This is a genomic window from Streptomyces changanensis (assembly GCF_024600715.1).
In the GTDB taxonomy this organism is placed as follows: Bacteria; Actinomycetota; Actinomycetes; order Streptomycetales; family Streptomycetaceae; genus Streptomyces; species Streptomyces changanensis.
Genome location: NZ_CP102332.1, coordinates 2,518,791 through 2,634,133, shown reverse-complemented (window position 1 = coordinate 2,634,133; position 115,343 = coordinate 2,518,791). Strand labels below are relative to the sequence as shown.

The 115,343-nt window shown below is 72.2% G+C and carries 86 protein-coding genes, 3 rRNA genes and 3 pseudogenes (2 of these 92 cut by a window edge); 49 read left to right on the top strand and 43 right to left on the bottom strand.

The features are described from left to right. Positions 1 to 1,360, top strand: partial view of a hypothetical protein gene (locus tag NRO40_RS11640; protein WP_232791273.1) — the 3' portion only. Its footprint begins 170 nt before the window's first position; only the last 1,360 of its 1,530 coding nucleotides appear in the window; its start codon lies beyond the left edge, outside the window; it ends in the stop codon at positions 1,358 to 1,360. 206 nt (positions 1,361 to 1,566) lie between these two features. On the opposite strand, the pseudogene NRO40_RS11635 reads toward NRO40_RS11640, so the two are convergent. From NRO40_RS11635 to NRO40_RS11625, 3 genes and pseudogenes are all read right to left on the bottom strand, one after another. Beyond that, positions 1,567 to 2,811 (bottom strand): annotated as a pseudogene (locus NRO40_RS11635) (hypothetical protein); the annotation flags it as partial. 17 nt (positions 2,812 to 2,828) lie between these two features. Further along, a complete protein-coding gene (locus NRO40_RS11630) occupies positions 2,829 to 4,616 on the bottom strand; it encodes a lipopolysaccharide biosynthesis protein (protein WP_257375399.1) in 1,788 nt (595 codons plus the stop codon). Next, the gene (locus NRO40_RS11625) at positions 4,613 to 5,899 is read right to left on the bottom strand and encodes a glycosyltransferase (RefSeq protein WP_058944824.1); all 1,287 of its coding nucleotides are present in this window, start codon (positions 5,897 to 5,899) and stop codon (positions 4,613 to 4,615) included. The genes NRO40_RS11630 and NRO40_RS11625 overlap by 4 nt, the downstream gene beginning before the upstream one ends. Positions 5,900 to 6,029: 130 nt before the next feature. On the opposite strand from NRO40_RS11625, the gene NRO40_RS11620 reads away from it, so the two are divergent. Further along, a complete protein-coding gene (locus NRO40_RS11620; protein ID WP_079047461.1) occupies positions 6,030 to 6,554 on the top strand; it encodes an adenylyltransferase/cytidyltransferase family protein in 525 nt (174 codons plus the stop codon). Here NRO40_RS11620 and NRO40_RS11615 read toward each other — a convergent pair. The 3 genes from NRO40_RS11615 to NRO40_RS11605 form a co-directional block, all read right to left on the bottom strand. After that, a complete protein-coding gene (locus tag NRO40_RS11615; RefSeq protein WP_408056992.1) occupies positions 6,499 to 7,299 on the bottom strand; it encodes a CDP-alcohol phosphatidyltransferase family protein in 801 nt (266 codons plus the stop codon). The two genes, NRO40_RS11620 and NRO40_RS11615, sit on opposite strands and share 56 nt — an antisense overlap. 219 nt (positions 7,300 to 7,518) lie before the next feature. Beyond that, positions 7,519 to 8,625, bottom strand: a complete 1,107-nt coding sequence (locus NRO40_RS11610; RefSeq protein WP_058944838.1) for an LCP family protein — start codon at positions 8,623 to 8,625, stop codon at positions 7,519 to 7,521. A 267-nt stretch (positions 8,626 to 8,892) separates the two neighbouring features. Beyond that, positions 8,893 to 10,392: a peptide MFS transporter gene (locus NRO40_RS11605; protein ID WP_058944825.1), complete on the bottom strand. Its 1,500-nt coding sequence runs from the start codon at positions 10,390 to 10,392 to the stop codon at positions 8,893 to 8,895. Positions 10,393 to 10,806: 414 nt separating this feature from the next. Here NRO40_RS11605 and NRO40_RS11600 point away from each other — a divergent pair, with 414 nt between their 5' ends. Together NRO40_RS11600 and NRO40_RS11595 are read left to right on the top strand one after the other, a co-directional pair. Beyond that, complete coding sequence (locus tag NRO40_RS11600; protein WP_058944826.1) at positions 10,807 to 11,487, top strand: response regulator transcription factor; 681 nt, start codon at positions 10,807 to 10,809, stop codon at positions 11,485 to 11,487. Between the two features lie 12 nt (positions 11,488 to 11,499). After that, positions 11,500 to 12,768, top strand: a complete 1,269-nt coding sequence (locus NRO40_RS11595) for an ATP-binding protein (protein ID WP_058944827.1) — start codon at positions 11,500 to 11,502, stop codon at positions 12,766 to 12,768. 70 nt (positions 12,769 to 12,838) lie between these two features. Here NRO40_RS11595 and NRO40_RS11590 read toward each other — a convergent pair whose 3' ends face one another. Next, the gene (locus NRO40_RS11590; protein WP_058944828.1) at positions 12,839 to 13,393 is read right to left on the bottom strand and encodes a GtrA family protein; all 555 of its coding nucleotides are present in this window, start codon (positions 13,391 to 13,393) and stop codon (positions 12,839 to 12,841) included. A gap of 187 nt (positions 13,394 to 13,580) precedes the next feature. Here NRO40_RS11590 and NRO40_RS11585 point away from each other — a divergent pair, with 187 nt between their 5' ends. Genes NRO40_RS11585 through NRO40_RS11575 form a run of 3 tightly spaced genes read left to right on the top strand, consistent with a single transcriptional unit; the run spans position 13,581 to position 16,436 of the window. After that, positions 13,581 to 14,720, top strand: coding sequence for a 5-(carboxyamino)imidazole ribonucleotide synthase (locus NRO40_RS11585; RefSeq protein WP_058944829.1), 1,140 nt, complete (start codon positions 13,581 to 13,583; stop codon positions 14,718 to 14,720). A gap of 28 nt (positions 14,721 to 14,748) precedes the next feature. Next, entirely contained in the window at positions 14,749 to 15,246 is a 498-nt protein-coding gene (gene purE, locus NRO40_RS11580) for a 5-(carboxyamino)imidazole ribonucleotide mutase (RefSeq protein WP_232791249.1), read from the top strand. After that, positions 15,243 to 16,436: a dipeptidase gene (locus NRO40_RS11575; protein ID WP_058944831.1), complete on the top strand. Its 1,194-nt coding sequence runs from the start codon at positions 15,243 to 15,245 to the stop codon at positions 16,434 to 16,436. Before purE ends, NRO40_RS11575 begins: the two co-directional genes overlap by 4 nt. Before the next feature lie 317 nt (positions 16,437 to 16,753). On the opposite strand, the gene NRO40_RS11570 is transcribed toward NRO40_RS11575, so the two are convergent. Next, the gene (locus tag NRO40_RS11570; protein WP_058944832.1) at positions 16,754 to 18,097 is read right to left on the bottom strand and encodes a UDP-glucose dehydrogenase family protein; all 1,344 of its coding nucleotides are present in this window, start codon (positions 18,095 to 18,097) and stop codon (positions 16,754 to 16,756) included. Between the two features lie 197 nt (positions 18,098 to 18,294). Here NRO40_RS11570 and NRO40_RS11565 point away from each other — a divergent pair, with 197 nt between their 5' ends. Further along, positions 18,295 to 19,452, top strand: a complete 1,158-nt coding sequence (locus NRO40_RS11565; protein ID WP_058944833.1) for an acyl-CoA dehydrogenase — start codon at positions 18,295 to 18,297, stop codon at positions 19,450 to 19,452. A gap of 200 nt (positions 19,453 to 19,652) precedes the next feature. On the opposite strand, the gene NRO40_RS11560 is transcribed toward NRO40_RS11565, so the two are convergent. Then, positions 19,653 to 20,828, bottom strand: coding sequence for a tyrosine-type recombinase/integrase (locus NRO40_RS11560; RefSeq protein WP_058944834.1), 1,176 nt, complete (start codon positions 20,826 to 20,828; stop codon positions 19,653 to 19,655). 123 nt (positions 20,829 to 20,951) lie between these two features. Between NRO40_RS11560 and NRO40_RS11555 the strand changes: the two genes are divergently transcribed. The 4 genes from NRO40_RS11555 to NRO40_RS11545 all read left to right on the top strand — a co-directional run bounded on the left by NRO40_RS11555 (position 20,952) and on the right by NRO40_RS11545 (position 25,085). Further along, entirely contained in the window at positions 20,952 to 21,494 is a 543-nt protein-coding gene (locus NRO40_RS11555) for a hypothetical protein (RefSeq protein WP_198549457.1), read from the top strand. A gap of 74 nt (positions 21,495 to 21,568) precedes the next feature. Further along, positions 21,569 to 21,742, top strand: a complete 174-nt coding sequence (locus NRO40_RS11550) for a helix-turn-helix domain-containing protein (protein WP_079047464.1) — start codon at positions 21,569 to 21,571, stop codon at positions 21,740 to 21,742. Between the two features lie 738 nt (positions 21,743 to 22,480). Next, on the top strand, positions 22,481 to 22,801 hold the full coding sequence (locus tag NRO40_RS30765; protein ID WP_408056991.1) for an HNH endonuclease: 321 nt from the start codon (positions 22,481 to 22,483) through the stop codon (positions 22,799 to 22,801). A gap of 1,129 nt (positions 22,802 to 23,930) precedes the next feature. After that, the gene (locus tag NRO40_RS11545; protein WP_058943291.1) at positions 23,931 to 25,085 is read left to right on the top strand and encodes a phage major capsid protein; all 1,155 of its coding nucleotides are present in this window, start codon (positions 23,931 to 23,933) and stop codon (positions 25,083 to 25,085) included. A gap of 331 nt (positions 25,086 to 25,416) precedes the next feature. Here NRO40_RS11545 and NRO40_RS11540 read toward each other — a convergent pair whose 3' ends face one another. The 6 genes from NRO40_RS11540 to NRO40_RS11515 form a co-directional block, all read right to left on the bottom strand. Continuing rightward, entirely contained in the window at positions 25,417 to 25,626 is a 210-nt protein-coding gene (locus NRO40_RS11540; RefSeq protein ID WP_058943292.1) for a DUF397 domain-containing protein, read from the bottom strand. Between the two features lie 531 nt (positions 25,627 to 26,157). Beyond that, positions 26,158 to 26,352, bottom strand: coding sequence for a hypothetical protein (locus NRO40_RS11535; protein WP_079047229.1), 195 nt, complete (start codon positions 26,350 to 26,352; stop codon positions 26,158 to 26,160). A gap of 94 nt (positions 26,353 to 26,446) precedes the next feature. Then, a complete protein-coding gene (locus tag NRO40_RS11530; protein WP_058943293.1) occupies positions 26,447 to 27,283 on the bottom strand; it encodes a helix-turn-helix domain-containing protein in 837 nt (278 codons plus the stop codon). Next, complete coding sequence (locus NRO40_RS11525) at positions 27,280 to 27,795, bottom strand: DUF6879 family protein (protein WP_058943294.1); 516 nt, start codon at positions 27,793 to 27,795, stop codon at positions 27,280 to 27,282. The genes NRO40_RS11530 and NRO40_RS11525 overlap by 4 nt, the downstream gene beginning before the upstream one ends. Then, positions 27,779 to 27,988, bottom strand: coding sequence for a hypothetical protein (locus NRO40_RS11520; protein WP_058943295.1), 210 nt, complete (start codon positions 27,986 to 27,988; stop codon positions 27,779 to 27,781). Before NRO40_RS11520 ends, NRO40_RS11525 begins: the two co-directional genes overlap by 17 nt. A gap of 597 nt (positions 27,989 to 28,585) precedes the next feature. Next, positions 28,586 to 29,737, bottom strand: coding sequence for an SMI1/KNR4 family protein (locus tag NRO40_RS11515; RefSeq protein WP_257375398.1), 1,152 nt, complete (start codon positions 29,735 to 29,737; stop codon positions 28,586 to 28,588). Positions 29,738 to 30,191: 454 nt separating this feature from the next. Between NRO40_RS11515 and NRO40_RS11510 the strand changes: the two genes are divergently transcribed. After that, positions 30,192 to 30,839, top strand: a complete 648-nt coding sequence (locus NRO40_RS11510) for a hypothetical protein (RefSeq protein ID WP_058943297.1) — start codon at positions 30,192 to 30,194, stop codon at positions 30,837 to 30,839. 34 nt (positions 30,840 to 30,873) lie between these two features. On the opposite strand, the gene NRO40_RS11505 is transcribed toward NRO40_RS11510, so the two are convergent. The 3 genes from NRO40_RS11505 to NRO40_RS11495 form a co-directional block, all read right to left on the bottom strand. Next, positions 30,874 to 31,470, bottom strand: coding sequence for a Uma2 family endonuclease (locus NRO40_RS11505; protein WP_257375397.1), 597 nt, complete (start codon positions 31,468 to 31,470; stop codon positions 30,874 to 30,876). Positions 31,471 to 31,522: 52 nt separating this feature from the next. After that, entirely contained in the window at positions 31,523 to 32,395 is an 873-nt protein-coding gene (locus tag NRO40_RS11500; RefSeq protein WP_058943298.1) for a hypothetical protein, read from the bottom strand. Between the two features lie 284 nt (positions 32,396 to 32,679). Next, positions 32,680 to 33,120: an ATP-binding protein gene (locus tag NRO40_RS11495; protein WP_058943299.1), complete on the bottom strand. Its 441-nt coding sequence runs from the start codon at positions 33,118 to 33,120 to the stop codon at positions 32,680 to 32,682. 134 nt (positions 33,121 to 33,254) lie between these two features. Here NRO40_RS11495 and NRO40_RS11490 point away from each other — a divergent pair. From NRO40_RS11490 to NRO40_RS11480, 3 genes and pseudogenes are all read left to right on the top strand, one after another. Continuing rightward, positions 33,255 to 34,092: pseudogene (locus tag NRO40_RS11490) on the top strand (helix-turn-helix domain-containing protein). Beyond that, the gene (locus tag NRO40_RS11485; RefSeq protein WP_058943300.1) at positions 34,089 to 34,271 is read left to right on the top strand and encodes a DUF397 domain-containing protein; all 183 of its coding nucleotides are present in this window, start codon (positions 34,089 to 34,091) and stop codon (positions 34,269 to 34,271) included. Before NRO40_RS11490 ends, NRO40_RS11485 begins: the two are co-directional and overlap by 4 nt. 1 nt (position 34,272) lies before the next feature. Then, positions 34,273 to 34,449 carry a DUF397 domain-containing protein gene (locus tag NRO40_RS11480; RefSeq protein ID WP_058943301.1) on the top strand — a complete coding sequence of 59 codons (177 nt, stop codon included), beginning with the start codon at positions 34,273 to 34,275 and terminating at the stop codon, positions 34,447 to 34,449. Positions 34,450 to 34,512: 63 nt separating this feature from the next. Here NRO40_RS11480 and NRO40_RS11475 read toward each other — a convergent pair whose 3' ends face one another. Continuing rightward, on the bottom strand, positions 34,513 to 36,027 hold the full coding sequence (locus NRO40_RS11475) for a glycosyltransferase family 39 protein (RefSeq protein WP_079047230.1): 1,515 nt from the start codon (positions 36,025 to 36,027) through the stop codon (positions 34,513 to 34,515). A 211-nt stretch (positions 36,028 to 36,238) separates the two neighbouring features. After that, complete coding sequence (locus NRO40_RS11470) at positions 36,239 to 37,249, bottom strand: glycosyltransferase family 2 protein (protein ID WP_058943302.1); 1,011 nt, start codon at positions 37,247 to 37,249, stop codon at positions 36,239 to 36,241. A 149-nt stretch (positions 37,250 to 37,398) separates the two neighbouring features. Here NRO40_RS11470 and NRO40_RS11465 point away from each other — a divergent pair, with 149 nt between their 5' ends. Beyond that, a complete protein-coding gene (locus tag NRO40_RS11465; RefSeq protein WP_079047231.1) occupies positions 37,399 to 39,003 on the top strand; it encodes an LCP family protein in 1,605 nt (534 codons plus the stop codon). A gap of 54 nt (positions 39,004 to 39,057) precedes the next feature. On the opposite strand, the gene NRO40_RS11460 is transcribed toward NRO40_RS11465, so the two are convergent. After that, a complete protein-coding gene (locus tag NRO40_RS11460; protein ID WP_058943326.1) occupies positions 39,058 to 39,591 on the bottom strand; it encodes an acyl-CoA thioesterase in 534 nt (177 codons plus the stop codon). Positions 39,592 to 39,710: 119 nt separating this feature from the next. On the opposite strand from NRO40_RS11460, the gene NRO40_RS11455 reads away from it, so the two are divergent. Further along, the gene (locus NRO40_RS11455) at positions 39,711 to 40,997 is read left to right on the top strand and encodes an LCP family protein (protein ID WP_198549389.1); all 1,287 of its coding nucleotides are present in this window, start codon (positions 39,711 to 39,713) and stop codon (positions 40,995 to 40,997) included. A gap of 487 nt (positions 40,998 to 41,484) precedes the next feature. Here the strand turns inward: NRO40_RS11455 and NRO40_RS11450 are convergent, their stop codons facing one another. The 4 genes from NRO40_RS11450 to NRO40_RS11435 form a co-directional block, all read right to left on the bottom strand. Beyond that, on the bottom strand, positions 41,485 to 43,320 hold the full coding sequence (locus NRO40_RS11450) for an LCP family protein (protein WP_079047233.1): 1,836 nt from the start codon (positions 43,318 to 43,320) through the stop codon (positions 41,485 to 41,487). Positions 43,321 to 43,350: 30 nt separating this feature from the next. Further along, a complete protein-coding gene (locus NRO40_RS11445; protein WP_058943305.1) occupies positions 43,351 to 45,285 on the bottom strand; it encodes an LCP family protein in 1,935 nt (644 codons plus the stop codon). 260 nt (positions 45,286 to 45,545) lie between these two features. Then, positions 45,546 to 46,751 carry an LCP family protein gene (locus NRO40_RS11440; RefSeq protein ID WP_058943306.1) on the bottom strand — a complete coding sequence of 402 codons (1,206 nt, stop codon included), beginning with the start codon at positions 46,749 to 46,751 and terminating at the stop codon, positions 45,546 to 45,548. A 206-nt stretch (positions 46,752 to 46,957) separates the two neighbouring features. Beyond that, positions 46,958 to 47,722 carry a TIGR03089 family protein gene (locus tag NRO40_RS11435; protein WP_058943307.1) on the bottom strand — a complete coding sequence of 255 codons (765 nt, stop codon included), beginning with the start codon at positions 47,720 to 47,722 and terminating at the stop codon, positions 46,958 to 46,960. A gap of 128 nt (positions 47,723 to 47,850) precedes the next feature. Here NRO40_RS11435 and NRO40_RS11430 point away from each other — a divergent pair, with 128 nt between their 5' ends. The 3 genes from NRO40_RS11430 (at position 47,851) to NRO40_RS11420 (ending at position 52,285) form a co-directional block, all read left to right on the top strand. Then, a complete protein-coding gene (locus tag NRO40_RS11430) occupies positions 47,851 to 49,572 on the top strand; it encodes an N-acetylmuramoyl-L-alanine amidase (protein WP_058943308.1) in 1,722 nt (573 codons plus the stop codon). A gap of 159 nt (positions 49,573 to 49,731) precedes the next feature. Beyond that, entirely contained in the window at positions 49,732 to 50,814 is a 1,083-nt protein-coding gene (gene manB, locus NRO40_RS11425; RefSeq protein WP_058943309.1) for a mannose-1-phosphate guanylyltransferase, read from the top strand. A 313-nt stretch (positions 50,815 to 51,127) separates the two neighbouring features. Next, a complete protein-coding gene (locus NRO40_RS11420) occupies positions 51,128 to 52,285 on the top strand; it encodes a DNA-3-methyladenine glycosylase family protein (RefSeq protein WP_198549390.1) in 1,158 nt (385 codons plus the stop codon). A 225-nt stretch (positions 52,286 to 52,510) separates the two neighbouring features. Here NRO40_RS11420 and NRO40_RS11415 read toward each other — a convergent pair whose 3' ends face one another. The 3 genes from NRO40_RS11415 to NRO40_RS11405 are packed head-to-tail and all read right to left on the bottom strand — an operon-like array spanning position 52,511 to position 55,299. After that, positions 52,511 to 53,815, bottom strand: coding sequence for a coenzyme F420-0:L-glutamate ligase (locus NRO40_RS11415; RefSeq protein ID WP_058943310.1), 1,305 nt, complete (start codon positions 53,813 to 53,815; stop codon positions 52,511 to 52,513). Beyond that, positions 53,812 to 54,768, bottom strand: a complete 957-nt coding sequence (gene cofD / locus NRO40_RS11410; RefSeq protein ID WP_058943311.1) for a 2-phospho-L-lactate transferase — start codon at positions 54,766 to 54,768, stop codon at positions 53,812 to 53,814. Before cofD ends, NRO40_RS11415 begins: the two co-directional genes overlap by 4 nt. A gap of 12 nt (positions 54,769 to 54,780) precedes the next feature. Continuing rightward, entirely contained in the window at positions 54,781 to 55,299 is a 519-nt protein-coding gene (locus NRO40_RS11405) for a cysteine dioxygenase (RefSeq protein ID WP_058943312.1), read from the bottom strand. 687 nt (positions 55,300 to 55,986) lie between these two features. On the opposite strand from NRO40_RS11405, the gene NRO40_RS11400 reads away from it, so the two are divergent. From NRO40_RS11400 to NRO40_RS11390, 3 genes are all read left to right on the top strand, one after another. Beyond that, positions 55,987 to 56,250 (top strand): WhiB family transcriptional regulator, encoded by a 264-nt coding sequence (locus NRO40_RS11400; protein WP_023588371.1) that lies wholly within the window; start codon positions 55,987 to 55,989, stop codon positions 56,248 to 56,250. Positions 56,251 to 56,860: 610 nt separating this feature from the next. Beyond that, positions 56,861 to 60,649 (top strand): glycosyltransferase, encoded by a 3,789-nt coding sequence (locus tag NRO40_RS11395; protein ID WP_058943313.1) that lies wholly within the window; start codon positions 56,861 to 56,863, stop codon positions 60,647 to 60,649. Beyond that, positions 60,646 to 62,250 carry a DUF5719 family protein gene (locus NRO40_RS11390; protein ID WP_058943314.1) on the top strand — a complete coding sequence of 535 codons (1,605 nt, stop codon included), beginning with the start codon at positions 60,646 to 60,648 and terminating at the stop codon, positions 62,248 to 62,250. The genes NRO40_RS11395 and NRO40_RS11390 overlap by 4 nt, the downstream gene beginning before the upstream one ends. A 279-nt stretch (positions 62,251 to 62,529) precedes the next feature. Here the strand turns inward: NRO40_RS11390 and NRO40_RS11385 are convergent, their stop codons facing one another. Then, positions 62,530 to 62,958 (bottom strand): metallopeptidase family protein, encoded by a 429-nt coding sequence (locus tag NRO40_RS11385; RefSeq protein ID WP_079047235.1) that lies wholly within the window; start codon positions 62,956 to 62,958, stop codon positions 62,530 to 62,532. A gap of 382 nt (positions 62,959 to 63,340) precedes the next feature. On the opposite strand from NRO40_RS11385, the gene NRO40_RS11380 reads away from it, so the two are divergent. From NRO40_RS11380 to NRO40_RS11340, 8 genes are all read left to right on the top strand, one after another. Continuing rightward, entirely contained in the window at positions 63,341 to 63,769 is a 429-nt protein-coding gene (locus tag NRO40_RS11380; RefSeq protein WP_079047236.1) for a DUF3499 domain-containing protein, read from the top strand. 144 nt (positions 63,770 to 63,913) lie between these two features. Beyond that, positions 63,914 to 65,278 (top strand): phosphomannomutase/phosphoglucomutase, encoded by a 1,365-nt coding sequence (locus NRO40_RS11375; RefSeq protein ID WP_058943317.1) that lies wholly within the window; start codon positions 63,914 to 63,916, stop codon positions 65,276 to 65,278. A gap of 296 nt (positions 65,279 to 65,574) precedes the next feature. After that, a complete protein-coding gene (locus NRO40_RS11365; protein ID WP_058943318.1) occupies positions 65,575 to 65,757 on the top strand; it encodes a Trm112 family protein in 183 nt (60 codons plus the stop codon). A 57-nt stretch (positions 65,758 to 65,814) separates the two neighbouring features. Then, the gene (locus tag NRO40_RS11360; protein WP_058943319.1) at positions 65,815 to 66,960 is read left to right on the top strand and encodes an SIS domain-containing protein; all 1,146 of its coding nucleotides are present in this window, start codon (positions 65,815 to 65,817) and stop codon (positions 66,958 to 66,960) included. A gap of 267 nt (positions 66,961 to 67,227) precedes the next feature. After that, positions 67,228 to 68,403, top strand: coding sequence for a mannose-6-phosphate isomerase, class I (manA, locus tag NRO40_RS11355; RefSeq protein ID WP_058943320.1), 1,176 nt, complete (start codon positions 67,228 to 67,230; stop codon positions 68,401 to 68,403). 96 nt (positions 68,404 to 68,499) lie between these two features. Continuing rightward, positions 68,500 to 69,417: a cation diffusion facilitator family transporter gene (locus tag NRO40_RS11350; protein ID WP_058943321.1), complete on the top strand. Its 918-nt coding sequence runs from the start codon at positions 68,500 to 68,502 to the stop codon at positions 69,415 to 69,417. Between the two features lie 556 nt (positions 69,418 to 69,973). Beyond that, positions 69,974 to 71,431 (top strand): adenosylhomocysteinase, encoded by a 1,458-nt coding sequence (ahcY, locus tag NRO40_RS11345; RefSeq protein ID WP_058943322.1) that lies wholly within the window; start codon positions 69,974 to 69,976, stop codon positions 71,429 to 71,431. A 170-nt stretch (positions 71,432 to 71,601) separates the two neighbouring features. Beyond that, positions 71,602 to 72,216, top strand: a complete 615-nt coding sequence (locus NRO40_RS11340) for a hypothetical protein (protein WP_058943323.1) — start codon at positions 71,602 to 71,604, stop codon at positions 72,214 to 72,216. Between the two features lie 228 nt (positions 72,217 to 72,444). Here the strand turns inward: NRO40_RS11340 and NRO40_RS11335 are convergent, their stop codons facing one another. Next, positions 72,445 to 73,431 (bottom strand): RDD family protein, encoded by a 987-nt coding sequence (locus tag NRO40_RS11335; RefSeq protein ID WP_058943329.1) that lies wholly within the window; start codon positions 73,429 to 73,431, stop codon positions 72,445 to 72,447. Positions 73,432 to 73,552: 121 nt separating this feature from the next. Between NRO40_RS11335 and NRO40_RS11330 the strand changes: the two genes are divergently transcribed. The 4 genes from NRO40_RS11330 to rrf all read left to right on the top strand — a co-directional run bounded on the left by NRO40_RS11330 (position 73,553) and on the right by rrf (position 80,371). Beyond that, positions 73,553 to 74,560, top strand: a complete 1,008-nt coding sequence (locus NRO40_RS11330; RefSeq protein ID WP_058943324.1) for a stage II sporulation protein M — start codon at positions 73,553 to 73,555, stop codon at positions 74,558 to 74,560. A gap of 662 nt (positions 74,561 to 75,222) precedes the next feature. Next, positions 75,223 to 76,750: ribosomal RNA gene (locus NRO40_RS11325) — 16S ribosomal RNA — on the top strand. A gap of 299 nt (positions 76,751 to 77,049) precedes the next feature. After that, positions 77,050 to 80,171: ribosomal RNA gene (locus NRO40_RS11320) — 23S ribosomal RNA — on the top strand. 83 nt (positions 80,172 to 80,254) lie between these two features. Further along, positions 80,255 to 80,371 (top strand): 5S ribosomal RNA (gene rrf, locus NRO40_RS11315). Together the 16S, 23S and 5S rRNA genes form the textbook arrangement of a ribosomal RNA operon. A 134-nt stretch (positions 80,372 to 80,505) precedes the next feature. Here the strand turns inward: rrf and NRO40_RS11310 are convergent. From NRO40_RS11310 to NRO40_RS11290, 5 genes are read right to left on the bottom strand one after another with little or no spacing between them, the layout of a single operon-like run. Then, positions 80,506 to 81,816 (bottom strand): DUF58 domain-containing protein, encoded by a 1,311-nt coding sequence (locus NRO40_RS11310; protein WP_058944805.1) that lies wholly within the window; start codon positions 81,814 to 81,816, stop codon positions 80,506 to 80,508. A 3-nt stretch (positions 81,817 to 81,819) separates the two neighbouring features. Next, entirely contained in the window at positions 81,820 to 82,812 is a 993-nt protein-coding gene (locus tag NRO40_RS11305) for an AAA family ATPase (RefSeq protein WP_058944804.1), read from the bottom strand. Further along, a complete protein-coding gene (locus tag NRO40_RS11300; RefSeq protein ID WP_058944808.1) occupies positions 82,809 to 84,017 on the bottom strand; it encodes a DUF4350 domain-containing protein in 1,209 nt (402 codons plus the stop codon). Before NRO40_RS11300 ends, NRO40_RS11305 begins: the two co-directional genes overlap by 4 nt. Further along, a complete protein-coding gene (locus NRO40_RS11295) occupies positions 84,014 to 84,700 on the bottom strand; it encodes a DUF4129 domain-containing protein (RefSeq protein ID WP_058944803.1) in 687 nt (228 codons plus the stop codon). Before NRO40_RS11295 ends, NRO40_RS11300 begins: the two co-directional genes overlap by 4 nt. A 4-nt stretch (positions 84,701 to 84,704) precedes the next feature. Then, positions 84,705 to 85,955: a DUF7544 domain-containing protein gene (locus NRO40_RS11290; RefSeq protein WP_079047457.1), complete on the bottom strand. Its 1,251-nt coding sequence runs from the start codon at positions 85,953 to 85,955 to the stop codon at positions 84,705 to 84,707. A 194-nt stretch (positions 85,956 to 86,149) separates the two neighbouring features. Here NRO40_RS11290 and mtnA point away from each other — a divergent pair, with 194 nt between their 5' ends. From mtnA to NRO40_RS11255, 7 genes and pseudogenes are all read left to right on the top strand, one after another. Next, positions 86,150 to 87,310, top strand: a complete 1,161-nt coding sequence (mtnA, locus tag NRO40_RS11285; protein ID WP_058944801.1) for an S-methyl-5-thioribose-1-phosphate isomerase — start codon at positions 86,150 to 86,152, stop codon at positions 87,308 to 87,310. A gap of 4 nt (positions 87,311 to 87,314) precedes the next feature. Beyond that, positions 87,315 to 88,004, top strand: coding sequence for a two-component system response regulator MtrA (mtrA, locus tag NRO40_RS11280; RefSeq protein ID WP_198549456.1), 690 nt, complete (start codon positions 87,315 to 87,317; stop codon positions 88,002 to 88,004). A gap of 1 nt (position 88,005) precedes the next feature. Continuing rightward, on the top strand, positions 88,006 to 90,078 hold the full coding sequence (gene mtrB, locus NRO40_RS11275) for an MtrAB system histidine kinase MtrB (RefSeq protein ID WP_107115236.1): 2,073 nt from the start codon (positions 88,006 to 88,008) through the stop codon (positions 90,076 to 90,078). A 121-nt stretch (positions 90,079 to 90,199) separates the two neighbouring features. After that, a complete protein-coding gene (locus tag NRO40_RS11270; protein ID WP_058944807.1) occupies positions 90,200 to 91,972 on the top strand; it encodes an LpqB family beta-propeller domain-containing protein in 1,773 nt (590 codons plus the stop codon). A gap of 109 nt (positions 91,973 to 92,081) precedes the next feature. Then, positions 92,082 to 92,792: pseudogene (locus NRO40_RS11265) on the top strand (ComF family protein); the annotation flags it as partial. A 1,063-nt stretch (positions 92,793 to 93,855) separates the two neighbouring features. Continuing rightward, entirely contained in the window at positions 93,856 to 94,545 is a 690-nt protein-coding gene (hpf, locus tag NRO40_RS11260; RefSeq protein WP_058944798.1) for a ribosome hibernation-promoting factor, HPF/YfiA family, read from the top strand. A 194-nt stretch (positions 94,546 to 94,739) separates the two neighbouring features. Further along, positions 94,740 to 95,507, top strand: a complete 768-nt coding sequence (locus tag NRO40_RS11255; RefSeq protein WP_058944797.1) for a response regulator — start codon at positions 94,740 to 94,742, stop codon at positions 95,505 to 95,507. 196 nt (positions 95,508 to 95,703) lie between these two features. Here the strand turns inward: NRO40_RS11255 and NRO40_RS11250 are convergent, their stop codons facing one another. Continuing rightward, a complete protein-coding gene (locus NRO40_RS11250) occupies positions 95,704 to 96,873 on the bottom strand; it encodes a winged helix-turn-helix domain-containing protein (RefSeq protein WP_058944796.1) in 1,170 nt (389 codons plus the stop codon). 395 nt (positions 96,874 to 97,268) lie between these two features. Beyond that, on the bottom strand, positions 97,269 to 97,850 hold the full coding sequence (locus tag NRO40_RS11245) for a GNAT family N-acetyltransferase (protein WP_058944795.1): 582 nt from the start codon (positions 97,848 to 97,850) through the stop codon (positions 97,269 to 97,271). A 252-nt stretch (positions 97,851 to 98,102) separates the two neighbouring features. On the opposite strand from NRO40_RS11245, the gene secA reads away from it, so the two are divergent. Continuing rightward, positions 98,103 to 100,913 carry a preprotein translocase subunit SecA gene (secA, locus tag NRO40_RS11240; protein WP_058944794.1) on the top strand — a complete coding sequence of 937 codons (2,811 nt, stop codon included), beginning with the start codon at positions 98,103 to 98,105 and terminating at the stop codon, positions 100,911 to 100,913. Positions 100,914 to 101,343: 430 nt separating this feature from the next. On the opposite strand, the gene NRO40_RS11235 is transcribed toward secA, so the two are convergent. Beyond that, on the bottom strand, positions 101,344 to 101,736 hold the full coding sequence (locus NRO40_RS11235; protein WP_079047456.1) for an Rv3235 family protein: 393 nt from the start codon (positions 101,734 to 101,736) through the stop codon (positions 101,344 to 101,346). A 628-nt stretch (positions 101,737 to 102,364) separates the two neighbouring features. Here NRO40_RS11235 and NRO40_RS11230 point away from each other — a divergent pair. The 3 genes from NRO40_RS11230 (at position 102,365) to NRO40_RS11220 (ending at position 109,481) form a co-directional block, all read left to right on the top strand. Beyond that, positions 102,365 to 102,871: a DUF6912 family protein gene (locus NRO40_RS11230; RefSeq protein ID WP_058945530.1), complete on the top strand. Its 507-nt coding sequence runs from the start codon at positions 102,365 to 102,367 to the stop codon at positions 102,869 to 102,871. Positions 102,872 to 103,116: 245 nt separating this feature from the next. Beyond that, positions 103,117 to 103,779, top strand: coding sequence for an HAD family hydrolase (locus tag NRO40_RS11225; RefSeq protein WP_058945531.1), 663 nt, complete (start codon positions 103,117 to 103,119; stop codon positions 103,777 to 103,779). Between the two features lie 770 nt (positions 103,780 to 104,549). After that, positions 104,550 to 109,481: an NAD-glutamate dehydrogenase gene (locus tag NRO40_RS11220; RefSeq protein ID WP_058944362.1), complete on the top strand. Its 4,932-nt coding sequence runs from the start codon at positions 104,550 to 104,552 to the stop codon at positions 109,479 to 109,481. Between the two features lie 170 nt (positions 109,482 to 109,651). Here NRO40_RS11220 and NRO40_RS11215 read toward each other — a convergent pair whose 3' ends face one another. The 3 genes from NRO40_RS11215 to NRO40_RS11205 all read right to left on the bottom strand — a co-directional run bounded on the left by NRO40_RS11215 (position 109,652) and on the right by NRO40_RS11205 (position 112,643). Then, a complete protein-coding gene (locus NRO40_RS11215; RefSeq protein WP_232791221.1) occupies positions 109,652 to 110,884 on the bottom strand; it encodes a glycosyltransferase 87 family protein in 1,233 nt (410 codons plus the stop codon). A gap of 123 nt (positions 110,885 to 111,007) precedes the next feature. After that, positions 111,008 to 111,775, bottom strand: coding sequence for an ABC transporter ATP-binding protein (locus NRO40_RS11210; protein WP_058944361.1), 768 nt, complete (start codon positions 111,773 to 111,775; stop codon positions 111,008 to 111,010). Continuing rightward, positions 111,768 to 112,643 carry an ABC transporter permease gene (locus NRO40_RS11205; RefSeq protein ID WP_058944364.1) on the bottom strand — a complete coding sequence of 292 codons (876 nt, stop codon included), beginning with the start codon at positions 112,641 to 112,643 and terminating at the stop codon, positions 111,768 to 111,770. The genes NRO40_RS11210 and NRO40_RS11205 overlap by 8 nt, the downstream gene beginning before the upstream one ends. Positions 112,644 to 112,929: 286 nt before the next feature. Here NRO40_RS11205 and NRO40_RS11200 point away from each other — a divergent pair, with 286 nt between their 5' ends. Then, on the top strand, positions 112,930 to 113,547 hold the full coding sequence (locus NRO40_RS11200) for a TetR/AcrR family transcriptional regulator (protein ID WP_232791220.1): 618 nt from the start codon (positions 112,930 to 112,932) through the stop codon (positions 113,545 to 113,547). A gap of 147 nt (positions 113,548 to 113,694) precedes the next feature. After that, the gene (locus NRO40_RS11195) at positions 113,695 to 114,306 is read left to right on the top strand and encodes a dTDP-4-dehydrorhamnose 3,5-epimerase family protein (RefSeq protein WP_058944359.1); all 612 of its coding nucleotides are present in this window, start codon (positions 113,695 to 113,697) and stop codon (positions 114,304 to 114,306) included. Here the strand turns inward: NRO40_RS11195 and rfbD are convergent. Both rfbD and rfbB read right to left on the bottom strand, forming a co-directional pair. Further along, positions 114,287 to 115,171, bottom strand: coding sequence for a dTDP-4-dehydrorhamnose reductase (gene rfbD / locus NRO40_RS11190; RefSeq protein ID WP_058944363.1), 885 nt, complete (start codon positions 115,169 to 115,171; stop codon positions 114,287 to 114,289). The two genes, NRO40_RS11195 and rfbD, sit on opposite strands and share 20 nt — an antisense overlap. Then, positions 115,168 to 115,343, bottom strand: the final stretch of a protein-coding gene (gene rfbB / locus NRO40_RS11185) for a dTDP-glucose 4,6-dehydratase (RefSeq protein WP_058944358.1). Its footprint extends 811 nt past the window's final position; the window shows 176 of its 987 coding nt (coding positions 812-987); its start codon lies beyond the right edge, outside the window — the gene reads right to left on this strand; its stop codon occupies positions 115,168 to 115,170. Before rfbB ends, rfbD begins: the two co-directional genes overlap by 4 nt.

The window sequence follows — 115,343 nt, the reverse complement described above, 5'->3', positions numbered from 1 at the left end:
CCCGCGGGACGCCGCCTTCTGGCTCCAGGTGGTCCTCACGGTCTACTGCGGCGTGCGGCTCTCCGCGATGGTCCTCACCACCCGCCGCAAGCTGCTCCAGGCGACGTTCTGGATGTTCTGCTACATGGCGATGGGCGTGGCCCCGCTCGCCCAGGCGGTCCTCGGCCGCGTGCCGACGCCGGTCGTCGGCCCCCGCGAGGACCTCGTCCAGGCGGTCGCCCTGGTCCTGCTCGGCTGCTTCGCCTTCGACGTGGGCGCCCTCCTCGCCCGGTACCGCACGCCCTGGCACCGCCGCGGCCGGGGCGCGGGCGAGCCGGCCAGGGGTGGCTCGCCCGACGACCGACCGGTGCTGATCCACCGCCGGCGGCTGCACCTGCTGGTGCTGGCGGCCTTCGCCTGCGGCGGCCTGCTCATCGTCAAGCTCGGTGGCCCCGCCGTCTTCTTCAGCAGCCGCCAGGAGATCATCGCCGGCATCGAGGAGGCGGGCGTCTCCGGCGACGGCGGCCAGGCCGGCCAGGCGTTCCTGCGCGGCTTCGGCACCGTGCCGCCGCTGATCGCCCTGCTCGTCCACACCCGCTGGCTCATCACCTCCCGCCGGGCTCGCCGCACCTGGTCGGTGGTGGCGGTCTTCGGCGCCCTGGTGGTGCTGAACGCGGTGGTGAACAACCCGATCTCCAACCCGCGCTACTGGTTCCTCACGGTCCTGTTCGCGCTGCTGTTCACCGCCTTCCCGACGAGCGCCGCCATGTACCGGGCGTCGCTCTCCCTCGGCGTCGTCGTCGCGCTGCTCGTCTTTCCCTTCGCCGACCGGTTCCGGTACGACGAGAACAACACCCCGCAGATCGAGACGACCTCGTTCCTGGAGCCGCTGGCGCTCAAGGACTACGACCAGGTCGGCATGTTCGCCAACACCATCACCTACGTCGAGTCCGGGCAGGGCCACACCTACGGCTACCAGGCGGCCGGCTCCCTGCTGTTCGCCGTGCCGCGCTCGATGTGGGCGCAGAAGCCGTCCGACACCGGGGTGACCGTCGGCGAGTGGATGGGCGCCGTCAACACCAACCTGTCGTCACCGGTCTGGGCCGAACTGTGGATCGACTTCGGACCCGTCGGCATGACGGCCGGCATGGCGGCCCTCGGCTACGCCGCCGCCCGCGTCGACCGGCGGGTGGCGCGCCGCGCCGTGCGGGGATCGCCCCCCGGCAGCCTGCTGCTGATCACGGCGCCGCTGGTGGCGGGGTACTCCTTCATCCTCGTCCGGGGCCCGCTGCTGCAGGCGACCGGCAAGGTGGCGATCGCCGCGCTCTGCCTCGCCCTGATCGCCACCTACCGGCGTGACCGGGGCGCCCGCCTCGGCTGACCCCCGGACGGCCCGGCCGGCACGTCCGGGCCCTCCGACTGCTCCGGCCGACCCGGCGCCTCCGGCCGACCCCCTGCGTCCGGCTGCTCCGGCGCCCCCGGCCTGCCCGGTTCCCCCGGCCGACCCGGTCCGTCCCCTTGCGCCGGTCCGTCCCCTCGCTGTCCGTCCCCTTGCGCCGGTCCGTCCGGCTGCCCCGGTGCGTGCGCCTCCTCCGGCGCGTGCGCCTCCTCCGGCGCGTGCGCCTCCGCCGGTCCGGCGGCCGCGAGGCGGCGCAGCCGCGCCACCCGGACCCACGCGGCCAGCGCCTTCGCCGCCGAACCGCCCGCCAGGCCCCACGCCGCGCCGACCGCCCCGCCCAGGACGAACCCGGCGCACAGCAGCGCCACCGACAGCAGCGAGAAGACCACCTGCACCGGCAGGGTGTCGCGGGGGCTGAGCACCCGCAGGGTGAGCAGGGCGCTCACCCCGAGCCCCATCAGCGTGTACTGCGCCGCCGAGGCCGGCAGCAGCGCGGCGACCGCCGGCCACGTGTCGCCCAGCACCGCCCGGCCCGCACCGTCGGGAAGCAGCCACCACACGCCGCCCCACGCCGCGCCCGTGGCGGCCAGCGCCCCGCCCAGCAGCAGCGTCGCCCGGACCACGGCGCGGTGGCCGCCGAGCCGGTTCAGCAGGGGCGGCCCGAAGCCGTTGGCCGCGCCGAAGAAGACGTTCAGCGGCCCGAAGAGCGCCGAGGCGCCGCGCAGCGCGCCCACCGCCAGCGGGCTGCCGAACAGGCCCAGGCAGAGGACCGCCAGCTGGCTGGAGCCGTTGCCGACGGCGAACTCGACGGCGAACCGCCGCCCCAGGTGGCCCCGGCGGACGTAGCGCCGCCAGTCCGCGCGGGCCCCCGCCAGCGGCCGTCGCAGCAGCAGCGCCGCCACCACCAGCCCCGGCAGGGCGGCGAGCCCCCACGCCAGTACCAGCCGGGACGCCGACGCCCCAGTGGGCTGGAGCGCCAGCACCGCCACCGTCGACGCGAGCCGCAGCCCGTCCGCCGCCAGCGCGTGGTGCGGCCGCCTCAGCAACGAGAAGCAGTAGCGGGCCGCGTCCTGGAGCAGGACGACCGGCAGGACCACGCCGAGCGCCACCAGCGCCCGCGCGCCGGGTGGCAGCGCCGCCCCCGTGGCGGCGAGGACCGCGCCGGTGGCGAGCGCCGCCGCGGCCGTGAAGCCCAGCGCCGAGCGGCAGGCCGCCGCCACCGCGCCGGCCCCGCCACGCACCAACACCAGCTCCTGCCCGACGTACGCCATGAACAGCCCCAGCGCCACCGTGAACACCAGGTACACCATGGAGAACTCGGCGAACCCGGAGGCCGTCGACAGCCGCGCGGCCAGCACCAGCACGAGGATGTTGGTCAGCCCCGCCGCGCCCTGGTCGAGGACGGAGGCGAGGGCCGCCGTACGTCCCCGCAGCTCCCCGCCCGCCGCGCTCACCGGCGGTCGGGGGGTGAGACCGCCCGCAGCGCCATCGTGGTGGCCGGGTCGTCGTGCGCCGCCCCGTCGGCCGCGCCCGTACGCGCGCCGCCGCCCGCGCGCCGGCCGCCCGCGCCCCGGTCGTCGGTCCGGCCGGCCGCGTCCCGGTCCGAGCGGCCGGCGTCCGCGCCGGCCGCGCCGGCCGCGGCCCCGGCCGTGCCGCGCGACTGTCCGCGGGCCCCCTTGCCCCGCCGGGTGCCCCCGCTCTGCTGGCCGCGGTGCATGACGGTGCCGAGCACCGTGCCGCCCGCGCCGGTGATGAGGTCGCGCAGCCGGGCCAGCTGCGAGCGGTGCACGCCCCGCGGGTCGCACACCACCAGCACGCCGTCGACCCGGTCCACCAGGGCGAGCGCGTCGGCGTACGCGAAGACCGGCGGCGTCAGCACGATCACGGTCACCCCCGGGTCGTCGGCCTCCTCCACCAGCCGCGACATCTCCGGCGACGTCAGCGCCCGCGCCACGTTGCGCACCCGCGCCCCGGGCACCAGCTCGAAGCTGCCGGACTCCCCGGCGTCCACGGTCAGGCGCCGCCCGCCGGGCCAGGCGTCCGTCTCGCCGTCCTGCGTCCACGCCGGGCGGCTCACCTCCCGCGCCCGCAGCTGGTTCTCCAGCGACGGCCGGCGCAGCTCGGCCTCGACGATCAGCACGCGCTTGCCGGTCTCGGCGAACGACGCGGCGAGGTTGACGGCCACCGCCGCCGCCGTGCGGCTGGAACCGCGCGGCGCGGCCACCAGCAGCCGCCGCCGGTCGGCGAACCGCCGGTCGTAGGCGAGCCGGTAGGCGATGGACCGGTACTCCTCGGCGAGCGGCGACTCCTCGCGGTCCTCCGTCAGCAGCGGGTCGGTGTCGCGGGTGCGGGGCAGCGAGCCGAGCACCGGGGCGCGCAGCGCCCGCGCCACGTCGCCCTCCGAGCGGGCCGCCGGGTCGAACACCAGCCGCACCCAGGCGATGAGCAGGCCGAGCGCGATGCCCACGGCGCCGCCGAGCCCGAGGGACAGCGCCCACCCGGGGCCGTCGGACGAGGTGGGCGGCGTCGCCGTCCTGATCACCTTGCCGGGCGTCACGTCGAGCGCCTTCAGCTTGCTGATGCGGTTGCTGAGCTCGGTGATGCGGTTGAGGAGGTTCGCCTTGACGGTGTAGTCCGCCTCGGCGTCCGACTCCGAACGCCCCTCCAGCTGCTCCGCGAGCTCGTCGTGCTGCTTGGCGACCGGGTCGAGCTGCGCCTGCAGCCCCTTGATCATGGTGTCGCGGGTCTGCTCGGTCTGCTCCCGCCGGTCGGCGAGGTACGCCGCGACGAGCGCGTTGGCGCGGCGCGCCGACTCGGCCGGGTCGTCGTCCGTGTAGGAGAAGCGCAGCACCTGCGACTTGGGCGGGTTGGTCACCTGCAGGCCCGAGACGAACCCGGCCGGGTCGCCCTCGTAGCCCAGCTCGTCGGCGGCCCGCCCGGCGGTGCGCCGGCTCGTGGCCGCCTGCCGCTCGGTGTTCATGTCGAGGGTCTTCTCGACGGCGATCGTCGGGTTGAAGGGGTCCTCCGTGGGCACCCGCAGCACCACGTCGCTCGTCGCCACGTACGTGTCCGAGGTGCTGTACCCGAGCCAGGCGCCGCCGAGCAGGCCCAGCAGCACGCCGCCGGCCATCAGCCGCGGGTAGCGCAGGAGCTGGCGGAACTGGTCGCGCAACAGGTCCGGTTCGTCGTCCACCGGCCCCGCGCCCGCGGCCGCGGGGCCGCCGTGGGGGTGTGTCACCTGCTCGCTCCTTCCGCCGCCGCGCCCGTCGCCGCCAGCGCCTCGTCGAGCAGCGCGTCGTAGCGCGCCAGCCCCGCCGCCCGGCCCAGGTGGGCCGCCACGTGCCGCGGTCCGGCCGCGCCCCGCTCCGCCGCCGCCACCGGGTCGGCGGCCAGCTCCCGTACGGCGGCCAGCAGGGCCGCCGGGTCCTCGGGCGGCACGAGGACGCCCGCCCCGGAGCGCCGCACCTCCTCGGCGGTGCCACCGCCGTCGGCGACCGAGGCGACCACCGGCCGGCCGGTGGCGAAGTACGAGGTCAGCTTGGACGGCACGCTCATGTCGAGCACCGAGGCCCGCTGCGTCACGGCCAGCACGTCCGCGGCGGCCAGCACCTCGGGGAAGTCGGCGTCGTCGACGGCGGGCAGGAACCGCAGGTTGGGCACGCCCTCGGCGAGCCGCTCCAGCGCCGCGCGCTGGTTGCCGTCGCCCATCAGCACCACGCGCACCGCGGGGTCGAGGCGGGCCGTGGCGACGAGCACCTCCAGGCCCTGCTTGAGGCCCATGTTGCCGGAGTGCAGGACGACGGTCTCGGCCGGGCCCCAGCCGAGCCGCCGGCGGGTCTCCTCGCGCGGTCGCGTGGGGGCCGCCACGTGTGACCAGTTCGGGACGGCGCGCACGCGCTCCGCCGGCACCCCCAGCGCGGTGACCCGCGCCGTGAACGTCTCGTGGATGACGCCGACGAGCGTGGCCCGGCGCAGCACGTACGCCTCGACGCGCGCCGCGGCCGCCGCCGCCCGGTCTCCCCCCTCGATGCCGCTCTGCGCGGCCGCCGCCCCCATCAGGTCCTGCACGACGGGTATGTACGGCACCCGCCAGCGGGCCGCGAGCCGGGCCCCCACCACGCCCCCCGCGAGACTGGGCAGTTGGGCGACGACCGCGTCGGGGCGCGGCATCCGGGGCGGCGCGGCGAGCTGGTGGGCGAGGAGCGACGCCTCGAACAGCGCCCGTCTCGCCGCCGTCTGACGGGCCGGCACGGTGTGCCGGCGGCGGTGCACGGTCACGCCCGCCCGTCGCTCGGTGCGCCGCCACGCCCCCCGGTAGGCCGGGTCGACCGACCAGGACGGGTAGTGCGGCATGCCGGCCAGGACGTGCGTCTCGTGGCCCCGGGCCGCCCAGTGCTCGGCTATCTGCGTCGCGTAGGGGCCAATGCCGGTGTGCTCCGGCGCGTAGTTGGTGGACACCAGCAGCAGACGCCGACGTCGCCGGCCGGTGTCTTCCTGGTCGCTCTGGTCCGCGTCCCGCATCCGGATGGCCCCCTCGTGACGAACGATCGCTCGTGCACCCTAATCGTTCACCTGTCCTGCGCGAAGTGTGCACGGTACTGTCAGCCGGGACGCACGGGGGCGGACCGTTCCAGAGGGGGGCAAGCACGTCATGTCGGAGCGCAGACCGTATCGGGTGGGGTACGCGCCGGGGGCCTACGACCTGTTCCACATAGGCCACTTGAACATCCTCCGCCACGCCAGGCAGCAGTGCGACTACCTGGTCGCGGGAGTGGTGTCGGACGAGATGGCGGAGCGGGCCAAGGGCCACCGGCCGGTCATCCCGCTCATCGAGCGGCTGGAGATCGTCCGCAACATCAAGTACGTCGACGCGGCGTTCGTCGAGACGGTGCCGGACAAGCTGGAGACCTGGGAGCAGGTCCGGTTCGACGTCCTGTTCAAGGGCGACGACTGGCGCGGCACCGCCCGCGGCGAGCGTCTGGAGCGGGACTTCGCCACCGTCGGCGTCGACGTCGTGTACTTCCCGTACACCGTCCACACCTCCAGCACCCAACTGCGCCGGGCCCTGGACGCGCTGACGCGGCAGGGGCCGCCGCAGGCCCAGGCGGCGGCCGAGGCCGTCAGCGTGCCGGAGCCGGCCGCGGGCCCGGGGCTGGCGGCGCGGCCGGGCGGTTGAGCTCGCGGAACCACTTCGCGAGGAAGAGCGGCAGGTAGAGCACGGCGGCGGCGCCGAGCAGCCCGTACCCCCACAGGAACAGCGGCCCGCCGCCCAGCAGCAGGAACACCAGGCAGAAGACCCCGTGGTCGACCGGGAGGAGCGCCACCGCCCGCAGGGTGGACGGCGCCGGCGCCGGGCCGCCCGGGGCCGGCACCCGCCGCTTGAGCTGCTCGGTGAGGAGCCCGCCGAAGAACGTCACGGTCGACGCGGTGAGGAAGACGAGCGGCACCAGCAGCAGGACGTCCGCGCCCGTGCCGAAGTGGCCGGGGTGGCGGTGGAAGGCGACGAGGACCGCCGTGTGCAGCACGGTCGTCTTCGCGCAGTCCACGACGTGGTCGAGCCACTCGCCCGCCGGGCTGCCACCGCCGCGCAGCCGCGCGAGCTGGCCGTCGGCGGAGTCGAAGGCGAAGCCCACGGCGAGCGCCAGCCACACCAGCGCGCCCGTCCACCACGTGGGCGGGGCCACCGCCACGGCGGCGATCCCGGCGAAGCTGAACACCGCGCTGACCAGCGTGACCTGGTTGGGCGTGAGCCCGGTGACGTACGAGCCGGCCGCGAGGAACCGGCCCGCGGGCCGGTTGACGAAGCGGGAGTACAGGGACACCCCCTTCGCCGTCTTCTGCGCGCCGCCGAGCCGCCCCAGCGCCTCGCCCCACGACATCCGCGCCGCCACCGCGGCCGTACCGCCCGTCCCCGCCACCATTGCGCCCCCTGTGCCGCTGTCGCCCGCCGGAGCGCTCATGATGACAGCCCCGCCCGGGGCGTGGGGGCGGGCCCGGAGCGCGGGGCGGGAGGGGGGCGGCGGGGAAGGGCCGGGGTGCGACGCGAGGGCGGCGGGGAAAGGCCGGGCGCGAGGGTGGGCGGAAGCAGGGGCCGGCCGGGGCGTGGGTGGGCGGTCCGGGCCCGAGGCCGGGCGGGCGGGTCAGCCCGCGGACGCCGGGGAGCGCCGGGCCGACGCCGGCACGGGGGCGCCCTCCCGCAGGGCCCGCCACACCTCGTCCGCCTGCGGCTGCGCCGGGACCACGCGGTTGGGGTCGGCCCGGTCGTAGGCGACGGGCAGCATCACCGTGTCCATGGACGCCGGGTCGATGCCGCGCATGCTCCGCCCGAACTCGACGAGCGCGGGGAGCGAGGCCAGCTCGGAGTCGGTCGTCAGCGATCCGGTCAGCGACCGGGCGATCCGGAACGACTTGGTCGGGCTGCCGAGCAGGTCCTGCCGCTGCACCTCGCGCAGCAGGGAGGTGAGGAATTGCTGCTGGAGTCCTATGCGGCCCAGGTCGCTGCCGTCGCGGTAGCCGTGGCGGGTGCGGACGAACCTCAGCGACTCGGTGCCGTCCAGCCGGTGCGTGCCGGGCTCCAGGGTGAAGCCGCCCTTGGTGTCGCGGATCGGTTCGCGGACCTCCACGGTCACCCCGCCCAGCTCGTCGACGACCTCCTTGAAGCCCGCGAAGTCGATCTCCATGAGGTGGTCGATGCGGACGCCGGACATCTTCTCGACGGTCTTCACCACGCAGGCGGGGCCGCCCGTCGTGTAGACGGAGTTGAACATGACGCGGGACGCCGGCCCGCTCTCGCCGCCGCCCGGGCGGGTGCAGGCGGGGCGGTCCACCAGGGTGTCGCGGGGGATGCTCACCGCGACCGCGTCCCCACGGTCCGCCGACACGTGCACCACCAGCGCCGTGTCGGAGCGGGCGCCGCCCAAGTCGCCGCCGTCGAGTGCGGCGTTGTCACCGGCCCGCGAGTCCGAGCCGAGCACCAGCAGGTTCGTCGCGCCGAGCGCGCCGGGCGCCTTCCGCGGCCGGTCGTCGCCCAGGGCGCGGCCGATGTCCACGCCCGTGAGGGCGCCGTCGAGGCTCCGGTACGCCCACCAGCCGGCCGCGGCCGCGCCGAGCAGGACGACCGCGCACCCGGCGCCCGCGACGCGCCACACGCGCCGGCGCCGGCCGGGCCGCCCGGCCCGCCGCTCCGACGCCGAGGGGCCGGTGTGCGTCAGGGGGCCGGAGCGTTCCGCCGGGCCGGTGTGCGTCACGGGGCCGGAGCCTTCCGCCGGGCCGGAGCCCCCGTCGATCGCCCCGTTGGTGTCCGGTGTGGTGTCCGGCATCGCTGGCCCCCCTGGTGCTGTGCTGACGCGCCGGCCCGCCCTCGCGTACGGCCCCCCCGGGCCCGACCGGTCGGTGAACTATAAACGTCCCCCCGCGGCACGGGGAGGGCCGTGCGCGGGGGGACACACGCGGAAGGGGCGCCGCACCGGACCGGTGCGGCGCCCCTCGTGGTCGCGAGGACCGGCGGCCGTCCCCTAGTGCACGCCGCCCATCAGCGGCTGGACCCGCTTGCGGTACATGAAGATCGCGAAGCCGCCGGCCATCGCGATGGCGCCCTGGCTGGCGAACCACCACTCGGTGTCGGTCGGCGCGCCCACCAGCTGGAGGAGCGAGATGACGGACGAGCCGGCGGTCACGGCGAGGAACCAGACGCCCATCATCTGCGACGCGTACTTGGCCGGGGCCAGCTTCGTCGTCAGGGACAGGCCGACGGGGGAGAGGGTCAGCTCACCGATGGTCTGGATGAGGTAGACCGAGCACAGCCACAGCGGGGTGACCTTGACGCCGCCCGCGGACGCGGTCTGCGCCAGCATCATCACGAAGAAGGAGCCACCGATCATGAGCAGACCGGTCGCGAACTTGCTGAGCGTGCTCGGCTCCTTGCCGCGGCGCGAGAGCGCCACCCACAGCCAGGCGAAGACCGGCGCGAGCGCCATCACGTACAGCGGGTTCAGCGACTGGAACCAGCTCGACGGGAAGTCGAAGCCGAACAGCGAGCCCTCGGTGTTGTCCTTGGCGAACAGCGTCAGCGTCGAACCGGTCTGGTCGTAGATCGCCCAGAACGCGGCGGCGGCCACGAAGAACCAGACGTACGCCGACATCCGGGTGCGCTCGACCGGCTCCAGGTCGCTGTCCCGCCGCACTCGCACCAGGTAGTACGTCGGCAGGGCGAGGCCCAGGATCGTCAGCGGCCACAGCACCCAGTCGATCGTGAACGAGCCGCTCAGGCCGACGAGCCCGTACGCGACGGCGGCGACGGCCAGCCAGATCACGGCCCGCTTGATGAGGCCCGCGCGCTCGGTCTCCGACAGCGGGGCCGGCACCTGGTTCGACTCCGGCGCGAGGTTGCGGAAGCCGAGGAAGTAGAAGGCGAGGCCGACGGCCATGCCCACACCGGCCAGCGCGAAGCCGTAGTGCCAGTTGACCTCCTGGCCGACCCAGCCGATGGTCAGCGGGGCGGCGAAGGCACCGACGTTGATGCCCATGTAGAAGATCGTGAAGCCACCGTCGCGGCGCGGGTCGTTCTTGTCCCGGTAGAGGTGGCCGACCATCGTGGAGATGTTGGCCTTGAGCAGTCCGGAGCCGGCGGCGATGAACGCCAGGCCGACGAAGAACGACACCGTCGTGGGCAGGGCCAGCAGGAAGTGGCCGACCATGATGATCGTGCCGGACACCGCGACCGTCTTGCGGGCGCCCCAGACGCGGTCACCGAACCAGCCGCCCGGCAGGGCGAGCAGGTACACCATCGCGTTGTAGACCGAGTAGATCGCGATGGCGGTCGCGTCCTCGAACCCGAGACCGCCTTCGGCCACCTCGGCCGACAGGTACAGCACGAGCAGGGCGCGCATGCCGTAGTAGCTGTACCGCTCCCACATCTCGGTCATGAAGAGGTTGGCCAAGCCGCGGGGGTGGCCGAGGAAGGTCTTCTCGGTGACGGGGCTGCTCGCCGAGTCCTTCGTCAGGCTGGACGCCATGGTCGATCCTTGTTCGTTCGGGACGCTCGTCGCTTCGTGGGCGACCGGCGCCCGCTCCGGGACGGCCGGCACCGGCACGGTCGCAGCCGTGCCGGGATCCACACCCCGTCGCGCGTGGTCACGCGGCGGAGCCCGGCCGACAGGTCATTCCTACGCCGAGCAGAAAAGAGACCTTTGGGGCATCAACGAGTGATGCCGCCAAAGGTCCCCGATTGCCTACTACAAGCGTCTCGCCACCATACGCCACGACACCGCGGCATATGGAAGGACTTGAGACATGGATCACAGGCGACGGTGGAACCGAACACCCGGTTTCCAAGGTCATTGCCAGGATGCCATCGAAGACATCCTGGCACGGACGATCTTGACGTGATCTCTCCACGACCCGCACGCCACGCGGACTACCATCACTCCATGACGCGTGTACTGCTCGCCGAGGACGACGCATCGATCTCGGAACCGCTGGCCCGCGCGCTGCGGCGCGAGGGGTACGAGGTCGAGGTGCGCGAGGACGGACCCAGCGCGCTCGACACCGGTCTGAAGGGCGCCGTCGACCTCGTCGTGCTCGACCTGGGCCTGCCCGGCATGGACGGGCTGGAGGTCGCCCGCCGGCTCCGCTCCGAGGGGCACACCGTGCCGATCCTCGTCCTGACGGCGCGCGCCGACGAGGTCGACACGGTCGTCGGCCTCGACGCCGGCGCCGACGACTACGTCACCAAGCCGTTCCGCCTCGCCGAGCTGCTCGCCCGCGTCCGCGCCCTGCTGCGGCGCGGCGCCGCCGAGCCCTCACAGCAGCCGCCGTCCACGCACGGCGTGCGCATCGACGTCGAGTCGCACCGCGCCTGGATGGGCGACGAGGAGCTCCAGCTCACCGCCAAGGAGTTCGACCTGCTGCGCGTCCTGGTCCGGGACGCCGGCCGGGTCGTCACCCGCGACCAGCTGATGCGCGAGGTCTGGGACACCACCTGGTGGTCGTCCACGAAGACCCTCGACATGCACATCTCGTGGCTGCGCAAGAAGCTCGGCGACGACGCGGCGAACCCCCGGTACATCGCGACCGTCCGCGGCGTCGGCTTCCGCTTCGAGAAGAGCTGAGGCGGACCCTCCGTGCGCCGCCGCCTGATCAGCTCCACGCTCGCCGTGGTCCTGGTCGTCATCTCCGTCTTCGGGGTCTCCCTCGTCATCGTCGAGACCCGCACCATCACCAGCAGCGCCCAGGAGAGCGTCGAGCTGGAGGCGATGCGGCTCGCCGGGATCGTCGACGGCCGCCTCATCGGCGGCGAGCCCGTCGACCCCGACATCCTCTCCGACCACGGCGGCGCCGACCGGTACGCCCGCATCGAGATCCCCGGCCGCCCGCCCGTCGAGGTCGGCACCCGCCCCGGGGGCGGCGTCATCCGCGGCACCGCGGTGGGGGAGCGCGGCGAACGGGTCATCGTGGAGGAGTCCCGCTCGTCCGTGACGCGCGAGGTCGGCCGTACGCTCCTGATCATCGGCGCGGTCGCGCTGCTCGCGGTCGTCGCCGCCGTCCTGCTCGCGGTACGGCAGGCCAACCGGCTGGCGTCGCCCCTCACCGACCTCGCCGAGACCGCCGAGCGGCTCGGCTCGGGAGACCCCCGCCCGCGGCACCGGCGGTACGGGGTGCCCGAGCTGGACCGGGTCGCCGACGTCCTCGACGCCTCCGCCGAGCGCATCGCCCGGATGCTCACCGCCGAGCGCAGGCTCGCCGCCGACGCCTCCCACCAGCTGCGCACCCCGCTGACCGCGCTGTCGATGCGGCTGGAGGAGATCTCCGACACCGACGACCTGGAGACGGTCCGCGAGGAGGCGACGATCGCCCTCGCCCAGGTGGAGCGGCTCACCGACGTCGTCCAGCGCCTCCTCACCAACGCGCGCGACCCGCGCACGGGCTCCGCGGTCGGCTTCGACCTCGACGAGGTGGTCAAGCAGCAGATCGAGGAGTGGCGGCCCGCCTACCGCAGCGCCGGCCGGGCGATCGTCCGCTCCGGCCGCACCGGCATGCGCGCCGTCGGCACCCCCGGCGCCGTCGCCCAGGTACTGGCCGCGCTGATCGAGAACTCGCTCATGCACGGCGGCGGCACGGTCGCCCTGCGCACCCGCGTCACCGGCAACCAGGCCGTCGTCGAGGTCACCGACGAGGGCCCCGGGGTCCCCGCGGACCTCGGCGCGCGGATCTTCGAGCGGACCATCAGCGGCCGCAACTCCACCGGCATCGGCCTGGCCGTCGCCCGCGATCTCGCCGAGGCGGACGGCGGGCGGCTGGAGCTCGTACAGCTCAAGCCCGCCGTGTTCGCCCTGTTCCTGAGCCGCGAGTCGCGGCGCCGCGACGACGAGAGCCCACGCCCGATCCGCTAGGGGGCCGCCCCACCGGTCGGTCCGGGCTCGCGGCGCGCCCGGTCAGGGACGCGCGGGCGCACCGCCCAGGTCAGGGGACGCGCGGGCCCACCGGAGCCGGGGACTCCTCGGGCCGCCGCTGCTCCAGGATCGCCGGGCCCGCCGTGGCGGCCCCGGCCTCTCCGTCGTCCGCCCCGGCCGCGGCCCCGGCGCCCGGGATCGTCCGGAACACCCACGTGCGGTACGACCAGAACCGGAAGAGCGTCCCGATACCGATCCCGAGGAACTTGAAGAAGTTGTTCTGCAGCGGACTGTCCCAGCCGAAACCGTAGGTCGCGGCGTAGAGGATTCCGTTCTCGATCACCATTCCGGCGGCGCTGAACGCGAAGAACAACGACGCCTCACGCGTGCGCCGCGTCTTGTCCCGGTCCCGATAGGTGAAGTGGCGGAAACCGACGTAGTTGCACGCGATGGCGATCACCGTGGCCAGCAGGCTGGCCCGGACGACGGGCAGGTCGGTGGTCTGGCGCAGCACGTTGAAGGCGGCCATGTTCACCAGCAGCCCGATACCGCCGACGAGACCGAATTTCGCTATCTCACGGACGAGCTGTTCCAGCCGCACCCGCAGGGCGCTCTGTTCACTCATAATGATCTTTCAATCCCGTCCGCCGGCCGCATGCGTCAACCCGGTCATGCTAACCATCACCCACCCGGCGACGCGCGGACGCCGGATGCCGCGCCGCCCACCCAGCTTCCGCCCGCGCCGCCCGCCGCCCTGCCGCGCGCGCCGCCCGCCGTGCCGGGTCCGCGTGGCCGGCGGATACCCTAGGAGGGTGACGTTCCCGGTAGTCGGTATGGTCGGCGGCGGTCAGCTCGCCCGTATGACCCACGAGGCGGGCATTCCCCTCGGCATCAGATTCAGGCTTCTCAGTGACACCCCCCAGGACTCTGCGGCGCAGGTCGTGAGCGACGTCGTCATCGGCGACTACCGCGACCTCGACACGCTGCGCGAGTTCGCGCGCGGGTGCGACGTGATCACCTTCGATCACGAGCACGTACCCACCGAGCACCTCAGGGCCCTGGAGGCGGACGGCATCCCCGTCCGTCCGGGGCCCGACGCTTTGGTGCACGCCCAGGACAAGGGCGTGATGCGCGCGAAGCTCGACGCGATCGGCGCGCCCTGCCCGCGCCACCGCATCGTCGCCGACCCGGCCGACGCCGCGGCGTTCGCGGCGGAGGGCGGCGGCTTCCCGATCATCCTCAAGACGGTGCGCGGCGGGTACGACGGCAAGGGCGTGTGGTTCGTCCGCTCCGAGGACGAGGCGCGCGACCCCTTCCTCGCCGGCGTGCCGGTCCTCGCCGAGGAGAAGGTCGACTTCGTCCGCGAGCTCGCGGCGAACGTCGTCCGCTCCCCGCACGGCCAGGCCGTGGCGTACCCCGTCGTGGAGTCCCGGCAGGTCGACGGCGTGTGCGACACGGTGATCGCGCCCGCCCCGGAGCTGCCGGCCGAGCTGGCCGGCCAGGCCCAGGAGCTGGCGCTGCGCATCGCGCGGGAGCTGGACGTCGTCGGCCACCTCGCCGTCGAGCTGTTCGAGACCCGCGACGGCCGCATCCTGGTCAACGAGCTCGCGATGCGCCCGCACAACTCCGGCCACTGGACCCAGGACGGCGCGGTGACGTCCCAGTTCGCCAACCACCTGCGGGCCGTCCTCGACCTGCCCCTCGGCGACCCGCGCCCCCGCGCGCGGTGGACGGTCATGGCGAACGTCCTCGGCGGCGACTACCCGGACATGTACCAGGCGTACCTGCACTGCATGGCCAGGGACCCGCAGCTGAAGATCCACATGTACGGCAAGGACGTGAAGCCCGGCCGCAAGGTGGGCCACGTCAACACCTACGGCGACGACCTGGACGACGTGCTGGAGCGCGCCGCCCACGCCGCCGGCTACCTGCGAGGAACGATCGTTGAGTAACGCACCCGGGCCGCTGGTGGGCATCGTCATGGGCTCGGACTCCGACTGGCCCGTCATGGAGGCCGCCGCCCAGGCGCTCGACGAGTTCGAGATCCCGTACGAGGTCGATGTCGTCTCCGCCCACCGCATGCCGCGCGAGATGGTCGCCTACGGCGAGCGGGCCGCCGATCGCGGTCTGAAGGCGGTCATCGCGGGGGCCGGTGGCGCCGCGCACCTGCCGGGCATGCTCGCCTCCGTCACGCCGCTGCCGGTGATCGGCGTGCCCGTGCCGCTGAAGTACCTCGACGGCATGGACTCGCTCCTGTCGATCGTGCAGATGCCGGCCGGCGTCCCCGTCGCCACGGTCTCCGTGGCCGGCGCGCGCAACGCAGGTCTGCTCGCGGTGCGGATGCTCGCCGCGCACGACGCGGACCTGCTGGCCCGGATGAAGGAGTTCCAGCAGGAGCTGAACGACCAGGCGACGGAGAAGGGCAAGCGGCTGCGGGCGAAGGTCGAGGGCTCCACGTCCTTCGGCTTCGCCCGGTGACCGCCGCCCGCCTCCTCGGCGAGGCCCTCGACCTCCTCGCCGAGCACCCCGTCGTCGACGGCCACAACGACCTGCCGTGGGCGCTGCGCGAGAAGGCCGGCTACGACCTGGACCTCCTCGACGTCGCCGCCGACCAGCGCGGCCGGCTCCACACCGACCTGCCGCGGCTGCGCGCGGGCCGGGTGGGTGCCCAGTTCTGGTCGGTGTACGTGCGCAGCGACATGGCCGGCGACGACGCGGTCAGCGCCACGCTGGAGCAGATCGACTGTGTCGACCGGCTGCTGGCCCGCCACCCGGCGGAGCTGGCCCCCGCGCTGACCGCGGACGACGTGGAGGCGGCCCGCGCCCAGGGCCGCATCGCGTCGCTGAAGGGTGCCGAGGGCGGGCACTCCATCAACAACTCCCTCGCCACCCTGCGCGCCCTGTACGCGCTCGGCGTGCGGTACATGACGCTCACGCACAACGACAACATCGCGTGGGCCGACTCGGCGACCGACGTGCCGGCCGTCGGCGGGCTGTCCCCGTTCGGCCGCGAGGTCGTGCGGGAGATGAACCGGCTGGGCATGCTCGTCGACCTCTCGCACGTCGCGGCGACGACGATGCGCGACGCGCTGGACACCACCGAGGCGCCGGTCGTCTTCTCGCACTCGTCGGCGCGCGCGGTCTGCGACCACCCGCGCAACGTCCCCGACGACGTGCTGGAGCGGCTGCCCGGCAATGGCGGCGTCGCCATGGCGACGTTCGTGCCGAAGTTCATCCTGCCCGCGGCGGTGGAGTGGACGGCCCGCGCCGACGAGAACCTGCGCGCGCACGGCTTCCACCACCTGGACACCACCCCGGAGGCGATGCGGCTGCACGCGGCGTTCGAGGAGGCGCACCCGCGACCGGTCGCGACGGTCGCGACGGTCGCCGACCACCTCGACCACATGCGGGACGTCGCCGGCGTCGACCACGTCGGCATCGGTGGCGACTACGACGGCACGGCCTTCACCCCGGCCGGTCTCGACGACGTGTCGGGGTACCCGAACCTCGTCGCCGAGCTCCTCGCCCGCCGCTGGTCCCGCGCCGACGTGGCCAAGGTGACCTGGGGCAACGCCGTGCGGGTCCTGCGCGACGCGGAGGCGGTCGCCCGTGACGCCGCGTCCCGCCGGGGGCCCTCCACGGCGACCCTGGCCGATCTGGACGGCTGACCGGCCCGTACGGAACGCACGGGCGTACGGAACGTACGGAACGCGACGCGGCCCCCGGCGGTGTGCCGGGGGCCGCGTCGCGTGTGGCTGCGCCGTCGTGTCGGGGGCGGGACGGTGGGGGTGGGGGGCTGTGTCGTCCGGCTGCGCCGCCGTGTCGGGGACGGCAGTGGGTGGGGAGGGGCCGCGGCGGGTCACCTCCTCGGGGTCGGCGGCCTCGGGTACCGGGGAAGTGGCCCGGGTACCGCCGCCAACCCCTGCGGGGGCAACCCACCACGGCCCCTCCTCGGGCCGTCGGCCGGGTGACGGGGGGGGGGGCTTCAGGCCCGCGGGCGGCCCATCGCGCGGAACGTCCAGCCCGAGGCGCGCCAGCGGGCGGCGTCCAGGGCGTTGCGGCCGTCCAGGATGATCCGGGCGTTCACGACCGCGCCCAGCTCCTCCGGGTCGACCTCGCGGAACTCGCTCCACTCGGTGAGGTGCAGCACCACGTCCGCGCCGCGCACGGCCTCCAGGACGCTCTCGGCGTAGGCGAGGGTCGGGAAGACGCGGCGGGCGTTGTCCATGCCCTTCGGGTCGTACACGGTGACCTGGCCGCCCTGGAGGTGGATCTGCCCGGCGACGTTGAGGGCGGGGGAGTCGCGCACGTCGTCCGAGTCGGGCTTGAACGCGGCACCGAGGACCGCGACCCGCTTGCCCAGGAACGTTCCGTCCCCGAGGGCCTCGCGCGCCATGCCGACCATCTGCCCGCGCCGCCGCATGTTGATGGAGTCGATCTCCCGCAGGAAGGTGAGCGCCTGGTCGGCGCCGAGCTCGCCCGCGCGTGCCATGAAGGCGCGGATGTCCTTGGGCAGGCAGCCGCCGCCGAAGCCGATGCCGGCGCGCAGGAACTTGGCGCCGATCCGCTCGTCGTGGCCGATGGCCTCCGCCAGCTTGGCGACGTCACCGCCGGCGGCCTCGCAGACCTCCGCCATCGCGTTGATGAAGGAGATCTTCGTCGCGAGGAAGGAGTTCGCGGCGGTCTTCACCAGCTCGGCCGTGGGGAAGTCGGTCACGACGAACGGCGAGCCCTCGCCTACCGGCACCGCGTACACCTCGCGCAGCAGCTTCTCGGCGCGGCCGCTCTCGACGCCGACGACGATCCGGTCCGGGTGCAGGGTGTCCCGCACGGCGAAGCCCTCGCGCAGGAACTCCGGGTTCCAGGCCAGCTCCACGTCCGCGCCGGCGGGTGCCCGCTCGGCGAGGAGCCGGGAGAGCCGCTCGGCGCTGCCGACCGGCACGGTCGACTTGCCGACGACGAGGGCGGGCTTCCTCAGGTGCGGGGCGAGCGCGCCGAACGCCGCGTCGACGTAGCTCATGTCGCAGCCGTACTCGCCCTGCTTCTGCGGGGTGTTCACGCAGACGAAGTGGACGTCGCCGAAGTCGCCGACCTCCTCCCAGGAGGTGGTGAAGCGCAGCCGCCCGGTGGAGCCCTCCATGCCCACGACGTGCCGCCGCAGCAGCTCCTCCAGCCCCGGCTCGTACATGGGGACCCGGCCCGAGGCCAGCATCTCGATCTTCTCGGGGACGATGTCGAGCCCGAGGACGTCGAAGCCGAGTTCCGCCATGGCCGCTGCGTGGGTGGCGCCGAGGTAGCCGGTGCCGATCACCGTGATCTTCAGGGCCATGTGTGCTGCTCCAGTGCTGTACGGGCCGGGAATGCGTGCCCGAGCATAGTCGGGCGGCGCCGGGGGCATGGTTCCGGCGGTGTTGCCGCTGTCGGCAAGCTCACGTGATCCTCACATATGCCGAGCCCGTGGCGGACCACTAAAATTCGGGTTACTTAACGGTAGTTAGCACCGCAGCCCAGGGGAGTGACGCAGACATGGCGGGAACGCCTGACTTCGACCTGTACCGCCCGTCCGAAGAGCACGACATGCTCCGGGACACCGTCCGCTCGCTCGCCGAGGCGAAGATCGCGCCGCACGCCGCCGCCGTCGACGAGGAGGCCCGCTTCCCGCAGGAGGCGCTGGACGCGCTCGTCGCCTCCGACCTGCAGGCCGTGCACGTCCCCGAGACGTACGGCGGCGCGGGCGCCGACGCCCTCGCGACCGTGATCGTCATCGAGGAGGTCGCCCGCGTCTGCGCGTCGTCCTCGCTGATCCCGGCGGTGAACAAGCTCGGCTCCCTCCCGGTGATCCTCTCCGGCTCCGAGGAGCTGAAGAAGAAGTACCTGGGCCCGCTCGCCAAGGGCGACGCGATGTTCTCGTACTGCCTCTCCGAGCCGGACGCCGGCTCCGACGCCGCCGGAATGAAGACCCGCGCGGTGCGCGACGGTGACTTCTGGGTCCTCAACGGCGTCAAGCGCTGGATCACCAACGCGGGCGTCTCCGAGTACTACACGGTCATGGCCGTCACCGACCCGACCAAGCGCTCCAAGGGCATCAGCGCCTTCGTCGTCGAGAAGGGCGACGAGGGCGTCTCCTTCGGCGCCCCGGAGAAGAAGCTCGGCATCAAGGGCTCCCCGACGCGCGAGGTCTACCTCGACAACGTCCGCATCCCCGCCGACCGCATGATCGGCGAGGAGGGCACCGGCTTCGCCACCGCGATGAAGACCCTGGACCACACCCGCATCACCATCGCGGCCCAGGCCCTCGGCATCGCCCAGGGCGCCCTGGACTATGCCAAGGGCTACGTCCAGGAGCGCAAGCAGTTCGGCAAGCCGATCGCCGACTTCCAGGGCGTGCAGTTCATGCTCGCCGACATGGCGATGAAGATCTCCGCGGCCCGCGCCCTCACGTACCAGGCGGCCGCGGCCTCCGAGCGCGTCGACGCCGACCTGACCTACCTGGGTGCGGCGGCGAAGTGCTTCGCCTCGGACATCGCCATGGAGGTCACCACGGACGCCGTCCAGCTGCTCGGCGGCTACGGCTACACCCGTGACTACCCGGTCGAGCGCATGATGCGCGACGCCAAGATCACCCAGATCTATGAAGGCACGAATCAGGTCCAGCGGATCGTCATGGCGAGGAACCTGCCGTAGCAGGTTTTTCGCAGGTCAGCGGCCCTATCAGGTGGTCCGGGAGCTGTGATCGGCTTCTGGTCCGTTCGGGTCCGTTCGGGCGTGTTCCTGGGCGTCATGCTGGGGAAATCCTGGGCTGACGCTGAGCTGGCTACGGCTTCTGACCTGCACAAACACAGCGGCCCCCGGCGCGATGCCGGGGGCCGTTCGTATGGGCTGGGTCAGGCGACTTCGGCCCGCTCCGTGGGGTCGTCCGCGCCGGGCATGAGCATCGTTGCGATGGCTGCCCGACCACGCTGGTCGGCCCCCTCGAAGATGTAGTGGTAGTGCTCCCTGAGCACGTCAGTGCTGCTGTGACCCATCCAGTCGGCTACGTCGTTCTCCGGGACGCCCGCGTACAGCAGACGCGACCCGTAGTAATGCCGCATGGAGTGCGGTTTGCAGTACGCCACCTCTGACTTGGTCAGGGCCACAAGCCAGATTTGCCGGTAGAAGTACGAGGCGTACAGGTAGCCGGTCCGGGTCACGTTGGGGAAGAGGAGCCGTTCCGGCCCCCAGACCCCATGGCTCTTGATGTGTCGCCGAAGCTCGAACGCGACGTTCGGAGGCAGGGGCACGACGCGTCCCGGCTCCTTCTCGTCGCGGGCCTTGATGTGCCGACGCTGGAGCGCACTGTTCTTCCCCGACTCCGTTTCGCCGTCCTCGGCGATCTGGAAGTCCACCCGAAGTACCTCGGCCGTGAAGTCGATCTGATCGCGAGAGACCGCCATAGCCTCACCGAGGCGGAGCCCGCATCCGGCCATCAGCCACAGCATCGCCCGGTACCGGGGCGGGGCCGCGCCGAGCATCGCCAGGACTTCCCGCGTCGTGAGCCGCCGCGCCTTGCTCTTGTGCTCGCGAATCTCCTTGGCGCGGCTACCCGCGTGCTTGATCCTCTTGCAGGGGTTCCGGCCAATGATCTCGTTGACGACGGCCCAGTCCATCATCCCGGAGAAGAACGAGAACCGCTGTCGACGGGTCCGGGCGGATAGCTTGCGGTCGTTCTCCATCCACAACAGCCACTGCTCAATGTCGGCAACCTTCAGGGACACGATGGAGCGGGCCTTGAAGAACGGCTCCAGGGTCGTGTTCTGGATTGAGCGGTACTGCTTCTTGGTGCTGTTCTCCAGCTTCCGCTGATCCGTCCACTGCTCCCAGACCGCCGTCACCGGCTGCTTTCCCAGCCGGTCATCCAGGTAGGTCCCGGCGTCTAGCTCCTGCTCCTTTCGCTTCCGGTGATCGTCGGCGCGCTTCTTAGTCCCGAACGACTTCTGGCGCTGCTTCCCATCCGGGTCGTACCAGAACGTCGTCCACTTCGTCGCGTCGTCCTTGGAGCGCGCTACCCATGCCCTTGCCACCCGTCGGCCTTCCCCTTCTGTGTGGGCCCCCACCTGCCGTGGCTCCCCTCGGCCACAGTCTGCACATGGTCCACCCTAGGTTGTCAACCCAGGGTGGACCACCCGGTGGTGTATGGTGTGGGTATGCGAGAAGACGAGAGCGGCTTCGAGATCACCCAGCAGCAAGGGGGTTGGGTGATCCGGATGTGGTGGCCAGTAGGGCCGATTACGGGAGGCCCGCAGCGCATGACCGTGGAGCCGGCCGAGGGTGCTGAGCCCCGTGATGTCGTGCGCGGCATCTCCACGACCGTGCTCCGCAGACTGGACCTCGCGGCTGCGGTGAACTTGGCCAAGAAGGCACCGAAGGCCCAGGAAACCTTGGAGGACGTCACCCGGTCACTCGACGCCTCGGGGGAGGCTGCTGGTCGCCTCCTGGCGGCTGAAGGCGTCTCGGAGCGATACCTGGCCATGCTGGCTGCGACGTACGCCGCCATGGCTGAGAGCGGCGCCCCGGCGCCGGTTCCCTGGCTTGCCCGATTGATCGAGCGCCGCCCGGAGACGATCAAGGACCACTTGAAGAAGGCTCGGCGGGACGGCTACCTGGGAACCGTGGCGGGCAAAGCCGGGGGAGAGGTGACCGACAAGACCAGGGCAGCTTTGAAGTCTATGGCGAGCGCTGAGAGCTAGTCCAGCCCCTATTTGCCCAAATTCATATCTCGTTGGCCCCGAGGCGACTCGGGGCTTTCCTGTATAGGGAGGTTATGTTGGTGAAGTTGTTGACGGTTGCCGAGGTAGCCGAGTTCCTAAGCAAGCCGCGCAGCTGGGTATACGAAAACTGGCGTGACGAGCAGATCCCCTTTCGTCGTATTGGTCAATCCCTCCGATGTCGACCGAGCGACCTGGATCGCTGGCTGGACGCTCAACTGGCTGAGTGATCTAACAGCCCTCGGCCCCCGTTTCATATAAGCGCTTCGGGGGCCTTTTCATGCCGTACTAGTGGCAACGGTAGAGAACGGCCGTCCTTGAAATCGCCAGGGGGCAGGCCGTAGAAATATCCCCAGCGGACACAACCGAAGGACACCGATTGATTGGCTTTGGCCCTGGCGCCCCATGGGGGGCGATCTCACAGCTCGACTGCCGAGCTAAAGCCCGCGACCACCGCATACGTCCTCTCGCCTTCCGCGTGTACTTCGCCGCCCTCGGCTGGGGCAATAAGGTCGGGCATGCCGAGTTCGCCGAAGGCGCCCTAGCTTCCATCCTCGGGCCGCAAGACGGCCCGCCGCTGACGAAGCAGGCTGTACAGAAAGGCATCACTGCGGCCAAGTCCATGGCGCTGATCGCGCCTGAGTCCGGCGCTCGCTGCCTCGTACTGCCTGGACAACACTTCCAGAAGAACGGCCTCGGGTCGGCATCCTGTCGAGTGCACGCCTACCGCACTGCTGCGTAACCCTGCACGGGCCAACGAGTAGCCCGCACAGGATTACCCATTCCTCTCTGACCTGGGGAAACCTTCGCGTCCTCTCTATCTCCATTAGTCATCCCCTGGCCGAACGAACGGGAGGCCAGGAACCAACTGCATCAGGGGCACCCCTCCAAGGAGTGCCCTATCTGTATCCCCATAGGGGCGCCCCCTCGAAAGGGCGCCCTCTGTCTTTCTGGAGTAGCTATTGCCTATGTGTATGTGTAGCCGCTGTAAGCGGCTCTATCCTCTCGGCTCACGGTGTGAGCCGTGCGCCTCGGCGGCAGCGAGGCGGAGGGAACAGAAGAGAAAGCACACGCGCCCTTCAGCCTGGGCGCGTGGATATGACAGCTCTTACATCAAGGCTCGCGCCGCAATCCTTGCGGCTCAGCCTCTCTGTGCTCTCTGCAATTCGCGGCCGGCAACGACGGCCGATCACATAGTTCCGCTGAGTCGAGGCGGAACGAACGACATTGAGAATCTTCGCCCGGCCTGTGGGCCGTGCAACTTCAGCCGAGGCAACAGAACGGCCTAGGCGGCGCGTAGAGCGACCGCCACGGGTCCAGCCCGCTCCGTTATGCCCAATCAGTTCTCAGGCTCGCTCAGGCCGTTTCAGCGGCCAAGGCAGCCAAGACCCCGGGAGGGGGAGTCCGAAACTTTCAACCCACCCTTTCCCAGACCCCGGTCTTTCCCTGTTTCGGTATGCCTGAGGACGGCGGACAGCGTGGGCAACGGATACGGACGTGTCCGCACGTCAGAGCGCGTATCAGCGCGCAATGCCTAGGGACATGCTCGGGGACACTCGTCGAGCATGTGTCCTCAACCATCGATAGGAGATCAGCATTGAAGAGATGCCCGTACTGCCGTATCCGACTTCTAGCCAGGGCCAGGAACGGCAACGTGAAGGCGTCCTGTGGGGCGCCTGAGTGCGTGAAGGCTCGGGAGCGTGAGCGGAAGCGCGCGGTGCGCGCCAAGGCCCGTGGAGAGGCGCCTACGGCCTCTGTGGAGCCTGGGCCGTCCTCGGAGGCCGGGCGCGCGTTCGTGGCCCCGTGGGGACAGACGTACGCCTCGGAGGTGGAGGCGTGGGCCGACTGTCTGCTGACGGGGGGTAAAGACGGCCTGGGCGAGGTTTCGCCCGGTGAGCAGTACGAGCGACAGCGGATGCTGTCGTCTGTGAGGGAATGCGCCCCTTAACGGGTCTACCAACCATGCAAGGAACCCGATAGGGAACCTGTCACAGACTCCCGCACGCCGTGAGGCGTTCGGGGCGAGGGATGGTCACTCCTCATTACTAGGTGCGGGTCAGAGTTTGGCGCGGTACCCCGGAATACTCCACTGGGGGCCGCGCCTTTCTCGTTCTCTGGCCTGGTAGCGGCCATACCTCATGAAGGGAATCATGACTGTTGAGTTGACTTGCTGGCAGTGCTCCGAAGTCTTTGCCCGTGTTCTCGGTCCGGGTGCGCCGCCGAAGTATTGCGGCGATGGATGCCGTCGAGCCGCTAAGCGGGCCAGGCAGCGAATTGAATATGAGTCTCGCGCCGAGGCGCGAAGGCTAGCTAGTACCGAGGACAACTGAATCAACCACACCGCCAAAGCCGCTCGGCATTCGCCGAAGCGGCTCTTTTTGTGCCCGGTGACCATCCGGCCCTGTACAGGAGAGCGATTTGATTAACGTCTACGCCGATCAGGCCAAGGCTGCCCTTGAAGACCGCGCCAAGATGATTCGTGAGATCCGGTCGATTGAGAGCGACAGCAAGATTTCCGCCGCAGATAAGCGGGAACGCATTGAGCGCCTCGACCGTGACGTGATGCAGCTTGAGGCCGAGGCCAGAGACGTCCAGCGTGGCGAGCGTGAGGCTGAGGTGCGCTCCCTGGCTGCGAATGCCGGCGGCCTCCTGACGCCCCGTTCTCCGAAGAATGACGACGGCTCTTGGCGCTCTCTCCTGCCGTCCCTGAATGAGTATCGCGCCCTGATATCCGAGGGTGTCCCTGGTGACGGTGGTTACACCGTGCCGGACCAGATTTCAAGCAAGTACATTGACGCGCTGAAGGCGAACTCGACGTTCCTTCGGGGACTGCCGACGGGCAGCATCATTCCCTTCACTTCCGACACCCTGTCTGTTCCGCAGCTCGTCTCCTCTACCGGAGCCGACTATGTGGCCGAGGGCCAGCCTATTCCGGCGGGCCAGATGGTCTGGGGTGAAGTCAAGTTCACCGCTAAGAAGATCGGTGAGATTCAGTGGGCCTCTACCGAGGTGCTGGAGGATTCCGCGCTGGATCTCCGCCGGATCATTGCTGACAACCTTCTGCGTGACGCTTCCCTGAAGTTTGATTCCGACGCTTTCACCGGCACGGGCACCAACCCGATCAAGGGTGTCGTTTCTCAGGGAATCACTACGACCCTGGGGGCTGGAAAGGTCACGGTGACGTATGACGACCTGGCGGACGCGGTGGCCCGTATTGAGGCCACCAATGGGCGTCCCTCGGTCGTGTGGGCTTCTACGGATATGGCTGCGGCTCTCCGAAAGGAGAAGGCGAACGGCTCCGGCATTTACCAGGGCGGTCAGCCGACTGATTCCCCCGCGTCGACCGCATGGGGTCTGCCGATCCTGCCTACCGCATTCCTCGCCCCTAAGACGGTTGTAGTCGCCGACGCTTCCCGAATCGTGGTCGGTGTTCGCCGAAATGCTCAGGTCAAGATCAGCGAGGATGCCCGCTTCGACGTTGATCAGGTTGGCTTCAAGCTGACTATGCGCATGGCTGGCGTTTCCCTCGCCGAGTCCGCTTCGGTGCAGATCGTTGAGGCAGCCGCCAGCTAATCGCAAGGCCGTGCCAATTCTCAGAGCCCCCAGCCGCCGGCTGGGGGCTCTTTTGGTTTTGCGGGCTCGATGGCGTGAGGCAAGTGGAAACCCCGCCCATACGCCGGGGGAGACGTACGGACGGGGTCGATTGACAGTGGTCCCGCGCTCAGTGCTGACGCGGCCTGTGCGGCGTCCTGGTGGCCGCGTCGCGCCACCACCACAAGCCCCGGCAGCCAGGCTCAGACAGTCCGGAGTGCGTCCCGCAACGCGGGCACCACGGCAAGCCGCTTTCTGGGTCCGTCAGGCACTCGGCAGCGCATCGGGGGCACTTGCGCACGGGGACCTTCTCTCAGGCGCTCAGGTCGAACTCTCCGCCCTTGATGGCGGCGGTGAGGGTCGCCCACTGGTCGGGCGTCATGGTGACGACCGTGTCAGGGCGTTCACTGTCGCGCAACGCCACCACCCCCGGCACGTTCAAAGCGATCTCCGGGCAGTTGTTCACGCGGGCGTCACGGCATGCAGCAGCCGTGACGAACTGGAACTCGGTGCGTTCGGTCATGGTGCCAATTCCCTTCGCCGAACAGCGGGGATGCGGTCCCCGCACCGCCTTGCTGCCCGCCCCGATCGCATGCCCTTCCTGTAGCGACGCGACCGGGGCGGGGGATTGGGTGCTTCGGTTTCCCTGGGTCCGAAGCGGGTGCCCTCACTGCCAGGGCAGCACCCCAGTTAAGGGGCGGACCGGGGCGAGAGCCTGAGCACGTCAGCTCAGACGGGACACGGCTGTCCCTGCTTCTGGCTTGTCCGGTCGGGGGACTATCCGGCTGTGCGGCCACGGGTGCGGCGGCACGCCGGAATTCTTATGCCCACCTAAAGGCGGACGCTTTGGTTGCTACTTCGACGCGTTTCACGGATTCGGGCGGCGCCAGCCATTCCTTTCCGCCGTTCTCGGGCCAAATGAAGGCGGTCGGCTGCTTGCGGCGCCTTTGGGGCATCTCGGCGGGGTCCTCCCAATCCGGGATCACATCCCGGAGGATACCGACTCTCCCCAACGCATCCTCAACCCGCTTACCCACATCCTTAGTCGTGACCATCAGTGGCCCTCGGGATGCCGCCGAAGGTAGACGTTGCAGTCGGACACGGTGGTCCAGTCGCTTCCCGCCCGCGCCCGATCCCGCACGTTCGCCAACTCCGCGCAACCCGCGCAACCTTCTACGGGGGCCGGTTCCGGTTCCATCCTTAGCGGCAGCTCTACCGGCTCACTCGGGTAAGTCTTCGGCTGGCTCATCGCTGAATGCCTCCCGGCTCGGATTCTCCGTGGCAAGCAATGATCCACCGAGTTGGGGGCTTGCAGGCGGTTCAGTCGCGTCATGGACTAAAGATCATGAACGGCAAGCAGTGGACCATTCCGCGAGTTTCCCCCTGGCCTCTTCATCGAACAGGGCCACTTCCTCGTAGCATGCGAAATAGTCCAGATAGCTTTGGATATCCCGACTGTCGCGGAGAACGAGACTTCCCGTCATCGTCTCAATGGTAGCCAGTGACGAGTCATAAATGGTGAAGGTGTTCAGCGGTGTTGTGGTGCGGGTGGGGGTGCCAACAGGAATAATGCCAAGGCGTACGTTCGGCAAGTAGGTGAGCGACGATAGCCGGTCCATCTGTTCAGCCAAGGCAAGGGCGGGAACGACAGGCCACCTAACAGCCTGCTCGGTCAGGAGGAACGTGAATTTTTTCGAGCGGTCGTAAAGGACCGCCTGCCGTTCCAATTTCCCTGCCACTGCCTTGGTGGTGTCGACCGGGGAGTTTGCCAAGCTGGCACGTACGTATTCAGGCGTTGCCAACAGTCCTGTGACCATGGATAGCAGGAAGTAGCGCATATGAGTGGACGACGCTTCGAGCGACTTAAGTTCTGCCTGCCGTGTGGCCAGCCCCTTGCGCCTTAGATCCCGGAGATTGCGCCATTCCGTGTTGGCTACCCTGGCCAAGGCGGCTACTTCGGTCACCTCATCCGGGGAAGCATCCAAGGCTCTCAGGATCTGTTCGATATCGACTAGGGAGGGGCGCACTCTCCCGTTCTCGATTCGACTCACCTTTGATTGCGAGATGTTGCAGCGCGCAGCAAGCCGGTCCCCTGAGAGACCGGCTTGCTTGCGTAGCTGCTTCAGCCTGGCCGCGAGGTCCTGAGCGGACTGACCTAGCTGTTCCGGCTCGAACGTCATCCCCTCAGAAACTCCAGGAAGGGTACGGACTCGGCCAGGGCGATTCGCTGGTACTCAATGAAGGGTGCTGGGTCTCCCTCGTACACTTCGCGGCTGATTTGTTTTCCGTCCGCCTCGTAGTGCATGAGCACCACGGTAGTCCGATCGAACATCCAGAAGTCTTGGACGCCGGGAAGCGGGTTCTCGCGGCCCGTTACGTCGAGGATGCGGATTTCCTCGCCGGCCAGAGCGTGAGGCCGGTAATAGCGGGAGAACTCGAATTCCAGGTACTCGCTGAGAGGCCGGGTGACTACGTGAACGCGCCCCTGGCGCCTGCCTTCCCTTCTCTGCCTCTTCAGGCGCGCGGTGTACTCACAGGAGAACGTCTCCGGGTTGATGCGCTTACCGGCGCGGAAGGCTTCGATCTCCTCTGCTTCTTGGGGGACGAGGTATTGAGGCAGGGTCTCCAGCCGCCACGCTTCAGTCTGGAAGTCCCGGAACTTCGCCCGCCAGTCCTCACCATCCAAGAACATCAAACGCCTCCCGCAGCACGCTTTCCGGGATCTCCACCAGCCCCTCGCCCTCGGGCGGCGTGAAGCCCCTGAACACGTCGCCCTGGACCACGAACGACCCGCCCTCGGTCTTGTAGACATTCGGGCAATCGTCGGCGCCACACTCCCCGTTGCCGTTGCCCGTGAGTCGGGTAAGCCCGGCACGCTCAGACATGCGAAACCCCCTGCTCTGTGGCCCCACTTGGGCCGTTGCCCATGACCGTACGAGGACCGTACGCGCCCGTCTATGCGTGCACGCGACTATGCGCGTTGTCGCATAAACCGAGCCGCCAGAGGCATGGAACGGGGAGAGCCCCCGGCGGGTCGCCAGGGGCTCTCAGGGTCGGTCTCTGCGGCGCCCGTGGGGCAAGAGGGTGTCCAGGGCACTGGGTGATCATGGGGGAATCCTGGGGAGGCCCCTCCGTGGGGGGTGTCTGTGCAGGTCAGCTTCAGGTATGCCGTAAAGCACCCAGATCTACGAGGGCACGAACCAGGTCCAGCGCATCGTCATGGCCCGCAACCTGCCGTAGCGGGGTTTTCGCAGGCCGCGGCGCCGTCGGGTAGCTGGTCCCGGAGCTGTGACCGGTTCCCGGTCCGTTCCGCCACGTCCCCGGGCGCCATGCCGGGGAAGTCGTTTCCCCGGCCGTGTGGAACCCCCCGCGTCCCAAAGGCGCGGGGGGTTCTCTGTCTCCCAGCCCGCTCGGTCAGGCGGTGTAGAGCGTGGGACGCGGCGCGACCTGGTCGGGACTGAGCCCTTCCACGGCCCCTGGGGTCAGTCCTGATCTTGGGTGTACTGAGCCGCGTACCAACTGGAGTCGATGGCGGGGTTGCGCAGCGCCCCCCAAAATCGGTCGTCAGGTATCGGTGGCAGTGGCGGATTGCCCAAGTCCGCATGCAGATCCGCACGCCAGTCGAGAGTGAAGTGGCTCCGGGTCTCCGCGCTCTCGCACACGGATCTGTAGGGGGATCCCCAGAGCCCGAGGGCTATCTTCTCCGCGGCCCACCTGCGAGTGACGTCTCGGCCGGTGTCGGCCTGTGCGAGCACTGCGCGGAGTCGCAAGGCGAGCGGGCCGGTTTGGTCCGGCCGCGGTAGGGCCACACCACGCTCCCACGCGTCCAGGGCTGCCTTGACCTCCGGGTAGTTGTTCAGCCCCGTTTCGACCGCCAGTCTGCGCAGTTGCTTCCGCGCGGCCTCGACCACCTGCTCATACGGCAGGACTGCGATCAGTGCACCGAGTTCCTCATGTCCGTCCAGGTGGCTCACGTGGAGGAGGTCGGTGGGACTGTGGGACAGGTCCAGCTCTGGCAGCTGCTCATCCGGTGCAGGAAGGGGCTCGTCGCCACTGCACTGCGGCCTGGCAGGCAGAGGCGCCTCCCAGAACAGTCGGCCGTTGAAGGTGACGACACCAGCCTCCTGGCCGCGCTCAAGCGTGTCGGCCAGTTCGGCCAGATACCCACCCAGCGAGTCGGCCTGCCCAAATCTGGTGCCGGTCTCGTCGAAGAACCGTCCGATCGCACCGAAGGAGTCGCGCTCAGTACGGCAATCCATCAGAAGACCGTCCGACGTCACGTCGTAAGAACCGAACTTCACGTAGTCGTGAAGCCAGTAGCCCTCGCCCTCGGTCTCCCCGTCGAGGCCCTGGTCGATACCGCGCATGAACCCGGTGTCCCCGAGGATTCCGCTCACTCCGAGCAGCCGGTCGCCCGTACTGAACCGGAAAGCCTCAGGTCCCTCCAGCGCCCCGTTGTGCCGTTGGAGTGAAGCGACCAGGTCCGGAGGAAAGGTGACCCCCAGTTCCTGTTGCGCTGCTGCGATCTCCTCGTCTCCTGCGGGCGGCCGAAGCGTGGCAAAAGTGCGTGGCGCGTGCTCGCGCAGCCACGCGTCGATGCGAGTCCATGAGTCCTGGACCAGGCCTGATGTCATGAGGCCGACCTTAGAGCCAGCGGCTGACAACAGCTTGATCGTCGCTCACCGGCCTTGCCGTCGGGTTGGCGTTCATGCCGGCAAGCTCGAGTGGACCCTTGTCCCGGCTCACCAAGCTGCTGGCACCGGACGCTGCAACCGCCCACTCGACACTGAAGCGCTCAGTCGCATTCACCCGATCGGTGGCCAACTCGAAGAAGCTCACTGGCTCGGACAGGGCGATGCAAGCTGTGAGGCGCCCGGATGCCCGAGGGCAGCCAGGGCGGGCGCGTCGCGATGGCGTGAGACCTCCCGTCCCACCGTGGCAGCCCCGCGACCGCACAGCACGGCCCCCGGCGATCCGCCGGGGGCCGTTGCGGTTACGCTGCGCTGCCGCACAAGCGGCACGGCTCAGCTCAGCACAGCCCTCAGCTCAGCACGGCACAGCACAGCACAGCACCAGGTGGGAGTCTCCATGAGTGTGGATCGCCAGATCTCCGCACTGCTCAAGCAGATAGCGACCCAGGACGTCGTCGTCGTCACCGACGAGTTCTCCCGCGCCGGACGGGCCGCCACGCTCGCGCACGTCGTCGAGCACTACGGCTTCGAGTACGGCGAGACCCGGCGCGAGGGCCACAACAGCCAGACCCTCGCCGTCCACCTCTACCGCGACCCCGCGCCCGAGGCCCGCGCCCGTGAGGCGGCGACCATCGCCGCGCACCCGCAGGCCGGCATGGGCGGCACGGTGCCCGGCCTCCTGCCCGGGACGCTCAAGCCGACCGCCGAGGCGGCGGAGGCAGTCGCCCTGATGAAGGACCGCATCGGCTTCGACGTCATGACGCAGATGGCCGGGGCGCGCAAGATGGGCTTCGCCTGGTTCTGCGTGGCGGGCCTGGTGGTGACGCTGCTGATCTGCCAGATGTACGTCGGCGCCGTCGCGGGCGGCGCCGCCCTGGCCGCGCTCCTGGTGGGCGGTGTGAAGATCGGCGAGATCCGTCGGCAGCGCATCGCCCAGCGCCTCCAGGCGGCCGGGTTCACTCCGGTACGGGACGAGACGGGACGGCAGCGGTTCCTGCGCCCGGGACAGCAGCTTCCGGGCCCCGCGAACCCCTTCGCGGCCTGACGGGCGGGGCGGACGGACGCGCCGGAGGGGGCGGTCACGCGTCGGCGTACCGGGGGAGGTCCGTCGTCGGGATCGTCCACTCGCCGATGGTGACGTCCTCGCCGTACACGAACTCCTTGCGGGTGGCGTAGCGGGGGCCCGACGGGGTCGCGTGGATGTCGGACAGGACGGCCCCGGAGCCGGTGCGCGGATCGAAGATCACGTAGATCGGGATGCCGAGCAGCGGGTAGTCCCGCATCTTGCCGACCCAGTCGTTGTCGGGGTTGGAGCGGGACACGACCTCGATGGCGGCGATGAGAGTACGAGGGTCGAACCTCCCGTCCCCCTCCATGTCCGCCTCGGCGATCACCATCACGTCGGGGTGGCGCATGATGCCCTCGGGCTCGTCCTCCACGTCGGGCTCTCCCGTATGGGCCGCCAGTTCGTCGGGCATGACCCGCTCAAGGCGCTTGCGGACGCGTAGCACCGTGAGCTCGTGCGGTTTCCCGGGCGCCATCATGTCGTGGACGATTCCTTCCTTGGTGATCTCGAACTTGCCGGGAAGGGTGTCGTCCATCGAGGACACGAAATCCCGCATCGTCCGGTACAGGTAGTGCGTCTCCCGCTGCGCGTCGTCCGGGGCGATGCTCATGGCGTGCGCTCCTCGTCGTCGGTGCCCGGGGGCAAGGATCGTCACGTTCATGCTAGGCGGCCTCCGGGAGATCGGATCGGCAGTCGCGGCAGTGGCCCGGCTCCGGTGCCCGGAAGGCGCGGTCGCAGGTGTCGCAGGTCTGGAACGGGTCTCTCGCGGCCGTCGGCGCGGCTGCCGGTAGCGGTGGTGGCAGGAGCACGGTGAGCCGGTGGGCGAGGAGGCCGGCGGGCTGTTGCAGCCGGCCGGGCAGGGCGGCTGTCAGCACGTGGCGTACGGCGTCGGGGTGCGCGTCGCGCTCCAGCCAGGCCGCCACGGCCGGGGCGAGGCGACGGACGTCGTGCTCGCCCAGAAGCAGGCGGGGGTCGTCGCGCCGCAGGCCGGCGAGGAGGTCGGCGGCCACGCGGTGGCGCTCCGGGTCGGGGGTCTGCGGCTGGGGGAGCGGCGGGCGAGGTGGCGCGGTCTCCCGCTGCGGTACGGGCGCGGGCGCGGGTTCCGGTTCCGGCGCGGGGGGCGGTGGAGGCGCTGCCGGAGCAGGGGTCGGGGCCGGGGCGGCCGGGGCCAGGGCCGGGTGGTCGTACGCCACCGTGCGGGTGACCAGCTCGCCGCCGGGGAGGCGGACCCGGGTGCGCTCCAGGTAGTGGTGCTCCTCCAACTCCCGCAGCGCGGCGGCGATCCGGGTCTCGCTCTCCGGGAACCGGTCGGCCAGCACCTTGATGCCGACCTTCGCCCCGTCGGGCAGCGACTGGATGTGCACGGCGAGCCCGATCGCCGTCAGGGACAGCTCGCGGTGCTGGGCGAGATGGTTGCCGACGACCGTGAAGCGGTCGGTGTGGCGTGCCCGTACGTGGAGGACACCGGAACCGGTGACGCGTCCGGGAAGGCGGGACGGGGCGCGCGAGGGCGCGCTAATCTGCTGGGTATCCATCGGGAAGCTCCGTACTTCCTTGATGGTCAGGCCCTCGATCGGGATTGCCGTCCCGGCCGGGGGCCGACGTCTGTCTGTGGTTGTCGCCGCGAGCATATGCCCGCCAACCCGCCCGAAATCCAGCCCGATTGGGCAAGGTCACCCGGGGGAGTGACCGGCGGCGGTGGGGTGGGGTGGGGTAGGTGGTTTTCCCGTTCCTCACAGACGTTCTTTGATCTTTTGCATCGTGCGCCACCGCGTCGCGGACCACCGGGTCGTGGACGCCCGCGACCCGGTGCGACCGGTCACGGTACGAGGTCGAGCTCGGCCCAGACGGTCTTGCGGGGCACGGGTCCGGCCGTGACGCCCCACCGGTCGGCGAGCGCCTCGACGATCAGCAGACCGCGCCCCCGCTCGGCGTCGGGAGCGGGTGGCGTGACGGCGCCGGGACCCGGCGGCAGCCGGTCCCCGCGCGTGTCGGTGACCGCGATCCGCAGGCACGTGCCCCCGCCCTCGACCGCGAGGTCCAGGCGGAAGTCCCTGCCCGGGACGCGGCCGTGGGCCCGTGCGTTCGCCGCCAGTTCGGCGACGATCTGCGCGGCCGACTCCGACGGGATTCCCCAGTACGCCAGTTGGGCCGAGGCCAGCAGGCGGGCGAGCCGGACGCCACGCCGGGTGGGGGAGAGCAGCACGGTGAACTGCCGGGTGGGGGCGGAAGGTTCGGTTCGGGTGATTTCCAGGTTCACGTGACTCAGCGTGGCCGTCTCGCGCTTACGCTGACCAGAGCGACGCGTGTACGGACAGTGACTGCCCAGCCGGTGTGCGGCCCTGTCCGTCCCGTACGGCGTCGCCCACGGACACGGGCGGAGGCGGGTGTCGTATGACGGACGGACCGGAGCAGGACGTCGACCTGGAGGACGACTCGGGCGCGGTGATCGCGGCGGTCGGTCGGCAGGTCAGGCTCTGGCGCGAGGCCGCGAAGATGCGCGCGGCGGACCTGGGCGCGGCCATCGGGTACGGCGAGAACCAGGTCTACAAGGTGGAGGCCGGCAAGCGTATCCCGAGGCCGGAGTTCCTGGACAGGGCGGACGAGGTCCTGGGAGCGGGCGGCAAGCTGGCGGCGATGAAGAAGGACGTGGCCGAGGCCAGGTACCCGAAGAAGGTCCGCGACCTGGCGAAGCTGGAGGCCGACGCGGTCGAGCTCGGCGCGTATGAAAACGGAGTGGTGCACGGGCTGCTCCAGACCGAGGAGTACGCCCGCGCGCTGTACGGGGAGCGGCGGCCCGCGTTCTCCGGGGACCAGGTGGAGCGCTTGGTGGCGGCCCGGATGGCTCGGCAGTCCGTCTTCGAGCGGCAGCCCGCGCCTCTTCCTGGTCTTTGTCCAGGAAGAGGCGACGCTCAGGCGCCCGATCGGGGGCAGAATGGTGTTGCGCCGCCAACTCGAACGCCTTCTGCAGCTGGGCTCGTTGAGGCATGTCGAGATCCAGGTCATGCCCACGGAGACGGAGGAGCACGCGGGGCTGGGGGGCTCTCACCAAGTGCTTAAGCTGAGCGACGGCACGTCGGTGGGGCACAACGAAGCGCAGCTCACCAGCCGCGTGATCAGCCATCCCAAGGAGGTCCAGATCCTTGAGATGCGGTACGGCATGATCAGGTCGCAGGCGCTTACTCCGAGGGTGTCGCGGACCTTCATCGAGAAACTGCTGGGAGAGACATGAATGCCGAGCTGACCTGGGTCAAGAGCAGCTACAGCACCAATGACGGCCCTCAATGCGTCGAAGTCGCGGCCGCGGACGACACCGTCCACGTCCGCGACTCCAAGTACGTCCCCGGTCCGCAGCTCGGTTTCACGCCTGACGCCTGGGTGGACTTCCTGACCTACGCGTCCCGGGGCTGACATGGTGCTGACCTGGGTCAAGAGCAGCTACAGCAGCAACGACGGCCCAGCATGCGTCGAGGTAGCGGCCGCCGACGACACCATCCACGTCCGCGACTCCAAGAACGTGCCGGGTCCGCGGCTCGGCTTCACGCCAGACGCCTGGGCGGACTTCCTGGCGTACGCGTCCCGGGGCTGAGCGCCGGGAGCGGATGAGGCCGGGTGGAGTCCCGGAGGCGCGTGGGTGGGGGCGCGACGTCGGTCAGCGGGGCGACGTGGTCCGTAGGTAGACCGTGACCCGTCTGCCGCGGACCTGTTCGTCGGCCACTGCGGTGAAGTGCTGCTCCAGCACAGCGGTCTTCGTCCTGTCCCGTTCGGCCGATACCGGTCTCGCCACCTCGGGGGCGTCCGTCACGAGGAGTATGCGTTCCTGGGTGAGCATCGCCGTGCGTATGCGCTCTGGGGCCGCCTCCACCCCCTTCAGCGTCCCGGACTCCTCCGGGCTCTCGGCCAGGGCTATGTCGCGCAGTCCGGCGAAGGCGTCGGGGGAGACGGATTTGGTGTCCCGGCGTGCTGACGGGATGAAGAGCACCGCGTTCCCGGCCTGTGCCAGCCGCCGCACCTCCGACGCCACCGCCAGGACGTCGTCCACCCGGCTTGCCGGGGAGCGTTTGGCCAGGGACTGCGGCAGGAGTGCCGCCGTCGCCGCGACGACCGCCACCGGCACGACCCAGGTCGACAGCCGTGGGGACCGGGACGTGACCGCTCGTACCGCCGAACCCAGCAGTGTGCCGATCAGCAGCGCCAGGCCGAGCAGGCTGAAGAGTATGTACCGGTCGAGGAACAGCGGCTGGATCAGGGAAAGGCCGATGAGGCCGACGTGCGGAACCACCAGCAGCGGTAATCCGACGGCCGCCACCGAGAGTTGGCCCATTCGGGGCCGGTCCACCAGGGCGCCGACCCCGCCGACGGCCAGGAGGACGGCAGGGCCGATGAGCATGTGCCAGGTGAGGGGCGGGATCCATGACACCTGCGCCGACTGGCTTCGACTGAAGAGGATCAGGGGCAGGACGCAGGCGGTGGCCGCTGCGGAGGCCCCCGCCCAGCGGATCCACACGGCGCGTCCGGCACGGGTCCAAAGGAGGGTCGCGGCGTGTGCCGGCAGGATCATGAGCGAGAGCCAGTTCAGCAGGCCGCACAGCAGGACGATGCCGCCGTAGGCCGCCCACCGGGCCCGCCGGACGCGCCCTTGCAGCGCGGTCACGAGGAGCAGCGTGGACACCCCGGCCCCTGCGGCGACCAGCGCGTAGGGGCGGCCTTCCTGCAGGTGGAACTGCACGGCCGGGAGCAGCGCCAGGGCCATCCCGCCGCCGAGGCCCGCCCATCCGCCCGCGAGGCGGCGGCCGATGACCGCCACACAGGCCGCCGCCACCGCCGTGGCCAGCACCGAGGGCAGCCGCAGGGTCGTGATGCCCGGCCCGAACGCCGCGAAGAGCGTGTGCATCAGCAGGTAGTAGCACCCGTGGACGACATCGACGTTCCCCAGCATGTGCCAGATGTCGGCTGTGCAGCGCCTGGCGACCTGCCAGGTCGCGGCCTCGTCCCGCCACACGCTGCCCTGTCGCGACAGCCCCCACAGGCCGAGTGCCACGGTCCACAGCACGGGGACCGACCAGACGAGGGCCCTGCGGGCCGAGGCGCCGACCGGGCGGTCCTGGGGTGCGTCCCCGACCGGCGGCGGGCGAAGCGACGGACGTGCTGCGCTGTCGACGGACATCAGGACGGCTCCCGGGTGGCGCGGTGCGTGCGTGGGACGCCAGGGAGGCGGGCGGGCGCTCGCTGACAAGATCTTCGACGAGGACCGTACCGGTCGCGTTCGGACGCGCGGGCGATTTCCGGACGTATTCGCTCACGCGTGCGGCGGCACACGTGTGACGGCCCCCGGCGCGAGGGCGCCGGGGGCCGTCTGACGTGTGGCGTCGGGTGGGTCAGGCCGCCGTGCGGACCGCCGGGCGGCGGCTCGCGATGACCTTGCGGGCCAGCGAGCGCGGGCTCGTCAGGAAGCCGTACCCCCACGACATGTGCATCGTCGCCAACGCGACCGGGATCCGCACGCGCGCCTTCAGGGGCAGGCCCTTGCCGGCCGGGATCGAGCCGGCGGTGATCGCGGCCAGGTACCCGCCGGGGACGACGAAGCCGAACGGCGTGAGCGTCGCGCCGACCACCACACCCGCGGCGATGGCGCAGACCGCGGCCGGCGGGGCCAGATAGCGCAGGTTGATGGAGCCCTGGTGGTAACGGGCCACGACGTGGCGCCAGCGCCCGTAGTCCTTGTACTGCTTCGCCAGCGCGCGCACGCTCGGCCGCGGCCGGTACCGCACCCGCAGCTCCGGGGAGAACCAGATCAGCCCGCCCGCCTCGCGGATGCGGAAGTTCAGCTCCCAGTCCTGCGCGCGGATGAACTCCTCGTTGTACCCGCCCTGCTGCTCCAGCGCCTCGCGCCGGAACACCCCGAGGTACACCGTCTCGGCCGGGCCCGCCTCGCCGCCGGTGTGGAACGCGGCGTTGCCCACGCCGATCCGGGAGGTCATCGCGGCCGCGACGGCGTCCTCCCAGGCGTTCTCGCCCTCGGCGTGCATGATGCCGCCGACGTTCTGCGCGCCGGTCTCCTCCAGCAGTCGCACGGCCGTCGCGATGTAGTCCGGCGAGAGCATGCCGTGCCCGTCGACGCGCACCACGACCGGGTGGCGCGACGCCTTGATCGCGGCGTTGAGCGCGGCGGGGGTGCGGCCCGTCGGGTTGGGCACGGTGTGCACGCGGGGGTCCTCGCGGACCAGCTCGGCGGCGATCTCGTCGGTGCGGTCGGTGGACGGGCCGAGCGCGATCACCACCTCCATCTCGCCCTCGTACTCCTGTTCGAGGATGTGGCGGACCGCGTCGCGCAGGTGCCGTTCCTCGTTGAGGACCGGCATGATCACGGAGACCGGGGGCAGGGACATGGCTCCTCGGGAGGTACGAAGGTTCGTCCCCGGGCGGACGGCGGCCTCGGGGAGCCGGGGCGAGCCCCGGCGGGTATCGCCCGCCACGTTACCGCGAACGGGGGACCCCGGTGCGCGCCGCCCGGGCCGGACGGCCGGTCGCTGATCGTATGGGCCTACTGTGCTCACGGTCCGCCCCAGTGCCCGCGGAGGTGTCCCCCGTGCCCGTGCCGCCCCGCCGTCCCGACCGCCCGGAGCCCCGGCCGCCCGCCCGAGGGGCGGGACGGCGGGCCCCGGCGGCACGGCGGCAGGCTCCGGCGACCCGCGGGCAGGTCCCGGCGGTACGGGCGAGGCAGGCTCCGCGGGCCCGGCGGAAGCGGTCCCGCTGGGGGGCGCGAGTGGCGACGACCCTGTCGGTCCTGGTCCTCGGCGCCGGCGGCATCGGGCACGCCGTCGTCACCAGCTTCGACACCGGCATCGGCCGGGTGGACGCCTTCAAGGACATGAAGAACCGGCCCCGCGCGGGCAACGGCACCAACATCCTGCTCGTCGGCACCGACGGCCGCGACAAGATCACCATGGCGGAGAAGGTCCGTTACCGGCTCGGCGGCGCCCCCTGCCACTGCACCGACACGATCATGCTGGTGCACGTCTCGGAGGACCGGAAGCGGGCCAGCCTGGTGTCGCTGCCCCGCGACTCGTACGCCGAGCTCCCCGAGCACACCGACGTCACGACCGGCAAGCGGCACGGCCGGCATCCCGTCAAGCTGAACGCCGCCTACGCGGAGGGCGGCCCCAACCTCACCGTGCGCACCGTGGAGCGGATGACCGGCGTCAAGATCGACCACTACCTGGAGGTCGACTTCACCAGCTTCATGCGCACCGTCGACGCCATGGGCGGCGTGCAGATCTGCACCGCCCGCCCCATGCACGACGCGTACACCGGCCTCGCCCTGCCCGCCGGCACCCACACCCTCGACGGCGGGAGGGCGCTCCAGTACGTCCGCTCCCGCCACGTCGACGGGGCGTCGGACCTGGGGCGGATGCAGCGCCAGCAGCGGTTCGTCGCCGCGCTCATCGACCGGGCGACGAGCAACGGCGAGCTGCTCCACCCGGTGCGCTTCCGCACGGTCCTCGACGCCATGGCCGGCTCCGTCCGCGCGGACCGCGGCTTCGGCACCGAGGAGATGCTGACGCTGGCCAAGGCGATGCGCGGCTTCACGACGGCGTCGTCCGAGTTCACGTCCGTCCCGGTCGGCGCCGTCGGCGTACGCGTCAAGGGCATCGGCTCGACGGTGAAGTGGGACGCGGCGGGGGCCAAGCGGGTCTTCGACGCGATCCGCGCGGACCGGCCGCTCGCGACCCGCCCGGCCAAGACCGCACCGCGCCGCAAGCCCGTCGAGGTCGCGCCCCGCGCGGTGCGCGTCCAGGTCTACAACGGCACCCGGGTGCACGGGCTCGGCGCCCGCGTGGACGCCGCGCTGCGGGCCACCGGCTTCCGGACGACCGGCACGCCGTTCAACGCCGACCGGCGCGACACGGCCCGCACCGTCGTCGCGTACGACCCGCTCTGGGACCGCTCCGCGATGTCGCTGGCGGCGGCGCTCCCCGGGTGCGAGCTGCGCGCGGTAGCGGGCCAGGGGCCCGTGCTGAAGGTCACGGCCGGCGAGGACTACCGGGCCGTCCAGCCGGTCCGCGCCGAGACACCCGCCCCGCAACGGCAGACCGGCGGTGTACCGGCGGCCGTCACGGGCGACCAGGTGGTCTGTCCCTGACCCGGCCCGCCGCCGGCGCGCGTCCCACGGACGGTCGTGGCGGCGTTCCGCGGCTCAGTCGTCGAAGCCCTCGGCGGCCCGCCGCTCCCGCAGCTCCTTGATCGCTCGCCGGCGGGCGAGCCGGTGCGTACGGCGGATCTGCGCCTCCTGGTAGCGCCGCTCGTCCCGCTCCGTCTCGGGGATGACCGGCGGCACGGTCCGAGGCTTGCCGTCCGCGTCCACGGCGGCGAACACCAGGTACGCCGAGCCGACCTGCGTGGCCGGCGTCGACTCGTTCCAGCGCTCCGCCAGCACCCGGACGCCGACCTCCATGGAGGACCGGCCGGTCCAGTTGACCTGCGCCTTCACATGGACGAGGTCACCGACGCGCACGGGCTCCAGGAAGACCATCTCGTCCATGGACGCCGTCACCGCGGGCCCCCCGGAGTGGCGTCCGGCGACGGCTCCCGCCGCGTCGTCCACCAACTTCATGATCACACCGCCGTGTACCGTGCCGAGCAGGTTGGTGTCGCTGCCGGTCATGATGTGGCTGAGTGTGGTGCGGGACGCCGAGGTCGGCTTGCCCTCGAGCATGGACTGGTCTGTCATGCCCTCCACCATATGCCCGGAGTCGGACACGTCCGCATTGCATCAGCTTGGCTACAGCGCCGCCCCGATTCCCCACCCGCCCTGTAAGGGCCGCCAGGCCGCGCGGCACACTGTTCGGCATGAATGACTGGCCTGAAGGACGGTCCCACGACCGCAACGCGCGCTACGGCCGCGGCAGCGCTGACGCCCAGCCCGAGGGCGCCCGCGTCATGCCGCACGTGCGGCCCGGAACCGTCCCGCCGCAGCAGCGACCGGGCTACGACGACGCGCCCCGCAACGCTCCCGGCTTCGACAGCGGCTACAACACGGGCCAGGTCTACGGCATGCCGCGCGGCGCCCAGGGCGCGGGCCCCGGTGCGGGGCCCGGCGGCGGCGGGCGGGGCCCCGGCGCCCCGTACGCACCGCCCCCCGGCGGCGCGCGCCCGGCGCCGAACTGGGGCCGCCGCATCAAGGTCGGGGCGATCACCGTCGCCGTGGTCGTCCTGGCCACGACGATCGGCACGTACTTCTGGGCCGACGGGCGCATGCGCCGCGAGGTCGACCTCTCCAAGGTCATCGAGCGCCCGCAGGAAGGCGACTGCACGACGTACCTGATCGTGGGCTCCGACAGCCGCGAGGGCATGACCGCCGAGGACAAGAAGCGGCTGCACACCGGCTCCGCCGACGGCAAGCGCACGGACTCCATGATGATCCTCGCCGCGTGCGGCAGCGGGAACACCATGATCTCCCTGCCCCGCGACTCGGACGTGGAGATCCCCACGTTCGTCGGCTCCCAGTCCGGCAAGACCTTCAAGGGCAGCGGCCGTCGCGTGAAGCTGAACGCGGCGTACGCGGAGGACGGCCCCGAGCTGCTCGTCCGCACCGTCGAGCACAACACCGGGCTGCGCATCGACCACTACGCGGAGATCGGCTTCGCCGGCTTCGCCAACATCGTCGACGCGCTCGGCGGGGTCGAGATCACCATCGACAAGGGCTTCAAGGACAAGAAGTCCGGCGCCGACTTCCAGGCGGGCAAGCAGACCCTCGACGGTGAGCAGGCCCTCGCCTTCGTCCGCACGCGGTACGCCTTCGCCGAGTCGGACCTCGCGCGCACGAAGAACCAGCAGAAGTTCCTCGCCGCCCTGGCCGGCCAGGCCGCCACGCCCGGCACGGTCCTCAACCCGTTCGCGCTGTACCCGACGCTGGGCGCCGGACTGGACACGCTGATCGTCGACAAGGACATGTCGCTGTTCGACCTGGCGGAGATGTTCTTCGCGATGAAGGGCGTCAACGGCGGCGACGGCACGTCGATGAACATGCCCGTCTCCGGCAGCCGCGGCGGCAACCTCGTCTGGGACAAGGCGAAGGTCCGCGAACTGGTGCGGCAGATCCAGAACGACGAGAAGGTCACGGTCACCGCCAACTGACCGCCGGCCCCCGCGCCGCCTCGCCCGCCCGCCGCCCCACGGGCAGCGCGGTGGGCGTCGAGCGTCGCGCGCCTCGCGGGGGCAGGGGCGGGACACCGACGCACGGCGCCCCGCCGGTCGCGCCGCCGCGGGACGCACCCCGGCCGCTGACCAGCCCGCGCCGTGGCGGCGGCCCGTCACCGCCACGGACCTCGGCGAGCCGCGGCGAGGGCGGGCCGCTCCGCCGCCGGGTGGCGCGGTTCCCCGGTCGGCGTTACCGGCGGGAGGCGTGGCGTGCCGCTTTCGGGGTGGTTCGGTGGGCGGGCGGCCGACGGAAGGCCGGCCCACTGCTTTCCGGGGCGGGGCGGCGTGGGCGGGACGGGTAGCCCCTCGCCGGGTGGCGCGGTTCCCCGGTGGGCGCCGCCGGCGGGAGGCGGGGCGTCCGTCCGGCCTTCGGGTGGGCGGCGGCGGGGCGGTGTGCGCCGCGCCGCCGCCCGGGGTGCCGGGGCTACCAGCGGTACGGCTGGTAGACCTCCATGCACGCCTTCGTGTCCGCGCCGTTGGAGTTCTCGGCGTCGTCCGGGAGGTCGCCGGCCTTCGGGTCCTGCTGCTTCGGGAACGCCTCGCCCTCGCGCCAGTCGGCGCCGATCGTGAGCGTCGGCCCGTCCCCCCCGTCGACGGCCCGTACGGCGGTGGCCGGGAGGCCGATCGCCTTCGCCACGGACAGCGCGTCCGCCTTGCCCTGCGCGCCCGACGCCTTCGGGTAGTCCAGGCGCGTCCGCGGCGCGGAGGCCGCGGCCTGGGAGGCGTCGGCCCGGGTGAAGCCCTTGCCGCGCAGGGTCTCGGCGACCGCGCCGGCGCGGCCCTTCACCGGGTACTTCCCGTCCGCGCCGGTGCCGTTGAGGACCGTGACGGCCAGGGACGCCGGCGCGGCCGCCGCGGGGCCGGTCTCCTTCGGCGGGGCCGACGGCTTCGCGTCCGCCGCCGTGCCGTTGTCGTCGAACGGGACGTCCTCGCGGAGCATCTTCCAGATCCGCTCCGCGGAGTTCGGCTCCGGCAGCAGGTGGGCGCGGTTCGCGTGGTCCTCGACCGTGGGCAGCGTCGTCATGGTGATGCGGTTGGTGGGGACGTGCTTCAACTCCATCGCGAGGTCGAAGAGGCGCGGCACCGACTCCAGTTCCTCGGAGACCTGGATCGCCTTGGTGGCGGCCTCCGCGAGGTCCGTTATGCGGCCGGTGTCGGTGAAGGCGTTCTGGTCCTTCAGCTGGCGGAGCATCGCGTTCATGTACATGTGCTGCGCCTTGGCGCGGCCCTGGTCGTTGAAGAAGGCGTGCCGGGTGCGCAGCCACTGGAGCGCCTGCTCGCCCTTGACGTACGTCGTGCCCTGCCGCAGTTTCAGGCCGGAGCCGCCGGAGACCTGCGCGGTGGGCCGGTCGTGGACGTTCTGCCGGACGCACACGGGGACGCCGCCGACCGCGTCCGCCATCCGTACGACGCCCGCGAAGTCGACCATCATCCAGTGGTCGATGTAGACGCCGGTGAGCTTCTCCCAGGTGGTGAGGGTGCAGCCGGGGCCGCCGCGCTGGAGCGACTCGGTGATGATGCGGTTGGTGGCGGGGAACTTCTCGCCGGTGTCGTCGTCCTGGCAGGCCGGTATGTCGACCCGGGTGTCGCGCGGGATGCTCACGACGGCGGCGCTCCTGCGGTCCCTCGCGACGTGCAGCAGCATCTGCACGTCGCCGCGCGGCTTGTCGCCGACGGTGTCCTTGGCGCCGCCGAGGGCGAGGTTCTCCTTGGAGTTACGTCCGTCGGCGCCGATCAGCAGGATGTTCAGCGGGGTGTTGCCGGAGGCGTCGGGCGCCGCCTTCTCCACGCCGCTGTCGCCGCCGCTGCGGCCTCCGCTGCGGATGTTGCCGTTCAGGTGCTCGATGTAGAGGTACCCGGCGCCGGCGGTGCCGAGTATCAGCAGCGACAGGACCGAGGCGACCCAGCGGAGCACGCGCCGCTTGCCGGTGCGGGCGCTCCGGCGCGGCCGCTGGCCGGCCCGACGCCGGCCGGACCCCGCGCCGCGCGAACCGGGCCGGTCCCCCTGCCCGGGCCCGCCGGCGGCGCCGTCGCCGTCGGCGTCCGGGCCGTCGGGGTCCGCGCGCCGGGCACCCCTGCGCCCGGCGCGGGCACCGAAGCCCGCGTCCGCTCCCGTACCGGCCGCTCCGCCGTCGTCGTTCCGGTCCGCCGCCGGGCCGGCACCGTCTGCGGTGTCGTCGCCCCGGCCGCGGTCACGGGCGTTCCGGGCGTGCGGGACGCTCTCCCGCGTCCCCTCCCCACGCACGCTGCTGTGTCCCACCCAACGTCTCCCCTGGTGATCAGGTCCGCGTCACTTCGCGCACACCTGCTTGTCCGCCACTACCTTCTGCACACCCTCCGGCGCCTTCGCCGGACCGGTGAGGGGGACGCCCGCTCCCCTGAAGTCCTCGCCGAGGGTGAGCGTCATCGGCTCGCGCTCCCCGGCGTCGGACGTCCCCTGCTTGAGTGCCGTCGCCGGCAGCCCCATCAGGTCCGCGAGCTTGCGGGCCTGGTCGGCCTGGTTCGGCGCGTACTCCAGCGTCGTCTTCGCGATGTCCGACGGCGCGTTGGCCTTGTTGGTCGACTTCAGTACGCCGGCGTCGTTCTGCAGCCAGTTGATCGTCGACTGGGCGCCGCCGCGGATGCCGCTGCCGTTGTACACGTCGACGCGGACCGCGGACGCCTCCGCGCGGGGCCCCTTGAGGAGCGCGGCCTGCGCGGCCTTCTCGGCGCTCTTCGCGTCCTTCTCCTTCTGCTCGACCTCGGTGAGCGAGACGTCGTTGCGGATGATGGAGAAGAGCGGCTCGGCCTTGGCCTGGTCGAGGACGACGGTCGCCTTGATCTGCTCGGCCGGGTTGTCCAGGACCGGGAGCGTGGCGAAGGTGATGTTCTTCGGGTCGACCTTGGCGACCTCCAGGCCCAGTTCCTGGAGCTTCTTGACGCTCCCTATGCCGGAGTCGACGGTGAGCGCCTTCGTCGCCGCGTCGGCGAGGTCCAGCAGCTTCGACGGGCTGGTGAGGGTGTCGCTCGACTTCATCTTGCGGAACATCGAGCCCATGAACTGCTGCTGCGTCTGGATGCGGCTCAGGTCGCTCTTGTTGCCGAACGCCTGCCGGGTGCGGACGAAGGCGAGGGCCTGCTCGCCCTCGATGGTGCTCGTGCCCGCCGGCAGCTCCAGCCCCGACTTCTTGTCCTTCACCGGCTGCTCGACACACACGTCGACCCCGCCGACCGCCGTCGACAGCGTCTTCACGGCGTTGAAGTCGACCATCATGAAGTGGTCGACGGGGACGCCGGTGAGCTCGTGGACGGTGGCCATGGTGCAGCCCGGGTCGCGGTCCAGCTGGCCGAGGCTGGTGTTGAACCGCACCCCGCTCTGCGCCGGGATCTTCTTCTTCGTGCCGTCCGGCAGCGTGGCCTCGCAGCTCGGGATGTCGGTGATCAGGTCGCGGGGGATGGACAGCGCCGTGGCGTTCGTCCGGTCCTTGGAGACGTGCAGCAGGATCGTCGTGTCGGCGTGGCCGGGGCTGTTCTTGTCGCCGTAGCCGGAGTTGCCGTCACCGGTCCGCTTGTCGGTGCCGATGACCAGGATGTTGATGGCCTGGTCCTTCTTGAAGCCGGAGCCGCCGCCGGCGCCCGCGACGTCGATGGTGCTGAGGTTGCCGTCGAGCCGCTCGTACAGGTAGTACGCGGCGGCGCCGGTGGCGACCAGGGCGAAGGCCGTGACCCCGCCGGTCCACATGAGGGCCTTCCTGGTGCGGGCCTTGCGCGGCTTTGCCTTCCCCCGGCGCCGGCCGGCCGCCGCCGGGGCCGCGGCGCGGCGGCCGCCCCCGCCCTGTCCGGACGGTTCGGCGGTGCGGCGCCTGCGCTGGCCGGGTACCTCGGCGGCGCGGCGGCGGGAACCGGTCGACGCCTCGGCGCCCGACGCCGACTCCGCGGCCTTGCCCGAGCCCCTGCCCGTGCCCGCGGCCTTGCCGGCGCCCCGGCCGGTACCCGCGCCCTTGCCCGCTGGGGGCGGCGCGGACGACGAGGACGACGCCGGGGATTCCGACGACGAGGACGACGTACGGGCGGAACGGCCCCCCTGGGCGGGCGGTCTGGCCGCGGTGGTGGCGCGGGGCGCGGACGCGGGTGACTGCCCAGTGGAATGGTCCAGTCGCAGTTCGTAGTTACCGGTCTGCGGGTTCAGTACCCACTGGTCGGCGGGGTCGATGTCCTCCGCCCCTCCACGGCTGTGCGCGTCCACGGTTGCCTGAGTCCTCCGTCGGTGCCACGCGAGGCGCCTCCCCCGCCAGGCGCTCGGTCTCTCGATCCACGGTGCGCGTCCCACGGGGTCGCCCGCACCGGATCGCGTCACACTATCCGCCCAGTTCAGCGTGGGGCGACGCCCGTGACAAATTCCACGCCCCTTACAACCGGGCATTCCGCCCAAAGTTCATGCACCGCCGCCTCTGTCACGTCCTTTCCTCTCACCGCCCCCCTCCACCCCGACGGCCGCGCGCCCGCTCACGGGCACGCGCTCGCCGCGGCGTTCGTACCGGTGTACGTCGGCGCCGGCGACGGGCTGCCCCGGCCACCCGGCGTCGCCCCTGGTGAGGGGCTCGTTTCCGGGGCCGGATCCGTACCGCGCGGCGGGGTGGTGGCGCCGCCGTCCCGCTCCCCCGGGGGGAGCACGACGACGGGGGCGTCGGCCCGCAGCCGCCTGAAGAGCCGCCCGGCGTCCGGCTGTACGAGTTCGTCCCGGTTCGGGTCGGCGTGGTACGGCCTGCGCGGCACTGTGAGGAACTGCACCTTCTCCGTCGGTACGCTGCGCAGTCTTCGCGCCAGGTCGTACAGGTCCTTGAGGGAGTCGAGCCCCGGGTCGGTGGTGAGGGACTTGGTGGCCGCGTCCAGGACCGGGTAGAGCCGCGCCGGGTTGAGCAGGACGCCGTTGCTCTGCACCTTGGTGACCAGCGCGCCGAGGAACTCCTGCTGGCGGTCCATGCGTTCGGTGTCGCTGCCCCCGCCCAGCGACTTGCGGGCCCGCACGTAGCCGAGGGCCTGCTCCCCGTCGAGCGTCTGCGCCCCGGCGGCCAGCTTCACGTGGGCGTCCGGGTCGTCGATGGGCTCGCGGACGCAGACGCGCACGCCGCCGACCGCGTCGACCATGTCCTTGAAACCCTGGAAGTCGATCACCATGTGGTGGTCGACGCGGATCCCGGTCAGCTTCTCCAGGGTGCGCACGGTGCAGGCCGTCCCGCCGGCCTGGAAGGCGGTGTTGAACTGGGCGACCCGCGGTGCGGCCCGCTTCCCGCGGGCGGTGCGGCAGTCGGGGACCTCCACCATCAGGTCGCGCGGGATCGACACGGCCGTCACGCCGTGCCCGCGCGCCGACAGGTGCAGCAGGATCGTGGTGTCGGACCGCTGGGTGCCCTCGTCCTGCCCGTACTCGGCGTTGCCGTCCCCGGCGCGTGTGTCGGAGCCGATGAGCAGGATGTTCCTGCCGCCGCGCGGGACGGGCGCCGGGCGGTCCCGCTCGTACCGCTTGAGCTCGGTGACCGCCCTCTCGTCGGTGGTGATGTTGCCGTCGAGCTTGCGGTACAGCCACCAGCCGGTACCCGCCGCGACGAGGACGACGACGGAGGAGCCGAGCGCCGCCCAGCGCAGCCACGACGGCCGGTTGCCGGCCGAGGCGTCCGGGTCGTCCGGGGGAGTGCCGGCGGTGTCCGTCACGTCGTCTGTCCGTCCTTCGGGGCGTCGGCGGCCTCCGGGGCCGCCGTCGGATGGTGAGACGGTCGAGCCCCGCGCGGGGTTGCGCGCACGGGGGTGCGCTCCGCCGATGATGTACCGGACGGGACCCGGGAACCCGGCGGACTCGGCACGCGGTCCGCCGGACGGGTGGCCGGGGTGCGGGCCCGCACCCCGGCCGTCAGGCGGTGTCAGGCCCGGTCGGTGACGCGTTCGGTGGCGGTGCGCCGGTCCAGTTCCTCGGGGGAGAGCCGGTCCAGGTGGCGGCACAGGACGACGGACCCGCCCGCCGCCAGCGGTGCGTACAGCCCGGCCGACACGCCGTCCCAGTCCTGCCACGGCAGCCCCGACAGCAGTCGCGAGCCGGGCGCGAGTCCGCGCCGCGCCGCGTCCCGGCGCGCCCGCGCGACGAGGTCGGCGCCGGTCAGCTCGGTACGGCCGCCGGCGGCGTCGCGCACGGCGAGCGCCGGCGCGTCGGGGCCGACGGGGGCGTACGGGGCGAAGCGGTCGCCCTGGCCCGGCACCTCGACGGCGTAGTCGTCGTAGCCGGCGGGCGGCGCGGGGAAGCGGCGCCCCAGCGGGGCGAGCGACAGGGCGAGGCGGCCGCCGGCGCAGGCGAGGCCCTCGTCGAGGCGGTCGGGTCCGGCCACGACGTGGTCGGCGGAGGCCGGGTCGCCGTCCAGGTCGGCCACCACGCCGACCGACGCGCAGGCGAGCAGCCAGACGGCGGTCTGCCAGTGCGCGGGCAGCAGCAGCGCGACCCGCTCACCGGGCTCGGCGGAGAGCCCGTCCTGGAGCAGGTTCGCCGTCTTGGCCACCCAGTTGGCGAAGGTGGCCACCGAGAGTTCGACGCGCTCACCGGTGGCGTCGTCGTAGTACGTGACCAGGGGGCGGGCCGGGTCCGCGGCGAGCGCGGATCGCAGCAGGTCGGCAGGGGTGCGGTCGCTGGCGTTCACCCGCGCAAGACTACGCGGGCGGGGTGGTCGCGGAAGGGCCGAGCGGGTGACGCGGTCCTCCGTACGGACCGATGAGCCGTCAGCGAAATCGAGAAGCGCAATTCGGGGCAAATGTCCAGTATCTGGCTATGCGTTCCATTCGTATTCCCTTGATCGGCGTAGCGGTCGCGGTCACCACCGCCTCCTCGCCCGCCCTCGCGATGCCCCTCTCCCCGGCCCACGCGGCCACCGCGGCCCCGACCGCCTCCACCGCCCCGCCCTCCGTGAAGGCGGCGGACGACACGCCCGACCCGGGCGCCACCCGGTCCTTGCCGCTCGTCCCGCTGCCCGGCGACGAGCGCAGCACGGCCCCCGGCGGTGGTGCCGCCCGGGGCCTGCCCCGCCAGGAGGTCGACCCGTTCTCGATGATCGGCGTGGTGTGGGACGACCCCGACGCCGAACTGCACGGCACCGTCCAGGTGCGTACCCGCGCCACCGGGACCGGCGCGTGGTCGCCGTGGCAGGACCTGGAGACCCACCAGGGCGACCACGGGGCCGACCCCGGTTCGGCGGAGGCCCGCTCCACCGCGGTCCGCGGCGGTACGGCGCCGCTGTGGGTGGGCGACTCGGACGGCGTCGAGGTACGGGTCCTGCCCGAGCCGGCCGAGGACCGCGCGGGACGGGCGCCCGCCCTGCCGGGCGGCCTGCGCGCGGAGCTCGTGGACCCGGGCGGCGACCCGGCACCGGAGCCGGGCACGGACGACCCGACCGCCCAGGACGCGCCGCCGGACCCCGCCGCCGACGTGAACACCGGCCAGGGCGCGACCGCCGACCCGGATCCGGCCACCGGGCCGGCGACGGACGCCGGTCCGGGCACCGCGACGGACCCGGCCACGGACCCCGCCTCCGACGCGGACCCCGCGACCGACACCGACACCGACACCGGCACCGACGCGGACCAGAACACCGACCCCGCCTCCGACACGGACACCGGAGCCGACGCCGACGCCGACGCGGACCAGGGTGCCGAAGAGGTCGCTGACGGACCCGCCGACGAGGCCGTCGACCCACCCACCGAGGTGGAGGAGAGCGCGGACCACTCCATCGACCCCGACGCCGTCGCCCCCGTCTCGGGCGCCGCGCTCTCCCCGGAGGAGACCGCCGCCTCGGCGGCCAACTCCGAGCTCGGCGCCTCTCTCGGCGCCGTCGAACTCCCCGAGATGACCGAGGCGGAGTGGGAGGCCGCCGGCCCCGCCGCCGCGTACGCCGCCCCGCGGCCGGGCATCGTCACGCGGAAGGGCTGGGGCGCCGACGAGAAGCTCCGCGAACCGTCCTTCCTCTACACCAAGTCCGTCCAGGTGGCCTTCGTCCACCACAGCGCCACCGGCAACAACTACACCTGCGCGCAGGCCCCCTCCGTCCTGCGAGGTATCTACCGCTACCACGTCAAGAGCATGGGGTGGCGCGACCTCGGCTACAACTTCGCCGTCGACAAGTGCGGCAAAATCTACGAAGGCCGGGCCGGCGGCGTGGCGAAGGCCGTCCAGGGCGCCCACACCCTCGGCTTCAACACCAACAGCACCGGCATCGCGGTCCTCGGCTCGTACGGCGGCACGACCCCGCCGGCCAAGGCCGTCACGGGCGTCGCGAAGCTGACGGCCTGGAAGCTCGGCCTCTACAGCAAGGACCCGAAGGGCAAGAGCACCCTGGTGTCGGGCGGCGGGAACCGGTACGCCAAGGGCACGAAGGTGAAGCTGAACACCATCTCGGGCCACCGGGACGGCTACTCCACCGAGTGCCCGGGCGCGAAGCTGTACGGAAAGCTCGGCACGATCCGCACTGCGGCGGCCACGTACCAGGGGAGGTCCTGACCCGAAGGCCGTGTCGAACCGTCTGTCCAGGTCTGCCTAGGATCTGCCTACACTGCCTGGTCGTGCCGATCATTTGAGCGATCCGATCTCCGACGAGGTCAGCCCGCCGGATCGGGCCACCACCCCAACGACCGGCCCAGCAGGAAGCAGAGACGACAGGTGACAGAAGCGATCCTCCTGGTCGGCGGCAAGGGAACCAGGCTGCGACCGATGACGGTGAACACGCCGAAGCCGATGGTGCCCGCGGCGGGTGTGCCCTTCCTCACGCACCAGCTCGCCCGGGCCCGCGCGGCCGGCGTCGAGCACATCGTCCTGGCGACCTCGTACCTGGCCGAGGTGTTCGAGCCGTACTTCGGCGACGGATCGTCCCTCGGCCTCCACCTGGAGTACGTCACCGAGGTGGAGCCCCTGGGCACCGGCGGCGCGATACGCAACGTCGCGGAGCGGCTGACGTCGGGGCCGGACGAGCCGGTCCTCATCTTCAACGGGGACATCCTCACCGGCCTCGACATCCGCGCCCTGGTCCACACCCACGAGACGTCCGGCGCCGACGTCTCGCTGCACCTGACCCGGGTCGAGGACCCGCGGGCGTTCGGGCTCGTGCCCACCGACCCCACGGGACGGGTCACGGCGTTCCTGGAGAAGCCGCAGACGCCGGAGGAGATCGTCACCGACCAGATCAACGCCGGCGCCTACGTCTTCCGCCGGTCGGTCATCGACTCCATCCCGGCCGGCCGGCCGGTCTCCGTGGAGCGCGAGACGTTCCCCGGGCTCCTGGCCGACGGCGCCCACCTCCAGGGCATGGTCGACTCCACGTACTGGCTGGACCTCGGGACCCCGCAGGCGTTCGTCCGCGGCTCCGCCGACCTCGTCCTCGGCCGCGCCCCGTCCCCGGCCGTGCCGGGCCGCTGCGGCGACCGGCTCGTCGTGGACGGCGCCGAGGTCGCCGCCGACGCCAAGCTCACGGGCGGCACCGTCGTCTGCGCGGGCGCCGTCGTCGGCGAGGGCGCGCGGATCGACGGCAGCGCCGTCATGGCGGGCGCCGTCGTGGAGCCCGGCGCGGTCGTCACGGACTCGCTCGTCGGGGAGGGCGCCCGGATCGGCGCCCGGACCGTGCTGCACGGCGCGGTGATCGGCGACGGCGCCCACGTCGGCGCGGACAACGAGCTGCGCGACGGCGTGCGCGTCTGGTGCGGCGCCCACCTGCCCGCCGGCGCGGTGCGCTTCTCCTCCGACCAGTAGGCGCCCGCGGGGCGGCCGGGCGGCGCGGTGGGTCTCCCCGCCGGCGCGTGGGCGCGTGGGCGCGTGTGCCGCTCCGCGTGGGCGCGTGGGCGTGTGGGCCCTCCGCTTGGGCGTGTGGGCCCGCCGGCGCGCAGGCCCCTCGGCTGCCGCCGGCGGCCGGCGCGGTGCGCGGTGGGTGCCCCTCCTGCCGGCCGGTGAGCGGGCGCGGGGACAGTCGGGCGGCGCGGGATTACCCTGTTCGGGACCCCGCACCCGACGACTCGCCGGACTTCCGGACCTCCCGGACCTCCGCGTCCCCACCGCAGGAGCCCCCGTGGCCGGCCGCTACGCCCCCCGCCCCCCGCGCACGACCGTGCGCGGCGGCGCCACCGGCGTACCCGGACACCGCGGACCCCGCCCCGCCGCCGGCCCGCCGCCCGCGCCGCCCGGACCGTCCGCGTCCGGCGGGGCGCCCGCGTCGGGCGGGACACCGGCGTCCGCCGGAACGCCCGGCGGGGAACGGGGCGGAGCCTCCGGAGGCCGGCGGCCCGTCGTGCCCCCGCAGGCGGGCGGGCAGCACAGCCCCCGCCACCGCACCTGGACCCCGCCCTGGCCGCTGGACCTCGGTCTCACCCTCGGCCCGCTGCGCCGCGGCCCGGCCGACCCCACGTACCGGGCGACACCCGACGGCGCGTTCTGGCGCACCTGCCGGACGCCGGAGGGCCCCGGCACGCTGCGCGTCACCGCACGCGGCGGCACGGTCGAGGCGGACGCGTGGGGCGCCGGCGCGGACTGGCTCCTGGACCGACTGCCGGTCCTGCTCGGCTCCCTGGACGAGCCGGACGCGTTCACGCCCCGGCACCGGCTGCTCGCCGTGACCCGGCGCCGCCGCCCCGGGCTGCGGCTGCTCCGCACCGGGCTGGTCCTGGAGTCGCTCATCCCCTCGATCCTGGAACAGAAGGTCACGACCGACGAGGCGTACCGGGCGTGGCGGCTGCTGGTGCGCGCGTACGGCGAGCCCGCGCCGGGCGCGCCGGCCGAGCTGCGCCTGGCCGTGGTGCCGGAGCCGCGGACCTGGGCGCTCGTCCCGTCGTGGGAGTGGCACCGCGCGGGCGTCGACGGCAAGCGCTCCGCCACCGTGCTGCGCGCCGTACGGGTGGCGCGCCGTCTGGAGGAGGCGGCCGGCATGGAGCCCGAGGCGGCCCGGCGCAGGTTGGAGCTGGTCCCGGGCATCGGCCCGTGGACGTCAGCGGAGACCGTCCAGCGCAGCAACGGCGCCCCGGACGCGGTGTCGACCGGCGACTACCACCTGCCGGGCATCATCGGCCACGCCCTGGCCGACCGCCGGGACGCCGACGACGCGCAGATGTTGGAGCTGCTGGAGCCGTACGCCGGCCAGCGCCACCGGGCCGCCCGGCTGGTCCTGCTCAGCGGCCGGACGCCGCCCCGTCGCGCCCCGCGCATGACCCCGCGCGACATCGCCCCCCTCTGACCGCCACGGGCCCCAGACGCCGCCACCCACCGCGGCACGGCCCGCACCACGACACCCGGGCCCGGCACCCCGGCCGCACCACGCCGCCGGGACCAGGTGACGGGCGACAGCGGCCGGGACCACGCCGCCGGGGCGGCCGGACCAGGCGACAGGAGACAGCAGCGTGGACCACGCGGCACCACGGCCCCCGCATCACGGGACGCGGCACCCGGGCCCCGTAGGACCTCACCGCACCGTGAGGAACGCCTCCGGATCGCGGGCCGGGCGGGGACGCGGGGGCTCCGCCGGGCGGCCGACGGCGACGGCGCCCATCGGGTCCCACTCCTCCGGCAGGTCCAGCACGCGCCGTACGACGTCGCGGCAGAACATCGTGGACGACACCCACGCCGAGCCGAGCCGCTCGCCCGCCAGCGCGACCAGCAGGTTCTGCACGCCGGCCCCCGCCGCGACGACGAACATCTCCCGCTCGGCGACGGCCCGGCGCGCGTCCGGGTACGTGTGGGCGCCGGTCGCCACCAGGCACGGCACCACCAGGTACGGCGCGTGGCGCAGCACGTCCCCGCGGCGGACCCGCCGGGCGACGGCCTCCTCGCCCAGCCCGTCGGCCCGCAGGTCGGCGACCCACGCGTCGCGCATCGCGTCCAGCAGCCGTAGGCGCGACTCCGCGGACTCCAGCAGCACGAACCGCCACGGCGTGGTGTGGTGCGGCGCGGGCGCCGTCACCGCGGCGGCGACCGCGCGCCGTACGGCGCCGGGGTCGACCGGGTCGTCGGTGAAGGCCCGTACGGTACGGCGTCGGGTGACGGCCTCGCGTACCGCCTCCGACGTGCCGAGCCGGAACATGTCGTCGTCCGCGCCGCGCACCAGGGCCCATGCCCCGGGCGCGTCCTCGCCGTCCCCGGCCACCAGGTGCGGCAGTCCGCGCACGACGGCGACGGGCCGCCCGGCGGTCTTGCCCTTCACCAGGTCCCCGGCGGCGGCCAGTTCGTCGGCGCTGGCCACGACCGTCGCGACGAGCGCGTTGCCGTGGGCGTCGGTACCGCCGCGCAGGTCGTCCAGGACGCGCACCCCGGCCGCCCCGATCGCCACGTCCGTCAGCCCGCTGCGCCAGGGCCGCCCGAAGGTGTCGGTGACGACGACGCCGACGTCGACGCCGAGCAGGGCCCGCAGCCCGGCGCGGATCGCCCGTGCCGAGGCGTCGGGGTCCTCGGGCAGCAGCAGGACCGTCCCGGCGGGGGTGTTCGACGCGTCGACCCCGGCCGCGGCCATGACGAGGCCGTTGCGGTTCTCGACGATCCGCAGGGTGCCGCGCCGGGCGACGACGCGGACCGTCTCGGCGTCGATGGCGGCCTCGCGGTCCGCGGTGGCGACGACCCGGCCCTCCGCCTTGCTCACGATCTTGGAGGTGACGAGGACGACGTCGCCGTCGGCCAGGCCGGGCTCGGCGGCGGCGATCAGCCCGGCGAGGTCGTCGCCCTTCCCGACCTCCGGTATCCCGGCCGGCGCCCAGACCCGGTAGCCGGCCGTCACCCCCGTACCTCCTCGGCGAGGGCGAGCGCCTCCCTGGCCATCGCCGCGGCCGCCTCCACGTCGGTCATCATCAGCGGCACGGCCCGGCAGCGGATGCCCGCGGCCTCCACCTCGGCGACCGCGTCCGCGTCCACGGTGTCGACGAGCCAGCCGTCCAGCAGGCCCGAGCCGTAGTGCCGGGCGACCGCCGAGGCCGTCGCCTCGACGCCGACCGCGGCGAGGACCTTGTCGGCCATGCCGCGCACCGGCGCGTTCCCGACGATCGGCGACAGGCCGACGACCGGCACGCCCGCCTCGGCGACGGCCTCCCGGATGCCGGGCACGGCGAGGATCGTGCCGATGCTGACCACCGGGTTGGACGGTGGGAAGAGCACCACGTCCGCCTCGGCGATCGCCTCCAGCACGCCGGGCGCCGGCTTGGCCTGCTCCGCGCCGACGGGCACGACCGCGTGCGCGTCGACGGAGGCGCGCAGCCGTACCCAGTACTCCTGGAAGTGGACCGCCCGCCGCTCGCCGTCCAGCTCGACCGCGACGTGCGTCTCCACCCGGTCGTCCGACATGGGCAGCAGCCGCACGCCCGGCCGCCACCGGTCGCACAGCGCCTCGGTGACGGCGCTCAGCGGATAGCCGGCGCCCAGCATCTGGGTGCGGACGATGTGCGTGGCGAAGTCGCGGTCGCCCAGGCCGAACCACTCGGGTCCCACCCCGTACGCCGCGAGTTCGGCCTTCACCTGGAAGGTCTCGTCGGCCCGCCCCCAGCCCTGTGCCTCGTCGATGCCACCGCCGAGGGTGTACATGACCGTGTCGAGGTCGGGGCAGACCTTCAGCCCGAACAGATGGATGTCGTCACCCGTGTTGCCGATGACCGTGATGTCCGCGTCGGGCGCGGCCCGCTTGAGGCCGCGCAGGAAACGGGCACCACCGATGCCACCGGCCAGAACCACCATGCGCATGCGGGCAGTTTGTCAGGCGGAGGACCCGCTCCGGGCACGCGGGGCGGATCTGTGGAAAACGGCGGCGCCGTCGTGCATCGGCATCTCGGTCAGACCCGGGTAGTAGACGTGCAGGCTGACGGCCGGTTCGAGCGAGTCGTTGACGATTCCGTGCGCGTAACCGGGCGCGAACACCCGCTGCGCGCCTCGGCCGAGCGTTCGTACACCCGTCGCCGTACGTTCCGTCAGCTCCCCCTCCAGCACGGTCAGCACACCGGACGACCTGCCGTGGTCGTGGGTCCCGCCGGTGCCCTGGCCGGGCAGCCAGGACAGGAGCCACACCTCGTACCCGGGGCCGGTGCGCAGCCGGTGGTACCAGCGCGTGGTGGCGTCGTACGCGACGAGGTGCGCCCACCGGGAGCGGTCGGCGGCGATGGAACGGGCGAGCCCGGCGTACTCGGCGACGGTGTCGGGGTGCTCCTTCTCCGGCTGGAGGAGGTGCTGGACGGCGAGGATGTCGCCGGCGATCTGGAGGTCGCTGTCGCTGTTCATGGGTGGGGTGTGTCCTCGGCTGAGCGTGGTCGGCGGGAGGGCGGTGCGGGTGCGGCTGAGCGCGGGCTCCGGGGGACCGGGACGTGCGCGCGTGCGGCGATGGGACGCGCCGGGGGAGGGGGCTGGAGCGCTAGGGCATCAACAGCAGGAACAGCAACAGCGAGCGTGGACAGCGCGGCGGAACCCACGGGCAACGTGGGTCGCGAAGGGCGCTGTGGTCGCTGGCATGCCTTCAAAGGTGGCTCGGCGCGAATCCTCTGTCAACCTGATGCCCGATTTGGCCGCAATGTTTCACCTCATCCGGTTACCGGGCGGGGAGAAAGGTTTGTGCGGCGGCGGTCGGGGACACATGGCGCAGGAACCACCCGCGCAAACGCCCGCGAGCGGTCGTGACCTGACTGTGATCCGGATCGCTTCGGCGAACCGGCGGCAACACGACCGACGTTAGGGACGTCCTTCTCGGGAGAGACGTCATGGACGGAGCGCGGAAGGGGCGGCGGGTGTCTCATTTTTACCGATATGAACACTTTCCGCATACCTTTGGTTCCGCAGAGTGAATACCGGGCCCAATAGCAGATCCCAGCTTGACTGCCCCGGAGCTACACACTTGTAATTTCACTCGTGTCGTTCGGCGGGAATTGCGAACGGCGGCATCACGGGGACGTTAATGACAGACGAGGGGCGCACATGACCGAGTTGTTCCAGGAGCTGCTGGTCGAGGACGCGGACGAGGAACTCGGCTGGCAGGAGCGCGCGTTGTGCGCCCAGACCGACCCCGAGTCCTTCTTCCCCGAGAAGGGCGGATCCACGCGTGAGGCCAAGAAGGTGTGCCTCGCCTGTGAAGTCCGTTCGGAATGCCTCGAATACGCACTGGCCAACGACGAGAGATTCGGAATCTGGGGCGGTCTCTCCGAGCGTGAGCGCCGCCGCCTGAAGAAGGCGGCCGTCTGACCCTCCCCGGGGCCGACCCCCGCGGCGAGCGCACCGCCGGCGCCCGGGCAGCCGGAGACCGGGCCCGCGCCCGGTAGTCCGCGCTCGTGGGCAGCCGCCCGGTAGTCCGCGCCCGTGGGCAGCCGCCCTGCGGGTCCGCCGTGAACAGCCGTGGCAGGCACCGGGCCCCCGCAGGGCCGCCCCGGCCGCCACCCGGGGGCGAGAGAGCCGCCCACGCCGCCCGCCCACGCCGCCCGACCGCCGCCCCGCCCGGCCGTGACCGGGCCGCCGGCCACTCCACCGACACCGGCACCGCCACCGGGCCGCCGGCCGTCACCGCGCGGTCGCCACCGTGCAGGCGGCCGCCACCAGGCCGCCCGGCCGCCGCCGGGCCACCCCGCCCCGGCTTCCACCCGGCTCGCCCGCCGGCCCGTGCCGTCCCCCGATCCCCCGACGGCGACCTTCCGACCGCGGAGAACGACCGCTCCACACCCCGTCAACGGTCCGCCGCCTGTGCTCCGTCCACAGGCGGCGGACCGCTGTCGTGCCAGCCATTAGTGTGGAGCCCCGTCAAAGACGCTCCGACGCCCCGCGACGCGGGCGACCCCCCGGCCGGAGGGCCCGTACCTCGATGTCCGCCACCACAGCCGCGTTTTCCGCCGCATCCCCGCCGCAGCAGCCCGAGTTCCCGCGGCACGTCGTCACCGCCGTGCTCGTCTCCCACGACGGGGCCCGCTGGCTGCCGGACGCCCTCGCCGGACTCCTCGGCCAGGAGCGGCCCGTGCAGTACGCCGTCGCCGCCGACACCGGCAGCGCCGACGACTCCGCCCGCCTCGTCGGCGAGGCCGTCGGAGAGGAGCGGGTCCTGCACCTCGCCCGCCGCACCGGCTTCGGCGCCGCCGTCGACGAGGCCGTGCGCTCCGTGCCCGTCCTCGGCCCCGACGACCTGCCGTACCTGAAGCGGCCCAGCGGCTGGGACCCCGCCAGCAGGACCTGGCGCGACGACGCCTACGACCAGCCGGAACTGCCCCACGGCGAACCGGTCCAGTGGCTGTGGCTCCTCCACGACGACTGCGCCCCCGCCCCCGACGCCCTCGCCGAGCTGCTGCGCGTCGCCGACTCCGACGCGTACGCCGCCGTCGTCGGCCCCAAGCTCCTCGGCTGGTACGACCGCAAGCAGCTCCTCGAGGTCGGCGTCTCCATCGCCAACAGCGGTCGCCGCTGGACCGGACTGGACCGCCGCGAGCAGGACCAGGGGCAGCACGACCAGATCCGCCCCGTCCTGTCCGTCTCCAGCGCCGGCATGCTCATCCGCCGCGACGTCTTCGAGGAGCTCGGCGGCTTCGACCGCCGCCTGCCCCTCATGCGCGACGACGTCGACCTGTGCTGGCGCGTCCACGCCGCGGGCCACCGCGTCCTCGTCGCCCCCGACGCCGTCGTCCGCCACGCCGAGGCGGCCTCCCGCGAGCGCCGCACCGTCGACTGCGCCGGCCGGTCCGTCGCCAACCCCCACCGCGTCGACAAGGCCGGCGCCGTCTACACCCTCCTCGCCAACGCGCGCGGAGCGGCCCTGCCGTACGTCTTCGTCCGGCTCCTGCTCGGCACCCTGCTGCGCACCCTCGCCTACCTCGTCGGCAAGGCGCCCGTCCAGGCCGTCGACGAGGTCATGGGCCTCTTCGGCGTCCTGCTCCGCCCCGAGCGGATCATCGCCGCCCGCCGCAGACGCGCCTCCCGCGCCGTCGACGCCGCCGAGCTGCGCCCCCTCTTCCCGCCCCCGGGCGCCACCGTCCGCGCCACGGTCGAACAGGTCGCCTCCAACATGGGCGGCGGCGACGCCGACTCGGGAGGCTCGCGGCACGGCGCCGTCGAGTCCGGCCCCGGCGGGGACGACGCCGACTACCTGGAGATCGAGCAGTTCGCCCGGCTCAAGAAGATCGCCCGCAAGCCGGGCCCGGTCCTCTTCGCCCTGCTCCTCCTCGTCTCCCTCGTCGCCTGCCGCGGCCTCTTCGGCGGCGGCTCCCTCGCCGGCGGCGCCCTCCTGCCCGTCCCCGACACCGTCGGCGACCTGTGGAGCCGGTACGCCGACGCCTGGCACCCCCTCGGCACCGGCGGCACCCAGAGCGCCCCGCCGTACCTCGCCCTGCTCGCCGGCCTCTCCGGGCTCTTCCTCGGCTCCACCGGCTTCGCCCTGACCGTGCTGCTCGTCTGCTCGGTTCCGCTCGCCGGCTTCACCGCCTACTTCGCCTCGCGCTCCCTCGTCGAGTCCCGGCTCCTGCGCGCGTGGGGCGCCACCGCCTACGCCTTTCTGCCCGCCGCCACCGGCGCCCTCGCCACCGGCCGGCTCGGCACCGCCGTCCTCGCGATCGTCCTGCCCCTGGCGGCCCGCGCCGCCGTCGCCGCCTACGGGCTGCGCGGCGGCGGCCGCGGCGCCCCCCGCGGCAGCTGGCGCGCCACCTGGGCGTACGCCTTCCTGCTCACCTTCACGATGGCGTTCACGCCCGTCGTCTGGCCCCTCGCCGTCGCCCTCGGCGTCGCGGCCCTCGTCCTGCGGCGCGACGACCTCACCGCCTACGGGCTCCGCCTCGTCGCCGTCGCCGGCACGCCCCTGCTGCTCCTCGCCCCCTGGTCGCTGACCCTGCTGACCGACCCGGCCGCCTTCCTCGCGGAGGCCGGCACGCAGATCCGCACCGGCCCGGCGTCGGCGCTCGACCTGCTGGGCACCAGCCCCGGCGGCCCCCGCACGGTGGGCGGCCTCGTCCTGATCGGCCTGGTCCTCGCCGCCCTCGCCGCGCTGCTGCGCGCCGAGCGGCGGTTCGCCGTCCACTGCGCCTGGGCCGTCGCCCTCGTCGCCCTCCTCTTCGCCGTCCTCACCAACGGCTCCGGCGACCACGGCACCGGCTGGGCCGGCCCCGCCACCCTCGTGTACGGCCTCGCCCTGCTCGCCGCAGGCATGCTCGGCGCCGAGGGCGGCCGCGCCCGCGTCGCCGCCCAGAGCTTCGGCTGGCGCCAGCCCGTCGCCGCGCTCATCGCCCTCGCCGCCGCGATCGGCCCCCTGGTCTCCGCCACGACGTGGATGATCGGCGGCGCCGCCGGACCGCTGGAGCGCCGCGACCCCACCCAGGTCCCGGCGTTCGTCGCCGAGGAGAGCACCACCCGCGACCAGCCGCGCACCCTCGTCCTCGACGGCCCCTCCGCCGCCCAGGTCGGCTACGCCCTCGTCCGCGGCTCCGGCGCCCGCCTCGGCGACGCCGAGCTGACCGCCACGGCCGGTGGCGACGCCCGTCTCGACAAGGTCGTCGCCCACCTCGTCGCCGGCTCCGGCGCCGACCAGACCGCCGAGCTGAGCGGCTTCGCCATCCGGTACGTCCTCGTCCGCGACGGTGCCCCGCGCGAGATGGGCCGCGTCCTCGACGCCACCCCCGGGCTCAGCCGGCTCAGCCAGCGCGACGGCAGCGCCCTGTGGCGGGTCGACCGTCAGGTCGCCCGCGCCGTCATCGTCCCCGGCGCCGCCGCCGACGCCGTCGGGACCGCCGAGCCCCAGCCCGTCGGCTCCGGTCCCGTCGAGGCCCACAGCGACATCCCCGCGGGCGGCGAGGGCCGGATCCTGCGCATCGCGGACCGCGCCGACGACGGCTGGCGGGCCACCCTCGACGGCGAGCCCCTGGACAAGACCACCGTCGACGGTTGGGCCCAGGGCTTCGAACTCCCCGCCCGAGGCGGCCGCCTCGACCTGACGTACGAGACGCCCCTCACCCACACCGCGTGGATCTGGGCCCAGTGCGCCCTCGCCGTCGTCCTGCTCGTCCTCGCCCTGCCCGGCCGCCGCCGCGACGTCGACGACGACCTGCCGGAGGAGGCCGTCGCCCTCCCCGCCCAGGACGCCACCGGGGACGGCCGTCGCGCCCGCCGGCTGCGCGCCGCCGCCGAGACCGAGACCGACGCCCCCGAGCCGGACCCGGCGGCCGACGCCGACCCGTACGCCATGCCGGCCTCCGGCACCCGCCCGGCACCCGACTGGGGGGCCGCCCACGTCGCCTCGGGCGCCCAAGGCGTCCCCGGCCCGCAGACCGTCCCCGACCACGGCGGCGCGCCCCACCAGGAGCCGTACGCCCCGCCCACCCCCGGCGACCCGGGACCGGACCCCGCCGGACAGCCGTACGCCCAGCCTTACGGCCAGCAGCCGTACGACGGACAGCCGTACGACCAGCAGTCCTACGCCCAGCCCTACGTCCGGCAGCCGTACGCCCAGCCCCACGACGCGCCCCACGACGGCGCCGCGTACGGGCAGTACGACCCGTCCGCGTACGGCGGCCAGTACGACCCGCAGCAGTACGACCCGCAGTACCCGTACCCGCAGGACCAGTACGACCCGTACGGCCACGAGAACGAGCAGCGTCCCGACGGGAGCAGCCACCAGTGAACCGCAGCACCCTCTCCCTCCTCGCGGCCGCGACGGCCCTGGCGGCCCTCACCGGGGTCGCCACGCTCACCGCGCCCGCCCCCGACGCCGCCACCTCCGCCGGCGCGGCGCCCGCCCGGCTGCCCGTCGAGCGCAGCAGCCTGCTGTGCCCCGCGCCGAGCTCCTCCGAGGTCGCCGAGACGACGTACACGTCCTTCACCCCCGCCGCCGACGACGCCCCCGGCGGCACGGCACCCGGCACGGGCGGGGCCGACGGGGCGGAGGTGCCGGACCGGGCCGAACTGAAGCCGTCCGCCGCCGTCCAGGACACGACCGCCGCCCCCAAGAAGGCCGACGCGCGGAAGGCGGACGCCGAGCAGGCCGACCAGGCGGCCGACACCAAGAAGCCGCCGGCCGCCGAGAAGGCCGTCGTCACCGCCACCGAACCCGGCAGGCCCGTCGCGGCGCAGGCGGACGGCGCCGACGCGCCCGCCCTCATCGGCGTCGCCTCCGGCCGCCTCGCCCCCGGCTGGACCACCCAGCAGACGACGCTCGTCCCGGCCGGCGGCGCGCGCGGCCTGCTCGGCGTCGGCTGCTCGGCGCCCGACACCGACTTCTGGTTCCCCGGCACGTCCACCGCCGAGAACCGCCGCGACTACGTCCACCTCACCAACCCCGACGACGCCGCCGCCGTCGTCGACGTCGAGCTGTTCGGGCCCGAGGGCCCCCTCAAGTCGCAGCTCACCGACGGCATCCCCGTCCCCGCCCGCTCCAGCGTCCCCGTCCTGCTGTCGACGCTGACCGCCGACCCGGCCACCTCCGACGTCACGGTCCACGTCACCACCCGCAGCGGCCGCGTCGGCGCCGTCGTCCGCTCCGCCGTCGACCAGCTCGGCAGCGACTGGCTGCCCGCCTCCGCCGACCCGGCCGACACGCTCGTCCTGCCCGGCATCCCCGCCGACGCCACGTCCGTCCAGCTCATCGCCTACACACCGGGCGAGGACGACGCCGAGATGAAGATCCAGCTGGTCGGCGCGACCGGCACGATCACCCCCGCCGTCCAGCAGACGATCCGCGTCAAGTCACGGATGACCGCCTCCGCCGACCTCAAGGGCCTCACCAACGGCGAGGCCGGCGCGCTGCTGCTCACCCCCGCCCAGAAGGGCGGGGCCACGCCCGTCGTCGCCGCGCTCCGTGTGATCCGGGGCTCCGGCGAGAAGCAGGAGGTCGCGTTCATCCCGGCGACCGGCCCGGTGGGGGAGCAGGCGACCGTCGCGGACAACCGCGCCAAGGGCACCACCCTCTCGCTCACCGCGCCCGCCGGGACCGCCGAGGTCTCGGTGACGGCGTCGGCCGGCACCGAGGGCGGCACGCCCACGACCAAGACGTACACGGTGAAGGCCGGCACCACCGTGTCCATGACGCCGCCCGTGCCGGCCGGGCTCAAGGGCTCCTACGCCCTGACCGTCCGGACCGTCTCCGGCGGCCCCGTGCACGCGGCGCGCATGCTGGCCCTGCCGCAGGACGGCATCGCGATGTTCACCGTCCAGACCCTCGCCGACGACCGCGGCAGGGTGGCCGTCCCGCGCGCGGAACAGGACCTGTCGGTCCTGGAGGACTGACCGGGCGGACGCCTCGCGGGAGGCCCACCGCCCCGAGGTCACGACCGTCAGCCGGCCGACCGCCTGCGGAGGGGCCGTGGCGGGTCGCCCCCGCAGGGGTCGGCGGCGTCACCCGGGTTCCCTCACGCGGCACCCGAGGCCGCCGACCCCGCGGAGGTGGCCCGCCGCGGCCCCGACCCCACCCACCGGCCGAGACCGCCGCGGGCGCCCCGCCGACGGGACCGCCCCCGGGGCACGAGCCGCGAAAGGACCGCCCGCGGGCCGTGGGGGCGGCGTCGGTCAGTCCTGCCCGTAGCGCGGGTCCACCGACTCCGGCGCCAGGCCCAGCAGGTCCGCGACCTGCTCGACGACCACCTCGTGGACGAGCAGGGCCCGCTCGTCGCGGCTCTTGGCGCGCAGCTCCACCGGCCGCCGGTAGACGACCACGCGCGCGGGTTGCTCGCGCGTCGCGGGCGCCGAGCTGCCCAGCGGCACCGAGTCGTCCTGCGCGGCCGGCACCTCCAGCACCATGAAGTCCACCTCGGAGAGCTGCGGCCACCGCCGCTCCAGCCGCTCCACGGAGTCCTGCACCAGGTCCCGGAACGTGTCCCCACGGGAGGCTGACAGCGGTACCTGGGGCGGGGCCACGGGCCCGCGCATCCCACGGCCGTGGCGGTCACGGCGGCGCGGTCGGGGCTCGGTCGGACGGGGTGCTCCGGGACTGTCCATCACCTGACGCAGCGTAGCCCTCCCGAGCGCGCTGCGTGGCCCCGCACACCCCCGCCAAACCGGCCCGCCGCGACGTCAGACCCTGGGCCGCGCCCGGGACGGCAGGCGCCGCCCACCCTTCCGCCACCCCACACCACCCCCGCCATCCGTGAACCATCCGCGAACCACCCGGGGCGTGATCCGGCCACATACCGGCGCGATCCGGTACGCCTCCCCGATCGGCCCACCTCCCGCGACCCCCCTGACCACCCCCCGCGCCCCCGCCGGACCGGCCACCCCGCGCCCCGCCGCACCCCCTCGCGCACCCGTCCCCGCAGGTCGCGACGGCCCTCCGACACCCCCCTGTGCCCGACGTCACACCGCGACACGGGCGAGTGACCTGGTGGAGAGTCGTCGCGGCCCGCTCAAGAGTGCGGTACCGTCCAACGTCGTGAGCCCTGTACGTCGCTGTTCGCGCACCGCGTGCGGCCGCCCTGCCGTCGCGACACTGACGTACGTCTATGCCGACTCGACCGCGGTCCTCGGCCCGCTCGCCACCTACGCCGAACCCCACTGCTACGACCTGTGCGCCGAGCACAGCGAGCGCCTCACCGCGCCCCGCGGCTGGGAGGTCGTCCGCCTCTCCGACGCCTCCGGCCCCACGCGCCCCAGCGGTGACGATCTTGAGGCCCTCGCCAACGCCGTGCGCGAGGCCGCCCGCCCGCAGGAACGCACGGCCCAGGCCGGCGGCAAGACCGGCGGCCGAGGCGGGGACCCCGTCGAGGTCGGCCGCCGCGGCCACCTGCGTGTGCTGCGCTCCCCGGACTCCTGACGACGCCCGCCCGGTTTGCCCCGCCCCGCCCCGGCCCGGCCCGGCCCCGCGTCCGTCGCTACGCCTCGGTACGTCCCTCCGCGCTTCCCCGTGACACCGGCGGGTAGCTTGTGTACTCCACACAGGCTCGCAGGAGGTTGGTCAGTGACTGCTGATCTGTCGCAGATCGTCAAGGCGTACGACGTCCGCGGAGTGGTGCCGGATCAGTGGGACGAGGTGCTCGCCGAGCTGTTCGGCGCCGCCTTCGTCCGCGTGACCGGCGCCGACGCCGTCGTCGTCGGCCACGACATGCGCCCCTCGTCGCCCGGTCTGTCCGGCGCCTTCGCGCGCGGGGCGGCCGCCCAGGGAGCCGACGTCACCCTGATCGGACTCTGCTCCACCGACCAGCTGTACTTCGCGTCGGGGCACCTCGGCCTGCCGGGCGCCATGTTCACGGCGTCCCACAACCCGGCCCAGTACAACGGCATCAAGATGTGCCGCGCCGGCGCCGCCCCGATCGGCCAGGACAGCGGCCTCGGCGAGATCCGCGCGCTGGTCGAGGACTGGCGCGACTCCGGCGCCCCGGCGCCGGCCGCCACCCCCGGCGAGATCACCCGGACCGACACCCTCGCCGACTACGCCGCGTACCTGAAGTCGCTGGTCGACCTCGCGTCCATCCGCCCCCTGAAGGTCGTCGTCGACGCGGGCAACGGCATGGGCGGCCACACCGTCCCCACCGTCTTCGAGGGCCTGCCCCTCACGCTCGTCCCGATGTACTTCGAGCTGGACGGCACCTTCCCCAACCACGAGGCCAACCCCCTCGACCCGGCCAACATCGTCGACCTCCAGCAGCGCGTCCGCGAAGAGGGCGCCGACCTGGGCCTGGCCTTCGACGGCGACGCCGACCGCTGCTTCGTCGTCGACGAGCGCGGCGAGCCCGTCTCCCCGTCCGCCGTCACCGCCCTCGTCGCCGCCCGCGAGCTGGCCAAGCACCCCGGCGGCACGGTCATCCACAACCTGATCACGTCGCTGTCCGTGCCGGAGGTCGTCCGCGAGAACGGCGGCACGCCCGTCCGCACCCGCGTCGGCCACTCCTTCATCAAGGCGGAGATGGCCCGCACGGGCGCCATCTTCGGCGGTGAGCACTCGGCGCACTACTACTTCCGCGACTTCTGGAACGCCGACACCGGCATGCTCGCCGCCCTCCACGTCCTCGCGGCGCTCGGCGGGCAGGAGGGCACGCTGTCCGCCCTCGTCGCCGAGTACGACCGGTACGCCGGGTCCGGCGAGATCAACTCCACCGTCGCCGACCAGGCCGCCAGCGCCGCCGCCGTACGCGAGTCCTTCGCCGGCCGCGACGGCGTCACCACCGACGAGCTGGACGGCCTCACCGTCCAGGGCGACGGCTGGTGGTTCAACCTGCGGGCGTCCAACACCGAGCCGCTGCTCCGCCTCAACGTCGAGGCCCAGGACGAGCCCACCATGGCGAAGATCCGCGACGAGGTCCTCACCCTCGTCCGCGCCTCCTGACGCCACCCCCCGACGCCACCCCCCTTGCGGGAGGGACGGACGCGCACACCACCCCGGGCGGCCACCCCGCCCGGGGCCCGCGCCACCACCCGTCCCCCGGCCCCCGGCGGTAGGCTGGCGTCGCCACGTACACCAGCGCAGCACGTACCCAGCGCACCACGACGCGGCACGCACGACGCGCACGAACGCAGCACACCACGACGCCGCACCGGCCACCCGGTACGCGCCCGGACCCACCGGCCGCCGCACCGACCGGCCACCGCCCCGGCGCCGACGCACCCGAAGGGACTCGCCCCATGCCGCTCGAAGCCGGCCTCCTGGACATCCTCGCCTGCCCGGCCTGCCGCGCACCCCTCGCCGACCGCACCGCCGACGAGACCCCCGAGCTGCTCTGCACCGGCGACGGCTGCGGCCTGGCCTACCCCGTACGGGACGGCATCCCGGTGCTCCTCGTCGACGAGGCCCGCCGGCCCGCCTGACCCGCGACGCGCACCGCCCCGGCGACACCCCGCAACGGCGATCGGAGGCCCCCGCCCATGCTCGACGAGTCGCTGCTCGACGACCCCGAAGCCCTCGCCCGGGCCGACCGCCGCGGCCTGTTGCGCGGCGCCGCCGAAGCCGGGGCCCGCGTACGCACCGCGGCCCGGCACGCGACCGAGGCCGGAGTCACCGCCCTCCAGGCCGAAGGGCGCCCCCGCACCGTCCTCGTGGCCGGTACCGGCACGGCCGCGACCGGCGTCGCCGACCTGATCGCCGCCCTCGCCGGGGCGTCCGCGCCCGTGACCCGGCTGCACCCCAGCGGCGTCGCCCCGGCCGCCGGCGCGCTGCGCTGGACCCTGCCGGGCTGGGCCGGCCCCGTGGACCTGCTGCTCATCCCGACCACCGACGGCTCCGAACCCGGGCTCGCCCTCCTCGCCGAGCAGGCGTACCGCCGCGGCGTCACCGTCGTCTCCGTCGCCCCCGAGGGCTCCCCGATCGCCGAGGCCGTCGACGGCACCCACGGCCTCGTCGTCCCCCTGGCCGCCGCACCCCACGAGCGGTACGAGGAGGAGGCCCAGCAGGCCCCGGGCCCCGGCGCCCTGTGGGCGCTGCTCACGCCGCTCCTCGCCCTCCTGGACCGCGTCGGTCTGTTCACCGCGCCCGCCGACGCCCTGGAGAAGGTCGCCGACCGTCTCGACCGCGTCGCCGAACGCTGCGGCCCCGCCGTCGCCACGTACGGAAACCCGGCCAAGACCCTCGCCGCGGAGCTCGCGGACACCCTGCCCCTCATCTGGACCGAGGGAACCGCCGCCGCCCCCGTCGGCCGGCGCTTCGCCGCCGTCCTCGCCGAGATCGCCGGCCGCCCGGCACTCGCCGGCGAACTGCCCGAGGCGCTCCCCGCCCACGGCGGCCTCCTCGCCGGGGACTTCGCCGCGGGCGCCGACCCCGACGACTTCTTCCGCGACCGCATCGAGGACCCCCAGGCCCTGCACGCCCGCGTCGTCCTCCTGCGCGACCGGCCGGTCGACGCCGGCGGCCTCACCGCCGCCCCCGCCGCCCGGGAACTGGCCCTCGGCCACGACACGGCCATCAGCGAACTCGAACCGGAGGAGGGCAGCGAGCTCGAAGCCCTCGCCGAGCTGCTCGCCGTGACCGACTTCGCCGCCTGCTACCTCGCCCTGGCCTCCGCCGGACGGGCCTGAGCCCCACCGGCCCACCGCCGCCGCCCCGACCGGCCCGCCCCGGCGCCACCACCGGGGCGCACCACCCCGACCCGGCACCACCGGCCCACCACCGCGGACCCGCCACACCGGCCCGGCACCCCCCCCGGCCGCCACCAACCCCGACGGGCCCGACCCAGGGCCACCGACCCACCACCCGAACCGACACCCCCGCCAGGCACACGGCCAGGCACCCGGCCCGGCACCGCGCCGGCCCCGCCCGCCCGGCACGCACACGAAAGCACCGCCATGGACCGCCTCTCCAACACCGTCCGCCCCTACGCCTGGGGCTCCACGACGGCCATTCCGGAACTGCTCGGCACCGCCCCCACCGGTGAACCCCAGGCCGAGATGTGGATGGGCGCCCATCCCGGCGCACCCTCCCGCGTCACCCGCCCCACCCCCGACGGCGACCGCGAGGTACCGCTGACCGCCGTCATCGCCGCCGACCCGGAGAGGGAACTCGGCCCGGCCACGGTCGCCCGGTTCGGCCCCCGCCTGCCCTTCCTCCTCAAGCTCCTGGCCGCCGCGGCCCCCCTCTCCCTCCAGGTCCACCCCGATCCCGACCGGGCCCGGGCCGGCCACGCCGCCGAGGAGCGCGCGGGCATCCCCCTCGACGCCCCCCACCGCAACTACCGCGACGGCAACCACAAGCCCGAGCTGATCTGCGCCCTCACCCCCTTCGAAGGGTTCTGCGGCTTCCGCGACCCCGTCGAGACCGCCGACTTCCTCGCCGCCCTCGACGTCGACTCCCTCAAGCCGTACGTGGACCTCCTCCACGCCCACCCCGAGGACGCCGCCCTCCGCGAAGTCCTCACCGCCGTCCTCACCGCCGACCCCGAGGCCATGGCCGCCACCGTCACCGAGACCGCGGCCGCCTGCGAGCGCCTCGGCGGCGCCCACGCCCCGTACGCCGCGCTCGCCCACCACCACCCCCGCGACCGCGGCGTCCTCGCCGCGCTCCTCCTCAACCACGTCCTGCTCCAGCCCGGCGAGGGCCTCTACCTCGCCGCGGGCGTCCCGCACGCCTACGTCAGCGGGCTCGGCGTCGAGGTCATGGCCAACTCCGACAACGTCCTGCGCTGCGGCCTCACCCCCAAGCACGTGGACGTCCCCGAACTGTTGCGCGTGGTCCGCTTCACCGCCGGCGACCCCGGGATCCTGCGCCCCGAGGCGTCCCCCTCCGGCGAGGAGGTCTACGACACCCCCGTCGACGAGTTCCGCCTCTCCCGCTACGCCCGCCCCGAAGGCGCCGCCCCCGTGGACCTGACCGTCCCCACCCCGCAGATCCTGCTCGCCACCGCCGGTACCCCCCACGTCGGCGACCTCACCCTCGCCCCGGGCCGGTCCGTGTTCGTCCCGGCCGGCGAACCCGTCGAACTGTCCGGCGCCGGCACCCTCTTCCGGGCCACCGTGGTGGCCTGATTCACCCTCGCTCCCCGGGGCTGCAACAATGACCCGCCGTAAAGATCAGGCCGAATACACGGGCCCACCGGGGACCAGCGAAGGGACAGGACACGCATGAGCGCGTCAGGCGGAACCAAGGCGATCGTGGCGGCACTCGTTGCCAACCTGGCGATCGCGGTGAGCAAGTTCGTGGCGTTCCTCTTCAGTGGTTCGTCGTCGATGCTCGCCGAGTCGGTGCACTCGCTCGCCGACTCCGGCAACCAGGGACTCCTCCTCCTCGGCGGCAAGAAGGCGCAGCGGGACGCGACGCCGCAGCATCCCTTCGGCTACGGCCGCGAGCGGTACATCTACGCCTTCCTCGTCTCCATCGTCCTCTTCTCCGTCGGCGGCATGTTCGCCCTCTACGAGGGCTACGAGAAGATCAAGCACCCGCACGAGATCACGGCCTGGTACTGGCCCGTCGGCGTCCTCGTCTTCGCGATCATCGCCGAGACGTTCTCCTTCCGCACCGCGATCAAGGAGTCCAACGAGGTCCGCGGCAAGCGCTCCTGGAAGGACTTCGTCCGCACCGCCAAGGCACCCGAGCTGCCCGTCGTCCTCCTGGAGGACCTCGGCGCCCTCGTCGGCCTGGTCCTCGCCCTCGTCGGCGTCAGCCTCGCCCTCGTCACCGGCAACGGCGTCTGGGACGGCATCGGCACCCTCTGCATCGGCGTCCTGCTGATCCTCATCGCGATCGTCCTCGCCGTCGAGACCAAGTCGCTCCTCCTCGGCGAGTCCGCCGGCATCGAAGAGGTCCGGAAGATCGAGAAGGCCGTGGTCGACGGCACCACCGTCACTGGCATCATCCACATGCGCACCCTCCACCTCGGTCCCGAGGAGCTCCTCGTCGCCGCCAAGATCGCCGTCCAGCACGACGAGACCGCCTCCCAGGTGGCCGCCGCCATCGACGCCGCCGAGGCGCGCATCCGCGACGCGGTGCCGATCGCCCGGGTCATCTACCTGGAGCCGGACATCCTCAAGGCCACCCGCTGACCCACCCGCACCCGCGCCCCATCCCTCGTGACCACCGCCGGTCCACCCGGCACCCGAAGGCCCCGGCTCCCACGCCGGGGCCTTCCCCACACCCGCCCGGCCCGCCCCCGCGGCCGACCGACCCTTGCCGGTCCGCACCGTTGGGACCGTCCGGCCCGGGGACCGTCCGGCCCGGGGACCGTCCGGCCCGGGGACCGTGCGGCCCGGGGACCGTGCGGCCCGGGGACCGTGCGGCCCGTCCCCGGACCCGTCCGCACGCCCCGGCCGCCGTATCCACCCCCGGCCCGACGCGCCCGGCCCGACGCGCCCGGCCCGACTCTCCCGGCCCCTCACCGTCCGGAACCCACCCCGGCGGACTTGAAGCCCGCGCACCCCGTCGGTGTAGATTCGAAAAGAGCCAGACGTCGCTGCTGATGGCGGTCGGGCGGTCCCGACGGACCGGCCGAGGGAGAGAGGGCCTCCGACGACTGCACCGCGCGTGCCCGGGCATCCTTGTGTCCGCCACGGCGGAGCCAGCCCTACCCACCTCGACCCGTACTACGAGGAGCAGCCCGAAATGACGACTGTCGACAACCGACAGGACTTCAAGGTCGCCGACCTCTCCCTGGCCGAGTTCGGCCGCAAGGAGATCACCCTCGCCGAGCACGAGATGCCCGGCCTCATGGCGATCCGCGAGGAGTACGCCGCGACCCAGCCCCTCGCCGGCGCCCGCATCACCGGCTCCCTGCACATGACCGTGCAGACCGCCGTGCTCATCGAGACCCTCGTCGCCCTCGGCGCGCGGGTCCGCTGGGCCTCCTGCAACATCTTCTCCACCCAGGACCACGCCGCGGCCGCCATCGCCGTGGGCCCCGACGGCACCCCCGACAACCCCCGGGGCGTCCCCGTCTTCGCCTGGAAGGGCGAGACGCTGGAGGAGTACTGGTGGTGCACCGAGCAGGCCCTGACCTGGCCGGACGCTGCCACCGGCGGCCCCAACATGATCCTCGACGACGGCGGTGACGCCACCCTCCTCGTCCACAAGGGCGTCGAGTTCGAGAAGGCCGGCGAGGCTCCGGACCCCTCCACCGCGGACAGCGAGGAGTACGCGCACATCCTCCGCGTCCTCAACCGCACCCTCGGCGAGAACCCGCAGAAGTGGACCCGCCTCGCCTCCGAGATCCGCGGCGTCACCGAGGAGACCACCACGGGCGTCCACCGCCTGTACGAGATGCACCGCGACGGCACGCTCCTCTTCCCGGCGATCAACGTCAACGACGCCGTCACCAAGTCGAAGTTCGACAACAAGTACGGCTGCCGCCACTCCCTCGTCGACGGCATCAACCGCGCCACCGACGTCCTCATCGGCGGCAAGGTCGCCGTGATCTGCGGCTACGGCGACGTCGGCAAGGGCTGCGCCGAATCCCTCCGCGGCCAGGGCGCCCGCGTCATCGTCACCGAGATCGACCCCATCTGCGCCCTCCAGGCCGCGATGGACGGCTACCAGGTCACGACCCTCGACGAGGTCGTCGAGACGGCCGACATCTTCATCACCACCACCGGCAACCGCGACATCATCATGGCCTCGGACATGGCCAAGATGAAGCACCAGGCCATCGTCGGCAACATCGGCCACTTCGACAACGAGATCGACATGGCCGGCCTCGCCCGCATCCCCGGCATCGTCAAGGACGAGGTCAAGCCGCAGGTCCACACCTGGACCTTCCCCGACGGCAAGAAGATCATCGTCCTCTCCGAGGGCCGCCTGCTGAACCTGGGCAACGCCACCGGCCACCCGTCCTTCGTGATGTCCAACTCCTTCGCGGACCAGACCCTGGCCCAGATCGAGCTGTACACGAAGCCGGAGCAGTACCCGACCGACGTCTACGTGCTGCCCAAGCACCTCGACGAGAAGGTCGCCCGGCTCCACCTCGACGCGCTCGGCGTCAAGCTCACCACGCTCCGCCCCGAGCAGGCCGACTACATCGGCGTCAAGGTCGACGGCCCCTTCAAGCCGGACCACTACCGCTACTGATCCGTCCGGGCCCCGGCCCGACACCGCGGCCCCCGGGCCGCACCGGCAGCAGCAGGTACCCAGGCAGGCCCCCGCACCCCCGTGCCGGGGGCCTGCCCCGTACCCGGCCGACCCGGCGCGCACCGCCGTCACCGCCGGCGCCGCGACCCCGACCAGAACCCCGAGGACCCATGCCCCGCGGCCGCTATTCGCTCCACGACCCGCACGACCACACCCCCCTCGGTGAAGAACACTTCCACTGCGCGCCCGGCCCCTCCGGCTGGCGCTACGTCGCGCAGACCACCACCCCCTCCGGCGAGCACGCCGGCTCCGTCGACCTCACTCTCGACGACCTCGGCCGCCCCCTGCGCCTCGAACTGCACGCGGGCGGCTGGCAGGTGCGTGGCGCCGCACTCGACGGTGTCACCTGGGTCCGCACCGACCCCACCGGCGACCACGCCACGGAAGGCAACGTCCCCGCCCACGCCTTCACCGGCACCTCCCCGGCCTTCCTCGTCGCCCTGACGCGACTGCTGCGCCTCACCCCGGGCACCGGCGCCACCCGCGTCCGCCTCGTCGCCCTCACGGACCCCGTGCTCGCCCCCCTCACCGTCGACCAGTCCTGGGCCCTGGTGACGAGTGAAACGCACCCCACTGACAACGGCCCCCTGACCGTGGACGAGTACGAGGTCACGACCCTCGACACCGGCGAACGGCACACCGTCCACATCGCCGGGGATGTCGTCCTCGCGGCCCCCGGCATCGAGCTGGAGGACCTGCAGACCCCGCCCTCCACCTTCACCTGACCCCCACCGGCACCGCCCGCCGCCCGCGCGTCGAACGCCCCCACCACCCTGCGACCGCGCCACCCCGCAACCGCGCCACCCCGCGACCGCGCCGCACCGCACCCTGCGACCGCGCCGCACCGCACCCTGCGACCGCGCCGCACCGTCCTGGGGCCGCGCCGCCCAACGACCGCGCACGCCTCGTCCCGCGGCAGTGGTCCGTGCGGGAGCGACCCGGGCCGGGACCGCCTACGCGGGCGGCGCGAACCCGGTGGCGGACGAGGCCCCCCGGCCCGCCCCGTCCGACCCACCCGCGGCCGCCCGTCCGGAGGCTCCGTCACCAGCCGCCACCGCCGCCCCGGCCCCGGAACCGACACCACCACGGAACCCGGACCCGGCCACCCCCACGCCACCGGCACCGCCCGACGACCCCGAGCCGCCCGACCCCGAGCCACCCGACCCCGGCACCCCCGCGCCCGCCCAACCCACCCCCGGCGCCACACGGCGCGCGTCCCGCGTCTGCCGCTCGTGCACCACGGCCGCCAGGAACGCCGCGGCGGGCACCCCCGGCGGCGGAGGCGTCCCCGTACGCGCCACCAACTCATCCGCCAGCCGCTCGGCCAGCACCCGCCCGGCCGCCGGGTCCAACTGCCCCATCCGCGTCAGGTACTGCCGTATCCCCAGCCACAGCGCGTCCGGCACCGCCGACAGGTCGAGCTGCGTGAACCGCCCCACCAACCACGGTGGCGGCGGAGGCACCGGCGCCGTACGCCCCACCGGCACCCGCTCCCGCACCACCAGCGTCCCCGCGAACACGTCACCGACCCGCCGCCCGCGCGCCGACACCAGCGAGGCGACACACGCGATCACCCCGAAGCTCATCAGGATCTCCACCATCCCGATCAGCCCCCGCACCAGCGCGTGCCGGAACCGGATCGGCCCCCCGTCGTCCCGCACCACACGCAACCCGCACGCCAGCTTCCCCAGCGACCGCCCGTGACTCAGCGTCTCCACGGCTATCGGCCCGCCCACCAGAACCAGCAGGAACGACGCGATCGACACCGCCATCGCCGCGGCCTCGTCCAACGCCGCCGTGGCGAACGCGAGCCCGATGGACACCACCAGGAACGCCGCCCACACCACCACCAGGTCGATGAACAGGGCCAACGCCCGGCTCGGCAGCCGCGCCGGCCGCAAACCCAGGACGACCGCGTCCCCCGTCACGACCTCACTCACGCCGCCCACCCCTTCTCCGACCTCGCCCGACCGCTCCCCCCGCCAGTCTGCCAAGCTGGCCGCCAACGCGCCGCAGGAGTACGCACCGTACGCATCCCGTGCCCAGGAGCCGCAGCCGATCATGGACCTCGACGTCTACGTCACCGCCCACCGAGCCGAGTGGGACCGCCTGGACCACCTCCTGGGCCGCGGCCGCCGCCTCACCGGCGCCGAAGCGGACGAACTCGTCGCGCTCTACCAGCGCACCGCCACCCACCTCTCCGTCATCCAGACCACCACGCCGGACCCCGCGCTCACCGCACGCCTCACCCAGCTCGTCGCCCGGGCCCGCGCCACCGTCACGGGAACCCGCCGCGCCTCCTGGCGCGACGCCGCGCACTTCCTGACCACCGGCTTCCCCGCCGCCGTCTACCGCTCCCGCCACTGGTGGGTCCCCACGGCGGTGCTCTCCACCCTGCTCGCCGCGCTCATCGGCTGGTGGATCGGCGCCCACCCCGAGGTCCAGTCCGCCATCGCGGCCCCGGACGAACTCCGCCAGATGACCCGCCCCGGCGGCGAGTACGAGACCTATTACTCCAGCCACCCGGCGGCCTCCTTCGCCGCCCAGGTGTGGACGAACAACGCCCGCGCCGCCGCGCTGTGCCTCGTCCTCGGCGCCTTCCTCTGCGTCCCCGTGCTGTGGATCCTCTTCCTCAACATGCTCAACCTCGGCGTCGGCATCGGCCTCATGTCGTCCGCCGGCCGCCTCGACACCTTCCTCGGCCTGGTCCTCCCGCACGGCCTGCTGGAACTCACCGCCGTCTTCGTCGCCGCCGGGACCGGCCTGCGCCTGGGCTGGACCGTCATCGACCCGGGCCCGCACTCCCGCCGCACGGCCCTCGCCCAGGAGGGCAGAGCCGCCGTGGGCATGGCAGTCGGCCTGGCCCTGGTCCTGTTCGTGGCCGGCGTCATCGAAGGCTTCGTGACCCCGTCCGGCCTGCCCACCTGGGCCCGCGTCGCCATCGGCGTCGCCGCCGAGGCGGCGTTCCTTCTGTACGTGTACGTCCTCGGTGGCCGAGCGGCGCGGGCCGGCGAAGCCGGAGACGTGGAAGCCGCCGACCGCAGCGCCGAGCTGCCGACCGCCGCCTGATGTGCATCGGACCCCACCGACCTGCTACTGTCCTCTTCGCCCGCCAAACCTGTTGACACGGGAGCGGTGGGGAGGTAGATTCAAACGGTTGCGTCGGACTGGACAAGTTCGAGCGCGGCGGCTAGATTCTCTCTCGCTCCGAGACGTAACCCATCAGGTTCTCGCCGGAGTCGATCGATTCCCTTTATCCGGATCCCCTGCCGATAATTCGGTGGAGATCAGTCTGATAAAGTCGGATCAAGCCGAAAGGCAAAAGGCCCCCAACGGCCACCGGAAATGGAATCCGAACCGGAAACGGAACGGAAAACGGATCTGGTAAGGTTGGAACCGCCGGAAAGGGAAACGCGAAAGCGGAGAACGGCCCGGCAGCCCGCTCCAGCGGGTGGCGGAAACGAGAAATCGGATCTGCTAGACTGGAAACACGAAAGACCGAAGGGAAGCGCCCGGAGGAAAGCCCGAGAGGGTGAGTACAAAGGAAGCGTCCGTTCCTTGAGAACTCAACAGCGTGCCAAAAATCAACGCCAGATTAGTTGATACCCCGTCTCCATCACGGAGATGAGGTTCCTTTGTAGAAAACACAGCGAGGATGCTGTGAACCGCGGGGGACTATTCCTCCCCCCGGTTCCGCTCAACGCGAGTGTCGACCCGATCACGGGTAAGCATTCACGGAGAGTTTGATCCTGGCTCAGGACGAACGCTGGCGGCGTGCTTAACACATGCAAGTCGAACGATGAACCCACTTCGGTGGGGGATTAGTGGCGAACGGGTGAGTAACACGTGGGCAATCTGCCCTTCACTCTGGGACAAGCCCTGGAAACGGGGTCTAATACCGGATACGACCACTTCAGGCATCTGATGGTGGTGGAAAGCTCCGGCGGTGAAGGATGAGCCCGCGGCCTATCAGCTTGTTGGTGGGGTAATGGCCCACCAAGGCGACGACGGGTAGCCGGCCTGAGAGGGCGACCGGCCACACTGGGACTGAGACACGGCCCAGACTCCTACGGGAGGCAGCAGTGGGGAATATTGCACAATGGGCGAAAGCCTGATGCAGCGACGCCGCGTGAGGGATGACGGCCTTCGGGTTGTAAACCTCTTTCAGCAGGGAAGAAGCGAAAGTGACGGTACCTGCAGAAGAAGCGCCGGCTAACTACGTGCCAGCAGCCGCGGTAATACGTAGGGCGCAAGCGTTGTCCGGAATTATTGGGCGTAAAGAGCTCGTAGGCGGCTTGTCACGTCGGATGTGAAAGCCCGGGGCTTAACCCCGGGTCTGCATTCGATACGGGCAGGCTAGAGTGTGGTAGGGGAGATCGGAATTCCTGGTGTAGCGGTGAAATGCGCAGATATCAGGAGGAACACCGGTGGCGAAGGCGGATCTCTGGGCCATTACTGACGCTGAGGAGCGAAAGCGTGGGGAGCGAACAGGATTAGATACCCTGGTAGTCCACGCCGTAAACGTTGGGAACTAGGTGTTGGCGACATTCCACGTCGTCGGTGCCGCAGCTAACGCATTAAGTTCCCCGCCTGGGGAGTACGGCCGCAAGGCTAAAACTCAAAGGAATTGACGGGGGCCCGCACAAGCAGCGGAGCATGTGGCTTAATTCGACGCAACGCGAAGAACCTTACCAAGGCTTGACATATACCGGAAACATCTAGAGATAGGTGCCCCTTGTGGTCGGTATACAGGTGGTGCATGGCTGTCGTCAGCTCGTGTCGTGAGATGTTGGGTTAAGTCCCGCAACGAGCGCAACCCTTGTTCTGTGTTGCCAGCATGCCCTTCGGGGTGATGGGGACTCACAGGAGACTGCCGGGGTCAACTCGGAGGAAGGTGGGGACGACGTCAAGTCATCATGCCCCTTATGTCTTGGGCTGCACACGTGCTACAATGGCCGGTACAAAGAGCTGCGAAGCCGTGAGGCGGAGCGAATCTCAAAAAGCCGGTCTCAGTTCGGATTGGGGTCTGCAACTCGACCCCATGAAGTCGGAGTTGCTAGTAATCGCAGATCAGCATTGCTGCGGTGAATACGTTCCCGGGCCTTGTACACACCGCCCGTCACGTCACGAAAGTCGGTAACACCCGAAGCCGGTGGCCCAACCCCTTGTGGGAGGGAGCTGTCGAAGGTGGGACTGGCGATTGGGACGAAGTCGTAACAAGGTAGCCGTACCGGAAGGTGCGGCTGGATCACCTCCTTTCTAAGGAGCACTTCTCACCAGTTTCGGCTGGTCAGAGGCCAGTACATCGGCGTACGTCCGATGCTGGTTGCTCAAGGGTGGAACGTTGATTATTCGGCACGATGAGTGAGAGTCACCAGTACTGCTTCGGCGTGGAACGTGAACTTGAGCTGGTCGTGTCGGGCACGCTGTTGGGTGTCTGAGGGTGCGAGCGTTGCTCGCCCTTCTGCGATGCCGGCCCCAGTGAACCGGACCTAAGGGTTCGGGTGATGGGTGGCTGGTCGTTGCTTGAGAACTGCACAGTGGACGCGAGCATCTGTGGCCAAGTTTTTAAGGGCGCACGGTGGATGCCTTGGCACCAGGAACCGATGAAGGACGTGGGAGGCCACGATAGTCCCCGGGGAGCCGTCAACCAGGCTTTGATCCGGGGGTTTCCGAATGGGGAAACCCGGCAGTCGTCATGGGCTGTCACCCGCTGCTGAACACATAGGCAGTGTGGAGGGAACGAGGGGAAGTGAAACATCTCAGTACCCTCAGGAAGAGAAAACAACCGTGATTCCGGGAGTAGTGGCGAGCGAAACCGGATGAGGCCAAACCGTATGCGTGTGATACCCGGCAGGGGTTGCGCATGCGGGGTTGTGGGATCTCTCTTTCACAGTCTGCCGGCTGTGAGACGAGTCAGAAACCGTATGGATAGGCGAAGGACATGCGAAAGGTCCGGCGTAGAGGGTAAGACCCCCGTAGCTGAAATTCATGCGGCTCGTTTGAGAGACACCCAAGTAGCACGGGGCCCGAGAAATCCCGTGTGAATCTGGCGGGACCACCCGTTAAGCCTAAATATTCCCTGGTGACCGATAGCGGATAGTACCGTGAGGGAATGGTGAAAAGTACCGCGGGAGCGGAGTGAAATAGTACCTGAAACCGTGTGCCTACAAGCCGTGGGAGCGTCGGATGCAAGCTTGCTTGTATCTCGTGACTGCGTGCCTTTTGAAGAATGAGCCTGCGAGTTTGCGGTGTGTTGCGAGGTTAACCCGTGTGGGGAAGCCGTAGCGAAAGCGAGTCCGAACAGGGCGATTCAGTAGCGCGCTCAAGACCCGAAGCGGAGTGATCTAGCCATGGGCAGGTTGAAGCGGAGGTAAGACTTCGTGGAGGACCGAACCCACCAGGGTTGAAAACCTGGGGGATGACCTGTGGTTAGGGGTGAAAGGCCAATCAAACTCCGTGATAGCTGGTTCTCCCCGAAATGCATTTAGGTGCAGCGTCGTGTGTTTCTTGCCGGAGGTAGAGCACTGGATAGGCGATGGGCCCTACCGGGTTACTGACCTTAGCCAAACTCCGAATGCCGGTAAGTGAGAGCGCGGCAGTGAGACTGTGGGGGATAAGCTCCATGGTCGAGAGGGAAACAGCCCAGAGCATCGACTAAGGCCCCTAAGCGTACGCTAAGTGGGAAAGGATGTGGAGTCGCAGAGACAACCAGGAGGTTGGCTTAGAAGCAGCCACCCTTGAAAGAGTGCGTAATAGCTCACTGGTCAAGTGATTCCGCGCCGACAATGTAGCGGGGCTCAAGCGTACCGCCGAAGTCGTGTCATTGCAGTACATACCCCCAACGGGGACTGTGATGGGTAGGGGAGCGTCGTGTGCCGGGTGAAGCAGCCGCGGAAGCGAGTTGTGGACGGTTCACGAGTGAGAATGCAGGCATGAGTAGCGATACACACGTGAGAAACGTGTGCGCCGATTGACTAAGGGTTCCTGGGTCAAGCTGATCTGCCCAGGGTAAGTCGGGACCTAAGGCGAGGCCGACAGGCGTAGTCGATGGACAACCGGTTGATATTCCGGTACCCGCTTTGAAACGCCCAATATCGAACCAGGCGATGCTAAGTCCGTGAAGCCGCCCTGGAGCCTTCGGGCAAAGGGGAGTGGTGGAGCCGACGGACCAGACCTGTAGTAGGTAAGCGATGGGGTGACGCAGGAAGGTAGTCCAGCCCGGGCGGTGGTTGTCCCGGGGTAAGGGTGTAGGCCGTGTGATAGGCAAATCCGTCACACATTGAGGCTGAGACCTGATGCCGAGCCGATTGTGGTGAAGTGGATGATCCTATGCTGTCGAGAAAAGCCTCTAGCGAGTTTCATGGCGGCCCGTACCCTAAACCGACTCAGGTGGTCAGGTAGAGAATACCGAGGCGTTCGGGTGAACTATGGTTAAGGAACTCGGCAAAATGCCCCCGTAACTTCGGGAGAAGGGGGGCCATCACTGGTGAGAGCACGTGCTGCTCGAGCTGGGGGTGGCCGCAGAGACCAGCGAGAAGCGACTGTTTACTAAAAACACAGGTCCGTGCGAAGCCGTAAGGCGATGTATACGGACTGACGCCTGCCCGGTGCTGGAACGTTAAGGGGACCGGTTAGCTCCATTTCGGTGGGGCGAAGCTGAGAACTTAAGCGCCAGTAAACGGCGGTGGTAACTATAACCATCCTAAGGTAGCGAAATTCCTTGTCGGGTAAGTTCCGACCTGCACGAATGGCGTAACGACTTCTCGACTGTCTCAACCATAGGCCCGGTGAAATTGCACTACGAGTAAAGATGCTCGTTTCGCGCAGCAGGACGGAAAGACCCCGGGACCTTTACTACAGTTTGATATTGGTGTTCGGTTCGGCTTGTGTAGGATAGGTGGGAGACTGTGAAGCTTGGACGCCAGTTCAGGTGGAGTCGCCGTTGAAATACCACTCTGGTCGTGCTGGATGTCTAACCTGGGTCCGTGATCCGGATCAGGGACAGTGTCTGATGGGTAGTTTAACTGGGGCGGTTGCCTCCTAAAGGGTAACGGAGGCGCCCAAAGGTTCCCTCAGCCTGGTTGGCAATCAGGTGTTGAGTGTAAGTGCACAAGGGAGCTTGACTGTGAGACCGACGGGTCGAGCAGGGACGAAAGTCGGGACTAGTGATCCGGCGGTGGCTTGTGGAAGCGCCGTCGCTCAACGGATAAAAGGTACCCCGGGGATAACAGGCTGATCTTCCCCAAGAGTCCATATCGACGGGATGGTTTGGCACCTCGATGTCGGCTCGTCGCATCCTGGGGCTGGAGTCGGTCCCAAGGGTTGGGCTGTTCGCCCATTAAAGCGGTACGCGAGCTGGGTTTAGAACGTCGTGAGACAGTTCGGTCCCTATCCGCTGTGCGCGTAGGAATATTGAGAAGGGCTGTCCCTAGTACGAGAGGACCGGGACGGACGAACCTCTGGTGTGCCAGTTGTCCTGCCAAGGGCATGGCTGGTTGGCTACGTTCGGGAGGGATAACCGCTGAAAGCATCTAAGCGGGAAGCCTGCTTCGAGATGAGTATTCCCACCTCCTTGAGAGGGTAAGGCTCCCAGTAGACGACTGGGTTGATAGGCCGGATATGGAAGCCCAGTAATGGGTGGAGTTGACCGGTACTAATAGGCCGAGGGCTTGTCCTCAGTTGCTCGCGTCCACTGTGTTAGTTCTGAAGTAACGAACTCCCAATCTGCCGGTTGGTTGTAGGTCGATATCTTCATAGTGTTTCGGTGGTCATAGCGTTAGGGAAACGCCCGGTTACATTTCGAACCCGGAAGCTAAGCCTTTCAGCGCCGATGGTACTGCAGGGGGGACCCTGTGGGAGAGTAGGACACCGCCGAACAATTTGTTGGGGAAGCCCCGCACCGTATGGTGCGGGGCTTTCCGTATTTCCGGGCTCCTTTTTTCCGCGAACAGCCGGCCGGCCGGACGCATGGGGGCCTGGGAATCCCCAAAGGGATTCCCAGGCGACCCGGATCAGAGGCGGCCCGCTGCCTTCAGCCCCAGATAGGCGTCGGCGAGAGCCGGAGCCAGGTTCTCCGGGGTGGCGTCCACGACGGTGACGTCGTGGCGTTGGAGCTGCTCCGCCACAGTGCGGCGCTGGGCCTGTGCCTGGGCGCCGGCAGCGGCCTCGTACACCGCGCGGGCCGAGCCGCGCGAGTGCGTCATCTCCTGCACGTGCGGGTCCGACACGGACGCGACGACCACCGTGTGGCGCTGGGTGAGCTGTGGCAGTACCGGCAAGAGGCCCTCCTCGACAGGGGCGGCGTCCAGACTCGTCAGGAGCACGATCAGGGAACGGCGCGGCGCGCCGGTGAGCGCCGCCGCGCCGAGGGCGCGTGCGTCCGTCTCGACCAGCTCCGGTTCCAGATTCGCCATGGCGGCCACCATGGCCGGCAGGACCTCGCCGGCGGGGCGCCCCTGCACCCGGGCCCGGACACGGCGGTCGTACGCCAGCAGATCCACCCGGTCACCGGCGCGCGAGGCCAGCGCGGTCAACAGCAACGCCGCGTCCATCGCCGCATCCAGCCGAGGAACGTCACCGACACGGCCCGCCGACGTCCGGCCCGTGTCCAGGACCAGCAGGATGTGCCGGTCGCGCTCCGGGCGCCACGTGCGGACCGCGACGCTCGACTGCCGAGCCGTCGCCCGCCAGTCGATCGACCGGGTGTCATCGCCCGGCACGTACTCGCGGAGACTGTCGAACTCGGTGCCCTCACCACGCGTCAGCACGCTCGTACGCCCGTCCAGCTCCCGCAGGCGCGCCAACCTCGACGGCAGGTGCTTGCGGCTGGTGAAGGGAGGCAGGACGCGGACGGTCCACGGCACCCGGTGGCTGCCCTGGCGGGCGGCCAGGCCCAGCGGACCGAAGGAGCGGACGGTGACCCGATCCGCCTGCCGGTCCCCGCGGCGCGAGGGACGCAGCCGCGTCGTCAACCTGCGGCGTTCCCCCGCGGGGACGGTGACCTCGTGCCGGGACGCCGCCTCCTTCGACCCGTCCCGCCAGCTGCTCGGCGGCCACGCGTCGCGGACGTGCGCCCGCAGGCGGCGCCGCGAGGGGTTGCCCACCGTCAGCTCCACCGCCGCGGCCTCACCGAGTCGAACACTCGTATCACCACTTCGGGTGAACTGGAGCGTTCGCACTGGCGCGGCCAACGCGTAGTCGCACAGAATTGCGAGGGAGAGGGGGACGTTGACAGCCAGCATCCCCGTCCAGCTGGGGGCCAGGATCCCGACGGGCAGCGAGCCGATCGCCGCCAGGAGCGCGGTACGTCCGGTCAGGGCCATGGGTCACTGCCTCAGCGAGGGCGCGGGTACGTGGGCGAGGATCGCGTTGATGACGGAGTCGGCCGTCACGCCTTCCATCTCCGCCTCCGGGCGCAGCTGGACCCGGTGGCGCAGTGTGGGCAGGGCCAGGGCCTTCACGTCGTCTGGGATGACGTAGTCGCGGCCCGTGAGCCAGGCCCAGGCGCGGGCGGTGGAGAGCAGGGCGGTGGCGCCTCGGGGGGAGACGCCGAGGGCGAGCGAGGGGGATTCACGCGTGGCACGGCAGATATCGACGACGTAGCCGGCGATCTCGGCGGACACCGACGTCGTGGCGACCGCACGGCGGGCGGCCTCCAGATCCGCGAGGCCGGCGACCGGGCGCACCCCTGCGGCGCGTAGGTCCCTCGGGTCGAATCCGTCCGCATGGCGGGTCAGCACGTTGATCTCGTCGTCGCGGGACGGCAGAGGCACCGTCAGCTTCAGCAGGAAGCGGTCCAACTGCGCTTCCGGCAGCGGATAGGTGCCCTCGTACTCGACCGGGTTCTGCGTCGCGGCGACCAGGAACGGTTCCGGGAGGGGACGCGGGGTGCCGTCCACCGTGACCTGCCGTTCCTCCATGGCCTCCAGCAGCGACGACTGGGTCTTCGGCGGGGTGCGGTTGATCTCGTCGGCGAGCAGCAGGTTCGTGAAGACCGGGCCCGGCTGGAAGGAGAACTCCGAGGAGCGGGTGTCGTAGACGAGTGAACCCGTCACGTCGCTCGGCATCAGGTCCGGGGTGAACTGCACGCGCTTCGTGTCCAGTTCCAAGGACGCCGCCAAGGCGCGGACCAGGAGCGTCTTGGCGACACCCGGCACGCCCTCCAGCAGAACGTGGCCCCGGCAGAGCAGCGCGACGACGAGCCCGGTGACAGCGGGGTCCTGCCCGACCACGGCCTTGGCGATCTCGGTGCGCAGCGCCTCCAGGGAGGCGCGGGCGCGGTCCGAGTTCTCAGCGGTCTCGGGGGTCGGGGCAGTCATGAGGTGCGTACCTCTCTTTCGAGGGCGTCGAGTTGGTCGGCGAGGAGGACGAGCGCGGCGTCACCGACGGGAGCCGGGCCGAAGAGCAGGTCCCGCGGATCCGTCCCACCAGCGGTGAGACGGGTCGACAGGGCGGGGAGCAGGGCGTCGGGGGAGTGGGCCTCCCTCGTCGGAACGCCCACGAGAGGTGCGAGCCGGACCCGGGCCGACGAGCGGAGCACGGCGGCGGCCCGGTCGCGGGCGTCGGCGCGGAAGTACAGGCGAGCGCGGCCCTCCGTCGCCTCCGACGCGCGGACGGCCACCGGCAGCCGCTCCGCGACGAGCGGTCCGAGACGCCGAGCACGCCAGACCGCGGCGAGGACGGCGGCCACGGCGAGCTGCAGCGTGCCCCACAGCCAACCCGACGGGACCAGGCTGAGGAAGTCCCCTTCCTCCTCCACACGGTCCCCGTCACCCGGCCCACCGCCCTCGGCGGCGGACGGGTCCGACAGCGAAGGGAGGTACCAGACGAGATGCGTCCGGGAACCGAGGAGTTGCAGGGCGAGCGAGGCGTTCCCCTCGTGCGCGAGACGCTGGTTGAACAACAGGTCCGCGGCGCCCAGCAGGACGGTGTCGCCGCCGGCGGAGTTCCGCACCCGCACCAGGGTGGGCAGGCCGTCACGGAAGTAGCAGGACTCCGCCGACGCCGAGCCGACCGTCACGTACCGCTGGCCGCCGAGGTGCACCGCGCCCGCGCGGCGGGCCTCCGGCAGGGCGCAGTCCGGATCGAGGACCCTGAGCGTGGCGGGAAGGTCCGTGGACACGCCCGGAGCCAGGGCGGCCAGCGCCGGCGTGTCCGGAGCCAGCAGGACGGTACGGCCGCCGGAGGTGTCGGCGAGACCGCGCAGCACCATTTGCTGCCGGCCACTCAGCAGGTTCGGAGCCGTGACCAGGACGGTCGCGTCCGGGCCCGCCGCGGCGGTGACCTCCGACAGGGTCGTGGCGACCCGGACGGAGACGCCCCGCTCCCGCAGCAGCTCGGCGACCGCCATGCTGCCGTTCGGATCCGCGGACCGCGGATCCAGCCGGCCGTGCTGCCCACCCGTCTGCACCAGCGCCAGCGCCACCCCCGCCACGATCAGCAGCGCCACGGCGAACAGCAGACCCCGCGCCCGCACCCACACGTGCCGGGTGTCCCGCGCGAGGGACGTACTGACGGAGGTCACTCGGCGCCTCCCCGGGCCGCGGCGCTCCACTCGGGCTTCGCCCGCTCCAGTGCGGCGTCGAGCTCCTTGACGCGCTGGTACGCGCGCCGGTCGGCGGTGCGCCCGCCGTACGTGACGTCGTCGAACTCGCGTGCCGCCGCGCGCAGCGCGTCGAAGTGGAGGGGCAGGGCCCGGCCCGCCTCGGCGGCGGCCTCGTCGGCCGTGCGGCCCGGCCTCGGGTCGAGGAGCGTGCGCTCCTCCAAGGAGCGCACCACGGCCCGCATCCGCTCCTGGACCGCCTGGTTCCAACGGCCCGCCGCGGCATGCCGGTCCGCGGCGGCGCGATGGGCGGTCGCGGTGCGTGGCCCCTCCTCGAACAGCGAGTCCGCCACCGGAGCGACGCGGTACGGGCTGCCCAGCCGCCACCACAGGGCGGCCACCAGCCCCACCACGATGACGACGATCACCACGACACCCAGCCAACCGCCCGGAGCGGCGCTCGCGGCGGCGTCGAAGAGACCGCCGAGCCAGTCGAAGAACGCGTCCATGGCACGCAGCAGGACGTTCGGCTCCTCCTGGCCGTACACCGGCCGGGACAGCTCCCGCTCCGCCGCCTCACGGGCGGGTAGCCGCGGCACGTCCAACGGCGGCCCGTCACCCGTGCCGGCCGCCCGCCACGCCGCCGCACCCCCCGTGATCGGCACCGCATCAGCTCCCAGGGATCGCGTCGCCCGGCGCGGCCGTGCCGTAACCGGGCACACCCGCCGCGCGGGCCAGTTCGAGGTCCAGCGCCTCACGCCGGATGCGCTGGTCCACGTAGAGGAGGACCGCCACACCCGCCGAGATCGGGTACATGATCGCCGACGCGAGGACCGAACCGATACCCGTGATGATCAGGAACGACCAGCCGATCGGCTCGCCGCCGCCCGAGAACAGGGAACTGATCCCGTCACCGTCCACCGCGTACGCGAGGATCCCGAACGGCAGGGCGACGATCATCGTCACCACGATCGTCAGCAGCGCCGTCAGGATCAGGATGCCGAAGATCCGCCACCAGGCGCCCCGCACGAGCTTCGCGGAGCGTCGCAGCGACGCCACGACGCCCTGGCGCTCCAGCATCAGCACCGAGTACGAGAGGCTGAAGCGCACCGTCAGCCACAGCGTCACCAGCATGGCGCCCAGGCCGCCCAGGAACACCAGCAGCGCGCCCACACCGGACCCGATCAGCAGCCCCGGGACGATACCGACCGTCACGATCGCCACGACGATCAGCGGCACCAGCAGCGTCAGCCCCAGCAGCGGCAGCAAGCGCGGCCGGGCGTCGCGCCACACGTCGGAGAAGGACACGGGACGGCCCAGCACCGACCGGCTCACCACGAAGGTGAGGAGCGCCGTGGTCACGAACGTCGCCATCAGCCCCAGCAGCGTCGCCGGCGCGGCGGAGATCATGCTCACCCGCAGCGACTCGCCCAGCTGCTCCAACTGCTCCGACGGGCTCGCGTCCGCATTGATCTGCGGCTGCCGCGGCAGGACGAAACGCTGCAGGAGGATCTGCGTCAGCTGCACGAACGCGGACACCGTGAGGGTGATGCCCAGGACGGTCCGCCAGTGCGCGCGCAGGGTGGACACCGCCCCGTCGAGGATCTCCCCCACACCCAGCGGGCGCAGCGGGATCACCCCGGGCTTCGGCGCCGCCGGCCGGCCCCAGCCGCCATAAGGCGCGCCACCCCAGCCCGGCGGGGGACCCTGCGGCGGGATCGGCCCACCAGGGGTCGGCCCGGCGGGACCGAACCCGCCGGGACCCGGCGCGGCCGGCGGCGACCACTGGCCGGCCGGCGGCTGGTTCCCGGACCAGCCAGGAGCGGGGTCCGGTTCACCGGCGGGACGCGGCGCGCCGCCGTCACGGTCGTCGGACGGGGAGGGAGATCCGGGCGAGGCCCAGCCCGGAGAGTCGTTCACGGTCGTCCACCTCGTGGCTTGGTCGCGGGGCCCGCTGATCGAGCCGTCTCGGTCACGGCGCCTGGCCGCCGCACCCGGCGGCAGGTCGGCAGCCATCGTGTCACGCACCACCTGCCCCGGGGCCAGAGCCCTGGCGACTTCAATGCCCCAGTCGAGACCTTCATTGTCGCCGACTCAGCGGGCAGACTGGGCGAATGGCTGATCAGTACGCAGGAACGGACCTCGGCGAACAGCCGCCCGCCCCGCCCCCGCTGCCCGTGCTGCGCTGGGCGGAGCCACCGGAAGGCCCCGTCGTGGTGCTCCTCGACCAGACCCGACTGCCCGCCGAGGAGGTCGAGACGGTCTGCACCGACGTGCCGGCGCTCGTGCGGGCCATCCAGACGCTCGCCGTCCGCGGAGCGCCCCTCCTCGGCATCGCCGGCGCCTACGGCGTGGCCCTCGCCGCCGCCCGCGGCTTCGACGTGGACGCCGCCGCCACCCAGCTCGCAGAAGCCCGACCCACCGCCGTCAACCTCGCCCACGGCGTCCGACGTGCCCTCGACGCCCACCGGGCCGCCACCGACAAGGGCGCCACACCCGAAGAGGCCGCCACCGCCGCCCTCACCGAAGCCCGGCGACTGCACACCGAAGACGCCGAGGCCAGCGCCACCATGGCCACCGCGGGCCTCGCCCTCCTCGACGAGCTGCTGCCCGGAGGCAGCCACCGCGTCCTCACCCACTGCAACACCGGAGCCCTCGTCTCCGGCGGCGAGGGAACCGCCTTCGCCGTCGTCCTCGCCGCACACCGCGCCGGCCGGCTCCGCCGGCTCTGGGTCGACGAGACCCGGCCCCTCATGCAGGGCGCCCGCCTCACCGCGTACGAAGCCGCCCGCAACGGCCTGCCGTACACCCTGCTCACCGACAACGCCGCCGGCAGCCTCTTCGCCGCCGGTGAGGTCGACGCCGTCCTCGTCGGCGCCGACCGCGTCACCGCCGACGGCTCCGTCGCGAACAAGATCGGCACCTACCCGCTGGCCGTCCTCGCCAAGTACCACCACGTACCCTTCATCGTCGTCGCCCCCGCGACCACGATCGACCCCCGCACCCCCGACGGGGCGGCCACGGAGATCGAACACCGCCCCGGAAGCGAGGTGACGCAGTTCACAGCACCCACCCCGGGAGCCACCGCCGGCACGGGCACCGCCGGAGGAACACCCCTCGCCCCACTCGGAACGCAGGCCTACAACCCCGCGTTTGACGTCACGCCGCCCGAGTTGGTCACCGCACTCGTCACCGAGGCCGGAGTGGTCTCACCGGTGACCCGAGGAGGAATCGAAGAGCTGTGTGCCAGGTCACGCCAGGTAACGATTAGCTAATGGGATGATGTCGATTATGAAGGGACGCGTCCTTGTCGTCGACGACGACACCGCACTCGCCGAAATGCTCGGCATCGTGCTCCGTGGTGAAGGGTTCGAGCCGTCGTTCGTAGCGGACGGCGACAAGGCACTCGCCGCTTTCCGGGAGGCCAAGCCCGACCTGGTCCTCCTCGACCTCATGCTGCCCGGACGGGACGGCATCGAGGTGTGCAGGCTCATCCGCGCCGAGTCCGGCGTGCCGATCGTCATGCTCACCGCCAAGAGCGACACCGTGGACGTCGTCGTCGGCCTCGAATCCGGCGCCGACGACTACATCGTCAAACCGTTCAAACCCAAGGAGCTCGTCGCCCGCATCCGGGCCCGCCTCCGCAGGTCCGAGGAGCCCGCCCCCGAACAGCTCACCATCGGCGACCTCGTCATCGACGTCGCCGGCCACTCCGTGAAGCGCGACGGCCAGTCCATCGCCCTCACCCCCCTCGAGTTCGACCTCCTCGTCGCGCTCGCCCGCAAGCCCTGGCAGGTCTTCACCCGCGAGGTTCTCCTCGAACAGGTCTGGGGCTACCGGCACGCCGCCGACACCCGCCTCGTCAACGTCCACGTCCAGCGGCTCCGCTCCAAGGTCGAGAAGGACCCCGAGCGACCCGAGATCGTCGTGACCGTCCGAGGCGTCGGCTACAAGGCGGGACCGAACTGACATGACCCGAGGCAGCGCTGCTCCGCAGCCCGGGAAGCCGGGAGTCCGCGCGGAGCGGGCTGCCGGACCGGAGAACGGCCCCTCCCGCCGGGGCCGCCTCCTCCACGGCGGACGACTGCTCCAGGACGGAGCACCGGGAGGCCCGGTGCTCCGCCTCCTGGCGCGCTGGATCCGCCGTCCCCTCCTCCCCGCCCTGCGCCTGTGGCGCCGCAACATCCAGCTGCGCGTCGTCGTCGCCACCCTCCTGATGTCCCTCGGCGTCGTCCTGCTCCTCGGGTTCGTCGTCATCGGCCAGGTACGCAACGGCCTCCTCGACACCAAGGAACGCGCCGCCCAGAGCCAGGCCGCCGGAGGGTTCGCCGCCGCCCAGGACGAAGCCGCCGCCGCCACCGGCTCCGGCCCCGCCGGCGGGGACGGCACCGGCACCTCCCGCTCCCTGCTCAACTGGCGCTCCGACCTCGTCGTCCAACTCGCCAGCGGCGGCGCCGGCGCCTTCGACGTCGTCGCCCTCAGCTCCGACACCACCGGCACCGCACCCAGCCGCGGCGCCCGCGCCTCCGGCGGCGTCAAGGTCGAGAGCATCCCCCTCGACCTGCGCCGCGACGTCGCCCAGGGCACCGGCACCTTCCAGACGTACACCCGCATCAAGTACGCGGACGGCCAGCACTCCGAAGCCGGACTCGTCATCGGCAAACGCCTCAACGACGTCGAGGGCAACACCTACGAGCTGTACTACCTCTTCCCCTTCACCCAGGAAGAAGCCTCCCTCGCCCTCGTCAAGACGACCATCGCCACCGCCGGGCTCTTCGTCGTCGTCCTCCTCGGCGCCATCGCCTGGCTCGTCGTCCGCCAGGTCGTCACCCCCGTCCGCATGGCCGCCGGCGTCGCCGAACGCCTCTCCGCCGGACGCCTCCAGGAACGCATGAAGGTCACCGGCGAGGACGACATCGCCCGCCTCGGCGAAGCCTTCAACAAGATGGCCCAGAACCTCCAGCACAAGATCCAGCAGCTGGAGGACCTCTCGCGGATGCAGCGCCGCTTCGTCTCCGACGTCTCCCACGAACTGCGCACCCCCCTCACCACGGTCCGCATGGCCGCCGACGTCATCTACGAGGCCCGCGAAGACTTCGACCCCGTCACCGCACGCTCCGCCGAACTCCTCGGCGACCAGCTCGACCGGTTCGAATCCCTCCTCGCCGACCTCCTCGAGATCAGCCGCTTCGACGCCGGAGCCGCCGCACTCGAAGCCGAACCCATAGACCTCCGCGACGTCGTCCACCGCGTCATCGGCGGCGCCGAGCCCCTCGCCCAGCACAAGGGCGGCCGCATCCGCGTCGTCGGCGACGAACAGCCCGTCATCGCCGAAGCCGACGCCCGCCGCGTCGAACGCGTCCTGCGCAACCTCGTCGTCAACGCCGTCGAGCACGGCGAGGGCCGCGACGTCGTCGTACGCCTCGCCTCCGCCGGCGGCGCCGTCGCCGTCGCCGTGCGCGACTACGGCGTCGGCCTCAAACCCGGCGAAGCCACCCGCGTCTTCAACCGCTTCTGGCGCGCCGACCCCGCACGCGCCCGTACCACCGGCGGCACCGGCCTCGGCCTGTCCATCGCCCTCGAAGACGCCCGGCTCCACGGCGGCTGGCTCCAGGCATGGGGCGAGCCCGGCGGCGGCTCCCAGTTCCGCCTCACCCTGCCCCGCACCGCCGACGAACCCCTCCGCGGCTCCCCCATACCGCTCGAACCCGAGGACTCCCGCCGCAACCGGGAACGCGCCGCGACCGACGAGCCCCACCCCACCGCCCGGCAGACCGGCGTCCCCGGACGGACCCAGGCCGGCAGCGGCACCGCCCGCACCCTGCCCGCACCGCCCCGCTCCGCCGTACCCCCACGCCAGACCCGCGCCGCCACCGCCGACCCCACCGCCCTCCCCGGCAACGGCACCCGCGTCGTCCCCCGCGGCCACACCGAGCCCACGGACCCCGTCCAGCGGGCCGACCGGGCCGAGCACGCGGCCGGTACCGGCACCCCGCCCGACCACGACCACACGAAGCGGAAGGACACCACCCGTGGCCGCTGACCGCCGCCGCCCCCACGGCCGTCACCACCACGGACGCACGGCACCCGGCACCCCCCGCGCCACCGCCGCACGCGCCACCGCCACCCTCGCCTGCGCCGCGATCCTCGCCGGCTGCGCCTCCATGCCCGACAGCGGCGACGTCAGCGGCGTCAAAGCCACCCGGCAAGGCGACTCCCAGGTACGCGTCTACCCCGTCCCGCCCCGCGAGAGCGCCGACCCCGCCGAGATCGTCGAAGGCTTCCTCGAAGCCATGACCGGTGACGACCCCGACTTCGCGACCGCCCGCAAGTACCTCACCAAGCAGGCCGCCCGCACCTGGAAGCCCGAGGAACGCACCACCGTCCTCAGCTCCGCCCCCGTACCCCGGCAAGGCGGTCCCGCCCGGCAGGACCACGGCGCGCCCGCCGACACCCAGACCCTCGTCTACCGCCTCTCCGGCCAGAAGGTCGCCACCGTCGACGACCGGCACGCCTACCAACCGCTCGGCGCCGTCACGTACAACGAGACCATCCGGCTCGTCCAGCAGCGCTCCACCGACGGCAAGCACAAGGAATGGCGGATCGACGCCCTCCCTCAAGGGCTCCTCCTCAGCGAATCCGACTTCCAGCGCAACTACCGCTCCGTCAACAAGTACTACTTCGCCTCCGGCCGGACCTGGGTCGTCGCCGACCCCGTCCACATCCGCAAACGCCAGGACCCCGTCACCGGAATGGACTCCCTGACACAGACCGTGCAGGCGCTCCTCGAAGGACCGACGAACTGGCTCAAGCCCGCCGTCGACTCCCGCTTCCCCGCCGGAACGGCGCTGAAGAAGGACACCACCTCCCTCAGCACCGACGACCGGGACACCCTCAAGGTGCCGCTCAACGACAAGGCCGACACCGTCGACCGCGAGCAGTGCCGCAAAATGGCCGCCCAGATCCTCTTCACCGTCGGCGACCTCACCTCCACCCGCGTCCAGCAGGTCGAACTCCAACGCTCCGACGGCCGCTCCCTGTGCGTCCTCGGCGAGGACCAGAAGGCCGACTTCATGGCCGACCCCACCCCCGGCCTCCGCGAAACCCCCTACTACGTCGACGCCAGCGGCAAACTCACCCAGCTCCACACCGCCACCAAGGAGACCGTCGAGCCCCGACACGTCTACGGCCCGTTCGGCACCGGAGCGGCCAAGGTCGAGACCGTCGCCGTCGCCCGCGACGAACAACACGCCGCCGCCGTCTCCGAGAACGGCCGCAGCCTGCGCGTCGCCTCCATCGAGAGCGACGCCGAGCTCCCCGAACCCCTCGTCACCAGCCGCGGCCCCCAGCCCACCGACCGCCTGTCCGCCCCCAGCTGGGACGGACGCGGCGACCTGTGGATCGCCGACCGCAACCCCCAGGCCCCCCGCCTCCTCCTCGTCCCCGGAGGAACCGGCAAAGCCACCACCGTCACCACACCCTGGCTCACCGACCACGTCCGCATCGAGGAACTCCGGCTCTCCGAAGACGGCGTACGCATCGCCCTGCGCCTCACCGAGAACGGCCGGACCACCCTCCAGATCGGCCGCGTCGAACGCCAAGGCACCGGCGACCGGCAGAAGGCCACCGTCGTCGACCTCCAAGCCGTCGCACCCCACATGGAGTCGGTGACGTCCGTCTCCTGGGCCGGCCCCAGTCGCCTCGTCGTCCTCGGCAAACAAGCAGGCGGCGTCCAGCAGGTCCGCTACCTCCAGACCGACGGCTCCGCCTCCGCCTCCACCATCCCCGGCCTCAACCAGGTCAAGGCCGTCGCCGCCGCCAACGACGAACGCGCGCCACTCGTCGCCGCCGCCGACGACGGCATCGTCCGCCTCCACTCCGGCGTCAACTGGCAGCCCGTCGCCGACAAGGGCAGCTCACCCGTCTACCCCGGCTGACCACCCCGACCGGCCCCTGGCCGCCCCTCCCGGTGCCCTCCGCAGGCTGCAGCACCCCGGTTATCCACAGGGGTGGCCGGTCCCACCCCCACCACGACACAGTGGACCCATGCGGGGATGGTGGCAGGAGATCACCGGGCTCGTACTCCCCGTGGCCTGCGCAGGCTGCGGCCGACCGCGCACCACCCTCTGCGACACCTGCACCACGTCGCTCCACGGGCAGCCGGCCACACGAGTACGACCCGAACCGGAACCCGCCGGGCTCCCCGACGTGTGGGCAGCCGCGCCGTACGCCGACGCCGTACGCGCGGCCCTGCTCGCGCACAAGGAGCGCGGCGCACTCGCCCTGGCCGAGCCCCTCGGCCGCGCCGTGGCAGGCGCAGCCCGGGCCGCCACGGCGAACGACGGCGAGGAGCGGGGGGAGGGGGTGGGCGGGGGAGAGGAGGGGGCCCCTCCCCTGGTGCTGGTTCCCGTGCCGTCGGCGCGCCGGGCAGTGCGGGCGCGGGGCCACGACGCGGTGCGGCGCGTCGCCTGTGCGGCGGCGAGGGAGCTGCGGCGTACCGGGACGGCCGCGCGGGCGGTGCCCGCTCTGCGGCACCGGCGCGCAGTCGCCGACCAGGCAGGGCTCGACGCCCGGCAGCGCCAGGCGAACCTCGCCGGCGCCCTGGAGGTGGTCCCCGGCGCCGCCCGGCTGCTGGTGGGCGCCCGGGTGATCCTGATCGACGACCTCATGACCACGGGTGCGTCCCTGGCCGAGGCGGCGAGGGCGCTGCGCGCAGCGGGCATCGGTGCCGCTTCCGGATGGGGCGCCGCGGGTGTCGACACTGCTGGGGGACCGGGCGCCCCGGGCGCCGTCGCCCCCGGACCGGGCGGCGCGGGTGGCGGTGTCGCTTCGGGGCCGACCGCTGCGGGTCTCGGCGCTGCTGCGAGATCGGGTACCTCGGGTGTCGGCGGCGCTCCGAGACCGGGCGGCGCGAGTGTCGGCGACGCTCCGCGGCCACCCGGTGTGGTCGGTCCGGTCGGTCCGGTCGGTCCGGTCGGTGCGGGAGCCGGGGCCACGGGGGCGGGGAGCATGCCCGTGCCGGTCGGCGTTCCCCGGCCTCCCGGCGCTTCGGCGGCCTCCGTGGCCTGGGACGGCCCTGGTGGCTCGGTGCGCCGCGGATCCTACGACCCGGCCGGCGGTGCCTCCGGGGCGCGGGACGGGGGCGGCCTGCCGGGTGTTCCTCCCGCCTCGGGGGCGCATGGGGCGAGCGGGGTGGTCCCGGCCGGAGGGGTCGGCGCTCGCGCGGAACGGGACGGGCTTCGTGGTCCCGGGTGTCGTCGGAGCGCACCCGGGGTACCCGAGCGGGGCTCGAACGCGTCAGTCGTCGGGACGCGAGCGGGCACGGCATCCGGTAGGAAAATGCGCCGATCGGAGGTGGGCGGAGTGGTCGGGCATTCAGTGACGGATCATGCCGCGGTCGCGAATCGGCGCGCGGAAGTGGCGCTGCGGGTCAGCGCCGCTGTCGTTGCTGCTTCTCCACAATCGTTTGAGATAAACCGGAACTCGCAAGGAAGTTGCAACGTTGCAGGTAGTGAGGGCGCGTGAAACGCCTGATCGGAGGTTTGTGCTGGTAGCGGGTGCCGACATCCGTCCGAACGAGCTATGTTCGGTGGTACAGGAATGGCGAATGCCGCCCTTCACCGAATGCGCAGTCCTGCGTCCGCACTGAATCCGGAGCCGGTCGGCACATCGACGTTTGCGGGGTGGGGATCTTGTCGATTGGGGAGGAGGACGTCTAAGTCGCCAAGTCCGAGGCTCCGGCGCTCACCGGAGCCTGGTGCAAAAGGGAAATGCTCACCAGCGGCTCGCTGGTTGGAGCGATCCGGGAACGGAGTTCTGCGTGGACATCGTCGTCAAGGGCCGCAAGACCGAGGTGCCCGAGCGGTTCCGCAAGCACGTGGCCGAGAAGCTGAAGCTGGAGAAGATCCAGAAGCTCGACGGCAAGGTGATCAGCCTCGACGTCGAGGTGTCCAAGGAACACAACCCGCGGCAGGCCGACAGGTCTGACCGTGTGGAGATCACCCTTCACTCCCGCGGCCCGGTGATCCGGGCGGAGGCGGCAGCGGCCGACCCGTACGCAGCGCTCGACCTCGCGACCGCCAAGCTCGAGGCGCGGTTGCGCAAGCAGCACGACAAGCGTCACACCCGCCGCGGTGCCGGCCGTACCACGGCCGCCGAGGTGGCTGACGTGGTGCCGGGCGTCGCCCGGCTCAACGGGGCGGGAGTCGCCGTCCTGGAAGAGGAGCAGGAGACGGTCCCCACGACCAGGATCGGGTCGCTGGAGGTCCAGGGCGAGGGCCCGCTCATCGTGCGCGAGAAGACGCACAGCGCGGCCCCCATGTCGCTCGACCAGGCGCTGTACGAGATGGAGCTGGTCGGGCACGACTTCTACCTGTTCGTCGACGCGGACACCAAGCAGCCGAGCGTCGTGTACCGGCGCCACGCCTACGACTACGGCGTCATCCACCTGGAGAACGACCCGCTGGCCGGGTCCGAGGGTGGCGGCGCGGGCGGAGCGCTCGGCGGCTGACGGGCCGCCAACCGTCGTGGTGCCCCCGGAAAGCGCCCCCTGCGCCCCCGGGGGCACCCCCGTGCCACCGAAGGATCACCACGCGGGGGCCGGGGCATGGAATCATGGCGGCGCGTGGCCAACCCGTCCCGTGGGGGGCGGGGTTGGTGTGACGACCGTGAACTTCAGGGCCCCGGCCTGCAGGGGGAGGAACGATGGACAGCTTCGGCCCGGTGCATCATCCGGGCGGCTCCGGCGCCCCGGACCGGGGGGGCGCCGGGGGCGGCGACCCCGGCGACACGGGGAGCGGCGCGCCCCGGAAGGAGCCCATCAGGGTCCTCGTCGTGGACGACCACGCGCTCTTCCGCCGCGGACTGGAGATCGTCCTCGCCCAGGAGGAGGACATCCAGGTCGTGGGGGAGGCCGGTGACGGTGCGGAGGCCGTCGACAAGGCGGCCGACCTGCTGCCCGACATCGTCCTGATGGACGTCCGCATGCCGAAGCGGGGCGGGATCGAGGCGTGCACCTCCATCAAGGAGGTGGCCCCCAGTGCGAAGATCATCATGCTGACGATCAGCGACGAGGAGGCCGACCTCTACGACGCGATCAAGGCGGGTGCCACGGGCTACCTGCTCAAGGAGATCTCCACCGACGAGGTGGCGACGGCGATCCGGGCGGTCGCCGACGGACAGTCGCAGATCAGCCCGTCCATGGCGTCGAAACTGCTCACCGAGTTCAAGTCGATGATCCAGCGCACCGACGACCGGCGGCTCGTGCCGGCGCCGCGGCTCACCGATCGTGAGCTGGAGGTGCTGAAGCTGGTCGCCACGGGGATGAACAACCGCGACATCGCCAAGGAGCTGTTCATCTCCGAGAACACCGTGAAGAACCACGTGCGCAACATCCTGGAGAAGCTCCAGTTGCACTCCCGGATGGAGGCCGTGGTGTACGCGATGCGGGAGAAGATCCTCGAAATCCGGTAGCCGGGCGCGAGGGAGCCCGTCGGCGCCTGGCGACTCGGGCGCGCCCCGGCACCCCCGTGTCCCGGGCACCCCCGTGTCCCGGGCACCCCCGTGTCCCGGGCCCCCCGGTGTCCCGGGACCCCGCGCCCGGGGACCCCTGAGACCCCAGTGCCCCCCCGCCCGGGCGCGGGGCGCGGGGCCGCGCCCGGGCGGGATCTCAGGTCCCGAGTGCCGCCGTCAGTGCCGGGGTCAGGTCCGGGCGGTCCGACCGCTCCACCCGTACCGTGTCGCAGCCCACCCACTCCGCGGCCTCGCGCAGCGCCCGGGCCATCGGTTCCACGGCCTTGGGGCCGGCCAGGGACAGCTGCCGGGCCACCAGGGTCGTGCCCTCGCGGGCCGGGTCGACGCGGCCCAGGAGCCTGCCGCCCGCCAGCAGGGGCATCGCGAAGTAGCCGTGGACGCGCTTCGGCTTCGGTACGTACGCCTCCAGCCGGTGGGTGAAGCCGAAGATCCGCTCCGTGCGGGCCCGCTCCCAGACCAGCGAGTCGAACGGCGACAGCAGCGTCGTGCGGTGCCGCCCGCGCGGCTCGCTCGCCAGCGCCTCCGGGTCCGCCCACGCCGGCTTGTCCCAGCCCTCGACACGCACCGGTACGAGCCCCGAGTCGGCGACGACCGCGTCGAACTCCTCGCCCCGGATGCGGTGGTAGTCGGCGATGTCCGCCCGGGTGCCCACACCGAGGGCCTGCCCGGCCAGCAGGACCAGCCGCCGCAGGCACTCGTGGTCGTCCAGCTCGTCGTGGAGGAGGTCCTGCGGGACGGCGCGCTCGGCCAGGTCGTACACGCGCTTCCAGCCGCGCCGCTCGGTGCAGACGACCTCGCCGTACATCAGGGCCCGTTCGACGGCGACCTTCGAGGCGGACCAGTCCCACCACTCGCCGCCGTTCTTCGCGCCGCCCAGTTCCGTCGCCGTCAGCGGGCCCTCGGCGCGCAGCTGGGCGATGACCGCCTCGTAGGAACCGTCCGGCAGGTCGTGGGACCACTGCGGGCGGCGGCGGTAGGCGCGGCGGCGGAACGCGAAGTGCGGCCACTCCTCGATGGGCAGGATGCACGCGGCGTGTGACCAGTACTCGAAGGCGTGCCGGTCCGTCCAGTACGCGGTCTCGACGGTGGGGCGACCCACGGCGCCGAGGCGGGCGTACGGGACGAGTTCGTGCGAGCGGGCCAGGACGGAGATGGTGTCCAACTGGACGGCGCCCAGGTGCCGCAGGACGCCGCGCACCCCGGCGCGCCGGTCCGGGGCGCCGAGGAACCCCTGGGCGCGGAGCGCGATGCGGCGGGCTTCGTCGGCGGAGAGCTCCGTCATGGGACGCGGCGTCGTCGTCGTCATGACCCGCACGATAGAGCCCCCCACTGACACCCCTGCTGACACCCCCACCGGCACCTCCACTGCTGCCCCATCGACCCTCCCGCCGGACGCGGACGCCTCTGCCGGACACCTTCGGTGACCCCGTGGCGCTCGGCCCGCGCCGAGCAGGACCGGCTGGCGAAGCGGCAGGGGGAGGAGGTGAGACGGGGGAGGAAGAGAGAGGAGGGGGGAGGGAGCGGGGTCGGGGCGCGAGTACGGCCCGCGGAGGGGGAGGGGCCGGTTCTGCCGGCGGTCTGCCGGTCAGCCGGTCCCCGGCCGGTGAGGCGGCAGGTCGGTCGGCCGGTCAGCTGGTCCCCGGTCGGGCGGTCTCCGGTCCCGGTCGGCCGGTCGGGCGTCCCGGTCGGGCGTCGCGGGTGTCAGGGGCCGGGGGGCGGCAGGTGCGGTACGGGGCCGGGGAGGCCGAGGTCGGACGGGAGGAGGGCGGCGATCCAGCAGTCGCGGCGGGTGCCGCGGTGGTCGAGGCCCGCGCGCAGGACGCCCTCCACGGTGAACCCGGCCTTCTCGGCGACGAGGCGGGAGGCGGTGTTGCCGACCTCGGCGCGCCATTCCAGGCGGGAGCAGCCCAGGGTGGTGAACGCCCAGTGCGCCAGGGCGAGGGTGGCCTCGGTGGCGTAGCCGTGGCCACGGTGCTCGGCGACCGTGTAGAAGCCGATCTCCCAGGTGCCCGAGCGGGGGTGGTGGAGGCTGGTGGAGGCGACGAGCGGGGCGTCGTCGCGGTCCCGGGGGCGGGCGGCGAAGGTGTACTCGGTGTCGTCGCGCCACGCCTGGGGGACGTACCGGCCGACGAAGTCCTCGGCCTCGGCGGGTCCGTACGGGTCGGGGAGGGGTATCCAGCGGCGGATCCGGGGGTCCTGGACGGCGGCGCGCACCTCCTCGGCGTCGGAGGGCGTGAAGGTGCGCAGCTCCAGGCGCTCGGAGAACAGGGTGACGGGTTCCATGACGGGATTCTGGTGGGTCGCGACAGCCGGGAACGAACACTTTTCGTGAGAGGCGGCACCTTCGGCGCGTCCCGCGCGTTCTCCTTGAGGGCGGCGCCGGCCCCGGCAATCGTTCCTCGGAGGTGTGGACCTCCCGGCGTGGCGGGGTCCTCGCTTACGATGACCGTTGCGGTGGGGTCCACCTGCCGTGCCCGTGCCAGTGTCCATGACAAGACCCAGTGCCAGGCCCGACCGGCAAGGAGACCAGCCTCAGTGTCCGTCTTCAACAAGCTCATGCGTGCAGGCGAAGGCAAGATCCTGCGCAAACTGCACCGCATCGCGGACCAGGTCAACTCCATCGAAGAGGACTTCGTCAACCTCTCCGACGCCGAGTTGCGCGCCCTCACCGACGAGTACAAGCAGCGGTACCAGGACGGTGAGAGCCTCGACGACCTGCTTCCGGAGGCCTTCGCGACCGTCCGTGAGGCGGCCAAGCGCGTCCTCGGCCAGCGCCACTACGACGTGCAGATGATGGGCGGCGCCGCCCTGCACCTGGGGTACGTGGCCGAGATGAAGACCGGTGAGGGCAAGACCCTCGTCGGCACGCTCCCGGCGTACCTGAACGCGCTGTCCGGCAAGGGCGTGCACCTGATCACGGTCAACGACTACCTCGCGGAGCGCGACTCCGAGATGATGGGCCGGGTCCACCAGTTCCTGGGCCTGTCGGTCGGCTGCATCCTGGCGAACATGTCGCCGGCGCAGCGCCGCGAGATGTACAACTGCGACATCACGTACGGCACGAACAACGAGTTCGGTTTCGACTACCTGCGCGACAACATGGCGTGGTCGAAGGACGAGCTGGTGCAGCGCGGCCACAACTACGCGTGCGTCGACGAGGTCGACTCCATCCTGGTCGACGAGGCCCGTACGCCGCTGATCATCTCCGGTCCGGCCGACCAGGCGACGAAGTGGTACGGCGACTTCGCGAAGCTCGTGCAGCGCCTGAAGCGCGGCGAGCCGGGCAACCCGCTGAAGGGCATCGAGGAGACCGGCGACTACGAGGTCGACGAGAAGAAGCGGACCGTCGGCATCCACGAGTCGGGCGTCGCCAAGGTCGAGGACTGGCTGGGCATCGACAACCTCTACGAGTCGGTGAACACCCCGCTCGTCGGGTACCTGAACAACGCCATCAAGGCGAAGGAACTGTTCAAGAAGGACAAGGACTACGTCGTCATCGACGGCGAGGTCATGATCGTCGACGAGCACACGGGCCGTATCCTCGCCGGCCGCCGGTACAACGAGGGCATGCACCAGGCGATCGAGGCGAAGGAAGGCGTCCCGATCAAGGACGAGAACCAGACGCTCGCCACGATCACGCTGCAGAACTTCTTCCGCCTCTACGACAAGCTGTCCGGCATGACCGGTACGGCGATGACCGAGGCCGCCGAGTTCCACCAGATCTACAAGCTGGGCGTCGTGCCGATCCCGACGAACCGGCCGATGGTCCGCATGGACCAGTCCGACCTGATCTACCGCACCGAGGTCGCCAAGTTCGCGGCGGTCGTCGACGACATCGCGGAGAAGCACAAGAAGGGCCAGCCGATCCTCGTCGGTACGACGTCGGTCGAGAAGTCCGAGTACCTGTCGCAGCAGCTGTCGAAGCGGGGTGTCCCGCACGAGGTGCTGAACGCGAAGAACCACGAGCGTGAGGCGTCCATCGTCGCCCAGGCGGGCCGCAAGGGCGCCGTCACGGTCGCGACGAACATGGCCGGCCGCGGTACGGACATCAAACTCGGCGGCAACCCCGACGACCTCGCCGAGGCGGAGCTGCGCCAGCGCGGCCTGGACCCGGTGGAGCACGCCGAGGAGTGGGTCGCGGCCCTGCCCGCCGCCCTGGAGAAGGCGGAGCTGGCCGTGAAGGCCGAGTCCGAGGAGGTCAAGGAGCTCGGCGGTCTCTACGTGCTGGGCACGGAGCGGCACGAGTCGCGCCGCATCGACAACCAGCTGCGCGGTCGCTCCGGCCGTCAGGGCGACCCGGGCGAGTCCCGCTTCTACCTGTCGCTGGGCGACGACCTGATGCGGCTGTTCAAGGCGCAGATGGTCGAGCGCGTCATGGCGATGGCGAACGTGCCGGACGACGTGCCGATCGAGAACAAGATGGTCACCCGCGCCATCGCGTCCGCCCAGTCGCAGGTCGAGCAGCAGAACTTCGAGACCCGCAAGAACGTCCTCAAGTACGACGAGGTCCTCAACCGGCAGCGCGAGGTCATCTACGGCGAGCGCCGCCGCGTCCTGGAGGGCGAGGACCTGCACGACCAGATCCGCCACTTCATGGACGACACCATCGACGCCTACATCCAGGCGGAGACGGTGGAGGGCTTCGCCGAGGAGTGGGACCTGGAGCGGCTGTGGGGCGCGTTCAAGCAGCTCTACCCGTGCAAGGTCACCATCGAGGAGCTGGAGGAGGCCGCGGGCGACCGCGCCGGCATCACGGCGGAGTTCATCGCGGAGTCCGTCAAGGACGACATCCACGAGCAGTACGAGGCGCGCGAGAAGCAGCTCGGCTCCGAGATCATGCGTGAGCTGGAGCGGCGGGTCGTCCTGTCGGTCCTGGACCGCAAGTGGCGCGAGCACCTCTACGAGATGGACTACCTCCAGGAGGGCATCGGCCTGCGCGCCATGGCGCAGAAGGACCCGCTGGTCGAGTACCAGCGCGAGGGCTTCGACATGTTCACCGCCATGATGGACGGCATCAAGGAGGAGTCCGTCGGCTACCTGTTCAACCTGGAGGTCCAGGTCGAGCAGCAGGTCGAGGAGGTCCCGGTGGAGGCGGCCGCGCAGCGCCCGTCGTTGGAGAAGGAGGAGGCCGTCCCCGCGGGCGCCGGCCGCCCCGAGATCCGCGCCAAGGGCCTCGACGCCCCGCAGCGTCCGAACCGGCTGCACTTCTCCGCGCCGACCGTCGACGGTGAGGGCGGCGTCGTCGAGGGTGACTTCGACAACGGCGGTGCCCCCTCCGAGGCGGACGGCATGACGCGCGCCGAGCGCCGCAAGGCCCAGAAGGGCGGCCGTCGCCGCAAGAAGTAGCCCCACCGGTCGTCCGGACGGCCGCGGTCCACGTCGTGAGGCGGGGCCGGTACGCGCACCCGAGCGCGTACCGGCCCCGCCTTCCGCGTGTGCCGGGAACGGGGCCGCCGCCCGCCGCACCCGTGCCTGTGCCCGCGCACGTGCCCGCGCCGGGGCCCGTGGAGGGGCCCGTGGAGGGGCCGTATGGCGGGGCCGTCCATGGCGGGGCCGACGTACGGGGGATTGTCGGTACCGGGGCTGGAGCCGGAGGCCGGGCCGTCGCTCGTCCGGGCCTCTCGTGGCACGCCCCGGGCCTGCCGCGACCCGCTCCCCGGCCTTGCCGTGGGCCTGGCTCCGGAGCTGTCCCCGGGGGCGGTCGTGGAGCCAGGATGGCGTTGTGGCCCGGGAGGGGCGCCACGCGGGCGTTACGCGGCCGGCCGGCCGGCGCGGGTCAGACGGTCGGGCCCAGTTCGACGGCCGCGCAGCGCCAGCGGCGGTCCGCGCCCAGCTCCAGGCGGAACGCCATCGCCCGGACCCGGCCACCCGCCGTCACGCTGGCGTACGCCTCCACCACACCCGGCCGCAGCGGCGAACCCGCGCAGTGGCGCAGCACCGGGCGCGCATGGCGGCCTGGCGAGGGGCCTGCGACACCGGCGGCGCGCAGGGGGTTCGCGGGAGCGAGGCGGATCAGCTGCTCGTACGCCTCGCCGATCGTCTGCCCCAGCATCCAGTGCACGGGCCGCTCCCCGGTGAGGACGGCCAGCAGGCGCTCCGCGAACAGCACGTGCGGCGGCAGCGCGCGAGGGCGGGCGTCACCCGGCCGCGTCCCCTCCGCCGAGCGCACGCCCTCACCGGGCCGCACGCCCCCAGCCGGCCGCACGCCCCCAGCCGGCCCGGCGCCCCCAGCGGACCACCCGCCACCACCCGGCCGCACGCCCCCGCCCGGCCGGGCGCCCCCGCCCGGGCGGGGGGCGTCGCCGGGGCGGCGGGCGTCCCGGCGACCACCCGGCCTGCCCGCCGAGCGCGACGGGCGCGCCACCGCGCCGGCCTCCCGCGCCCGGGGAACCCGGGGCTCCGCGGCCCCCGGGCCCCCGGACTCGCGCGCCCCCTCCGGGCCGCTTCCGTCGGGGCGGGTGCGTACGGGCACGGGCACGGCAGCGCGTACGGACGCGGGGGTGCTGGTCATCGGCGTGGTCCTTCCGTCGACCGGACTACCCGGAGGTAGTACCGGGAGGTAACTTCGCGGTGGGCCACTTCTACGGGGGCCGCAGACCGCGTCGCAACGCGCCTCGGCACCCCTCCCGACCTCGTGCGACGATCACCTATCCGGGTGACGCGGGCCCCGGTAGGACGGGCCCGACGCGTGTCGCGTGGGGCACGGAGTGGACCGCGGGGGAGGGGGACACCGGCCCCCGAAGGGGTACCGGCGCACGTATCCTGAGGGTGTCTTCCGACTACGAAAGCGGCCTGTCATGCGCGTGTACGTTCCCCTGACCCTCCCCGGTCTCGCACAGGCGCACCGTACGGGCACCCTCGGCAGCAGCCCCCTGACCGCCTACGCCGTCACCCCCGGGCTGCGCGAGTGGTACGTCTCCGACGACATCGAGGAGCTGGAGTACGCGGCCCTCAGCCGCGCCGCCGCCGCCTCGTTGCGCCTGCTGGCCGCCGACCCGGCCGCCGCGCGCCGTCGCGTCGTCGTCGCCGTGGACGTCCCCGACGGCGCTGCCACCGCCGACCCCGACGGCGGCCTCGACCCGGACTCGGTGGGTGAGGTGCGCGTCACCGGCCCCGTGCCGCTCGCCAAGGCCGCCGCGGTGCACGCCGACTCCGACGAGGCCGAACCGGACGTCACCGCCGCCGCGGCCGCGCTCGGCGCGGCCGACATGGGCGACGACGACGCCCAGTTCACCGTGGACGGCGCGGAGGACCACGAGCTGCTCTGGTACGGCCTGCAGGAGGTCCCGCACCTCATCGGCTGACGACAGCCGGGAGCACGCGCGGCATGATCCGCCCCGGCTGAGGGCATCACCCGGGTCCGGGACCGTGCCGTCGGGCGCGGCCCCGCCACCCTGGGCGCAGGGCGTTGCGCACAGCACGGCACCGCCAGGCACAGCACAGCACAGCACGGCACGGCACGGTACGAGACAGGACACGGCAGGGCCCGGCGCGGCACGACAGGGCACGGACAGGGCCCGGCACGCGGGGCAGCGGCATGGGGGAGAGCATGGACAGGCGCAGGACGCATCTCGTCTGGGACTGGAACGGGACGCTGCTCGACGACATCTCCGCCGTCATCGAGGCGACGAACGCCGCGTTCGAGGAGCTCGGCATCGCGCCGATCACACTGGAGCGGTACCGCGAGCTGTACTGCGTCCCCATCCCCGTCTTCTACCAGCGGCTGCTCGGACGGCTGCCGGACGAGACCGAGTGGCAGCTCATGGACGGGACGTTCCACCGGCACTACTGGGCCCGCGCCGAGGGCTGCGGGCTGACCGACGGCGCCGCTGAGCTGCTCGCCGCCGCGAGCGGACTGGGCCGGACGCAGTCGCTGCTGTCGCTGGCGCCGCACGAACGGCTGCTCCCGCTGGTGCGGCGGCACGGCATCGAGGAGTGGTTCGTCCGTGTCGACGGCCGGACGGACCGGTCGACGGCGGGCAAGGCCGAGCACATGGTGCGCCACCTGCGCGCCCTCGACGGCGTGCCGCCGGAGCGGATCGTGGTCATCGGGGACGCCGCGGACGACGCGCTCGCCGCGGCGCACGTCGGGGCGCGGGCCGTCCTGTACACGGGCGGCTCCCACAGCAGGGCCAGCCTCCAGTCGGTGGGCGTGCCGGTCGTGGACACCCTCGCGGAGGCCGTCGCCGTCGCGGAGGACCTGATCGCCTGACCCACCGGCCCCACGGCCCCACTGGCCGCAACGGCCCCACGGCGCCCCACGGCCACACCGCCACCCTGTCTGGCGAGGCCGTGGCGGGCTCGCGAGGTCCCGCCCGCCCCCAGCCACCCCCACCGCCAGACGAGCCCACGTCACTCTCGCCACCCCGCACCGCCGGGCCCCGGCCACCCCGCCACCCCGGCGCGACCGGCCCCCACCGCCTCCGGCACCACCCCCGCCACCCGCCGCGGCCGGGGCTCCACCGCCCCCGGCGCCGTGCCCCAGTACGCCCCCCGCGCCGCCTCCGCCCGTCCCCGCCGCCCCGCCGCCCGCGCCGGCGGGGCCCCCGTCCGTCCCCCGCCGCCCCGCCGGCGCGGCGCCCCGCGCGGCCCCCGCCCCCCGTCCCTCGCGTGAGCGTGGTCCGGGGCGTTCTGTCGCTGTCCGAAGTGTCAAATTCGGCCACCGTCTTTTGTACTCCACCGGCCCATGACGACCGGGGGGTGAGGAGCGATAGCCTGGACCCGTGATCAGCGCTATACGCCCTGGGGGCAGCGGAGCCCCCGGCCGGCGCCCGGTGTGCCATCGTGCCCGGGCGGACGCTGGTCCTTCCTGCCCGGTTCCCCCGCCGCACGCGGCGTGCTCGCCGAGAATGGCCGAGATGGGACCGGGATTCTCACGTACAGGCATGACGACCCCTCCGAGCGGATACCCCGCGTGGGGGCGCAGTCCCGCCACACCCTTCCCCCTACGTCACGCAACGGCGCGCGACAGGAGCCGAGGACATGCAGACCAAGCTGGACGAAGCCAAGGCCGAGCTGCTCGAGCGGGCCGCCCGGGTAGCTGAGAACGAGCCCGGCGACCGGCCCGACCCGGAGACCGTGCTCGAGTACCTCCAGCGCTACTACCTGCACACGGCTCCCGAGGACCTCGCCGACCGTGACCCGGTCGACGTGTTCGGCGCCGCCCTCTCCCACTACCGGCTGGCCGAGAACCGCCCCCAGGGGAAGGCGCGGGTGCGCGTCCACACGCCCACCGTCGAGGAGAACGGCTGGACGTGCAGCCACTCCGTCGTCGAGGTGGTCACGGACGACATGCCGTTCCTCGTCGACTCCGTCACCAACGAGCTGTCCCGACAGAACCGCGGCATCCACCTCGTCGTGCACCCGCAGGTCGTCGTCCGCCGCGACGTGACCGGGAAGCTCATCGAGGTCCTGCCCTCCGCCCCCGGCCCCGGCGCCGGGGAGCGCCCGCACGACGCGCTCGTCGAGTCCTGGATCCACGTGGAGATCGACCGCGAGACCGACCGCGCCGACCTCCAGCAGATCACCACCGACCTGCTGCGCGTCCTGTCCGACGTCCGCGAGGCCGTCGAGGACTGGGAGAAGATGCGTGACGCGGCGCTGCGCCTCGCCGACGACCTCACCGACGAGCCCGTCGCCGAGGACCTGCACCCCAGCGAGCTGGAGGAGGCGCGCGAGCTGCTGCGGTGGCTCGCCGACGACCACTTCACCTTCCTCGGCTACCGCGAGTACACCCTCGTCGACGGCGACGCCCTCGCGGCCGTCCCCGGCACCGGCCTCGGCATCCTCCGCTCCGACCCGCACCACGCCGGTGACGACGACGCCCACGGCCACCCCGTCTCGCCGTCGTTCAACCGGCTGCCCGCCGACGCCCGCGCCAAGGCCCGCGAGCACCGGCTGCTCATCCTCACCAAGGCCAACAGCCGCGCCACCGTCCACCGGCCGTCGTACCTGGACTACATCGGCGTGAAGAAGTTCGACGCCGCCGGCAACGTCGTCGGCGAGCGGCGCTTCCTCGGACTGTTCTCCTCCGCCGCCTACACCGAGTCCGTGCGGCGCGTCCCCGTCATCCGCCGCAAGGTGGCCGAGCTGCTGGAGGCCGCCGGGTTCTCGCCCGCCAGCCACGACGGGCGCGACCTGCTGCAGATCCTGGAGACCTACCCGCGCGACGAGCTGTTCCAGACGCCCGTCGACCAGCTGCTGGCCATCGTCACCAGCGTCCTGTACCTCCAGGAGCGCCGCCGGCTGCGCCTGTACCTGCGCCAGGACGAGTACGGCCGCTACTACTCCGCCCTCGTCTACCTGCCGCGCGACCGGTTCAACACCACGGTCCGCGAGCGGCTCACGGACATCCTGAAGGAGGAGCTCGGCGGCACCAGCGTCGACTTCACCGCCTGGAACACCGAGTCGGTCCTCTCCCGCCTCCACTTCGTCGTGCGCGTCCCGCAGGGCTCCACCCTCACGCCGCTCACCGACGCCGACGCCGACCGCATCGAGACGCGGCTCGCCGAGGCCGCCCGTTCCTGGGCGGACGGCTTCGCCGAGGCCCTCAACGCCGAGTCCGGCGAGGAGCGCGCCTCCGACCTGCTGCGCCGGTACGGCGGCGCCTTCACCGAGGGGTACAAGGCCGACCACTCGCCGCGGGCGGCCGTCGCCGACGTCCTGCAGCTGGAGCAGCTCGGCCACGGCGGCGAGGACTTCGCGCTCTCCCTGTACGAGCCGGTCGGCGCCGCCCCCGGCGAACGCCGCTTCAAGATCTACAAGTCGGGTGCGCAGGTGTCGCTCTCGGCGGTGCTGCCGGTCCTCAACCGGCTCGGCGTCGAGGTCGTCGACGAGCGGCCGTACGAGCTGCGCTGCGCCGACCGCACCCACGCGTGGATCTACGACTTCGGCCTGCGCATGCCCACCACGGGCAACGGCGCCGACTTCCGCGACGACGCCCGCGAGCGGTTCCAGGAGGCGTTCGCCGCGACCTGGACCGGACAGGCGGAGAACGACGGCTTCAACGCCCTCGTCCTGACCGCCGGGCTGACCTGGCGGCAGGCGATGGTGCTGCGCGCCTACGCCAAGTACCTGCGGCAGGCCGGCCTGACGTTCAGCCAGGACTACATGGAGGACACCCTCCGCGACAACGTCCACACCACGCGGCTGCTCGTCTCGCTCTTCGAGGCGCGGATGGCGCCGGAGCGGCAGCGGGCCGGGACCGAGCTGATCGACGGGCTCCTGGAGGAGCTCGACGGCGCGCTCGACCAGGTCGCGTCGCTCGACGACGACCGGATCCTGCGGTCGTTCCTCACCGTCATCAAGGCGACGCTGCGCACGAACTTCTTCCAGAAGGACGCCGACGGCCGGCCGCACCCCTACGTGTCGATGAAGTTCGACCCGCAGGCCATGCCCGACCTGCCCGCCCCGCGCCCGGCCTTCGAGATCTGGGTGTACTCGCCCCGCGTCGAGGGCGTCCACCTGCGCTTCGGCAAGGTCGCGCGCGGCGGTCTGCGCTGGTCCGACCGGCGCGAGGACTTCCGTACGGAGATCCTCGGCCTGGTCAAGGCGCAGATGGTGAAGAACACCGTCATCGTCCCCGTCGGCGCGAAGGGCGGCTTCGTCGCCAAGCAGCTGCCCGACCCGTCCGTCGACCGCGACGCGTGGCTCGCCGAGGGGATCGCCGCCTACCGGACGTTCATCTCCGCGCTCCTCGACATCACGGACAACCTCGTCGCGGGCGAGGTCGTGCCGCCCGCCGACGTCGTCCGCCACGACGAGGACGACACCTACCTCGTCGTCGCCGCCGACAAGGGGACCGCGACGTTCTCCGACATCGCCAACGAGGTCGCCGTCGGCTACGGCTTCTGGCTCGGCGACGCCTTCGCCTCCGGCGGCTCCGCCGGCTACGACCACAAGGGCATGGGCATCACCGCCCGCGGCGCGTGGGAGTCGGTCGAGCGGCACTTCCGGGAGCTCGGCCACGACACCCAGACGCAGGACTTCACGGTCGTCGGCGTCGGCGACATGTCCGGTGACGTCTTCGGCAACGGCATGCTGCTCTCCGAGCACATCCGGCTCGTCGCCGCCTTCGACCACCGGCACATCTTCGTCGACCCGAACCCCGACGCGGCCGTCTCCTACGCCGAGCGGCGCCGCCTGTTCGAGCTGCCCCGCAGCTCCTGGGCCGACTACGACGCCGGGCTGCTCTCCCCGGGCGGCGGCGTCCACTCCCGGCAGGCCAAGTCCATCCCGGTCAACGCCCACATGCGGGCCGCCCTCGGCATCGAGGACGGCGTCACCAAGCTGACCCCCGCCGAACTGATGAAGGCCATCCTCAAGGCCCCGGTGGACCTGCTGTGGAACGGCGGCATCGGCACGTACGTCAAGGCGACCACCGAGACGCACGCCGACGTCGGCGACAAGGCCAACGACCCGATCCGCGTCGACGGCGAGGAACTGCGCGTCAAGGTCGTCGGCGAGGGCGGCAACCTCGGCCTCACCCAGCTCGGCCGGATCGAGTTCGCCCGCAGGGGCGGCCCCACCGGCGACGGCGGCAAGATCAACACCGACGCCATCGACAACAGCGCCGGCGTGGACACCTCCGACCACGAGGTGAACATCAAGATCCTGCTCAACGGGCTGGTCGCCGACGGCGACATGACCGTCAAGCAGCGCAACAAGATCCTCGCCGAGATGACCGACGAGGTCGGCTCCCTCGTCCTGCGCAACAACTACGCGCAGAACGTCGCCCTCGCCCTCGCCGTCGGCCAGTCGAGCTCGCTGCTCCACGCGCACCAGCGGTTCCTGCGCCGGCTGGAGGGCGTCGGGCGGCTGGACCGGGGCCTGGAGTTCCTCCCCACCGACCGGCAGATCCGCGAGCTGCTGAACAGCGGCAGGGGCCTGAGCCAGCCCGAGCTGGCGGTCCTGCTCGCCTACACCAAGATCACGGTGGCGGAGGAGCTGATCGCGACCGACCTGCCCGACGACCCGTACCTGCGCAGCCTGCTCCACGCGTACTTCCCGTCGAAGCTGCGCGAGGAATTCCCCGAGCAGATCGACGCGCACGCCCTGCGCCGCGAGATCATCACCACGGTGATGGTCAACGACACGGTGAACACCGGCGGCTCGACCTATCTGCACCGGCTCCGCGAGGAGACGGGCGCGTCGATCGAGGAGATCATCCGCGCGCACACCTGCGCCCGGACCATCTTCGGGCTCGGCGCCGTCTGGGACGCCGTCGAGGCCCTCGACAACCAGGTCCCGGCCGACGTGCAGAGCCGGATCCGGCTGCACTCCCGGCGCCTCGTCGAGCGCGGCACGCGCTGGCTGCTCAACAACCGGCCGCAGCCGCTCCAGCTCGCCGAGACGATCGACTTCTTCGGCGCCCGCGTGGAGCAGGTGTGGGGCGAGCTGCCGAAGATGCTGCGCGGCGCGGACCTGGAGTGGTACGAGGGGCTGGTCGCCGAGCTGACCGGGGCGGGCGTCCCCGTGGAGCTGGCCGCCCGGGTCGCCGGGTTCTCCTCCGCCTTCCCGACGCTCGACATCGTCGCCATCGCGGACCGCACCGGCAAGGAGCCGCTGGCCGTCGCCGAGGTGTACTACGACCTCGCCGACCGGCTGCGGATCACGCAGCTGATGGACCGCATCATCGAGCTGCCCCGCGCGGACCGCTGGCAGTCCATGGCCCGCGCCGCCATCCGCGAGGACCTGTACGCGGCGCACGCGGCGCTCACCGCCGACGTGCTGTCCGCCGGGAACGGCACGTCGACGCCCGAGGAGCGGTTCGCCGCCTGGGAGCGGAAGAACGCCTCGCTCCTCGGCCGCGCCCGCACCACGCTCGAGGAGATCCAGAACTCGGACGCGTTCGACCTGGCGAACCTGTCGGTGGCCATGCGCACCATGCGGACCCTGCTGCGCGCGCACAGCTGACCGGCCGGCACCACGGACGGGGCGCCCACCGCGACACCGCGGTGGGCGCCCCGCCCTCGTCCGCGGCCGGCCACGGCACCGCCCGCCGCGGGGGAACGCCGGCCACGGCACACGCAGCCCCGCCGCGGGAACGCCGGCCACGGCACGCGCCGTGTGGGGGGACGCCCCGGCTACGGCACGCGCAGCACGTCCGGCGCCGACTCCTCCCACAGCCGCCGGCACGACAGCAACGCCGCCGCCACGAGCAGCCCGTTGCGCAGCAGCAGCACCGCGCAGCCCACCGGGGTGACCAGCAGGACGTCGACGTACAGCAGCGGGTAGGCGAGCGCGGTGAGCGCGGCGGCCGGCAGCAGGAGCACGGCGACCGGGCGCTGGGTGGTGGTACGGAACGTCAGGCACACCGCCGCCAGGGCGAGCAGCCACACCAGGTACTGGGGGCTGATCACCCGGCTGGTGACGGTGAGGAGCAGCACCGCCATGAGCGCCGCGTCCGCCGGGGTCGACGCCGACCAGTGCAGCGACCGCACCCGCCACAGCACCAGCCACACCAGGACGGCGCCGGTGAGCACCAGCGACACGCCCGCCACCGCCGCGACGTACGGGCCGGTGAACTCGAACGCCCCGTACCGGTGGACGACGCGACCCGGCCACCCGGCGAGGTGCGCCAGCGACAGCAGGGTGCCGCCGACCGACTCGACCTGCACGCCGCGGTCGCCCTGGTGGCGCAGGAAGTCCAGGGTGTGCGGGAACACCACGGAGAGCAGCGCCGCTCCGCCCACGCCGGTGGCGAGCGCCGCCGTCCAGGAGCGGCGGGTCGCCGCCCCGGGGGGCGTGCCGGTGAGGGCGAACAGCGGCCAGCCCTTCACCAGGGCGCCGAGCCCCGCCAGGACGCCCGCGAGCCGGGTCCGGCCGGCGGGCGCGGCGAGGAGGGCGCCCACCGCCAGCGCGGTGACCAGCAGGTCGTAGCGGGCGAGCGGGACGTGCAGCAGCAGCGGCAGGGCGCAGGTCCAGTACCAGGAGCCGGCGCCGCCGGCCCAGTACAGGAGCAGCAGGACGGCCGCGTCCGCGAGCAGGGCGAGCGCCACGAACGCCTGGAAGTACGACAGGCCGGGCACCGCGCCGGGCGCCAGCAGCGCGAGGGCGGCGCCGGGCGGGTACTGCCACGTGGCCTCGTCCGACGGGAGCACGCCGTGGGCGAGCCGCCCGTACCAGTGCTCGTACAGGACGTGGACCTCGCGGCCGACGCCGCCGATGCCGAGGGTGTCGTGCGCCAGCAGCCACAGCATCCCGGCACGGGTGAGGGCCCAGACGGCGACGAGGGGAACGGGACCCGGCCGGCGCTGCTCCCGGAAGCGGAGCTGGTGCCGGTGGGTACGCGGGGTGCTGAGCCGGTACGTGGTCATCCCCGCGAACATAAGTCAGGTTCGCGTGGTTCGTCCCGTATTGCGGGCAAGGGGGTGACGGCGGTCCGGCGGACCCCTGGGGCCTGCTTCCGGATCTTGCCGGGCTGATCCGGAAGACACGACCTAGCGCGCGTGCCGTTCGTAGGCGGCGACGACCTCGTCGGAGGGGCCGTCCATGAGGATCCGCCCCGACTCCAGCCAGATCGCCCGGTCGCAGGTCTCGCGGATGGTGGAGTTGCTGTGGCTGACGAGGAAGACCGTGCCGGCCTCGGCGCGCAGCTCGTTGATGCGCTGCTGGCTGCGCTGCCGGAACGCCGCGTCGCCGGTGGCCAGCGCCTCGTCGACGAGGAGCACGTCGTGCGACCGGGCGGCGGCGATGGAGAAGCGCAGCCGGGCGCCCATGCCGGAGGAGTACGTGCGCATGGGCAGCGAGACGAAGTCGCCCTTGTCGTTGATGCCGGAGAACTCGACGATCCGGGCGTACCGCTCCCTGATCTCGGCGCGGGTCATGCCCATCGCGAGCCCGCCGAGGACGACGTTGCGCTCGCCGGTGAGGTCGCCCATGAGGGCGGCGTTCACGCCCAGGAGGCTGGGCTGGCCCTGGGTGTAGACGCTGCCCCGGCTGGGCGGCAGCAGGCCGGCGATGGCCTTGAGCAGGGTGGACTTCCCCGAGCCGTTGGTGCCGATCAGCCCGATGGCCTCGCCCTTGTACGCGGCGAAGCTGACGCCCTTGACGGCGTGCACGGTACGGGCGGCCGGGCGGGCCTTCCCCCGGGCGAGGACCCGGCCGAGCGGCGACCCGCGGTCGCCGTCGCGGGCGGGCGCCGCGCCCTGCACGGTGTAGGTCACGTGGACGCCATCGACGACGACGGTCGGGACGCGCTCAGCCACGGCCGTAGGTCTCCTCTGCCTGCCAGAACCAGATGAACCCGCCCACGGCCGCGGCCAGTGCCCAGGCCGCGGCCGCGGCCCACACGTGGGGCGGCAGCTGGGCGGCCGTGAAGCTGTCGACGAGCGCGAAGCGCATCAGGTCGATGTAGAGCGCCGCCGGGTTGTACTGGAGCGCGAGGACCAGCGCGTGCGGCAGGTCCCGGCCCGCGAGGACGTGGTTCAGGCTGAACATCACGCCCGAGGCGTACATCCAGGTGCGCAGGACGAACGGCATGAGCTGCGCGACGTCCGGGGTGCGGGCCGCGACCCGGGCGAGGACGAGCGACAGGCCGGTGTTGAACAGGGCCTGCAGGGCGAGGGCGGGCACGGCGAGCAGCCAGGAGGCACCCGGGGTGATGCCGAAGCCCAGCAGGATGACGACGAGCGCGGCGAGCGAGAACACCAGCTGCTGGAGCTGCTGCAGGGCGAGCGCCACGGGCAGGCTCGCGCGCGGGAAGTGCAGGGCCCGGACGAGGCCGAGGTTGCCGCTGATGGCGCGGGTGCCGGCCATCAGGGAGTTGGCGGTGAACGTCCAGATGAAGACGCCCGTCACCAGGAACGGCACGAAGTCCGGGACCTGCGCGCGGGTGTTCATCAGGACGCCGAAGATGAAGTAGTACACGGCCGCGTTGAGCAGGGGCGTCATCACCTGCCACAGCTGGCCCAGCTTCGCCTGGCTGTACTGGGCGGTGAGGCGGGCCGTCGCGAAGGCGGTGACGAAGTGGCGCCGCGCCCACAGCTGCCGCACGTACCGGGGGAGGGAGGGGCGGGCGCCGCTCACGGTCAGGCCGTGGCGCAGGGCGAGGGCGCGCAGCTCCTCCTCGGGCAGCTGCCAGGTCGGCGGGGCGCCCGGGGCGGCGAGGGCGTCCGGGGTCGCGGAGCCGCCCGGGGCGGTGGACGGGCCCGGGGCAGGTCGCGGGGTCGCGGAGCCGCCGGGGGCGGGCCCGGTGGGCGGCGGGGCCGCGGCGGGTGGCGCGAACGTGCTCACAGGACTCACCGGGCGCTCGCCTTTCGTCGGGACGGATCCGTATCGTCGCTACGGGGAGACTAGGACGCCTGTACGTCGGAACGCAACCGTTCCGTCGTGACGCGGGCGCCGCGCTATGATCCCCGGCATGACGCCACCGCCCCCCGGAACCCCCCGCCGCGCCCCCGCGGGAGCCGCCGTGCTCCGGGAGGACGTGACCGAAGCGATCCGCGCGGCGGTCTTCGAGGAGCTCGCCGCCGTCGGCTTCGCCCGCATGTCCATCGAGGGCATCGCCCGGCGGGCCGGCGTCGGGAAGACCGCCGTCTACCGGCGCTGGAAGTCCAAGCTGTCGCTCGTGCTCGACCTGCTGACCGCCTTCGCGGTCAAGGGGCTGCCCGCCCCCGCGACCGGCTCCCTCCACGGCGACGTCCGCGCGCTGCTGGAGGTCGCCTCGCACGCCCTGCGCCACCCGGTCGCCTCGCAGGTCATCCCCGACCTGCTGGTGGAGGCCGCCCGCCACCCGGAGATCGCCGAGACCGTCCGGGCGACGCTCCTGGACGGCCAGCGGGGCGTCGTCGCGCAGGTCGTCCGGGCGGCGGTCGACCGCGGCGAGCTGCCCGAGGGCGCCGACGCCGACCGGGCGCTCGACCTGATCGTCGGCCCCCTGTACTGGCGCCTCGTCGTGGTGCGCGACGGCGCCCCCACCGCCGCGTACCTCGACGACCTCACCACCGCGGCCGTGGCCGGCCTCCGGGCTCTGGCCTGAGCACCACCCGCCGGCCTCCGGGCTCTGGCCTGAGCACCACCCGCCGGCGTCAGGGTGCCGGCGGTTCACCCGAACGGTGGAGCCCGCGGTGACGTGACGCCGCTCGATCGGTTGGGTCTGCCGACACGAAAGGACGGTGGGCCACCAGTGCGAGAGCTCAGCATCGAAGGCGCGTGGGTGAGGGAACCGCAGGTCTTCGAGGACGACCGGGGGACCTTCCACGAGTGGTTCCGGGCACCCGACCTGGCCGAGGCCGCCGGGTACGGGCTGGGCCTCGCCCAGGCGAACTGCTCCGTGTCCAGCCGCGGCACACTGCGGGGCGTCCACTACGCCGACGTGCCGCCCGGGCAGGCCAAGTACGTCACGTGCGTGCGCGGCGCCGTGCTCGACGTCGTCGTCGACCTGCGCACCGGCTCGCCCACCTACCGGGCCTCGGAGGCCGTCCGGCTCGACGACCGCGACCGGCGCGCGCTGTACCTGGCCGAGGGGCTCGGGCACGCCTTCATGGCCCTCACCGACGACGCCACCGTCGTCTACCTCTGCTCACGCGGCTACGCCCCCGCCCGCGAGCACGCCGTCCATCCCCTCGACCCGGCGCTCGGCATCGACTGGCCCGCCGGGCTCACGCCCCTCCTCTCCCCCCGGGACGCCGCGGCCCCCACGCTCGCCGAGGCGGAGCGCGGGGGCCTGCTGCCGTCCTACGAGGACTGCCGGCGCTGGTACGAGGCCCTGCGGGGCGTCACCTTCGCCCGGCACTGACCAGCGCGGGGAACGCCTCCGCCAGCGCCTCCCGCCACGCACGCGGCGGCTCCAACCCCGCCGCGTGCCAGCGGTCGTGTCCCAGCACGCTGTACGCGGGGCGCGCCGCCGGGCGGGGGAAGGCGGCGCTGGACGTCGCGCGGACCCGCGCCGGGTCGCTGCCGAGCAGCTGGTACGTCTCGCGGGCCAGCTCGCACCACGTGCCGTCACCGCCGTTCGTGCCGTGGTAGACGCCCGCGGGCGCCCGCCCGGCCAGCGCGGCCCGGCCCAGCGCCCGCAGCCGGTCGGCCAGGTCGACGGTCCACGTCGGCTGGCCGCGCTGGTCGTCGACCACGTCGACGGTCTCCCGCGCGGCCTCCGCGCCGATCATCGTGCGGACGAAGTTGCCGCCGCCCGCCCCGTACAGCCACGCCGTGCGCACCACGTACCCGCGCTCCGGCAGCAGCTCCAGGACGGCCCGCTCGCCGACCAGCTTCGTCCGCCCGTACGCGGTGCGCGGGCCGGGCAGGGCGCCCTCGGCGTACGGGACGCACGCGTCGCCGCCGAAGACGTAGTCGGTCGACACGTGCAGCAGGACGCACCCCAGCTCGGCGCAGGACTCCGCGAGGTACCGCGCCGCCGTGCCGTTGACGAGCAGCGCCTCCCGCTCGTGCGTCTCGGCGTCGTCGACCGCCGTCCACGCCGCGCAGTTGACCACCACCGCCGGCCGGAGCGCCGCGAGCGCCGCCCGCACCGCCACGGGGTCGGTGACGTCCAGCGCGCGCCGGTCCAGGCCGACGGCGCGGGGGCCGAGCCGGGCGACGACGTCCCGGCCCAGCAGCCCGCCCGCGCCGGTGACCAGCCACCGCCTCCGTACCCGCCTCACCGGTCGGCCCGTCCGCACAGCGGCTCCCACCACGGGCGGTTGTCGCGGTACCAGGCGACCGTCGCGGCCAGCCCCGTCGCGAGGTCCGTCCGGGGCCGGTACCCCAGCTCGGCGCGGATCTTCGAGTCGTCCAGCGCGTACCGCCGGTCGTGCCCCTTGCGGTCGGCGACGT

Excerpts from the sequence above, each read along its gene's own strand:
- NRO40_RS11625 (WP_058944824.1), bottom strand. The coding sequence starts at position 5,899 with ATGCGGGACGCGGACCAGAGCGACCAGGAAGACACCGGCCGGCGACGT.
- NRO40_RS11620 (WP_079047461.1), top strand. The coding sequence starts at position 6,030 with ATGTCGGAGCGCAGACCGTATCGGGTGGGGTACGCGCCGGGGGCCTAC.
- NRO40_RS11615 (WP_408056992.1), bottom strand. The coding sequence starts at position 7,299 with ATGGTGGCGGGGACGGGCGGTACGGCCGCGGTGGCGGCGCGGATGTCG.
- NRO40_RS11605 (WP_058944825.1), bottom strand. The coding sequence starts at position 10,392 with ATGGCGTCCAGCCTGACGAAGGACTCGGCGAGCAGCCCCGTCACCGAG.
- NRO40_RS11600 (WP_058944826.1), top strand. The coding sequence starts at position 10,807 with ATGACGCGTGTACTGCTCGCCGAGGACGACGCATCGATCTCGGAACCG.
- NRO40_RS11590 (WP_058944828.1), bottom strand. The coding sequence starts at position 13,393 with ATGAGTGAACAGAGCGCCCTGCGGGTGCGGCTGGAACAGCTCGTCCGT.
- purE (WP_232791249.1), top strand. The coding sequence starts at position 14,749 with ATGGGCTCGGACTCCGACTGGCCCGTCATGGAGGCCGCCGCCCAGGCG.
- NRO40_RS11570 (WP_058944832.1), bottom strand. The coding sequence starts at position 18,097 with ATGGCCCTGAAGATCACGGTGATCGGCACCGGCTACCTCGGCGCCACC.
- NRO40_RS11565 (WP_058944833.1), top strand. The coding sequence starts at position 18,295 with ATGGCGGGAACGCCTGACTTCGACCTGTACCGCCCGTCCGAAGAGCAC.
- NRO40_RS11555 (WP_198549457.1), top strand. The coding sequence starts at position 20,952 with ATGCGAGAAGACGAGAGCGGCTTCGAGATCACCCAGCAGCAAGGGGGT.
- NRO40_RS11550 (WP_079047464.1), top strand. The coding sequence starts at position 21,569 with ATGTTGGTGAAGTTGTTGACGGTTGCCGAGGTAGCCGAGTTCCTAAGC.
- NRO40_RS30765 (WP_408056991.1), top strand. The coding sequence starts at position 22,481 with ATGTGTATGTGTAGCCGCTGTAAGCGGCTCTATCCTCTCGGCTCACGG.
- NRO40_RS11540 (WP_058943292.1), bottom strand. The coding sequence starts at position 25,626 with ATGACCGAACGCACCGAGTTCCAGTTCGTCACGGCTGCTGCATGCCGT.
- NRO40_RS11535 (WP_079047229.1), bottom strand. The coding sequence starts at position 26,352 with ATGAGCCAGCCGAAGACTTACCCGAGTGAGCCGGTAGAGCTGCCGCTA.
- NRO40_RS11530 (WP_058943293.1), bottom strand. The coding sequence starts at position 27,283 with ATGACGTTCGAGCCGGAACAGCTAGGTCAGTCCGCTCAGGACCTCGCG.
- NRO40_RS11525 (WP_058943294.1), bottom strand. The coding sequence starts at position 27,795 with ATGTTCTTGGATGGTGAGGACTGGCGGGCGAAGTTCCGGGACTTCCAG.
- NRO40_RS11520 (WP_058943295.1), bottom strand. The coding sequence starts at position 27,988 with ATGTCTGAGCGTGCCGGGCTTACCCGACTCACGGGCAACGGCAACGGG.
- NRO40_RS11515 (WP_257375398.1), bottom strand. The coding sequence starts at position 29,737 with ATGACATCAGGCCTGGTCCAGGACTCATGGACTCGCATCGACGCGTGG.
- NRO40_RS11510 (WP_058943297.1), top strand. The coding sequence starts at position 30,192 with ATGAGTGTGGATCGCCAGATCTCCGCACTGCTCAAGCAGATAGCGACC.
- NRO40_RS11505 (WP_257375397.1), bottom strand. The coding sequence starts at position 31,470 with ATGAGCATCGCCCCGGACGACGCGCAGCGGGAGACGCACTACCTGTAC.
- NRO40_RS11500 (WP_058943298.1), bottom strand. The coding sequence starts at position 32,395 with ATGGATACCCAGCAGATTAGCGCGCCCTCGCGCGCCCCGTCCCGCCTT.
- NRO40_RS11485 (WP_058943300.1), top strand. The coding sequence starts at position 34,089 with ATGAATGCCGAGCTGACCTGGGTCAAGAGCAGCTACAGCACCAATGAC.
- NRO40_RS11480 (WP_058943301.1), top strand. The coding sequence starts at position 34,273 with ATGGTGCTGACCTGGGTCAAGAGCAGCTACAGCAGCAACGACGGCCCA.
- NRO40_RS11475 (WP_079047230.1), bottom strand. The coding sequence starts at position 36,027 with ATGTCCGTCGACAGCGCAGCACGTCCGTCGCTTCGCCCGCCGCCGGTC.
- NRO40_RS11470 (WP_058943302.1), bottom strand. The coding sequence starts at position 37,249 with ATGTCCCTGCCCCCGGTCTCCGTGATCATGCCGGTCCTCAACGAGGAA.
- NRO40_RS11465 (WP_079047231.1), top strand. The coding sequence starts at position 37,399 with ATGGGCCTACTGTGCTCACGGTCCGCCCCAGTGCCCGCGGAGGTGTCC.
- NRO40_RS11460 (WP_058943326.1), bottom strand. The coding sequence starts at position 39,591 with ATGACAGACCAGTCCATGCTCGAGGGCAAGCCGACCTCGGCGTCCCGC.
- NRO40_RS11455 (WP_198549389.1), top strand. The coding sequence starts at position 39,711 with ATGAATGACTGGCCTGAAGGACGGTCCCACGACCGCAACGCGCGCTAC.
- NRO40_RS11430 (WP_058943308.1), top strand. The coding sequence starts at position 47,851 with ATGCGTTCCATTCGTATTCCCTTGATCGGCGTAGCGGTCGCGGTCACC.
- cofD (WP_058943311.1), bottom strand. The coding sequence starts at position 54,768 with ATGCGCATGGTGGTTCTGGCCGGTGGCATCGGTGGTGCCCGTTTCCTG.
- NRO40_RS11405 (WP_058943312.1), bottom strand. The coding sequence starts at position 55,299 with ATGAACAGCGACAGCGACCTCCAGATCGCCGGCGACATCCTCGCCGTC.
- NRO40_RS11400 (WP_023588371.1), top strand. The coding sequence starts at position 55,987 with ATGACCGAGTTGTTCCAGGAGCTGCTGGTCGAGGACGCGGACGAGGAA.
- NRO40_RS11395 (WP_058943313.1), top strand. The coding sequence starts at position 56,861 with ATGTCCGCCACCACAGCCGCGTTTTCCGCCGCATCCCCGCCGCAGCAG.
- NRO40_RS11385 (WP_079047235.1), bottom strand. The coding sequence starts at position 62,958 with ATGGACAGTCCCGGAGCACCCCGTCCGACCGAGCCCCGACCGCGCCGC.
- NRO40_RS11365 (WP_058943318.1), top strand. The coding sequence starts at position 65,575 with ATGCCGCTCGAAGCCGGCCTCCTGGACATCCTCGCCTGCCCGGCCTGC.
- NRO40_RS11360 (WP_058943319.1), top strand. The coding sequence starts at position 65,815 with ATGCTCGACGAGTCGCTGCTCGACGACCCCGAAGCCCTCGCCCGGGCC.
- manA (WP_058943320.1), top strand. The coding sequence starts at position 67,228 with ATGGACCGCCTCTCCAACACCGTCCGCCCCTACGCCTGGGGCTCCACG.
- NRO40_RS11350 (WP_058943321.1), top strand. The coding sequence starts at position 68,500 with ATGAGCGCGTCAGGCGGAACCAAGGCGATCGTGGCGGCACTCGTTGCC.
- ahcY (WP_058943322.1), top strand. The coding sequence starts at position 69,974 with ATGACGACTGTCGACAACCGACAGGACTTCAAGGTCGCCGACCTCTCC.
- NRO40_RS11340 (WP_058943323.1), top strand. The coding sequence starts at position 71,602 with ATGCCCCGCGGCCGCTATTCGCTCCACGACCCGCACGACCACACCCCC.
- NRO40_RS11330 (WP_058943324.1), top strand. The coding sequence starts at position 73,553 with ATGGACCTCGACGTCTACGTCACCGCCCACCGAGCCGAGTGGGACCGC.
- NRO40_RS11310 (WP_058944805.1), bottom strand. The coding sequence starts at position 81,816 with ATGGCCCTGACCGGACGTACCGCGCTCCTGGCGGCGATCGGCTCGCTG.
- NRO40_RS11305 (WP_058944804.1), bottom strand. The coding sequence starts at position 82,812 with ATGACTGCCCCGACCCCCGAGACCGCTGAGAACTCGGACCGCGCCCGC.
- mtnA (WP_058944801.1), top strand. The coding sequence starts at position 86,150 with ATGGCTGATCAGTACGCAGGAACGGACCTCGGCGAACAGCCGCCCGCC.
- mtrA (WP_198549456.1), top strand. The coding sequence starts at position 87,315 with ATGATGTCGATTATGAAGGGACGCGTCCTTGTCGTCGACGACGACACC.
- mtrB (WP_107115236.1), top strand. The coding sequence starts at position 88,006 with ATGACCCGAGGCAGCGCTGCTCCGCAGCCCGGGAAGCCGGGAGTCCGC.
- NRO40_RS11270 (WP_058944807.1), top strand. The coding sequence starts at position 90,200 with ATGCCCGACAGCGGCGACGTCAGCGGCGTCAAAGCCACCCGGCAAGGC.
- NRO40_RS11255 (WP_058944797.1), top strand. The coding sequence starts at position 94,740 with ATGGACAGCTTCGGCCCGGTGCATCATCCGGGCGGCTCCGGCGCCCCG.
- NRO40_RS11250 (WP_058944796.1), bottom strand. The coding sequence starts at position 96,873 with ATGACGACGACGACGCCGCGTCCCATGACGGAGCTCTCCGCCGACGAA.
- NRO40_RS11245 (WP_058944795.1), bottom strand. The coding sequence starts at position 97,850 with ATGGAACCCGTCACCCTGTTCTCCGAGCGCCTGGAGCTGCGCACCTTC.
- NRO40_RS11230 (WP_058945530.1), top strand. The coding sequence starts at position 102,365 with ATGCGCGTGTACGTTCCCCTGACCCTCCCCGGTCTCGCACAGGCGCAC.
- NRO40_RS11225 (WP_058945531.1), top strand. The coding sequence starts at position 103,117 with ATGGACAGGCGCAGGACGCATCTCGTCTGGGACTGGAACGGGACGCTG.
- NRO40_RS11220 (WP_058944362.1), top strand. The coding sequence starts at position 104,550 with ATGCAGACCAAGCTGGACGAAGCCAAGGCCGAGCTGCTCGAGCGGGCC.
- NRO40_RS11215 (WP_232791221.1), bottom strand. The coding sequence starts at position 110,884 with ATGACCACGTACCGGCTCAGCACCCCGCGTACCCACCGGCACCAGCTC.
- NRO40_RS11200 (WP_232791220.1), top strand. The coding sequence starts at position 112,930 with ATGACGCCACCGCCCCCCGGAACCCCCCGCCGCGCCCCCGCGGGAGCC.